Below are 115343 nucleotides of genomic sequence, written 5' to 3'. Positions count from 1 at the left end.
AATGAGTAACATAACCAAAATTGTTAAACTGCTCATCTTGAACAATAAGCATAAATACTTATAGTAAAAAAGTTCGTCAGTTAACTGAGGTTAAAAAAAGTTAAAGATATTTCCTATTATACTTAACAGAAATTAATAACTGTGATAGGATCTAAGGGAATAAATAAGAACTGTTAGTAAAACAAATACCAATACTTCAGATTATTCTCGATAAAGATAAAATAAAGTTCTAAACTAAGTTGATAATAAACAGTCAATGATCTTAATAGCTTCATCTGACAGACAAAATAAAATAAAACATCAGCGATTAAGAGTTAGTTATGCCTTGTAGGGTTCAACTAGCTCATTTGTTGTGAATAGAAAGAGTTAATCTGTGGTAATTTTATAAATTTTACGAATAATCAACCAAATATTTAACATTAATGGAGGAAATCTAAATGTCTGTACGTCTATATGTGAAGTTACCAAAGGCGGAAATAGAGAAAGAAGGTTTAGAAAAAATGTTTAGTGATTTTGAGCCTTCTTTTACCACTAAGTTAATAAAAGAAAGAAAGAAAAAAGAATGTCGTGGTTTTGGTTTTGTAACTGTCCCCAGTGATGAGGCGGCGGAAGATTTTATTAACAGATATAATGAAAAGCCATTAGTTTATAATGGTGAAACCTATAAGGATGAAGAGGGTAAGGATTTCCTTTTAGTTATAGAAAAAGCGTTACCTCGTAATAAGGGTAGCAAGGAAGAAGGGGAACAACAGGAAGAAGCTGAAACAACTAATAATAATCAGGTAGAAGCTAACACTGATAATAAGCCTTCTCGTCGTAATAATAACAATAAAAAACCGAAGAAAAATCGTAAAGGTGGTAAGGCTAAAACTCAAAAAGCCGTTTCGGTTTCTGAATCTATTCAACCAGATCCTCGTTGGGCAAATGAACTCAATAAGTTAAAAGAAATGTTTGCCGCTCAGACTTCTAATTAGGATTTGACATTGTTATAAAACAAATTCCTTCATCAGCTCTACTTTATTATTTATTGTAGGGCTTTTTTCTTTTTTGAAGGGAGTTACAAAGGAGAGATTGTTCTGATAAGGTTGATAATTCTTAGCAAAAATATTTTCTGGCGTATATCGGAACTTATTTGAGGTGGATATTTACTATTTGCTTGTTTTTCTGTGAGGGTCACATATTCCTCTGTTGTAAGGGGTTCATTATTAAGAGGCGATCGCGCTTCTGTAATAATTTCTGTTGCTAAAACTTCTTCCGGAATATCATCGGGAGGAGGTAAGGCAATAGCTGAAAAATGACCAAAAAAGAATAAAAACCACAATAAAGAGAATCTGCCCAAAAAAGAACTCATAAAAAAGATCCTAACGAAAAAAATTAAGCGAATTGAGAAAAAAACAGACAGAAAAAATTAATTGACCCAAATAATAGGCTATATTATACTATTAACCGATCATCGCTATTTTAACAACTACGAGAAGTAAGGAGGTTGCTATTTCCGAACAACTAAACCTGACTGTTAGTCTTAGAGGGACTCGTGAAGTCAGAAATAATTGTCAAATCTTTCATCTCATTGGTCAACTAGACGCATTTTCTGAGCCAACTTTTCAGAAAATCATTTCTGGGTATATTTCAGATAAAGCTAATAAAATTGTCCTTGATTTATCTCAAATCGATTTTATTGATAGTTCTGGACTAGGTGCGTTAGTACGCATTGCCAAACAAGTTGAGAATGTGAAAGGAAAAATGCAAATTGTTACTAATCCTAGAGTTACCCAGACTGTAAAAATGGTAAGATTAGAGAAGTTTCTTAAGTTACAGAACTCTCTCGATGAGGCTTTGAAAAATGTTTAACTCATGTCTTGACTATTACAATCAAAAATGGATTTGTGAGGATAGGAGTTTGACAAGGACGTAGAAAACTAACTACGTCCATGACCAATTGATAAGTTAGTAATAAATATTCGAGTTTGACTACGGTTAAATCAATTAATTTTAGTCAACCATTACGTTTGTTCTAACAATAAAGTCTCAGAATAAATTTAAACTACAATCTTGATTTACGGATTTGTCTAAGAAAAAAACACAACTTTCATTTTCTCCACCACCTCACTCTGAAACTCGGAATGAGGTAAAAGTCTTGTCTAAATTGGTGTTTGAAAGTGATGACATTTCTAAAGTATTGTCGCAAGTTTCTCCTGATGCTCTCGCTTATATTGGCGATGCAGTTTATGAGCTATATATTCGTACCTCCTACTTATTGCCCTCAAAAAAAATAGCGGACTACCATCATGTTGTTGTCAGCAAAGTCAGGGCGGAGTCTCAGGCAACATATTTACAAAATATTTATCCTCTTCTCAACGACATAGAGAAAGATTGGGTGCGTAGGGGTAGAAATGCGGTTAATAAATCTCCTCGTCGTTTACCGTTACAAACTTATCAAGCGGCTAGTGGATTTGAAACTCTTTTGGGATACTTGTATATTTCTGAGCCAGAAAGGTTAGAGTTTCTTTTATCTCATTTAACGGATGTTACACAAAAATATAATTAACCTCAGTTCGGTTTAAGAATATTGGATAAGGGTAGGTGTCAGGTTTCAGGCTGCAGGTTGCAGGTTGCAGGTGTCAAGGTTTTAAGGGATGGGGAGATGAGGGCAGAGAGAGAAACAGGGTGTTGGGGCGTTAGAGGGAAGTTAATTAAACACTCTTGCCTTTTACCCATTGTCCATTGCCCATTGACTTTGCCCCTTGCCCTTTTGAGATTTATTCATGATTAATAACTATTCACCCCATCACTAAAATCGCTATACTGATTATCAATAGAGCGACATAACAAATGCTGAATGATTCTGAGTTATTGCCTAAATCCCGATTGTTCTCTGCCACAAAACCCATCTAATTTAAAGATTTGTCAAAATTGTGGTGGCGATTTAATTTTACATGGGCGTTATCGTGCGGTTAAGAAAATTGGTAAGGGTGGATTTGGGGCAACTTTTTTGAGTATAGATTTATCTCTGCCGGGTAATCCCCTATGTGTAGTGAAGCAATTAAGACCTTCTGCGAATGACCCTGATGCTTTTGAGATGGCATTAGATTTGTTTGAGAGAGAAGCAAAAACTTTAGGAAAATTAGATCATCCTCAAATACCTAGATTGTTGGATTACTTTGAACAAGATAAGAGATTTTATTTAGTACAAAATTGGGTCAAGGGTAAGACGTTGCAACAAGAGGTGAAAAAAGATGGGATTTTTAGTGAAACCAAGGTGAAAAAATTTTTGTTGGAAGTTTTAGAGATACTTAAATATATTCATTCTTTAAAGATTATTCATCGAGATATTAAACCCGCAAATATTATTCGTCGTGAGCAGGATGGGAGACTTGTTTTAATCGATTTTGGAGCGGTAAAGGATCAAGTTAATAGTCATTTAGCTAAAACTTATGGACAAACGGCTTTAACGGAATTTGCTGTGGGTACAATGGGATTTGCCCCTCCTGAACAATTAGCAATGCGTCCTTTTTATGCTAGTGATATTTATGCTTTGGGGGCAACGTGTCTTTATCTGATGAGTGCGAAGTCTCCAAAAGATTTTCCCATTGATGAGTTAACGGGAGAATTAGCTTGGCAGAGAGAAATAAAGGTAAGTAAAAGTTTTGAAAAAGTCCTTTCTCGAATGTTAGAAATGAATTTGCGCGATCGCTATAAGTCGGCGGATGAGGTAATTAAGGATTTAGATATAATGCCCTATGCAAAGGAATTAGAGGAAGGAATGTTGAATGCTCAAGGGAAAGATAAAAAAGAAATAGAGGAAAAAGATAATACATCCCAAAATACTCATTTATCAGCAACTTCTCGTTTAGCCATGGCAATTAGAGCGAGAAAATCTCGTCAGGGAAAAAGTAAGTATATAACTCAGGTTAACCCTCGTACTGTTTTAAATGCGTATCTCAATGGGAGAAGGGATTTTAATGGACAAAATTTCAATCAATTGAATTTTGCTCAAGGGGAAATACCTGATATTAATTTTCGTAACTGTCAGTTAATTAGAGTAAATTTTGAAGAGGCTAATTTAGAAGGAGCTAATTTTTATTGTGCGAATTTAGCAGGAGCAAGATTTTTTAAAGCCAATCTAACTAGAGTTTATTTTTTTAAAGCTGATTTACAATCAGCCGATTTGCGCAATGCTAATTTAAAATCTGCTAATTTGGAAGGTGCTAATTTGGAAGGAACTAATCTTTGCGGTGCAAACTTAACGGACGCAAATATAACAGAGGAACAAATACAACAAAGTCAAACTAATTGGGCTACCATATTTCCAGATGGTAAGAGACATATCTGGTAAAACCTCAGTTTAGGTTAGAATTGATTAAAACCTATTGGAAATATAGTCACTGATTGAGCCTTGATTGAAAAAGAGACTTTAAAACTACTAGAATGGCAAAGGTTATGTCAACATCTTTCCACTTTTGCCTCAACAAAGTTAGGTGCGATCGCATCTCAAAATTTAACCATTCCTTCTACCCTTGCTCACACGAGGTTATTATTAGCACAGACTCAAGAAGTTGTCACATTAGAAACAGATATTAACTGTAATTGGTCTTTTCAGGGTATTCATGACGTGGGTGATGGTATTGAAAGGGCAAAAATGGGCGGTATGTTATCAGGGGAGGAGTTGCTCAATTTAGCGACAACTTTGGCAGGGGTGCGTAAATTAAGAAGAATTATTGATGATAAAAATGACTTAATTACTCTCCAAGAATTAGTTGCGAATATTCGAACTTTTCCTGAATTAGAACAAGAAATTCATTATTGTATAGATGATAGGGGCGAAATCACAGAAAGAGCAAGTCCTCAGTTAGCAGAAATTAGACAAAAAATAAAGTCCTTACGCAGTAAAATTCAACAAACTTTACAAGGTATTATTCAACGTTATGGCAATGCCTTACAAGAATTAGTCATCACCCAAAGGGGCGATCGCTTCGTGCTACCAGTGAAAGCGGATCATAGTGGTATAATTACCGGTATTGTCCATGATACTTCTAGCACAGGCTCAACTTTATACGTTGAACCGAAAGCGGTGGTTGAATTGGGAAATAAGCTACAAACTAGCCGTAATCAAGAAAAAAGAGAAGAAGAAAAGATATTAAGAGCTTTATCGGAGAAAGTAGCCGAAAATTGGCAAGACTTAGAAGAATTACTCGCTGTGGCAACCACTTTGGATTTAGCAACCGCAAGGGCAAGATATAGCCTATGGTTAGATGCTTATCCCCCTGAGTTTGTGGATTTTGCTGACGGAGAAAGCATCACTTTAAGACAGGTTAGACATCCTCTATTAGTGTGGCAAGAAAGACACGAAGAAGGAAGTCAAGTAATTCCCATTGATGTCCGTATTTCCCCAGAAACAAGGGTTGTCGCCATTACAGGACCGAATACAGGGGGTAAAACTGTCACATTGAAAACCATCGGTATGGTGGCGTTAATGGCAAAAGTAGGTTTATTTATTCCTGCAAAATCCCCCGCAAGAATTCCTTGGTTTAATAATGTTTTAGCCGATATTGGTGATGAGCAGTCCTTACAACAAAGTTTATCTACTTTTTCAGGGCATATTCGTCGTATTGTCCGTATTTTAGATGAAATTAAAGAAAATAACTCGTTAGTATTGTTAGATGAAGTTGGAGCTGGTACAGATCCCAATGAAGGAACTGCGATCGCAATTTCTATTTTGAAATATTTAGCTAGTAATAACCTCTTAACCATCGCCACTACCCACTATGGGGAGTTAAAAAGCCTGAAATATAGCGATTCCCGCTTTGAGAATGCGTCAGTGGAATTTGACGATGTGAGTTTACAGCCTACCTATCGTTTATTATGGGGCATTCCGGGGCGCTCTAATGCCATTACTATCGCTCAAAGATTGGGGTTAAATGATGACATTGTTGCCGAAGCAAAAGAATTAGTCGGAGGCTTTTCTGCGGATGTCAATGAATTGATTTCTGCCTTAGAAAAACAGAGGAAAGAGCAAGAAGATAAGCATCAACAGGCACAGGATTTGTTAACCAAAACGGAGTTATTCTATCAACAGGTAGAAGCAAAAGCTATCTCTTTACAGGCAAGAGAGAGAGATTTAAAGAAAGAACAAGAACAAGAAGTTCATAAGCTCTTATTAGACGCTAAAAGCCAAATTAACCAAGTTATTAAGGGGTTAAAACAAAAAGGAAGTCCCACCGCCCAAGATGCACACCAAGCAACGGAAAATTTAGGGAAAATTGGCGATCGCTTTTTGACTCCTATTCAAAAAAGTAAGTCCAAATCTAGTTATAAACCCAAAGTGGGAGAAAGGGTCAGAATTTTGAGTATTGGGCAGGTAGCGGAAGTGTTGGGGGTAGATGACAGCAACGAGCAAATCAGCGCCCGTTTTGGCTTAATGAAAATGGTTATCCCCTTCTCTGATTTAGAATCCCTTGACGGTAAACGATGGGAAAAACCTGAAACTCCCGTTAAAGAAAAACCCCCCGTTACCCCTGGGAAAAATCCTGTCAAAACGGAGACGAAAAGCCCCCCTACAGCTATACGCACTTCCCGCAACAGTGTTGATATTCGAGGTAAAAGAGTACATTTAGCCTATCCTATCTTAGAAAAAGCGATCGCATCTGCAACGGACATGGGTACAGTGTGGATTGTGCATGGTAAGGGGACAGGAAGCCTACGACAAGGGGTACACGAATTTTTAGATAGTCATCCCCAAGTGAGTCATTATGAACTAGCACCCCAAAAAGAAGGAGGGGCAGGGGTTACGGTTGCTTATTTGAATTAAAAGGGCAAAGGTGAATAGTGAATAGTTGATAATTAAAAATTAAAAATTAAAAACTCCGAACATTTGTACGAGGGAATAGCCATTGCCCCTACTTCCCCCTCTCACCCCTTCCCCTCATCACCTCATCACCTCATCACCTGATACCTTTTTCCTAACCCATTACTTCCCCTTAAAGTACCGATTAAAGTCTGGTTTTTTCCGCCCAAACACGGGAGGACAATCCCCAAATATAAATGAATCCCTCGGCGGCTTTATGGTCAAATTTGTCGTCACTACCATAGGTTGACAAATCAGGACTATAAAGAGAATAATGAGATTTTCTGCCCACAATGGTAGCATTACCTTTGAAAAATTTAATTCTCACAACGCCGCTTACTCTGTCTTGAGTTTGGTCAATAAAAGCATCTAAAGCAGATTTTAAAGGGCTATACCATAAACCCTCATAAACCAAACGGGTGTACATTAAGTCAATTTGAGCTCGTTTATAATGGGTAACATCGCTGGTTAAAGTGAGGCTTTCTAAATCTTCATGGGCTTTAATTAAGACCAACAATGCAGGGGCTTCATAAATTTCTCTCGACTTGATACCCACAACTCTATTTTCAATCATATCCAATCTGCCAACACCGTGATTACCAGCAATTTCATTCAATTTAGTAATCAGTGCCACAGGGGATAAGGCTTCTCCATCTACCGCTACGGGAATACCCTTTTCAAAAGTAATTTCTACATATTGAGGCTCATTAGGGGCATCAGTAATAGATTTAGTTAAAGCATAAATTTCTTCTGGGGGTTCTGTCATCGGATCTTCTAAAGGTCCTGCTTCTATACTACGTCCTAATAAGTTGCGATCGATGCTATAGGGAGAAGATTTTTTGACAGGAGACTCAATACCAAATTTTTCTCCATAGGCAATAGTTTCTTCTCTACTCATTCCCCACTCTCTAGCAGGGGCTAAAATTTTCAAATTAGGATTTAAAGCAGTAATTCCTAAGTCAAATCTGACTTGATCATTTCCTTTTCCTGTGCAACCATGAGCAACAGCATCCGCTCCATATTTTTCAGCCGCCTCGACTAATAATTTTGCAATTAAAGGACGAGCTAAAGCAGTAGATAGAGGATAACGATTTTCGTATAAAGCATTAGCTTTAATGGCAGGGAAAGCATAATTAGTGACAAACTCTTCCGTTGCGTTTTCAACTAAAGACTCAACAGCACCACATTTGAGGGCTTTTTCTTGAATAGGAGCTAATTCTTCTCCTTGCCCTAAATCTGCCGCTAGGGTGATAACTTCTTTTACACCCCATTCGTTTTTGAGGTAGGGAATACAGACGGAGGTGTCAACCCCTCCAGAATAAGCTAAAACTACTTTATTGGCACGACTCATATAATTTACATTACCCAACATTATGACTAACAGGTTATTGTAACAATAAGAGCATACCAAACCCAATTGCAAGTCAAGATTTGTCTATTTTTATCGAAAAAATTTTTTGTTATTTAGCCTTGACTTTTTTTTTTTCTTTCGTTAACATTGAATATGTCAGTCAAATGGGATTGTAGCTCAGTTGGTTAGAGTACCTGCCTGTCACGCAGGGTGTCGCGGGTTCGAGTCCCGTCAGTCCCGTAACTTGAAGGCTTCTGTCGGAGTCTTATTGAGCATTATTGAGGTATTGTTTTAAGTATGTTATCATGAAATAAAAATAGGTCTTGTATTTTTGAGAAAGCAGTGTTTTACTTTTAGGGATTGATAATTTTAATATGAAATATTATCTTGTTGACGTAAGACTCCCATTAAATAACAAGTTTGAGTAGAGTGAGATGTAGGGTTCAACGGCCGTTGAACCCTACAATGCCAACGTTATGCTATGATTAATGATGTGGAGTTAACGTCCACCTACGGGGAGTCCCTCCGAGAGTCACGGCTAACCATGAATTGGCATGGTGTCTAGGTTTCCTAGATGGATGTATGACCCAGTAAGGTAAGTACCAGTCAGCCTAGCAACCCTCGTGATAGAGGAGGGAATTGCAAGTAATTGCAGTTCAGAATCTCCCATTACAATCTATTGATTTAATGGTGAGAGTCTTCAAGGAATATTCGTCAAACGAACCGAGGTTGCCTACTTCGTTATATTGAAAGTCAGGATTCCTCCCTCGTTTCATATCATTAAATAATTGCGCTTCTTTCCAGAATAAGCAACTCTCTTAGTTGATCGGTATCAAGGTTAGTTAACCAATCTTCTCCGCTATTAATTGTTTGTTCTGCTAACTGTTGTTTACTTTCCAAAATATCATTGATTTTTTCTTCCAAAGTACCACTGCAAACAAATTTATGCACTTGAACATTTTGTTTTTGTCCAATACGATATGCTCTATCTGTCGCCTGATTTTCCACCGCAGGATTCCACCATCTATCATAATGAAAAACGTGATTTGCTCTGGTTAAATTTAAGCCTGTTCCTCCTGCTTTTAATGATAGTATAAATATCGGAGGCCCTTGAGGATCATTTTGGAAGCGATCGACCATTTCTTGGCGTTTTTCTGTTTTGGTACTACCAGATAAAAATAGTACTTCAACCCCTAGCTTTTTACGCAAATAGGGTTGTAATAGATTTCCCCACTCTGCAAATTGAGTAAAAATTAAGCTGCGATCGCCCTCTGCTACAACTTCTTCTAACATCTCTTCTAGGCGTAACAATTTACCAGAGCGAGAGGAAAAATTGAGCTTTTCTTCTTTTAATAAATGAGCAGGATGATTGCAAACTTGCTTTAATTTCATCAGCAAAGTTAATACTAAACCATGACGTTTAATTCCCGTAGTTTCGTTAATTTTTTCTAAGGATTCATCCACTAAATTTTGATATAATTGAGCTTGTTCACTAGATAATCCACAATAGACATTCATTTCCTGTTTTTCAGGTAAATCTTGAATAATATTTTTGTCTGTTTTTAAGCGTCTCAAAATAAAAGGTTGTACTAAAGAGCGTAAGGTTTGTAAGGAATGTTGATCCCCATATTTTTCAATAGGCAAGGTAAAACGCCGTTGGAAAAATTGTTGTGTCCCTAAATAACCGGGGTTTAAAAACTCTAAAATTGACCATAATTCTGAGAGTCTATTTTCTACAGGTGTACCCGTTAAAGCAATTCTAAATTCAGAATTTAATTCATGAACTGCTTGAGTTTGTTTTGCTTGAGGATTTTTGATATTTTGTGCCTCATCGAGAATAATTCCTTGCCATTCTACTAAGTTTAACGTATCAAAATCTCTATAAACTAAAGAATAACTGGTGATGATAATATCTAATTTTTTGCTAGTCTTAACAAACTCTTTTTCCTTACTACGATTATCCCCATGATGAATTAAGGCATTTAAAGAAGGAGCGAATTTTTTTATTTCCCTTGCCCAGTTATTTAAAACCGAAGTTGGGGCAACAATTAAACTAGGTTTATTTAGCTCTTTTTTCTCTTTTAAAGTTAAGATAAAAGCAATTAATTGTATCGTTTTTCCTAATCCCATATCATCGGCTAAACATCCGCCTAAATTCCATTTTTGTAAAAAATATAACCAGCTAAATCCTAATTCTTGATAAGGGCGCAAAGTACCTTGAAAATCTTTTGGTGAACTCAATACTTCTACTTTTTGATTGTCATTAATACTATTGATTAAATCTGCCAAAGCACCGCTACTTTCAAAGGCGACAACGGGTAATTTGGCGATGGTTTCACTGTTCCCGCTACTCAAGCGCAAAGCATCTTCTACGGTTAAATTAGTGCCAGAATCAGTATTATTTAAAATGTCTTCTGCGGCTTTGACATCGGCGGGTTGTAAGGCTAACCATTGTCCGTCAATTTCTACAATAGGAGATTTTTGTGCCAGTAAATTTTGAAACTCTTTTTTGGTTAAAGTTTTATCCCCTACGGCAACTTTCAAATTATAATTGAGTAGAGTATTTAAGTTTAATCTTTCACCTTTTTTAAGGTTAACTTTGGCTTCTATTTTTACTCCCAAACGTTTTTCATCAACACCACTATTTAAACCATTGGGTAAAATTATTCCTAATCCATTATCTTGTAATTGCCATACCGCACTGCGAATAAATTGATAAGCAGAAATTGCATTTAAAGAGCAATAATTCGGCATTGATTCTTGTAAACTTTCCGCTATCGGTTCATAGAATTTCGCCGCTAATCCTAACCCCTTCAAAATGATTTCTTGAGGATTATCAATGATGCGATCGCCTATTTCTAATTGGGGGTGAGGATGTAACCAAATTTGCTCGGTAGGAATTAAAAAATCAGGATTATCTATCGCTTGTAAATAATAATCTAGTTTCCAATTATCGTAATTATCTGTTTGATTTTGCCCACTAGGAGGCTGTAATTTGAAACAAAGTCTATATTGTTTTTTGACCAATTGATAATCAGAAGAAATTAAGTTTTCTTGAATCGGTAAAGTCCAATTATCAAAAGCCATTTGTAGTCTTTTATTATCTAAAGAAGATAAATGACATTTACTTTTTTCCTCACTATTCAATGATTCTAACCAAGTTTGCACCATTAATTCATTATTAACAGGGGTAGAAATATTTGTTAATAAACATCTTATTTGAGCATCTAAAATAGTAGCTAAAAATTCTAAAATTAACTTTTGTTGAGGAATATTAGGATCGTCTTCATTTTCTACATAACAACGACAAATAGAGGGCATTAATTGTATAAAATGAGCTAATCGACCCTGATCAATATTACTATCTAATAAAGGTTGCCAAAAACAGTTATTTTTCTCATCAATACTAGGAATAAATTTTTGACGACAAATTAAATCTAAAGACCAACGATAAACATGACTCCAAAATCTTAGATCAGGGGCTATATAATCTACTTTATTTAAGGGTAACTGTTGTAATAGCCTTAAGAGTTGATCCATGCTTAACTTAACTCCGCACACATCCCAAGGATAGAGAATAACAGAACTTAATTTATTGCTAATACCCAAATAATGCTCATAAAGGAGAGGTATAACCGTTTTTGATTTTGGTTTTTTCTGAACAGGAAATAAAGCCATTTCCCACTGCCAAAAAGATTCAGGATCTTCATTATTTATAGCTTCATCAGAAATTATACCGCCCAAAGAATTCTGTTTTAAAAGCTCACCTAATTCTTGCTTATCTTCAATTAAAAAAGGGTAAATATATAAAAACTCTGCCTCTAAATCAAACTTTTCTTTCTCTATATTTCTCCACTTTTCTCCCCAAATAATAAAGTATTTTTCTTCTTTTTTAATTAAAAAACTTCCATGTAAAATTGACATATTTAATTTTAGTAATTACAATGAATGAGGATAAATAAAATAATAAAATGTTTAATTTAATATATAGAAAATATTGTGTTTAATTGACAAAAAAATAAAGATAATTAGTAGAAAAGTGATAATTTAATCCTAATGAATTCACTATACATGATGGATATATTTATTTTAAATTTTAAGAAATTTATTAATATTTTTACGATAATTTACTAACTGATGATTATAAAAAATATAGTTAGTCTCGATAAAAAATAATTCTAATAATAATTAATGTTAATTGATTTAAAATAAGAAGTAAGATATAAAAAATTTATTTATAAATAACAATAATCATTGTAGTTATCAACATTTATTGTTCTAATTATTAGTTTTGTGAAAACCGATGACATATATTCATGAGAATAAGGTTTAATATAAAATGACAATGCCATCGAATAAAATATCATGGTAAAAAATAGACACAAAGTATAACTATATAGCAGAAAAACCAACAAAAAATTAGTGGAATTATACTTCTGCCGGTGAATTAAAGTTATTTAAGACTATTTTTCATCTGAGATAAGGAACTAATAGTAAGGTAACATAGCAATGTTGATGATTTGTTATATTATCATCTTTGGTGAATTTTCCATAGTAGGGAACTTAATTTTCTTAGATTGAAGGTAGATAACGTGAGTAATGACCAAAATACTCAACCTTTCTCTTTCTTCTCTTAAAAGGGTAGATACAGAAGGGTTTGTCTTTTCTCTAACCTAACCAACCTCAGTTCGGTTTAAGAATATCCGACAAGGTTAGGTGTCAGGTTGCAGGTATTAGGGGATGAGGGGATGAGGTGATGAGGGGAAAGGGGGAAGTAGGGGCTTAGGGTTTTGGGGTGGTAGGGGTGAATATATTTAACGTCAGTTCGGGTTAAGGTAATTTTATCGTTATTTCTAAGAAGAAGCTATAAGGTTTTCTGACTGCGAGAAAATAATGCTTTCAGCTTATTCAAAACTCAGGTTAACCAGTAAAATTAGATGAAATTCTAGCTTATCTGTTCTTAGCCTTTTTACTTCGCTTTTTTACCTTTCCTTAATTTTTACGAATAATGCGGCGAGAATCACATTTTTCTCTTACTTCTTCTTCACTGAGATTAAATTCGGCTTTCACAGAGTAATTTCTTCCTTCATGGAAACTGGAGCTATAAAGAAAAGTTAGAGGAGTAAAACCAACTAAACAAACTTCTTCATTTTCTTCTATATCTGCGATAATTTCTTGATCTACTCGACTACTCATGAATTTTTCTAATGACATAGCATTCGGATAAGTAAAGTCCCAACGAGTTAAGATAGCAAAAATCATTAACACCATTGCGGCAACATAACCATAATTTTCAGGTTTTAGCCATTTATTTTTAGTGAAAGAATAATGATTAATTAATAAGTATAAATTTAAGGAAATTAATATTATTATCCAGTACATATAGTAACGTAATTGGTAAGAAAAAGGCATAAATGGTGTTATCAAACTTAAAACAATTATAAATATTAAAGCTGTTCTAGTTTCAGGGTTCTTTTTCTTACATAAAAAAGCAAATAAAACCACATTAAATATTACATAAAAAGCAAAATATCCCCCCATACCAAAACTATCCGCTTCTAAAGGCACATAGTCCATTGCAATAGTCCAAGGCCAAGGGCGACGCTCATCAAAAGCACCTATTTCTAATAGAGAAAATATCCATCTTTGAATAGGAGACATAGATGCGATCGCATCTGCCATATAGGTAGAACTAGGTACAACTGTGTGATTTAATTCATAACCAAAAAGAGAAACTTTTAAAGGATAAAAAGGATTTTGATAAAACCATAAATTTTTAACCTCTGTTGCAAAAATTAATAATCCAGAAGTAAAGCTAATTATTAATAATTTAACAGTATTTTTTACTTTATTAACAGGATTGAAGCGATAAAAAATTAACCACAAAATTCTACCCAAAACTACTAAAATTAATAAAAATAAAGGTGGTACTAAAAGATACTTACTGTTAGCGGCAATAAATCCACCAATGATAAAAATAATAACGTTTTTCGCTTTAATAAAGTCTTCCTTAATAAATAATAAATAGGTAATGATAATAGTGATAGAAAAACCAATATTAGTAAATAAATCTACATAAGCACTGGTAACAGCAATATGAAATAAAGGAACAGCTAATAAAGCTAAAGATGATAAATAGTAAGGAATTTTCAGATAATGTTTAACAAAAATAAGATAACCAATGAAGCTAAAAAAACTAACTAAATTTGCCCCTTGAGGACGCTCTAAGCCAAACAGCCACCAAAAAAAACCCTGCAAAATATTGGGTAACATCGTCGAAGCATTATAAAAAGGTTCTCTTTCAACTTCAAAAACATATTCTTGAGGAGAAACCATTCCCCAAAAACGAGCGGCAAAAGGTAATTGATACATCCAACTATCACCATTAGGCCAATCCACCGCCACAATACTTTTTAAAGCTAAAAAACTGACAATTATTCCCGCAAAAACTTGTAAAGCCTGAGAGTTATTAATAGTAATAATTCTTTTAAAAAAAGGATTGATATTAGGGAATAAATTGATGTTTTTTGCTAAGGGTATTTTTACACAAATTAAGCCCACAATTATTATTAATAATCTGATGTAGCGAAAATTACCACCAAGTTTTAACCAATATCCTACCAAGCCTAAAAATAAAGCAAAAGCTATAAGATTTAAGCCGATGAAAATTAGTTTATTTTTTTTTACTACTTTGGATAAATTATCAGAAATAAAAGGAAATTCACCTTGTAATAAATAGAAACTAGCAACAGAAATTATGATAGCAAGAATCGCACTAACTAGAGGAACAAACATTATAGTTATAGAATTAGTTTCAGCTAATTGCTAAATTATTTTAACCGTTTTACCGAAAAAAAATAAAAATAAAATGAGATTATTGAATTGGGGTAGTGAGGGCAGTGTTGCAAAAATTAACGCAACTTATATTTATATTTAGTGATACTTATACACCGAAAAATCCGGCAGTAAAAATAATACCCATACCGCAGATAAGATAACCTACAAATTTGAGATTCAAGGCAGATGAAGAATTCTTTTGCCAATATTTTCCTAATTGATAAGCCGTGAAACTGATAAAACTTTGAGTAATAGCAAAACCTGCTAAATAAGATATTAAGGGAGTTGTTTGCGCCCCAATAATACTTTCTCCGTAGGCGTAACCATGAAAAATACCTGCAACCACAGCTAAACTTATCACCACAAATTGAGGTAAAATTCTGTCTCTGGTTAAAAGAATACCTGTCACAAAAACAGATAGAGAAATAATTAATTCTGGCAAGGGTAAATCAATGTTCATTAAATGTACAACTGTACCCAAAATGGAAGTTAAAACAAAACTTAAAGGTATTGTCATACCCCAAGAAAAGAAACTAGCCAAAAATCCTACCCCTATCACAAAGGCTAAATGATCTAAACCAATAATAGGATGAGCCAAACCTGAAATCAATCCAGCAAGAAAACTATTGGGTGTTTCTCCTCCCATCGCATGGTGAGCATATGCAGGAGTTGCAATTAATAGAAGTAAAATTGTCGATAGAATTAATCTACTGTTTATTGATAAACTTTTCTTCATTTAGACTGCTCCAAAAAATTGTGAATACCTAATCATCATATCTTTAAACAGTCTTTTCTCTTTACCCATAAGGGGGAATAATAAGTTATTCTTGCTAAAAAAATTTTGTGGTGTTGCTGATTTTAGTTATTTATCATTTAGGTAGGTAATAGAAAACGAACTGAGTTCAGAGATTTCGCCTTCGGTCATAAATGGAGTTAAAGTAAATAGATTTTGATAAAAAGAGTTAATAAGCTGATTTTATTGTTTTTAGAATGAGTGACGGCGGGATTAATTTTCGAAAAAATTAAACTGAAAACCTACCCCAATCGGATATTCTTATATCGAATTCAGGTGGAATAGAGAATAAGCAATAGTGATAATATTTTGATGTCTCAATTTTTGGCATAATTTCAGTACATTTCATACAATGATTAAGCAACAAAAGTTGTGTTAGGGACTACTGGGGGTGATGAGGGGATGGGAGGAAACAAGTAATGAGTAGAAGTTTCTTCGTATCAACTATTGACTATTCACTATCCACTATACAATATTCCAATTAGAATAGATAGAAACTTATCTGTGTCTCTAATCCCGAAAATGTTTCTTAATCAAAAACCTGTCTGGCGATTAATCCCCCTGTTTTGTGCTAGTGGGAAACTACAAATGGCGATCGACCTTTGGTTGCTTAAGCAACATAAAGAAAAAAATCATCCTCCATCTCTCCGGTTTTATACATGGAATCCTCCAGCTATTTCTATTGGGGTTAGCCAAAAAAGACATATTCCTCCCCATTGGCAAAATTTAACCTATGAAAATCAACCTTTAGAAATTGTTAAACGCCCCACAGGAGGCAGAGGGGTTTTACACCAAGGGGATTTAACCTATAGTGTTGTTACGTCTTATTCCCAAGGCACTGTCACAGAGACTTATGAGGAAATTTGTCAATTTCTGATTTTAGGTTGGAAAAAGTTGGGTTTATCTCTTCATTTAGGAAAGCCAAAACAAAAATACTTAAATTCAGCAAATTGTTTTTCCTTAGCTACTAATGCTGATTTAATGGATGATAAGGGTAATAAATTTATTGGAAGTGCTCAGTTAAGACAAGGAAAATATATATTGCAACATGGTTCAATGATGTTAAAATGCGATCGCACAACATCACTTGGCGATTGCACTCTATATGAGCAAGTATTTAATTCATCTCCGCCTCAAATCAATATACCCAGTGGCTTAATTTTGCCCAAAATAGTCAATGTTTTGGTAGAAGCCGCCGCCGAGTGTTTTCAATGTCGTTTTGAGATACAACCTCTTTCGGTAGAAGAAATTACAGAAATCACGGAGACAATTTTGATTTAGGTTATCGTGTCTTTGATAATTAAAGCTGTGATGGGGCTATTGACATCCTCCCGTGCCTGAAGGCGACGGGATTCCTACTGGAATAGACTTAAGTGCTTAAATCTAATCTCTCGGTGGGTTGACGCTTCATCGCCTACTGCTAACTTTATGCTAGTCTTACGCCCTGCTCCACGTCCGTTTAAAGTCTCTGAATGCCCTCCAGCGACTAAGATATTTTTACTTGCATTAATATCACGATCATGCACTACACCGCAATTAATGCAAGTCCATTCTCTTATATTTAATTCTTTTTTACCGCCATTAAATCCACAATTAGAACATACTTGAGATGTTGGTATCCACCGATCAATCACAATAAACTCTCTACCATACATTACAGATTTTGCTTCTAGCAGAGTCCTAAATGTACCCCATCCCAGATCGCTAATTGCTTTACTTAATTTACGGTTTTTTACCATGGCACTGACGTTCAAATCTTCTAATACTATCGTTTGGTTTTCACGAATAATATCCGTTGACAATTTATGTAGAAAATCAGTGCGAGTGTCTTTTATTTTACTGTGAACTTTAGCTACTCTTTTTCTTGCCTTTTCATCTCTTTTACTCCCTTTTTTCTTTCTACTTAAATTTCTCTGGCAACGTCTCAGTTTCCTTTGATATTTCTTTAATGGTTTAGAAGATTTTATCTTTTGCCCATTGCTTAGAGTTGCAAAAGTTTCAATTCCTAAATCAATCCCCACACTTTGACCATTGTCAGGCAATTTTTCAGGGATTGTCTCCACCACAAAAGAAATAAAATACCGACTGGCAGAATCTTTGATCACTGTTGCCGATGATGGTGGGTTAGGCAATTTTCTTGACCAGATAATTTTTACTTTACCTATTTTTGCCAACTTAATTTTATGTTGCCCAACTTTAAAACCACCACGAGTGAACCGTGCTGATTGATTTGATTTTCTCGACTTAAACTTAGGCGGTTTTACTTTTTTTCCCTTTCTTTTTCCCTGACAGGAATTAAAAAAGTTCTGATAGGCGATGTTAAAATCATTTAGTGATTGTTGCAAAGGGATTGCACTAACCTTTGACAACCATTCTCTTTTTTCAGTTTTCTTGGCTTGGGTGATTAACAGTTTTTGAAGTTCACTATTACTTGGTTTTTTACCTCCTTCTTTATAGATTTGCTGACACAACGCTACCCCATCATTATAAACCACACGACAACAACCAAACAGTTGAGCTAACAACTGTTCTTGCTGTGACGTAGGATGAATTCTATAGTTATATCGTTGTTTCATGTTAGACTAACACCGTATATATTGGTATGATAGCGAAAAAAAAGAGAAATGAACCCACAAAATAAAAAAGTTCATCTAACGATTTTGATAACAATAGAAGAAAAAAAAGCTCAAGTTATATTGTGAGCAAACAGGGAGGAATCAAACAGAGGTAGTGAGAGATTTTATCAGGAGGATAAGATTAAAGGAGTAGGCTCATCGCCTTTTATTGGTTAAAGTCGCCCTAAAAGGGCGAGGCTTTTGACCCATTATTTTGGTAAAGAATCATTACGATAATTTCTCATTGCTAGAATAATATTTTATCGGGTTCTAATTTTTTAATTATAAGAACAGATTTCCCTTCAGGACGTAGTATTTTCCCGTCAAGGATAAAACCATGGGAACTTGAGCTAAACTACAGAAAGTGCGATCGCGCAGCACCACTTTGTGATCGCTTTTTATAACACGGATATATTTAAAATAAGACGACTTCATCATTGTCCTCGGTATTCTAACTGAAAATCGCCGTCAAACAAATAAAAATCAGGTACGATAATAATATTAGAATTGTTACAAGAAATTAAAGAACAAAATTAATTATAAATTAATTTATTTTTAAGCCTTTTTAAATCTAACTTTTTTAAATCTCTAAATTAATGATGAATGAAAAAATAAAACAAGCCCTATCTTTACTTAAAAGTTATAGTTGCCTACAATTAAAAACCATCAAATCAGAACAAGAAAAACAGGAATTAGAGTCAAGTATAAAACTGATTGTCAGTCTTTCTGATAACCAAAATTTTGGCATTTGTGCATCTAATTCCCATGAAGCCTTTAATACTCTTAAAAATTATTTGAAAGCCCTAGGCTATGAAGAAAATATAGACACAGAAAAAGTAACAGAAAATAAACCCGTTTATTTAAAGTTTAATACCGAAAAAAAGTCCTATCATCTTAGTGATTATTCAGGAGATTATAGAGGAGTTTTGATTACCATTTTTGCTGATTTTAATGAAGAAATTATTGGTACTTATGGACATTTTCCCCTTAATTTATTCAATTGATTAGGGGTGAATGAAAAAGTGGTATCCCGGAAAGTAAGCAATTAACAATTAGTAATTAACCTGAGTTCGATGAAAAACCATTGAAAAATAAAGAGTTGAGACTTATAGTTAACAAAATTTTCCCTGAAAAAAATCATTAAATTTAGGCAAAATTTATTTAAAATCAACTAAAACTCAGTTTATGTCAATTAAAAACACTGTTGGCTATCTTCATCGACAATTTTATATCGAACTCAGGTTCTATCAAGTATCAAAAGTTTTGGCTCTATCACTTCTCGTCGTGTAAATTATTAGTTAGGGTAGGCAAGAGGCAAGAGGCAATAGGCAATAGGGGATTATTAAATAATAATTTATAAACTTTTAATTTTTATTTTACTATAAACACTATTCAATAAAGGTTATGGAAGTTATTTTTTATTAATTTATCATAACCACACTCTGAAGAACCAAAGTTTTTCACACAAGGTTAATTAATTGTCCGCTACAATGTAGAACTCTCCCCAATCGTTATCTTCAATAGTAATATTTCTATAGTTTAGTTGACCCTGTATAGTGACATCTTCTCCTCGTTCAAATTGTTGACTGGTTGTAACAACCCATATTGAACCACTTTCATCCTTAACCTTATAGGCATATGAATTAAGTAAAGGAATCGATTTTTCAATTTTTCCTTGTATAGTTACCGATTGGGTTAAATTGGTTTCGTTTTTAATTTGAGTAATTTCTTGTATTTGAGGAGAGGCTATACCCCAATTAATTAAATTAGTACATCCTGTTATTCCCCAAAAAAAAAAGTTAAAGGAATTAAATATAAACTACGCTTAATTAAATTCATGACAGAGAATTGAAATAATATTATTTGGTTATTTATTGTAATTCAATCACGAAATAAAAAAACTGACCAACTTCGCAATTAAAAGTCAATCAGTTTTGGTTAAATAGTTATATACAGTGAAAAAATTATGGGTTTAAGATTTTTTCTAAACAGTAAGTAATTAAACTAGCTCTAGCTCAAGGCTTTCTTTTTTCAACATTAACAACAGTGTCTCATTGTTTTCCTCTTGAGCGGCTTTGATTCTTCTTTCTAAATTACGACGCATATTTTCAAGATGGATGCTATGTATTTTCTCGCAAACTATTACCTTTCTTGATTTGTTATTGATTGGGGCGACATTGGTGTTGCTATCAACGGAGTTAGACATTGTTGGATTAGTACAATAACTTACACCACGATATTGAAGACCTAATTTGGGTCTTAATTGTGTTACGTGTCTAGGCAATTTATGATTCCACTGACAACCACGATATTTACCACCAACTATATCGGTTTCTTTTACTTCCAAAAAGTTGTTTTCTGATTTATAGACGTTTCCACGATATTTCATATTCACTCTCTTAACTCCTCTGCTGATATATAAATAAGATTCTTATGATGTCAAAATTAAATAGATGTTACTTAATGATGTCTATTGTTTATCTCCCTGTTTATCGTTGCTTTTCTTAACAAAATTATGACTTTATTTGATTTGGGTATAAATAGATTAGTCTATCGATCATCATTCTCTTAAATATCCACCTTATTTTTTATTGTGTTTAAGGTCATTACTTTTAAAGGCTAACGATTGTAATCTATACCACATAAAGTGTACTTTTTTAAGAAATTGATTTTCAAAGAGATTTATTTTTTTATTTCTGTATCTATTTTTACATTTTTCCTAGTTTCTGTAAAGTGTACTTTATAAAGATTTAATATTTGTTCGTTTATTCTTGTTTATACTTCAGTTTGATCTAAAATTATCGGTGGAGGTGAAAAATAGGGAAAAGAGAAGAGAGTTTATCTCAGTGCTTATATGTACTATCAAAAAACAGTATTCACTAGGAAATGATAAGCGCAAAATTTTTAGTTTTTGCTTACCTCCATCAAAATACTTTTTCAGCTAACCTTAATTATCTTTGAGAAATAGATAGAAGGTACTTGATCAACTAACCATATGTTATTCTCGGAAAGATAAAATTTATATCCGTCTTCTGTCATTTTCTTGGTGTCAATTACTAATATCATTACTTTTCCGTGTCTGCTACCTACTTTTTTGGCTGTTTCAATATCTGAAGAAAGATGCACATGATGACAATTCATTTTTAGTAGTCCTTGCTTTATGATTGAATCTGTGAATTTAATTGTTGTACCGTGATAGAGAATATCGGGAGGATTTGCACATTTGAGATTTAATGAAACTTTAATAGAATGTCCTTGATTGGCTTTGATTTTGTCGGTATATTTACAAATAGTAAATCTTTTTTTATCATTAGTTTTTACTATTTCTTCTATCTCCTCTCGACTTATTTTTATTCCTTTTTTTTCGCAACCTGATAAAAGTTCATTTATAGAAACCCATCCTTTTTCATCTAATTTTATATCTATATATTCTGGTTGATGTCTAAGTATTAAACTCAAAATTTTTGATTTTTTGATATGTTCTTTTTTCATTTTTTTTGATATTAAATTTTATTTTTATAAAATATTTTGATTATGATATTATAGGTTATAGTTTTATATTAAGATATTTTATTTGTTAAATAAGATAGTTTATGTTTAAATATAATTTCCCATTCTTTTTTCTTATTATTATAATTTTTGAAATAATCAAAATTCCTGTTCCTTTTATTTCTTTTGTTAAGTCTGCAAAAGCTGAAAAGTTTAAGTCTAATATATGTGACAGTTCCCAATTAGAGGCTAATTTTGAGTTAAAGGAATCTAGTATTTATATCTGTACAAATAATGAAGAAAAACAGTTGATTCAAATAAATACTAATACTCATGAAAAAATACTCAGCTTGAGGGCTTTTGGTTCTTTTCCTACTTATGGGGCAACAGAGGGTAATTATGATGATCCTGATAGCAAAATATACAATATTAGTCCTTTTGATTTTAAGGTTATTCAAGCCAGTATTATTACTAAAATTGAACCCGTAATTTCGACTCAGTATTTACCAAAAGAAGTAGAAATAAGTATTTTACAGGGATTATTGGAAGAAAATGCGATCGCATCTTGTCAACCCAGAAAACCAGTGGCAGTATTTGAAACGGAACAGGATAATATCTATATCTGTATTGAAGAAAAAGATAATGTTAATGCCATTGAGATGAATTACTTGCAAATTTCAAAAAAAAGCCAAGAGGAAATAAATAACATTCCTGCTCATTTGACTAATAATTTTAGCTATGAAACTGAAACTAAAAATAATAAAAAATATGTTGTTAGTTATCGTGGATTAAAGATATATGAAAATCAAAAAAGTATTGAAGAAATACCCATAAAAAATATTTATTTATCTCATCCAGACTATACCGAAGAAGATACTCATTAAAGTGATAATGAATAAAGAAAAAAAACAGCTAAGAAAAAAATATTTGCAGGAAAGATTAACACTATCACCGCTTCAATGGCAAGAAAAAAGTAAGCAAATTTGTCAGCATTTATCAGAAAGTTTATTGGTTAGTAATAGTAAAATTATTCTGAGTTATTTAAGTTTTAAGCAAGAACCAGACTTAAGCCTATTGCACCATGATAAAAGAAAAATTTGGGGTTTACCTCGTTGTCAGGGAAATGAATTAATTTGGCATCAATTTACTTCTGTTAATGACTTAGAGATTGGAAAATATGGAATTCTTGAACCTTCTACTCACTCGCCCTTGATTTACCCTCATCAGGTAGATTTAATTTTAGTTCCAGCAGTGGGGTGCGATCGCTTCGGTTATCGGTTAGGATATGGAGGAGGATACTACGATCGCCTCTTTGCTCAACCGCTATGGCAAAATATAGTTAGGATGGGCATTGTTTTTGACTTTGCTTATGTTGATAAACTAATAAAAGAATCCTGGGATAAACCCTTAGATTATATCTGTACAGAATCAGGAATAAAAACCCCTATCAAGGAACAAAAAGAGTAAGAAATACAGTCCATAGAAATAGTTTGTTACATTATCCATTAGCCCTTTAAACTAAAAGAACTAAACATATACTAAACCATGACTAATTTATTTAAACTCAATAGAAAAAGTATTTTTGCCACCATCGCCTTAAGTGCAACCCTAGTAACAGGTTTACCTTACCTTGTATTTGCTCAAAGTAATCCGGGGTTAACTATTTTTAGTGGAGTTGATCGTAAAGATATACTAAATTATCGCTTGGATTTTGGCGGCAATGCGGGACAATGGGATCGTTATCGTTTGAGAATTCCGGGGAAAAAACTAACTCAAGGAGTAGATAAATTTTTCATCAGTTATCCAGACTATTTTGATGGTAAATTTGATGTCAATAAAATAGAAGTCAGGGCGAAAAATACCACCTTACCAGTTAGGGAAATCATTTGGGATGAAGAAAGTCGTATCATTGAAATTGCTTTGGAAGAACCTTTACTCGAAAGTAATCAAGTGGAGTTAGTTTTCTCTAACGTTAAAAATCCTGATAACAGTGGCACGTTTTATTTTCAAGGACAAATACTCACTCCGGGGCAAGTACCTTTAAGATTAAGTGTTGGTACGTGGATTTTGAGTATCAACTAATATAACCTCAGTTTGGTTCAAGAATATCGAACAAAAGCAGGTATCAGGTATCAGGTAGGAGGCTTAGCAGAGTAATGAGTAAAAGTTACTGAGTCAGAAACAAAAGTTTTTGGTTCTTCAGAGTGTGGTTATGATAAATGGCTTTGTTGCATGAATTAATAAATAGGGAATTTTGTTTCAACAGGTGCGATGTCAGCGAAGCTGAAGCACTGCGCAATCACCTAAACCTTATATTTATCTGTTATTAACTATATAGCTATCTGGTTTAGCTATTTGTCTCATTCTATTCAACAACAGACATTGAACAAATAGTTCTACTGCCTGGTTATCAAAATTTCTACTACTTACTTTACCTCCAAATATTGTTTTTAACCTAAACATTGTTGTCTCTGAGATAGAACGTCGATGATAGCCACTTTCTTGTTTCCATTCTTTTCTTCCTATTTCTTCGATTCTGTCAATATTCTTATTTCTGTCCCCATCCATTGAATCTATTACCACATGACCAGATGAAGATGTTTTTTCCACTGGTAATACTATCTTTAGTTTTCTGGCTCTACGAGAAACAGTACTATGGTCTGGTATTGGTAAATCTATATTCATCAGGGAAAATAAAGATTCCATCAATCCCTGTGTTTGTCTCCCTGGTAAATTAAACAGTGATTTGACCATCAGAAAAGTTAATATTGCTTGGGAGGAGAAATAATTACTAGCACCTTTTTTACCAGATTTTTCCGTTACTAACCAATGAGACAGTGTATCCTCAGAAATCCAAAATGTCAGACTACCTCTTTGTTTTAAACCCTGATTATATTCTGATCAATTTCTGAGACGATATTTTTCTTTCATAGTTAAGTGACCGTATCTTGAGAGCAAAACAGATGTTATTATTTTATCCTATACACAAAAAGGCTTTAACTTATCATTTATGCAACAAAGCCAAAATAAGTTATAAAGAATTATAATTTGTTACCGATGACAAATAATTTGTTACTGTACAGCACTTAGAAATACAATACCTATTAAAAAATATGGGGGCGGAGAGACTTGAACTCTCACGACCGTTTAAGGTCAACGGATTTTCATTCTTCTGCAACTTTCGTTACTGCTAAGTCTAGCTTTAAGAATTGGACTCTCTCTTTACCCTCGGCTTGAACCGTTAGGGTAGTTCCCGTCGAGTCTCTGCACCTTCCGATTTCTCGGCTTGGCTCAGGATTGCCCTATCAAAAAAAGATGACTTAGGTTTCCCTGAATTTGAGAACTTACACTTATAAGGTTTCCCTCACAAGGCTCAATTTTCCTTAAGTCCGTAGCGTCTACCATTCCGCCACGCCCCCAGGTGAATTGCTCACATTTATATATTCTAGCGAAGGCATTTTTAAAATGCAAGGTAAAAAGAAAATTTTTTTTATTTTTTGGCAAAAACTCCGCAAATGCGGCATTGGATTATATATTTACCCGTTATTGTTGAGGAATTGTAACTTCAAGTTAAACCTATCTGTGCATTTTGATACAATAAGCTATGTTAAAAAATCTCAAATAATAAATTCAGATGAATAAAACTGTTGGCGAAGTGATGACTCCTAATCCCATCACTGTGAAACCTGAAACTCCGTTGAAAGAAGCGATCGCACTTTTAGTAGAGCATAAAATTAGTGGTATGCCCGTGATAAAAGAAGGTGGAGAGTTAGTCGGGATATTATCCGAAAGTGATTTAATGTGGCAAGAAACAGGGGTTGAACCACCGCCATATATTATGATTTTAGACAGTATTATCTATCTACAAAATCCTAATCGTTACGATAAAGAAATTCATAAAGCATTAGGGCAAACAGTGGCAGATGTCATGAGTGACAAACCTATTACTATTTCTAGCACTAAAACCATAAAAGAAGCGGCTCAATTACTTCATCAAAAGCAAATTCGTCGTTTACCCGTAGTAGATTCAGATAAAAAAATAATTGGTATTTTGACTCAGGGCGATATTATCCGTGCTATGGCTGATGAATAAGGTATTCTGCATTAATTATAAATTTTTATTGATATGACTATAACACCCGAATCTGTAAAACAATTACTTTACTCCGATAATTTTGGCGATCGCATTAAAGGTATAAATGAACTAAAAAAATTAGGAAGTGCGATCGCATTTTCACTGATACAACCAATCCTCAAAGATGAAAATGTGAGAGTGCGCTATGCCGCAGTATCCCAATTAGACAGTATCGGAGATGCTAATCGAGAAGAATCTTTAGAATTACTACTAGACACATTATATAATGATCCCGAAGCCGATGTGAGAGCCGCCGCCGCCGACGCTATTGCAGGATTAAAACTACAAGAAGCCTTCCCTGATCTTAAAAAAGTATATCAAGAAACCAACGATTGGTTAATACAATTCAGTATTATCGCCGCTTTAGGAGAATTGGGGCATCCCGAAGGATTTGATATTCTCAGCGAAGCCCTTGCTGGAGATAACTCCCTCTTACAAACTACCGCTATTAGTGCATTAGGTGAATTGGGAGATAAACGTGCCATTGATTTACTTTTACCCTTCGTCAACAACGAAGATTGGCAAATTAGACATCGTTTAGCCCAAGCATTAGGAAAACTAGGGGGAGATAAAGCCCAAGAAATTTTACAAAAATTGTCACAAGATGAATTAGATATAGTTGCCCAAGAAGCAAAAACATATCTCGTCTAAATTTTTAACAATAAAAGGGCGGGGAAAGGGGCAAAGGGCAAACCCCCCTTTATTCTCCCTTTCGAGGGAGGAGGGCAACGGTAAATATTGTTGGGGTGAATAATTAAGAATTAAAAACTCCGTTCACGACTGAAAGGAGTGTACGAGCGCAGCGACTCTCTTAACCCTGAACTCCTATACGGGCGAATGGCCATTCGCCCCAAACCAACTCCTAACTCATTTCTCCCCAATACCCCAATCCCCCAACATCGCAATTGCCTATTACTCCATCTCTTTCCACTCACTACCCATTAATTTTAATGGTTCTTCAGAGTGTGGTTATGATAAATTAAGAGAAACAGAACTTTCATAACCTTGATTGAATAGTGTTTATAGTAAAACAAAAACTAAAAGTTTATAAATTATTATTTAATAATCCCCTATTGCCTCTTGCCTACCCTAACTAATAATTTACACGACGAGAAGTGATAGAGCCATTTTAATTTTATGTTACTCCTCAATAATTACTTGCCAATCTTCGTTGGATAAATCACAGGTTTCAAGAATTTTTTGACAAAAAGAATAAATGTCTTGGGCGGATAATTGTACTTCTATAAAAATACCATTTTTAAGCTGACGAGTTACTCTTAAATCTCCTCTATTTTTAGATAGAAAGCGAGGAAAAGTTAAGATTAATTCTTCAAATTTATCCGCTTCTACCTCAGAGATAATGTTTAAAGTTGTTTCTAAAACGTCTCGCCAAGTTTTAACGGAATATTCTTCATCAAATATTTTTAAATTTCTGGGAGTAGTGCCAGTTACACCCTTTCTTCTCTTTTGACTTTTATAATTTTTATCACCAAAATAACTCCATATTGTTAAAGCCATATCAGCTAATTTTTCTGCTCGATTGTCAATTTCTTCTCTACGCCATTGGCTAATATTTTGAAAATATTTATTAATTTCTAAGTGACTATTTTTTAATTCTTTTTGTTTATTGATAAAACTATCATTAGATAATTCAGAATTATAAGCAGTTAAGGTTAAATTTCCTAGGGAATGTAACAATAATTCGTGGGTTATTTCGTAATCTTCTCCTAAATGATTTTTCCACCATTCATTTAATCTTTGAGGCATAATATGTTCAATGGTTAGATTCTCAAAAGATACTTTTTCTTTGTGTCCAAAAGATTCTTCCATAGATTCTAAAATTAATCGGGCTTTTTCTGTGCGATTACTACCATATAGTTTTACTTGTTTTATTTTCTCTCTAAATTCTTCGTCTTGGGGATAATCTTGGGTTTGTAAATGTCGTTTTAATTCGTCTAAAAAATTGATATTTTCTAAGTCAATATTTTTACTTACTTGAGTATATAAAAGAGCAAAAATGCGATTTAATCCCCTAGTTTGCACATTACATACAAATCGTCTGATAATAAAATTCTCTATAATTTTACATACATCAATAAATTCAGTTTCGCTTAACTTATTGGTTTGCCAATCATCATAACAATTCAATAAAAAAGGATAAACTGTTTTTATATCTAAACTTTTAATTCTTATTAAATATTTTCTAACTTTAATATTATTTTCTTGGTTAGGATCAAGAAATCTTGAATAGTAATTAGCAAATTTATAAATATCTTTTAAATAATCACTAACATTATTTTTTATAGTTTGTTCTTTTAATTCAAAATAAACTTGATTCTTTTTTACATCTTTGCCTTTTTTTGTGAGATAGTATCTAAGAAAATCCGTGAGATTATCTTGTAATAAGTTTTCCATCGGCAACCAATATTGTTGATACATTTTATCTTGTTTTTCTCCTTGAATACCCATAAATAAATAATTGCGAATTAAATCTGCTTGGGTTAAAGGTTGCCCTTTTGCGTTCAAACTTTCAAAGACTAAATAGGGGTTATCATCTTTACTTAAAACAATACTTATAACTATTAAATAGCCTCCGATAATATTAATTAGTTTTTTGTATTCAGTTTCGGGAAATCGTTTAATTTTACGAGTAAAAAATTGATAACATTCAGCTATGAGATTTTTTTGTTGTTTGATATGATTATACTCTTCATTAATAATTTGATAAAAAGATTGTCTATCTATTTGTGTTGGTAAAAGTTTATAAAAATTTTCTCCTTCATCATAGGCATTAATCAAATATTTATCATTAATTTCTTTAAATAATTTTAGATTATGAATTATTTTGGCTTGATCTCTAATGGTTGCTAAAAGTATTAAGATAGTTGTTAATCTTTGTTGTCCATCTATTAATAAAAATTTGCTAACTTCTTCGGGAAGAAATTCCATTTGCATTGTGACAATTGAACCGAAAAAATGAGGGGAATTAGATTCATTTTCTAATAATTCGACAATATCACTCCATAGTTGTTCCCATTGAGGTTTACCCCAACTATAAGAACGTTGAAACAAGGGTACAATGTATTGTTTCTCACCTTGTATGATTTCTTTTAATGTGGTTTCTCCTGCTTGCATTGTGTTTGATTCTTATTATTTTCCTCAAATAATTGTATCATGTTTTATTTGTATAGCAGTACTGAATCATTAATGTCAAAAAAATTCGCTCAAAAAGCTAATAAGTAATAAGCTATAAGTAATAGTAGTAATATCTACAATGTTTTTTCTAATAATTTATTTATTAGTAATCATTGAGGATTATTATAATTAATTACATTTTAATAAATATCGATAAAAAATATTATTTTATGAGGAATATACAAAATGAAAGATAGTTAATTTAAATAATAAAATATCTCTGTTTTAATATTAAGAAAATATCTCAATTAAACTAAAAATATAAAATTATTAAAGATGATAGTATAATCTTAAATTACCTAGAGTTTATATCAAATTAAATAAATTAGTAGTCAACCTCATAAATAAAATTAATGATTATAATTGGCTTAATGAGTGGCACTTCTGTAGATGGCATTGATGCCGCTATTGTTAATATTGAAGGACAAGGACTAGATTTAAAAGTAGATTTATTAGTCGGTCAAACTTTTCCTTATTCTCCCTCTTTAAGAGAAGAAATTTTGCAGGTTTGTGCTGGTAAACCTCTATCAATGGAAGAACTTAGTAAACTAGATAATGCGATCGCATCTGAATTTGCACAAGCAGTTACAAGCATAATTCCAGACGATTTAAAAGTTGACCTAATCGGTTCTCATGGTCAAACAGTATATCACCAACCACCACAAAAAAATCAATTAGGCTACACCTTACAATTAGGAAGGGGAGATTTAATCTCTTACTTAACGGGTATTAATACAGTTAGTAATTTTAGAGTAGCCGACATCGCTTTGGGAGGGCAAGGGGCGCCCTTAGTCTCAAAAATAGATGTATGTTTATATCGCCATCCCCATCATCATCGTTGTTTACAAAATATTGGCGGTATTGGTAACGCCACTTATCTTCCATCGAGTCATACACCCCAATGGCAAGAGAAAATTATGGGTTGGGATACAGGCCCCGGAAATGTTTTAATCGATTTAGCGGTACAAGAATTAACCAATAATCAACAAAAATTTGATTTTAATGGTGAATGGAGTCGTCAGGGAAAGCCCTGTCAAGTCTTAGTCAAAAAATGGTTAAATCAAGACTTTTTCAAGCAAAAACCACCAAAATCTACGGGCAGAGAGCTTTTTAGTCCCCATTACCTTCAACAATGTCTAAAAGATGCTCAGACTTATAATCTTTCTTCGGCGGATTGCCTTGCTACTCTCACAGAATTAACCGTTGCTTCCATTGCCGATAGTTATCATCGTTTTTTGCCATCTCCCCCCCATGAAGTGGTTTTAGCAGGAGGAGGAAGTCGTAATAGTTACTTAAAGGAGAGATTACAAGCACATTTACCCCATTCCCGTCTTCTCAATAGTGACGATTTGGGTATTAGTAGTGAATTTAAAGAAGCGATCGCATTTGCAATTTTAGCCTATTGGCATATTAACAACTTTCCGGGTAATCTACCACAGGTGACAGGGGCAAAAAAAGAGGTTATTTTAGGACAGCATTACCTGAGTTCGAGATAAAATTTTCAGTTAAGGTAGGAAAAAGAGAAAAACCCTCTGTGTCTCCCCTTAAAAGGATAGGACTGTTTCATTGTTAATCACAGTAGTATGATGAATCCCTTTTATCCTCAATTTACACGACGAGAAGTGATAGAGCCAAAAATATTACATAAAAGGTGGGAAATACCCACCTAAAAACTGTTATACAGTGGTTAAAGATGCTAAAGGTTCAGGAATGTCTGCTGAAGGTGCATCAAATTTACCAGTAATAACATACTCTAAACGCAATTTTAAAAAAGTAATCCATTGCTCATTTAGAGACAAAATCGCCGCCGCAGGTTGAGGGCATTTTGCTTTAATTTCTTTAAATTCTGGAGCATCTAAAAATGCGGGTTGTTTGATAAACCAAAAATCTTTTTCTTTATTTTTTTCCTTGTAGTCTCTTTCTTTTTCTTCTAAGACTTCATGGAGATTTTCATTGTCACTGGTTAAGAATTTTTCACTGGCAACAAGATAGTAATAAGTAGTCATAAATTTATCTATTTTCGAGTTAATTATAAAATTTGTTGGCTATTAGAAAGGTTATTTTGACACGGTTGTTAATTATATCTTACTTAATAGGAATAAGCTGAAGCATCTTAATTAAAGTTGATTTTTCATCGCTAGCTTCATTTCTTTAACCGCTCTTTCTAATCCTACTAACACAGCACGGCTAATGATACTATGACCAATATTCAATTCTTCCATGCCTTCAATACAAGCAACAGGATACACATTCCAATAGGTTAAGCCATGGCCTGCATTTACTCTCAAACCCAACTCTAAAGCCTGTTTAGTACCTTTTTTTAAAGCGCTTAATTCCTGTTGACGGGTTGACTCATTTTCCGCATCCGCATATTTCCCCGTGTGTAATTCGATAAAGATAGCCTTAGTTTTTGCCGCCGCTTCAATTTGTGCCTCATCCGCATCAATAAACCAACTCACAGGAATATCCGCCGACTGCATTTTATCGACAATGGCGGTAAATTTTTCGAGGTTATTAACAATATCAATTCCCCCTTCTGTTGTTACCTCTTCTCTTTTCTCGGGAACTAAAGTAACATAGTCAGGTTTCAAAGAAAGTGCGATCGCAACCATTTCTTCTGTGGGTGCCATCTCTAAATTCAAATGAGTACGCACAGTTTCTCTTAAAATACGCACATCTCGATCTTGAATATGACGACGATCTTCTCTTAAATGGGTAGTAATACCATCCGCGCCCCCCAACTCTGCTAAAACCGCAGCTGCAACGGGGTCTGGTTCAACAGTACGCCTTGCTTGACGAATAGTTGCTACGTGGTCTATATTAACTCCTAATGTTAACAATCTTTTCCTCCTAACAGACAAGTATTCAATATAGTTTACTCAAGGGGCAAAGAGCAAAGGTAAATAGTGAATAATGAATAGTTGATAGTTGATAATTACTCGTTACTCGTTACTCATTACTCCCCTAAACCTGACACCTGCAACCTGACACCTGAAACCTTATTTCTTGGCAGTTTTAATTTGTTGTAAGAGCAACTCTAATTCAGCTTCTAAGCTCATATATTTAACTTGTTGGTCTGCTTGATAGGCTTTTTGTAACTGTTCTAGGTTATAGTTAGTGGTTTTTAATTCGGTTTTCATAAGTATATATGCTTAATTATATTTTTATTAAATAATTGATTTTAACTCAAATCTAATCATAGACGATATTTTAAGAAATGTAAACGAGAAAAATTGAGCTAGTCTCCCGTCAAATCTTAATTTTTTTCAGTCTTAAAGCATTTGTAACTACGGAAACGGAACTAAAAGCCATTGCACCCCCTGCAATAATGGGGTTTAATAACAGTCCGAAAATAGGGTAAAAAATTCCTGCGGCCACTGGAATACCTATCACATTATATATATATGCAAAGAAAAGGTTTTGTTGAATATTTCTCATGGTAGCTTTACTCAATTTGATGGCAGAAACAAGGGTTTGCAAGTCTCCTGAAATCAAAGTTATATCACTAGATGCGATCGCAACATCTGTACCCGTACCAATAGCAAAGCCAACATCAGCTTGAGCAAGAGCAGGAGCATCATTAATACCATCCCCCACCATTGCCACTAATTTCCCTTGATTTTGTTGAATTTCCTTAATTTTTGCCGTTTTTTCATCAGGGCGAACTTGAGCATAAAATCGTCTAATCCCTGCTTGTTGAGCAATTTTCTCCGCTGTTTGTTCATTATCCCCCGTTAACATAATTACTTCTAAACCCATTTTTTGTAATTTTTCCACTGCGAATTTAGATGAAGACTTGAGACTGTCGGCAAGGGCTAATAAGCCTACTATATCGCTCTCTATGGCTATCCAAGCGTTAGTTTTAGCAAAAACTTCGTTATTACATAAACTCTCTAATTTACCCGTATTAATGCCTAATTCCTGAAACCATTTTTTTGTACCCATGCGTACTAACTTGCCTTCGATAAATCCTTGCACACCGCAACCAGAAACTGCCTCAAAGCTACTTACTTCTAATGGATTTACCCCCTGTCTTCGGGTATATTCGATAATAGCTTCAGCAATGGGATGTTCAGAATTTGCCTCTAAACTGGCAACGTAGGTTAATATCTCTTTCTCTGTTTTAGTACCATTAACCGTGATAAAGTCCGTTACGACTGGTTTACCTACTGTTAAAGTGCCTGTTTTATCCAAGACGATAGTTTTGATTTTGTGGGCCTTTTCCAAACTACTAGCATCCTTAATCAAAATACCGTGACTTGCCCCTAACCCTGTGCCAACCATAATAGATGTAGGGGTAGCTAATCCTAATGCACAAGGACAAGCGATAATTAAAACATTGATAGAAGCGATTAAGGCTAAAGTAAAATTACCCCCTATCAACCACCAGATAAGAAAAGTAACAAGGGCAATAATTATAACCACAGGTACAAACCAACCCGTAATTTGATCAGCTAATTTTTGAATCGGTGCTTTACTCGATTGGGCTTGTTTCACTAATTCGACGATTTGAGCTAATACCGTATCTTTGCCGATTCTTGTGGCTTTAAACTGAAAACTACCTGTTTTATTAATAGTCGCTCCAATTACTTCATCTCCCACTGTTTTTTTTACTGGTTCAGACTCTCCCGTCACCATACTCTCATCAATGGAAGACTCACCTTTAATTATTTCTCCGTCCACTGGTATTTTTTCCCCGGGGCGTACTATAATAATTTCATCAATTTTAACTTTCACAATGGGGATTTCCTGCTCATTTCCGTTTCGAATGACTCTAGCAGTTTTTGCTCCTAGCTGTAATAATTTCTTAATGGCTTCAGAAGTCTGATTTTTAGCCCGATGTTCAAAAAATTTCCCCAAGAGAATTAAAGTAATAATCACTGCCGCCGATTCATAGTAAACACTAACTTGTAAACCTTGATTTTCAAGCCATTGAGGGAAAATAGTTACGACTAAGGAGTAGAGATAAGCCGCCCCCGTACCCAAAGCCACAAGGGTATTCATGTTAAAACTACGATGTTGAAGAGCAGAAATTGCCCCAGTAAAAAATGATTGTCCACACCAAAACATAACGGGAGTAGTTACCAACAACTGTAACCAAGGATTATGTAGCCACATAGGAATGAAAGGAATATGTAAACCTGTCATCATGGGCAGTGAGGTAATAACTAAAAAAGCACTTATTACTCCTCCGAAGATTAATTTATTGATGAAATCTTGGCTTTCTTGCCGTTTACTTTCTTCTTCATCGGTGAAAAGATTATCTTCTTCATCAACAAAGGCTTGATAACCAATATTTTCTACTACTTGCTCAATGGCTTCAATATTTGTTGATTGAGGATTATAAGTTACACTAGCTTCTTCTAGGGCATAGTTAACGATACATTCTTCCACCCCTTCTATACGACTAATGGCTTTTTGAATACTGTTAGCACAAGCCGCACAACTCATGCCCCTTAATTGTAGAGTTTGTTTTTCTAATGGTTGGGTTATCATCTTTTTCTTTGGATATAGTTAGTTATACCGAAGGCAATATCAATAATTATTTTTAGCTTAAACCTTCTAGTTAGCTAGAATGTCCATCAAGAATTATTTAGATATGGTTGAAATAAAAATTAATTAACTCGATCGAAAAAAATTTCTACACTATTGCATAAATGGGTAAAAAGTAACTGATAAATAAGTAAGAAAGTTTTAGGAGTATGAAATATGATTGATAAACAACAATCTCAACCCAAATTAGAACAAGAAGAAGATATTAATTGGGATGATTACCTTGATGAGGAAGAGGAGGAAAGAGAAACTGAAGATTAAAGAGAGTTTGCTGGAAAAATATAGCTTTGTCGTAGTTTTCAGGTTTTAGGTTTTGGGTTTCAGGTTGATTTTCTTCTTTACCTATTTTTTATTCGTGTATTTTTATAGGATAGCAGATGTATAATTAACTAAATATTCCCCTTCCTGCTTGGATTCATGCTATTACAACCCCATCAAAGAACTAAATTAGATCAAAGTGATGATAATTTATTTTACTCTTTCCCTCGTTTTGTCACCCATGTGGATGAGAATTTTATTAGTCAGTTAACGGATTTATATAGGCAACTTTTGCAACCACAGACAAGAATTTTGGACTTGATGAGTAGTTGGGTATCTCATTTACCTCCTGAGATGGAATTTGCTCATGTGGAAGGTCACGGAATGAATGAGGAAGAATTAATAAGGAATCCTCGTTTAAATAGTTATTTTATCCAGAATTTGAATGAAAATCCTAAATTGCCGTTAAATGATGCTGATTTTGATGGGGTTTTGTGTGCGGTTTCTGTACAGTATTTACAGTATCCTGAAGCCATTTTTAGCGAAATTGCCCGTATTCTTAAGCCCAATGGGGTGGCAATTTTTAGCTTCTCTAATCGAATGTTTTATCAAAAAGCGATCGCAGTTTGGAGGGATGCAACAGATAGACAGAGAATTCATCTTGTTAAATCTTACTTCCAATCGGTTAAAGAATTCAATACTCCTCAGATAGTTGCTACTCAACCTGAATTACCTGCTATTTTACAAATGTTCGGAATTGGAGGAAAAGATCCTTTTTATGGAATTTTTGCTAGAAAAAATTAAGTTTTTATTTGTGGTTATAGATTTTTAAATAAGGCTTTACTAATTAATTTTAGAAATATTATACTATTTTAAATAGAAAAATTGATGATTTATAAATATTATTAATTTAGAAGATGAAGCCCTATCAAAAAATTATCATTCAAGAATGCGGTGAGCCATTGGTGCAGATTCCTGAGCAGGATTTTTATTTGGAAACACCTTCTGCTTACGCTAGATTGGGGGCAGATTATCAAGGAAAGTCTCCCTATTTTCTTCGTGCAGGAGTATTAGATAAGTTATTGATAGCAAAAGAAGAGTTAAAAAAAATAAATCCTCATTGGAAAATTAGAATTTTTGATGCTTATCGACCTGTTTCAATTCAAAAGTTTATGGTGGAATATACTTTTAATTCTATTTGTAAAGAGAGAGAAATTAATGTTGATATTTTAGGAGAAGAAGAGAAAGAAAAAATTTATCAAGAAGTATTTAAAATTTGGGCAATTCCTAGCGATAACCCTCTTACTCCTCCCCCTCATAGTACGGGAGGTGCGATCGACCTTACAATTATGGATGAGAATAAGCAATCGATTCCGATGGGGGGAGAAATTGACGAATTATCTCCTGTATCTTTGCCTGACTATTATCTTGATGCCCGAGACGAACCAGAAAAAACCTATCATCAACATCGACAAATACTCTTACAAATTATGACTAAAGCAGGATTTCACCGTCATCGTGAAGAATGGTGGCATTTTTCTTATGGTGATCAAATGTGGGCATGGTTAGAAAATGAAGCTAATCCCCAGAGTCATTATATCGCTAAATATGGAAAATACGAACAATGATCGCTATATAATGATTTTGAGATATAAATAAGAGCTTATAAAAAGCAAGGCGTTTCTTTTCAACTATGAATTATAAAATATCGGAGGGTAAAACCTATCCCCTCGGTTCAAGGGTAGAAGATGGGGGGGTGAATTTTTCTCTCTTTTCTAAACACGCTGAAAGAGTAGAATTATTATTATTTGATCATCCTGATAGTGAACCTAGTCACGTTATTCCTTTAGACCCTAAACTTAACAAAACTTATCATTATTGGCATATATTCGTCCATGGTATTAAGGACAAACAAATTTATGCTTATCGAGTTTACGGGGCTTTTCAACCGGAGAAAGGACATCGTTTTGATGGTTCAAAAGTATTATTAGATCCCTATTCTAAGGATGTGGTAAATACAGAAAAATTCGATCGCAATTTAGCGAAACAATATGGGGTTGATAATTGTTGTCAAGCCTTAAAAAGCGTGGTGGTAGATACTCGTCATTATGACTGGGAAGGAACAACTCATCCTCGTATTCCTTTTGCTTCCACAGTAATTTATGAGATGCACGTTGGTGGTTTTACAAGAAGGGAAAATTCGGGAGTAAATCCGAAAAAACGGGGAACTTTTGCTGGATTGGTGGAAAAAATACCTTATTTAAAAGATTTGGGCATTACTGCAGTGGAATTATTGCCGATACATCAATTTGACGTGAAAGATGTTGTGAAGCCTGAGTTGGAAAATTATTGGGGTTATAGCACTATTAGCTTTTTTGCACCCCACCGTCAATATAGCCATAACCAAAGTTTAACTGGTCCTGTGGATGAATTTCGAGACATGGTTAAAGCCTTCCACAAAGAAGGAATTGAGGTTATTTTAGATGTGGTTTTCAACCATACTGCGGAGGGGGATGACACTGGCCCTACTTTTTGCTTTAAGGGCTTAGATAATTCTATTTACTATCTTTTAGAGGATAATCAGGCAAAATATAAGAATTTTAGCGGTTGTGGTAACACTTTCAAGGCAAATCAACCCGTTGCTCGTAATTTAATTATAGATTCCCTTCGTTATTGGGTATCAGAAATGCACATTGATGGTTTTCGTTTTGACCTTGCTTCTATTCTAGGGCGAGATCATCTTGGTGAACCCATGTTAATTACTTCTGTTTTAGCGGAGATGGAATCTGACCCCATTTTAGCTGGTACTAAGTTGATTGCAGAGGCCTGGGATGCGGCGGGATTGTATCAGGTGGGAGAATTTATCAATCATGGGGATTGGTTTGCAGAATGGAATGGCCCTTTTCGAGATGATGTACGGCGTTTTGTGCGAGGGGATGAAAAAACAGTTAAACTTCTAGCGGCAAGGATTTTGAGTAGTTCTGATATTTATACTAAACCTGATCGAGAGCCTAACCGTAGTATCCATTTTGTCACCTGTCATGATGGTTTTACCCTTGCTGATTTAGTTTCCTATAGCAAAAAAAATAACTATGCCAATGGGGAAGATAATCGAGATGGTTGCAGTAATAACTTTAGTGCCAATTATGGGGTAGAAGGTTATACAAATGACGGGCATATCAATCGCCTAAGAGAAAGACAGATGAAAAACTTTTGGGTGATTCTACTTTTAGCTCAAGGAACACCTATGATTACAATGGGTGACGAAGTAGGGCGATCGCAACACGGAAATAATAATGCCTACTGTCAAAATAATGAACTCAGTTGGTTTAATTGGGATGATGTTGAGAGAAATAAAGGCTTGTTACGGTTTGTGAAAGGTTTAATCAAATTGATTCAATCCCTTGATGTGTTTCAGCAGGAGAGATTACTTAAAACAGAGGAAAATGGAGGTAATCCTTATTTAATTTGGCATGGTACACAACTTTATAAGCCTGATTGGAGTGATTATTCTCATAGTATTGCTTTCACTTTACATCATCCTCAAAAGGGGGAATTTCTCCATGTAATGTTTAATGCTTATTGGGAATGTCTTGATTTTCAGATTCCTCAACCACCGGATGGTAAAAAATGGTTTCGCATTATTGATACTTCCGTCCCTCCTAATGATGATTTTTATGAGCTTAAAGATGCGATCGAAATTAATGGACATACATATTTAGTACACGATCGCACTTCTGTGGTTTTGATTGCAAAATAGGTTAGGGATTGAGCGAGGTGTTAGGGTGTTGGAGTGTTGGGGTGTTAGGGAGAAACAAGTAACGAGTAATGAGGATGAGAGTTAGGAGTTTTTAATTCTTAATTTTTCACCTTTGCCCTTTTATATACATTCGGCGGCGGCACGATGAATCAGGGAATGACGATAAACTAACTCATCTAAGTCTTTGCAATATCCTCCTCCAATGACTCCGGCGACGGGATAACCTTCTGCTAAACAGGTACTTAAAACCATCATTTCTCGTCGATAAATTCCTGTGTCTGTTAAGGATAATTTACCGAGGCGATCGCATCCTGAAACATCTACTCCAGCATCATATATGACAATATCTGGTTTAACTTGTTTGAGTAAATCTGTTAAATGAAAGGCTAATATTTGCAAATAACCATCATCATCTAAGCCAATGGGTAGGGGTATATCTAAATCGCTCTTTTGTTTACGGTAAGGAAAATTCGCTTCGCAGTGCATGGAAAAAGTAAACACTCTTTCATCATCTCTAAAAATAAAAGCTGTGCCGTCTCCTTGATGAACATCTAAGTCAATTATCAAAATTTTATTGACTATCTTTTCTATTAATAAATAGCGAGATGCGATCGCAATATCATTGAAAATACAAAAGCCTGAACCATAATCAGGAAAAGCATGATGAGTACCTCCAGCGAGATTACAACAAATTCCATGCTCTAATGCTAATTGTACAGTTAAAATAGTTCCCCCCACCGCAGTGCAAGTTCTTTTTACTAATCCCTCACTCCAAGGCAAACCAATACGGCGCTTACTTTTATCGTCTAAAGTACCATCACAAAATTGACTTACATAGGTTTCATTATGTACTAGTTGTAATAACTTATCATTAGCGATAGTTGGTTTATAGGTAGATTCTTGAGTGATAATTTGATCCTTTAACAACAACTCATAGAGAAGTTTAAACTTCGGCATCGGAAAGCGGTGTTGTTCAGGCAATGGAGTAACATAGTCAGAATGATAAACAACAGGAAGATTCATTCAAATTGAGCTTGATATAATTTTATGTAAAGAAATTAAATAATAAAAAGATAACTATTTAATCTAAGTTATATAATTTTTTGCTAGGTAATTGCTTATATATATTGATATTAATATTATATTATATAACAGTATATAAAAAATTAAAACAAAATATTATTGATTCTATTAAATCTCAGAAAGACAATATTTCAATTCTTAATTTTCTTCCCAAAAATAGGGAATTATTAGAAATTTATAAAATAGCTTATAAATAAAAATGAAAGTGAAAAATATGCCATTCAAAGATTAGCAGGTAAATCATTTTGGTCTTTGATAGACTTAGAATATAATTTTATTTTAAGTAAGTTCGGTGAAACTATATATACAATAGATCAAGAACTTTTTTCTTAAACAAAAGCCTACTTTATTTGATAAAAATATATGTACTGTATTTAATTATGTCAACAATTAATCTTTCTGGTAGCTATCAAATTTTACATAGTAAGAATAAATCTAAATTCGAGGTGATAGAACTATTTGCAGGGTGTGGTGGTATGGCTTTAGGTTTTGAAAATGCTGGATTAAATACTAAATTATTAGTAGATATAAATAAAAATAGTTGTGAGACTTTACAAAAAAACCGTCCCAACTGGAATGTTATTAACCAAGATATAACTCAATTAGATAGCTATTATCAGGGGGGTGGTAGAACAGGATTTGCAAAAAGATTGGCTTATGATGAACCTTGTTTGACCCTTACTTGTAGTCCTTCTCAAACTCAAACAGAAAGATGTCACCCCATTGAAACAAGACCTTTAACAATAAGGGAATATGCCAGAGTTCAAACTTTCCCTGATGATTGGGAATTTGCTGGTTCGTTGACTTCTCAATATCAACAAATTGGGAATGCTGTGCCTGTTAATTTAGCTTATCATTTAGGTTGCAGTTTGATTGCAATGTTAGAGGGGAAGACTGGTTTATGTTCAGAAAAAGTCACTCAACTATCGCTATTTTAAACTTGACTATCTTCATCTACAGCCTTTTGTAGTTGTTCTCGCAAATCGGGCATAACAGCCAAAGCCCTTGTCCAATCGGGGATTAAAGCACCGGAAGGATCAGCAAAAAAGTATTCTCCAGATTCTCCTATCACTTGTTGGAAAATTTCGATTATGACTTCTTCTTGATGACGATCGTAGCTTAAGCCATTAAAACGAGCATCGAGGGAATATTGACGAGTGTAGTCTTGAGCTTCCCGACGATATTTGATTCTGAGGGCATGAATATGATCTCTGGTAATTATAACTTGTTCTGTTTCAGTTAGAGTACGAAAGAGCGATCGCAGTATATCTAAACACATCTTCTGTAAACCTTCGTTAGTGGATTTACCAATTTTTTGATGTTTATGGTCAAATATACCTAAATCAATTTGAGAGATTCTTTTTTCTGCTACATTGCGATAAACTTCTGCTAACAAACCGATTTCTAAACCCCAATTGGCAGGAATACGAATATTTAAGGCTAAGTCACTATTTAAGGCAAATTCTCCTGATAAAGGGTAACGAAAAGCATTAAGATAGCGTAGATAGTTTTGATAACCAAACATATCCGTTAAGGCACTTAACAAGGGAGTTACGAACAAACGTACGGCTCTACCGTTCAAATTACGAGAGTTTTCCCCAATACGGGCATAATAGGCTTTATTAAAAGCAATACCAAATTCTTTTTCTACCAGAGGATAAAGGAGTTTGAGAGGGTAAGATTTATCATAGGTAATTATATCAGCATCATGGAGTGCGATCGCTTCTCCTGCTAAGGTAGCCAATCCTAACCCTAACCATACAGCTTTACCTTTACCTTTATATCTCATTAAATCAAGGTCTTTTGCTCGTAAACATTCGAGAATATTAGTGATTCTTTGACCATTTTCCCAGAGAATATAGGTTTTTTGGGGTAAGGATTGAAAAAACTGTACTGTTTCTCTGTATTCTTCTATGGTTTTAGCATAGACACAGATAATGACTGTTTGTACAAATTGACACTTTCCTAATTCCTGACGAATAATGTGTAAAGCAGGGCGTTTTATTTCTTCATATAAAGCAGGGATTAAAACAACTGTTTTTGTTTCTTTTGTTAAGTCAATTAATTTTAATTCTAGCTCATTAATATCACAACCAAAATCGTGAATTGTGGTGATTAATTCTTGTTTGTAATCCATTTTTTTGAGAAATTAATTCCATTTTTATGATTATTTTTTAGTAATAATGCTAACTCTGAAATCCTAACTCCTAACTCAAATTAGTTTCTAGCAATTAAAACTCCGTAAGCATCAAGAGAAAGATATTTAATGGCAGTTTCTTGGATTTTTTCTACAGTAATATGTTTTACTTTTTCACTATATTCTAAAGCAGGGGTAATAGTTCTTAATTGAGAATAATAATAACCATATAAATTAGTGCGATCGCTTGGTTTTTCACTTTGAAAAATAAATTGACTAGCAACATTTTGTTTAACTCTATTTAACTCTGCTTCCGTAACTCCAAATTGCTGAATTTCTTGAATATGTTTAATAATTTCTGCTTGGACAATTTCTATATTTTCTTGAGATAATTGAGCAGAAACATAAAATTCCCCTTGAATTTTATAAGTGGTATTAGATGCAGATATGCGGGTAACTAATCGACGATTTTCCCTTAAATCACGAAATAAACGAGAAAGTTTACCTCTACCTAAAATTACCGCCAACACATCTAAAGCAATGGTTTCCTCCAGATGATTCAAACCCGGCACACGCCACAACATCATCAAACGTGCTTGTTGTAAATTACTGTCTGTATATTCTTCGGTAATTATGTCTGTAAATGGCAATTCAGGGGAATACTCAGGGGAAGGAGGTTGAAGTTGATTAGATTTTAAAGAAAGGGTATTGAGGATATTTTCGGTTAATTCTTCCACAGGCAAATTACCCACCGCCACAATAGTCATCCCTGAAGGTTGATACCATGAATGGTGAAATGACTGCATTTGTTCGAGTTTCAAATTTTCTATAATTTCCTCTGTACCTAAAATGGGGCGATGATAAGGTAAATTAGGGAAACAAAGATTCATCATTTTGTCAAAAACACGGCGACGGGGGTTATCATGGGAGCGGCGAATTTCCTCCAAAACAACTTTTTTCTCCCGTGTAAATTCTTCCGGGGGTAGGGAAGGGTTAGAAACTAAATCTAGTTGTAATGGTAATATATCGACAAAATCTTGGGGGGCGCAGGTAAAGTAAAAATGGGTATATTCTTGGCTAGTTGCCGCATTTGTCATCGCACCTCTAGCTTCTAATAAACGCTCAAATTCCCCTAAACCTAATTTTCGGCTACCTTTGAAGATCATGTGTTCTAAAAAATGTGCCATGCCATTGATATTATCTGCTTCTACTGCCGAGCCCATATTAAACCAAATATTTAATGTTACAGCCGCAACGGGTATTTGTTCAGCGATAATAGTTAGATTATTCTCTGGCAGAGTGGTAATGGTTGGCAGATGAAGGGATTGAGGTTTATTTAGAGTTATAGTCATGGAGTTGCGATCGTCAATAGTTGAGTAACAATTCTTATTGTAAATGCGATCGAGTCTCTTAATTTATTAAATTCATCACAAAACAGCTAAATTTTTCAATAGACTGATTTGAGCTACCAATTAAAGGAGCAAAAAAAGACATAAAGAAACCAGATAACATCCATAAATAAGGTATTTTAAATAAACCGATTAAACAACTACTAAACTCCGTTAAAATATTTCCCAATAATAAACCATTAACTCGATTTTTAAAACCGCATTAAATATTTACGATTCCAACTATCAACAATCACCCCTGCAAATAGAGAGGCGATAATTCTCGGTGTTTGAGTAAAAAATAAAATTAAGGCTAAAGGAGTGGCTTTTTCTGTGGCTTCCCATGCCCATAATGTTACGGCAAAATTGGTCATTTGTGAGCCAATAGTTGACAGGGTAATTCCTATCCATAAAATTAAAAATGTGTTGAGATTTTTTGCTTTATTCACTAATAAAATGAAGAATTAAAAATTAAGAATTAAAAATGATTTGAGTTCGGAGTTCGGAGTTCGGTATTAAGATAAAAAAGAACTTTCTCCCTAATACCCCAATACCCCTTTAGAATGTAGAATTAACTTCTCCTCATTCCCTTATCACCTCATCCCCCTATCCCCCCATCTACTTATAGGTATCAACGGCAGGGATTCTAACGAGGAGTTTTTCTTGTAAAATTTCAGGTACTTTTGCGGGTAAGATATAGCCGTTTTCACTGTCTGCATATAACTCTCCAAATTCGAGCAAGGCTTGATGATATTTTTCATCTAAGGGAGGAATATTGACAAAATGATAGGTATATTTATTACTAGCTAAAAAAGATACTGCACAGGGTTGATTACAAGTCCATAAACATCCACTTTTTACTATTTCTATGGATGAGTTTTCTGCATTTTTGATTAAATTTTGATGGAGATAATAGCCCCCTGATTTACCTTCTAAGATTTCTTGATTAACGGAAATTTGACAAGATTTACAAATAAATAATTTTTCTTTTTTCATATTTTTAAAGTTTATTTATTACTATTTTTTTTGTTCATCAATTAAATACTTAAATAAATCATCTAAGACTAGGTTTGCGGCAATTAAACCGCTTCCAATCCAATAACTAGGCACTTGATAAACCCTGCCATTTTGGACGGCTTTTAAATTTTGCCAGAGGGGATCTTTTTGCAGTGCTATTATTTTTTGTTGTAATTCTTCGTTGATTTTTGGGTCATTTTCCCCTGTCCAAATAAAGATTACATCGCCATCTGCTTTAGTTAATAACTCCTTACTAATCGTCATTTGAATCTCATTCCCCGCAATTTTTCGCGCTTCTTCAGCAGAGAGATTTTGACTTTCTGGGCGTGGTAAACCTGCATCGGTTAAAATTGTGCCAACAAAGGAGTCTCGCAAATACAGATTAATGCTATCGGGATAAATCCTCACCACAGAAACTACTGGGGGATTATCACCTATTTTTGCCCTAAATTCTGCGATTCTTCCGTCATATTTCGCCATTACTTCTTCTCCTAGCTCTTTTTTGCCTATGAGGGTGCTAAACTCTTGAAATACAGCCTTCCAATGACCGCTATGGGAGAATTTAATCAGGGCTGTAGGGGCAATTTGAGACAGATGAGGGTAGATATTTTCTTGGCCATCGATACCGACAATTAAATCGGGCTTCAGTGCTAATATTTTCTCGATATTTGGTTCGCCCGTTATGCCAATATTGTTGACATTGGTTAATCTATCCTCTAAATGTTTAGATATGCCCGAAAAAGTTGTACCTAATGGCGTTATACCAAGCGCGATCGCACCTTCGGTTGTAACAGAATCGAGGGCGACTAAGGTTTGCCAATCATTGGGAATACAAGTAACTCCTTGAGAGTGGTTAACTTGATGACAATTTTGATTAGTGATAACAGGGGGAGAATTAGCACTTTGACAACTCCAAGAGAATAAGCTAATTAGAGAGAGACAGAGAAATAATTTGGAAAAATGAATATTCATGGGATTTGATTAAGAGGCATTGAGATTGTGTGGAGTGGGTATATTGTCCCTTGTTTTTAAAATAAGGGCTAAAGCCCTTACTACAAACCTAAAAACGGAAAGAAACCTTACCCGAAACAGCAAAAGGCTTACCCACAGATGCCCCTAAAAATTCATCCGCCGCAATAAAATAAGTGTTATCAAACAGGTTTTCGATATTTAGCTGTACATCCCAATTATCTCGTTTATAAAATAACGCCATATCCGTACGAAAATAACTAGGAATGCTGTAACTATTACTAATATCCCCTTGTCTATCACCTACATAAAATAAGCCTAAACCAAAGCCTAAACCTTTCAAATCTCCCTCTGGCACTTCATAAGTTGTCCATAAGCTAAACTGGTTTTCTGGTACATTAGGTAAACGATTATCCGTTAAGCCAGTGGTATCCTTACTCACAAACGCATCTAAATAAGTGTAACCTGCGGTTAAATTCCACCCCGGCAAGATTTCCCCTCCTAAATATAGTTCCAAACCTTTGCTGGTTTGTTCCCCTGTTTGAATAGAGAAAAATCGATTATTGGGATCTTCTACGGCGATATTCTGCTTTCTGATGTCAAAAAGTGACGCAGTAATGCTAAAACTCTCAGATATGTCTGTTTTTACCCCAATTTCCCACTGTTGCCCTGTTTCAGGGTTAAAAGTTGAACCGTCAAAGTTACGACTGGCGGCAAAAGATGGATTAAAGGAAGTCGTATAAGAGGCATAAAGGGAAACATTAGAAACGGGTTGATAAATTAAACCGATACGGGGAGAGACTTTACTATCATTTTGCTCAAATTCGTCACGAGGATCACCGACAAATCCTGCGGTGCGATTTTGTTGTGCATAATCATAACGAAATCCTGCTAATAGTTTAAAATTAGGGCTAAATTCTACTTGATCTTGAAAATAAAAGGCAATTCTTGAGATGCGATCGTCTCTAAAAAATTCTGTTTTTCTGGCAAATGGGCGCCCAATATAAACAGGATCAAAAACGTTAATAGATGGATATAAGTCACTAAACTGAAATCCGGGGCGTTCGGAATTATAACGGTATTCTACACCTGCATAGAGTTTATGTTTAACCGAGCCTGTGTAAAAATTTCCTGTAAATTTAGCATCGGTAAAAAAGCGATTATAACTGCCGTCAGCCGAGTAAGCAAGGCGTGAAAGTTCCCCTGTTTCTTCGTCAAAGGAGTCAAATAAAGGGGCGTAACGCAAAGGTTTATAGTTGAGATACTGTAGGTTATGTTGAAATGACCAATTATCGCTAAATTCGTGCTTAAAGTTATAACCAATCATATATTGATCCTGTTCAAACCTAGCAAAATCTTCTCCTAAAAACCGCTCACGGGGTAAATTCAGTATTTTGCCGTTACTCGCAGGTAAACCTTCATCTATCGTTTCTCGACTACCTACATACTGCCCATAAAAGTTTAAATTCGTTCTCTCTCCCATCTGCCAAGTAATTATTGGAGATACAAGGAGGCGATCGCCATCCACAAAATCACGGAAACTACCATAATTTTCATAGGAAAAATTCAAACGATATTTGATACTTTTATCCTCGTTTAAAGGGGCGGATAAATCTGTGGTTACTAAATAGGTGTTAAAACTGCCAATGGTGGCGGAAACTTCATAATAAGGCTCATCTAGGGGTTTTTTAGAAGTTAAGTTAATAATTCCCCCCGGCTCACCCGCACCAAACATCACCGAAGCAGGACCTTTTAAAATTTCGATCGACTCTATATCTGTAGTGCTAATAGGGGCAAGAGTAAAATAAGGAATACCATCCCGAAAGACACTCTCATTACTAGGAAAACCCCGAATAATAAAACCCGGTCCAAATACACTTGTCCCCCTACCGCTACCCTCTACAACCCCCGTCACGGTGCGTAAAGCGTCCCCTAATTCCCTCACATTGCGATCTTCTAATACTCTTTGAGGTACAACTTGAATGGATTGAGGCACATCTAATAAACGAGTATTTGTACCTGTGGCAGTGGATGATGAAGGCACAAAATAAGTGTTATTATTTTGATTTTCTTGGGTTGCTAAGATCTCGATTTCATTATTTTCAGAGACTACGGTTTGCCCTTTTGTAACACTTAAGACTAGATTATCCGATGATGGTATCACTTGGCCGGTGGGAATGCCCTCTTTTCCCGTGATGGTGATACGTACAAAAGTTGCTTCAGGAGAGGTTACTTGAATTTCCTTAATGTCATCGGTGGGGTTAAATTCAACAAATATTGATTATTTGTTAAAAAGTTTATCTTAAAAAATGGAAGAAAAAGATAATTTACAGGAATTAAAAATAGCAACTTTAAATTCAGAATAATTACAACAAAAAATAGATCAGGAATCAGTTAGTTGGTGTGAAGAATTAATTAAAGATTTAAAAAAATTTAGAGATGAGAATAAAACTTGGTCTCAAATATGGTTTTCTACTTATATTATTTTTGGATTGATTGCGGTGATTTTTTCCTCCATAAGTGCAATTCTTACTTTTTCTGATTTTACCAATAAATTTATTCCATTTTCTATTACTTTTTTATCAACAGTATCAGCTTATATATTGACATTTTTAAATCTCTCTGGATGTGAAGAAATAGAGAAGGCAGTGTGTTAAAAGAAGTTCTGCATTATTGGAGAAAGTAAAAACAACTAAAAGATTAATTGGTTTGAAAACCGAGGCAGATATTTTGGATAAACTCTCAAGTTTTTCTGATCAATTTGCATCCTTGATAGAAGATTCCCTCAATTAGTATTAATTATTTATTCATAATCAATTAATTTATTAAGAACTCAAAATTTGCGAATTATATCATTGAAAAAGATCATCGCCATACATAGAAACCGATCGCATGATAAGAAAAAATAATTCCTTACCAAACAAATTTTAATTTTCATTGACAAAACGCAATAAAACTTTACGAAATTCTAGGGAAAACTGCACGTAGTTTGCACAAAGATTCTGTTTAAATAATCACCAAAGTTGAACAAAGTAGAAACAACATTTAAAAATTCAGTAATTGCAACCACTGAAAAACTTTTTTAACAAATAAAACAAAATTCATTAAATCACATAGTCAATCATGAAAACACCTTTAACCGAAGCAGTATCCAGTGCTGATTCTCAAGGACGCTTTTTAAGCAGTACCGAAATTCAAGTAGCTTTTGGACGTTTTCGTCAAGCTACCGCAAGTTTACAAGCCGCTAAGTCTTTAACTGAAAATAGCGACAAATTAATTAAAGGAGCGGCTCAAGCCGTATATCAAAAATTCCCTTATACCACCCAAATGCAAGGAGCAAACTTTGCCGCAGATCAAAGAGGGAAAGATAAATGTGCAAGAGATATTGGCTACTATCTTCGTATGGTGACATACTGCCTTGTTGCTGGTGGTACTGGTCCTATGGATGAATACTTAATTTCTGGTATTGAGGAAATTAATCGTACTTTTGATTTATCTCCTAGTTGGTACATTGAAGCTCTCAAATATATCAAGGCAAATCATGGCTTAAGTGGTGATCCTGCGGTAGAGGCTAATTCTTACATTGATTATGCTATTAACGCTTTAAGCTAAAGCTAATTCATGTCTTTTTAATTAATTTATTTAATCCCAAATAAAACAATTAATCCCAAATAAAACAAATAACGGAGGAAAAAACATCATGGCTATTACTGCCGCCGCATCTCGTTTAGGTGTATCTGCATTTAACGACTTCAAACCCGTAGAATTGCGCCCTAATTGGACAAAAGAAGAAGCACAAGTTGCTATTAATGCTGTTTATAAGCAAGTTCTCGGTAATGACTATATTATGAAATCCGAGCGCCTTTCTAATGCAGAGTCTTTATTATGTAATGGTTCAATTACTGTTCGTGATTTTGTGCGCATGGTTGCGAAATCTGAACTTTACAAAAATAAATTCCTTTATAACAACTTCCAAACCAGAGTCATCGAACTCAATATTAAGCACTTATTGGGAAGAGCTCCCTATGATGAGTCTGAAGTGATTGAGCATTTAGACTTATATCAAAATGAAGGTTATGAGGCTGATATTGACTCTTACATCGACTCTGAAGAATATAGTCGCAGTTTCGGGGAAAATGTTGTTCCTTACTACAGAGGATTCAATACTCAAACTGACCAAAAAACTGTTGGTTTTACCCGTATGTTCCAATTATATCGTGGCTATGCCAACAGCGATCGCGCCCAAGTTGGTGGTAATAAATCCCGTTTAGCTTCCGAATTAGGACGTAATGGAGTTTCTGCGGTAGTCAATCCCTCTGGTAGCGGTGAAGGTTGGGCATATCGTCCATCTAGTAAGGGTGTTACCCCCAATCAAACCTTCAGAAATTCCACCCGTGAAGGACGTGTTTATCGTATTGAAGTAGCGGCGATGAATTTACCCCGTTATCCCAAAGTACGTCGTATTAGCCGTGAGTGGTTAGTACCTTACGAAGACTTATCCACCACTTTACAAAAAATCCAAAAAATGGGTGGAAAAGTAGCTAGTATTACTTTAGCGTAATTATTCAACTATCATGGAGGTTTAGAAAATGTTAAGTACATTAGTTAGTGGTAGTTCCTATTCTCCTGCTAAAAATCGTGTTTTCGTCTATGAAGTCACAGGCTTAAAGCAAAGTGGAGAAAACGACAAAAATAACTATGCTTTCCGCAAAAGTGGCAGTGTGTTTATTCAAGTGCCTTATGCTCGTATGAATGAAGAAATGCAACGCATTAACCGCATGGGAGGCAAAATTATCAATATTAGTCCCCTTGTTATCTCTGAAGGGGGAAGTGGTGATTCCGAAGAATAAATATCAATAATTTATCTCGAATAAATTTAAGATTAGCATGGGCTTTTTGTCCGTGCTATTTATGTTTAAATGATGAATTTTTCGCTGAAAACTTCTGAAATTTCCCATTTTTTGGGCAATAATGAAAAAGAAAAAATCAATAATCAAATATTAAGAGTAATGAAAGTAAAAGCCGCAGTCGCCCTAGAAGCGGGAAAACCCCTCACCATTGAAACTGTTGATTTACAACCTCCTCAAGCAGGAGAAGTGTTAGTAGAAATTAAAGCAACAGGAGTTTGTCATACTGATGCTTATACTTTATCAGGAAAAGACCCTGAAGGATTATTCCCCAGTATTTTAGGTCATGAAGGGGCTGGGGTTGTTGTGGAAGTAGGCAAGAATGTCAAAAGTTTAAAGGTGGGAGATTGTGTTATTCCTTTATATATCCCTGAATGTCGTGAATGTGAATATTGTCTCAGTTTTAAAACAAATCTTTGTCAGGCAATTCGAGTAACTCAGGGTAAAGGAGTAATGCCCGATGGTACTTCTCGTTTTTCCCTTGATGGTAAGCCTTTGTATCATTATATGGGAACTTCTACTTTTGCTAATTATACTGTTGTCCCTGAAATTGCTTTAGCCAAAATTCCTTCTGATGTACCTTTTGAAAAAGTTTGTTATATCGGTTGTGGTGTCACTACAGGTATCGGGGCGGTGATTAATACTGCGAAAGTGGAAGCTGGTGCGAATGTGATTGTATTTGGTTTGGGGGGTATTGGTTTAAATGTAATCCAAGCCTGTCGCATGGTGGGGGCGGATATGATTATCGGGGTGGATATTAATAATAGTAAAAAAGCAATCGCATCTAAGTTTGGTATGACTCACTTTGTCAATCCGAAAGAAATAGAAGGGGATTTAGTCTCTTATTTAGTGGAATTAACCAAAGGCGGTGCAGACTATACTTTTGAGTGTATCGGTAATGTTAATGTTATGCGTCAAGCCCTAGAATCTTGCCATAAGGGTTGGGGAGTTTCTACTATTGTTGGTGTGGCAGGGGCTGGAGAAGAAATTAGTACAAGACCTTTCCAATTAGTTACAGGTAGAGTCTGGAAAGGAACAGCTTTTGGAGGTGCAAAAGGACGAACAGATGTACCGAAGATAGTGGAATGGTATCAGTCAGGAAAAATTAATATTGATGATTTAATTACCCATGTAATGCCTTTAGAGGAAATTAACACAGCATTTGATTTAATGCACAAAGGGGAGTCTATCCGCAGTGTTATTACTTTCTAAACCTTTCTAGGGTGTGTTGTAACCCGCCTTTTTTGTTTTCCTATTTTTATGCCGAGTTGAGATTATTTAATATTGAATTGAAAATGTTTTCTTAATATGATAGAAAATAAATCTTCAAATTAAGTAAAAATGCGAGCGCAGCCTTTTCCTCCAGAAATGGAAATCCAAGAAGAAGACTACTTCGATTATTACTATGATGAACCGGGTAGTGAACCCGGTAGCATTATAATCGATCCAGAGGCTTTACCCACTCATATTAATCTGATTGAATATAATCCCATTAAGGCTTATAAAAAATCTGATATTCAACCGAAAGATTGTCAATCTTGTTTGAATAATGACTTAGTTTCTTGGGCAGATATTCAGGGTTTGGGCAGTGAAAAGATTTTACGTGAAATTGCTGAGGTTTTTAGATTACATCCTTTAATTCTTGAAGATGTGGTCAATGTGCCTCAAAGACCAAAATTAGAGGATTGTCAAAATCAATTATTGATAATTTTACATTGCATTAAACCTAATTCCAATGAAATGGGTTTTACTTCTGAACAAATTAGCCTTGTTTTAGGAAAAAACTATTTATTAACTTTTCAAGAAGATGCCATAGATGATTTTTCTAAATTGCGCGATCGCATCAAAAATAATCAAGGAAAAGTTAGAAATTTAGGAGCTGATTATTTAGCATATTTAATATTAGATACATTGATTGATAATTACTTTCCCGTATTAGAAGATTATGGAGAAAGGATAGAATTATTAGAGGATTTAATCGTCGCAGATCCCACTCAAAAAACTCTCAAAGAAATCTATAATATTAGGAGAGAATTATTAGCTTTAAGACGTTCTATTTGGCCTCTAAGAAATTTATTTAATCAACTGACAAGAGAAGAAAATGAACTTATCAGTAAAGAGGTTTACATCTATTTTCGAGATTGTTATTACCATACCATTCAAATACTAGATATATTAGAAACTTACAGGGAATTAGCCTCTAGTTTAATGGATGTTTTAATGTCCTCTATGAGTAATAAAATGAACGAAGTTGTAACGTTATTAACTATTATTTCTAGTATTTTTATCCCCCTAACTTTTATCGCTGGAATTTATGGTATGAATTTTGAATTTATGCCTGAATTAGAGTGGCATTGGGGGTATTTTTTATGTTTACTATTAATGTTAAGTATTGCCTTATTAATGCTTTTCTTTTTCTGGCAAAGAGGATGGTTTAAGTTCTATTTTTCCAAAAAAACTAAGTGGTAATTTCCAGTCACTTCTATAAAATGTTTCTTATTGGTTAAATAAGCTAATATTTGTGTAACTGGTCACAAGTTTAATTACTAATCTATAAGGACATGAATCCCGAAATCACTTTAACTTGGAACATCCTAGAGGAAGCCTTTGAAATCGTCAACATTAGTTCCATCACTGTTAATCCTCAAGATGCGATCGCAACTTATAAGAGTGCAGATGATCCGAATCAAGAGGGAGATAATGAAATCCCTGACGAAGTTTGGGTAGATTATACTCCTCCTCTTCCTTATGTTAAAAATACTACTCGCAACTTACAATTCAATGAATCTCAATTTCTCGCTTCTCCGGGGGAAGAAATCGGCGTAACAACTTATGTAACTACTTCAGACGGTTATACATGGGCGGCGATGTCCACTGCAATTAATGCTATGTGGCCTTATGATGCTACTGATTATTCTGGTATTGCCAGTCAAAGTCCCTATTATGCAGGAAATATTGTGATTACTCCCCCTGAAGGTGTGGTAAAAGTCACCGCAAACTATAAAGGGCAAAATATGAAGTTTTGGGCGAATGAAGATGGCTTAACTTCCGATAATCCTGAAGCTATCAAACTCGATCGATATTTTGTTATCGATGAATGGGGTAATGAATATATTATGCACGCATCAGGACAATTAGAACAAAGTCAGGTAGCTACTGCTTTTGAAGAAGCCATATTGCCCGAAGGTTGGACAAAAGAAACTCGTCAATTATCAGAAGATTTAATTTTAACTCCCGCCGAAGGTGCCGATGGTAGTTTTCATTATCTAGTATTTCGTGATAGTGCTGATAACACTTATCATCAAACAAAATGGTCTGATACAGGCTCACTTTCTGCTCAAATAGAGGATTTTCCCATTTGGGGAGGGCAAGATGATAACATCCTTTCAGGAGATGTTAACGGTGAAATTAGAGACGATTTAATTCACGGTGCGGGAGGTAATGATACTATCATTCCGGGATTAGGTAATGATGAAATTTGGGGAGATGCTGACATTGATACCGTAATTTTAACAGGAGACAGTTCTGATTACTCGATCGAAGAAATCTCCTCTGAGGAAATAAATACCTTTACAGTGTCAGGATTTGGTTATACCAAAACTCTTTATGATGTGGAAAATTTACAGTTTGATAATGAAACAATTTCCCTAAATAATAACGATAGCCTACTTAATACACAAATATATCGCTTCCGTACGGGAGAGGGAACTTATCTCTATGTAGCTGACGAAGAACGTCAAGCTATCCTAGCAAATAACTATAATTTTGTGGAAGAAGGAGAAGTTTTTCAAGTATCTATGGAAATGGAAGACGACTTAATTCCCATTTATCGTTTTCGTAATACTAATGTTACGGGAGCTTATTTATATGTAGAGGAAGAAGAACGTCAAGCCATACTGCAAGGTGACTACGGTTTTGCCGAAGAAGGTTTAGCTTTTTATACTTATGGTGCTATGAGTGAGCAAGGGCAAGAAATTTATCGATTCCAAACAAACCCGGGTAGTTATATTTTTGTAGAAAAAGAAGAAAGGCAAAATATCTTACAAAATTATTCTAGTTTTACAGAAGAAGGAATTGCTTTTAACGTAGCATAACCTTATTTAACTTTATTTCGACACTTCGACTCAGATAGGCAACAGGCAAGATGCCTGTTTCACGATTGATAAATCTAGTAGGGTGGGCAATGCCCACCATTAGGATTAATTGAATTAAATAGCTTCTAGGTTTTTTTCGCCAGTTCTAATACGGATGGTTTCATCCACGGGAGAGATAAAGATTTTACCGTCACCGATTTCCCCTGTACGAGAGGCTTGAACGACTTTATCTACAACCATGTCCACTTGATCATCTTCCACGACAATTTCCAATTTGAGCTTTTGTAAAAACTCAACGGTGTATTCTGAACCACGATAGCGCTCAGTTTGTCCTTTTTGACGACCAAAACCTCTGACTTCAGAAACTGTCATTCCAACTATTCCAGCGTTAACCAGAGCAATTTTGACTTCATCTAGTTTAAAGGGACGAATAATGGCTTCTATTTTTTTCAAATTAGTATCTCCTTTCTATTTTAATTTCCTTTATATACCTTATACAATTTTCCTGTTATTTTTTAACACTCTTATTCAACGAGTTTTTGTAAAAATAAGTACATAAATGATATTACCTTATGGGAGTTCGAAATTCAGAGAGTTTGCTGTGCTCGTACACTCCTTTCAGTCGTGAACGGAGTTCGGGGTTTTAAGTAATCTGAGTTCAAGACAAATTTTCATCTATGAGTGATGGCGGAAAGAGCAAACCCCCCTTTCTCCCCCCTCGAGAGGGGGGAGGGCAAAGGGCAAGGGGCAAAGGAAAAATTAAAATTAAGAATTAAAAACTCCGAACACTCATTAATCATTACTTATTTCCCCTCATCTCCTCATCCCCTAGACACCCCGACACCTGACACCTTCTTTTTTAATTTTTCGTTCTTAATTGTAAATTCTTTTATTGAGTCGAGATAGCAAATTTTTGTTAACATTATTGGGTACATTTTTACAATTAAATTAATTATTTTTGTTTTGCTATGGCGCTAATTGTCCAAAAATACGGTGGTAGTTCTGTTGGTTCAACCGATCGCATCAAGTCTGTGAGTAAGAGAATTTACAAAACAGTACAGGAAGGAAATCAAGTAGTGGTGGTGGTTTCGGCAATGGGCAAGACTACTGACGGCTTGGTCAAATTAGCCCACGAAATTACATCAAACCCCTGTCGTCGGGAAATGGATATGTTACTCTCTACAGGAGAACAAGTATCTATATCTTTGTTAAGCATGGCATTACAAGAAATTGGGCAATCTGCGATTTCCCTCACAGGCGCACAAGTAGGAATTTCGACGGAGGCAAACTATAGCAAAGCCCGTATCTTAGAAATTAAGACCGATCGCATCAATCGTCATTTAGAGCAAGGGCAAGTGGTGGTAGTGGCTGGTTTTCAAGGCATTATTCACGGAGAAGAATTAGAAATCACGACATTGGGTAGAGGGGGGTCTGATACTTCAGCTGTGGCTTTAGCGGTGGCATTACAGGCGGACTGTTGCGAGATTTATACCGATGTCCCCGGCATCCTCACCACTGATCCACGCATTGTGCCTTCGGCTAAATTAATGGATGAGATTACGGCGGATGAAATGCTGGAGTTAGCTAGTTTAGGGGCAAAAGTATTACATCCTAGGGCGGTGGAAATTGCCCGTAATTTTGGAATGCCGTTGGTGGTAAAATCCAGTTGGACTGATGATCCGGGTACGAGGGTAATTTCTCCCCCTAATCAGGGTAAATCTTTAGTCGGTTTAGAAATTACTAAAGCAGTGGATGCGGTACAATACGACGCAGACCAAGCTAAGGTTGCCCTCTTGCGTGTTCCTGATCGCCCCGGGGTTGCCGCTCGTTTATTTGGGGAAATTGCCCGTCACGATGTGGATGTGGATTTAATTATTCAGTCTATCCATGAGGGTAACAGTAACGATATTGCTTTTTCTGTGGTGAAAGGAGTTTTACCAAAAGCTGAAGCCGTAGCAATGGCGATCGCTCCTATCCTAGGAGATTCAGGCAACACCGATATTTTAGTAGAGAAGAAAATTGCAAAAATTGCGATCGCAGGGGCAGGAATGATAGGCAGACCGGGTATTGCGGCTCAAATGTTCCAAGCCTTGGCAAAAGCAAAAGTTAATATTCAGATGATTTCTACTTCTGAGGTGAAAGTTAGTTGTATCGTAGCAGAAGATGAATGCGATCGTGCGATCGCTGCTTTATGTGAAACTTTTAATATAGCTAGTTCTAGCGTCACTTTGAACGATAATAGTAAAGATATAGCCAATCTTGTGCCAGTGAGAGGAGTTGCTTTAGATCAAAATCAAGCCCAGTTAGCAATCTTATTTGTACCAGATGTACCGGGGATGGCGGCGAAAATCTTTACCGTCTTAGCAGATGCAAATATCAGCGTTGACATGATTATTCAATCCCAGAGATGTCGTTTAGTAGATGGAATTCCCATGCGTGATATTGCCTTTACTGTTGCTCAATCTGATGCAGAAGAAGCGAAAAAAGCCCTCTATCAACTGCAATCAGAAATTAAATTCAAAGAAATAGTAGTTGAGCCTCATATCGCTAAAGTAAGTATAGTTGGATCAGGGATGATTGGTTCGCCCGGAGTAGCGGCTAAATTTTTTAGTGCTTTGGCACAAGAAAAGATAAACATTTCCATGATTACCACCTCTGAAATAAAAATTAGTTGTGTTGTGGATGAATCCCAAGCTATTCAAGCCTTAAAAGCTGTCCATGAAGCCTTTGGTTTAGGAGGGGAAACTTTATTGGAAGTTCCTTCAAAGGAGGGATAATTTTAAGTAAAGGACAATTAAAAATTAGTAATTAAGACAAGGCAATGGGCAATAGGCAAGAGGCAAGAGGCAAACCCCCCTTTATCCCCCCTCGAGAGGGGGGAGGGCAAAAGTGTTTAATTAATTTCCCCCTCATCCCCTCATCACCCTGACACCTGACACCTGCAACCTGAAGCCTGAAACCTGAAACCTGAAACCTGACATCACTTTTTCATCAACCCCTATTTATTATTATGATTGCTAGTAACCAAAAGCGTTCGATCGAAATTCAGTATTTAGAAAACATTTTACCCATAGCAAATGATGGTCAAGATGTAATTGAGGGATTGAGTTCAACACCAAAAACAATACCTGCCAAATATTTTTATGACGCTTATGGTTCAGAATTATTTGAACAAATTTGCCTCTTACCTGAATATTATCCCACTCGCACCGAAACAGAAATTTTACAACAAGCTAGTGCCGAAATTGCTGAACTCACAGGAGTTTGTGAATTAGTGGAATTGGGCAGTGGTAGCTCCACAAAAACCCGTCTATTACTATCTGCTTATGAAAATTTAGGACAACCGTGGCAATATGTACCCATTGATGTTAGTAGCGAAATCCTCAAAGAAAGTGCTTTACAACTCCATAGCGAATATCCCCATTTATCAATTCTTGGTTTGGTAGGTACTTATGAACAAGCCTTATTGCAACTCCCCGCCTCTTCTTTGCCTAAACGTATGATCGTTTTTCTCGGTAGTACACTAGGTAATTTTACTCAAGAAGAGTGCGATCGCCTCTTTAATGAAGTAAGAGATATATTACAAGTAGGGGATTATTTTTTATTAGGTATAGACTTGCAGAAACCGAAGGAGATATTAGAAAAAGCCTATAACGATAGTCAAGGGGTGACAGCAAAATTTAACTTAAATATGTTATCTCATCTCAATCAACGTTATGAGGGTAATTTTGATCTCGATTCATTCCAACACCATGCTATTTATAACCAAAATGAGCAACAAATAGAAATGTACTTAAGGGCAAAACAAGTGCAGAGAATACAATTGAAAAAACTAGATTTAAAGATAGAAATAGAAGTAGGAGAAAGCATCTTAACAGAAATTTCCCGTAAATTTAATTTAGAGCAAATGGAAGAATTTTTAGCCCAACATCGTTTAAAACCCATCAAATATTGGACGGATGAAAAACAGTGGTTTGGTTTAATTCTCTCACAATTAAAGGAGTCATGAATTATGTTACGTTTTACAGACTCAGTTCCTTAAGATTCCAATTAAATTTCTAATGTTGATTAAATCTAATCACTCAACCCTATCAATGAATTACAAAGAGCTATTAATATCGATATATCAAGAAGTTATTGAAGGAAAATCATATTCATCAAAGATAAATAATGGTACACTTAAAAACATTGAAATTATTGCCAAAAAATGTTTTTCTCAAAAGGGTGTTTACACAGTTCTTGTCACTTTAATTATTTACAAAATTTTGCACCCAGAACAAGACATTAGAAATCATCAAGCTCAAATTGAAGGAGGTTTTTCTGGTAGAGTAATTGATACTCAATATATATCACCAACATTAAGAGAATTAGGTTTACCAGCAATGGCTGAAAGCGGTTGGACAACTCGTTCATTAGAACAACCTTATCCTTATACGTTAGATTATCAAGGAAGAATAGGAAATAAACAAGTTAAAAAGGCATTTTTAGAATTACTTGATACTATCCAAAATCAAAAAATTAATCCTAAATATATACTTCATGAACTGCTAACACAAATAATAGTTATTCAACAATTAAATAAAGTAGTTATTCAACCACTAAATAATGCTGAAAAATTAACAATTAATAAAATAATAAAAGTTTTAGATTCCCAATTTTCCTTTAATTATAAAATTTTTGGAGGTTCTAAATTACCAGTATTAGCATTTTATTCTCTATATGATGACTTAGAGTTAAAGTCTGTTCATAAACAAAAGTGGATTGAACTGTTAAAAGAGTTAGAAAATGACTTATAAATTTATAGATTTATTTGCTGGAATCGGCGGTTTTAGGTTGGGCTTTGAAAAGGCAGGTTTTAACTGTGTTTTTAGTTCAGAAATTGATATTCATGCACGAGAAATGTATTTAGCAAATTTTCAAGAAAAGCCAGATGGAGATATAAGAAAAATTAACCATAAAAATATACCTAATTTTGATGTTTTATTAGCAGGGTTTCCCTGTCAGCCTTTTAGTATTGCGGGGGAGAAAAAAGGATTTAATGATATTAGAGGAACTTTATTTTTTGAAATTGCTAAAATAATTGAATATCATCAACCTAAAGTAATTGTTTTAGAGAATGTTAAACACTTTAAAAATCATGATAATGGTAAGACTTTAATCACTGTATTAAACACTTTAAATAATTTAGGTTATACCACCAGTTGGACATTATTAAATGCCAAAGATTTTGGTGTACCTCAAAATAGGGAAAGAACTATTATTATAGGCTGTTTGGAGCAAATCCAATTTGATTTTGATAAATTAGAAACAAAACCACAAAAAAAATTGAAAGATATTTTAGAAAATGAACATGAAAAATTAGAATATTTACAAGAAGATGAATATACTTTGATTGAGAATCCTAAACAGCAATTATCAGGTCTTATTTTTGCAGGTTATCGCAATAAAAATATCAGAAAAAAAGGCACTCGCCCTAATACGGAACATTTATCAAGAGTACATAAACAACCTAACAGAATTTACTCATCTGAAGGCACTCATCCTACATTATCTTCTCAAGAATCTAGCGGTAGATATTATATTTATCACAATGGAAAAGTTAGAAAATTAACTCTCAGAGAATGTTATCGCTTAATGGGTTTTCCTGATAGCTTTAAACTAATTGGCTCATCTTCTAAATTATACAATCGTGTCGGTAATTCCATCGTTATTCCAATGGTGGAGGAAATTGCTCAACAGGTCAAAAAACAATTATTAGAAAAAAATTTTGATTCTCCTACTCCATTATTTAAACCTCGTCAAATGTCTTTGTTTGATTTTAATTTATTTGTAAGCTAGAAACAAAAATTGATCGTATTTAGAATATGATCAATTTACTCCATTTGTGAGTTTCCGTATCTTAAAAAGCTAAAATGATATTACCTTTCCTCTCCATAAGGCCAAATATTATCCCGACTCTTCATTTAAAATAATACTCCCTTGATGTAGAATAAATCATTGCTGATCAATATGTTGGGGCATACTCAATCTATTTATTTGTTAAGAGAGATTTAATATACCTATGAAAACCAGTTGGATTAATCGTGCTAATCGTTTAAGTGCCTTACCCCCCTATGTTTTTGCCCGTTTAGATGAATTAAAAGCCAAAGCCAGAGAACAAGGTTTAGATTTGATAGACTTAGGGATGGGTAATCCAGACGGTTTCGCCCCAACTCCTGTAATTGAAGCGGCAAAAGAGGCGTTAAATGTCGCAAAATATCACGGTTATCCACCCTTTGAAGGAACTGCAAATTTTAGAAATGCGATCGCATCTTGGTATCAAAGACGCTATCAAGTAGAATTAAATCCAGATAGTGAAGCCTTACCATTACTAGGATCAAAAGAAGGATTATCCCACTTAGCCTTAGCCTATGTTAACCCCGGTGACACTGTTATTGTACCAAGTCCATCTTATCCTGCTCATTACCGAGGGCCTGCCATTGCTGGAGCGGACATATATGCGTTGAAACTGAGTGCTGAAAATGATTGGTTAATTGATTTAACCCAAATTCCCGAAGATATAGCCCGTAAAACAAAAATTCTTTATTTCAACTATCCTAATAACCCTACCACTGCCACCGCACCGAGGGCATTTTTTGAAGAAGTGGTGTCATGGGCAAAACATTATGAAGTAATGTTAGTTCACGATTTAGCCTATGCGGAATTAGCATTTGAAGGCTATGAACCTACTAGCTTACTGCAAATTAAAGGTGCAAAGGAAATAGGAGTTGAATTTCACACCCTTTCTAAAACCTATAATATGGCTGGTTGGCGTGTTGGTTTTGTGGTAGGTAATAGCGATATTATTCAAGGTTTGCGCACCCTGAAAACTAATCTCGACTATGGCATTTTTAGCGTGATTCAGGCGGCAGCACAGACAGCTTTACAATTGCCTGATAGTTACATCCATGAGGTGCAACAACGGTATCAAAAACGCCGTGACTTTCTCATCGAAGGTTTAAATAAAATGGGATGGAATGTAAAACCCTCTTCCGCTACGATGTATTTGTGGATACCAGTACCCCGCAATTCTAATTCTACTGACTTTGCCCTTGACTTACTACAAAAAACAGGAGTTGTTGTCACCCCGGGTAATGCTTTTGGTGATGGTGGAGAAGGTTATGTGAGGGTTAGTTTAATTGCAGATTGCGATCGCCTAATGGAAGCCCTACAACGTTGGGAAAAAGCGAATATTCGATATTAAATTAATAATTTAATAACTGACGTTACGCACTTATTGATGTGTTAAGTTAAGGGAGGTTTCAGGTTTCAGGTTTCAGGTTTCAGGAAATAATAAAAATGATTGAACTAAAAAGTTATCGAGATTTAACGGTTTGGCAAAAATCAATGGATTTGGTAGTAATATGTTATCAATTAACTTCTCAATTTCCCAAAACAGAAATTGATGGTTTAAGTAGTCAAATACAAAGAGCCGCAGTTTCAATTCCTGCCAACATCGCAGAAGGAAAAGGGAGAAATCATTTGGGTGATTATATTCGTCATCTTTCTATGGCAAATGGCTCACTCAAAGAATTAGAAACTCATTTGATGATTGTAGGACGATTAGGCTATCTTAACCTGAGTTCGGGATAAATTTTCATCTATGAATGATGGAGAAAAAAAGGCAAAAGGCAAGAGGCAAGAGGCGAACCCCCCTTTATCCCCCCTCTCGAGGGGGGAGGGCAAAGGAAAAATTAAGAATTAGGAATTAAAAACCCCGAACACTCATTATTTGTTACTCATTACTTTCTCTCAACACCTGCAACCTGCAACCTGAAACCTGACACCTACCCTTATCCAATATTCTTAAACCGAACTGAGGTTATCTTAAAGAGCAAGAATTAAAAGTTACTTTAAACAAATGTGAGGAAATTGGCAGAATGTTACATAGTTTAATCGAAAAACTAAGTCAAAATAAAAAAGGGTGAATTTTTCTGACTTTAAACCTGACACCTGATACCTCAAAACAACAACTAATTATCTTTTTGCGTAACATCAGTTAATAATTAATAAGTTTTTCATTTCTATCGCCTGACTCCTATTTTTTTCGTACCTAATTTTTTATTCAAGAATAATGGAAACCCCAAAAAAAATATTTCTTCCTGATGAGGAATCCACAAAAAAACTGGGTAAAGAATTTGCTCAAAAATTAACCCCTAATTCCGTCTTGTTATTACAAGGTAATTTAGGGGCGGGAAAAACCACTTTTATTCAAGGTTTAGGGGAAGGCTTAGGTATAAGTGAACCTATTGTTAGTCCTACTTTTACCCTCATTAACGAGTATTTAGAAGGAAAAATCCCCCTTTACCATATTGATTTATATCGCTTAAATCCAGAGCAAGTAAAACACTTACATTTACAAAATTACTGGGAAGGTATAGAAGTAGAAGCAGGTATTACCGCCATCGAATGGTCTGATTTACTACCCCAACTGCCACCACACTATTGGCAAATTATTTTGGAATTAACCCCAGATTCTAGCAGAAACGCCTTTATTACTTATATTTAACAGAAAAAGGTAAGGTATTGGGGTATTAGGGTATTAAGGTTAGGGTATTGTATTGGGGGATTAGGGTATTAAGGAGAAACTAATTAACCTCAGTTCGGTTTAAGAATATCCGATAAGTTTAGGTGTCAGGTGTCAGGTTGCAGGTTGCAGGTATTAGGGGATGAGGGGATGAGGGGATGAGGTGATGAGGGGAAAGGGGGAAGTAGGGGCTTAGGGTTTTGGGGTGGTAGGGGTTTTTAGCAAGGGGCTTTCTTCTGACCTAGGCAAGGGGCTTAAGCCCCTTGTTTAAGTCAGTTCGGATTAAGGCAATTTTATCGTTATTTCTAAGAAGCTATAAGATTTTCTGACTACGAGTTGGGATGCTTTCAGCTTATCCAAAACTCAGGTTAATTACCTTTGCCCCTTGCCCCTCGCCCCTTGCTTTTTGCCCAATATTACGTCTGATTTCAGGAAATTGTGATCAGTTTCACTAACTATCAATCTATTTTCGCTATTATTAAATAATTCTAAAATCCTGTATATCAGCCCTGGAGGGATATTTTATGAAATTACGTCAATTATTAGCTGATTTAAACTATTTAACCCCTCTTACGAATCATCCTAACTGGGATCAGGAAGTTAAAGGTATTACGACAAATTCTCATAGTTGTGGTATTGGTGATGTTTTTATTGGTATGCCCGGTACTAGAGTTGATGGAGGTGAGTTTTGGCAAAGTGCATTGGCAGAAGGTGCGATCGCATCTATTATTAGTCAAGAAGCAAGTCAGAAAATCCCCCCTACGGATAATGATTGTGTAATAGTTGCCGATGATATACCTTCAATCTGTGCAGACATAGCCTCTAAATTTTATGGTTATCCTAGTGAAAAATTAAAGATGGTGGGGGTTACAGGTACTAATGGAAAAACTACCACCACTCATTTAATCGAATTTTTTTTGAATCAGGCTGTTCAGAAAACCGCCCTTTTCGGTACTTTATACGCTCGTTGGCAGGATTATCAGAAAACCGCAACCCATACCACTCCTTTTGCAGTAGATTTACAAGCACAGTTAGCAGAAGCCCTAGAAGCAAAGAATGAATATGTAGTGATGGAAGTAAGTTCTCATGCTCTAGCCCAAAAAAGAATCAGAGGTTGTCATTTTGATGTAGCTGTGTTCACTAATTTAACTCAAGATCATCTTGACTATCATAAAGATATGGAAGATTATTTTGAAGCTAAAGCCTTACTATTTTCTGAAGACTATTTAAGGGGGAGAGCAATTATTAATTATGATGATGATTATGGACAAAGATTAATTCAGCGTCTTGCTCAAAAACAAGTTTGGAGTTACAGCGTCAACAACACCTCGGCAGATTTATACACCAGTGATTTAACTTATCAGGCAGATGGGGTTAAAGGGATTTTGCATACTCCAGAGGGTAGTATCAATTTTAGTTCTCCTTTAGTAGGGCAATTTAACCTCTCGAATTTACTTGCCAGTGTCGGTGCAGTATTATCTTTAGGGGTGAGCTTGGAGGTGATTACAGAAAACCTCTCAGCTTTTGCCGGTGTGCCAGGAAGAATGGAAAGGGTGCATTTTTTGCCTCATCAAGATATAAGTGTGATAGTGGATTATGCTCATACCCCTGATAGTTTAGAAAATCTTTTACAAGCCGCTCGTCCTTTTATTTCTGGTAAGATGATTTGTGTATTTGGTTGTGGAGGCGATCGCGATCGTACCAAACGCCCTATAATGGGTAAAATAGCCGCTCAGGGTGCTGATATAGTGGTAGTGACTTCAGATAATCCTCGCACAGAAAACCCAGAACAAATCCTTGCAGATATTCTCACAGGTATTCCCGAAGATATTAAACCTATTGTACAGTGCGATCGAGCTTTAGCAATTCAAGAAGCAATTTCTATGGCACAATCAGGAGACGGAGTTTTAATTGCAGGAAAAGGCCATGAAGACTATCAAATCCTTGGTACAGAAAAAATCCATTTTGATGATAGAGAAGAAGCAAGAAAAGCTCTAAGTCAAAAGGGCAATTAAAAATTAGTAATTAAGGCAAGAGGCAAGAGGCAAAAGGCAAACCCCTCTGTGTCTCCCCTTTCAAGGGGAGAAGGGCAAAAAAAGTGTTTAATTAATTTCCCCCTCATCATCTCATCCCCTAATCCCCTCATCACCCTAACACCTGAAACCCGAAACCTAATACCTACCCTTATCTAATATTCTTAAACCAAACTGAGGTTAAGAATTAAAAACTCCCAACTAAAGCCATAGTTAAACTATATAAACAGGTCAACAATAAAGCCATTATACTTAAACTACTAATGCCAAAGCCAACCATTCTTTTTTTCGCTTCTTGATAGTAACCCCAAGCATATAAAACCCTTCCTAAAATCCAAACTCCGCCAATAATTGCTCCCCATAATTCACTAACATAATAAGAAAAAATCCACATTATAGGCAGAAACAAAACAAGTTGCTCTAACATATTTTGTTGTACTCTCAATGCCCTTTCAAAGTTTTCATCTCCCGTCATTGCAGGAGGCATAACTTTATATTTTGCCCTTGCCCTACCAACATTGATGATTGTGACAAAATAAACTAATAAAGCCGAAACTGTAATTAAACTTGCACCCAACAACATTTGTTTGACTCCTTGAAAAAATAAAAGCTCTATAAATAAATAATAAGCTAGTTTACATTTAAGTTGTCTGGTTAAGACAGGCAATAGGCAATAGGTAAAGGTAAGCGTTGGAGTTATTTTCAAGAATTAAGAAAAAATGTAAGTTAAATGCGTCTTAGCTTAGTGGTAAGTTTTTTTCCTAACAAGTCAAGAAACTGTTAACCTTTCCAATTATTCTCAGCTTGTTGTAAAACATACTCGGCAACTTCCTTAATTTCCCTTTCACTCAGACGATTAGAAAAAGCAGACATATTATTTTTACCATTACTTACTATTTGAGTAATAGCTTCTACTGAATCATAACCGTTACGATGAAGGGCTTTTAATTTTAAATTTTTTCCCCGTCTAATAATATTATTGCCATTGGGATGACATCCTGCACAATTTAACTCGAATATTTTTTGAGGCTGGTTATTGATAACTGTTTCTGCATTAACAGGGAAAATAAATAAAAGATTAATTGTCAAAATTAAAGAAATAATAATAGTTAAATATTTTGTCATGGTTGATTAAGGTTGAAGAAAAAAATAACTTAATTATCATAACATCAGGAATTTGGCATTCTTTCTGGTTTCAATATCAAGGTAAAATTAAATTTTCTATCTCAAAAGTAGAATCACTTATATTCCAAAAGGATAGAGAAAAAATTGTGTATTTTTAATTTGGAAAAATAATTGCAATGACCAAAAAATATGACGTTTATGGTATGGGTAACGCCCTAATGGATATGGAATTCTCCGTTACTCCTGAATTATTAGCTCAACTCAACATTGATAAAGGGGTAATGACATTAATGGATGAAACCCAACAAAAAGAAGTCTTAACTCATCTTCCTAACCCTTGTAAACAATCCTCTGGTGGTTCTGCGGCCAACACATTAGTGGCAATTAGTCAACTAGGTGGTAAGGGGTTTTATTCCTGCAAAGTGGCGGCGGATGAAGTGGGTAAAGCCTATCTTGAAGATTTGGTGAATTGTGGTTTAGATACTAATTTAGCTTTAGACAATCGCCCAGAAGGTATTACGGGTAAATGCTTAGTTTTAGTTACCCCAGATGCCGATCGCACCATGAATACTTTTTTAGGTATTACAAGTGATTTAGGTTTAACAGAAATAGATGATGAAGCCTTAAAAGACTCTCAATATCTTTACATAGAAGGTTATTTAGTTTCCTCTCCTGTGGCAAAAGCAACGGCAATTCATGGCAAAAAAGTAGCAGAGTCGGCAGGGGTAAAAACTTCTTTTTCTCTTTCCGATGCTAATATGGTGGATTTTTTCCGTGATGGTATCCTTGAGATTATCGGTGATGGAGTTGATTTATTATTTTCCAATGAAATTGAAGCTCTAAAAATGGCTAATACAGATAAATTAGAAGATGCGATTGCATTTTTACAAACCCTAGCCAAAACCTTTACTATCACCCGTGGCAAAGAAGGCTCATTAATTTTTGACGGTGAAAAAATCATTGAAATTGAACCTTATCCAGTCAATGCTGTCGATACTGTTGGTGCAGGAGATATGTATGCAGGTTGTCTATTATATGGTATTACCAATGGTTTAGGTTGGGAAAAAGCAGGAAAACTAGCTTCCCTCGCTTCCTCCAAATTAGTTACCAGTTTTGGAGCTAGATTAGACACCAGTGTTTTACAATCTTTGCTTGAGCAAATTAAGAATTAGACTTCAAAAGGGGGCAAAGGGCAAAGGTAAATAGTGAATAGTGAATAGTTGATAATTACTCGTTACTCGCTACTCATTACTCCCCTAAACCTGAAATCTGAAACCTCTTTCCTAACTCCTAACCCCGAACTAATCTCCCTCTCTCCTCATCTCCTCTTCTCCTCAATCCCTCAAAAACCAACCCCAGATCATATACAATTACCTATTCAAATGTAATTAATTATTTATTGGACTGAATGACAAAAAAATGTAACAATGAATGAAAGATTGCAGTAAATAAGAACATAAAGCGAACTTAATATGACAACTAGCCCATTTTATCAAGGTATCCAATATTTTAAAGAAGAATTACCTTATTTAAACGAATACGGTCAAGAAAGTGCGATCGCACCTAATGAAAAAGCCATTTCTAGCACAGGTGACAAAAAAGCCATCTATCAAACCCTACTAGGTGCAGACGCTTTAAGGTATTTAACCCTTCACATTACCGCTAGTAAAGAATCAGGACACCCCGGCGGTTTCGCTAGTAGTGCAGATGTTATCTCCGCCCTAGTCATGTTAGGACATAAAAACCTGATTACTGAAGTAGGACATCACGCTCCGGGTTACTACAGTACTGTATTTCTGGACAAATCCCTTGAAAAAATGGGTATTCACACCGTAGAAGACATGAGTGAGCGTTTTCGGGAAATGCACGGGCTTTTAGGTCATTTATCAGGACAAATTCCTGGATTACTCAATCCTGCGGGACCTCTTGGGCAAGGACAACATTTTGCGATGGCAGGGGCAAAATTACATCCCAACGTTTTATTTCCTGTTACCATCGGTGACGGTGGTTTAGGTGAACCCTATGTTATGAGTAGCTTTGGACACTTCAACACTGCCTATCCTCAAGTGACCAACTTCTTACCCATCCTAGTATGGAATGGTTACTCCCAAGAGCATCATAGTATGGTATCCACCAAAACCAACGAAGAAATGATCGCCTATTGGCAAGGTAACGGTTTTAAAGAAGTCATCCTCGTTAACGCTAAAGACTTTGACGACGCAAACCAAGAGGGTGATTATGTTGATAGCACCAGATTCTCCTTTGAAAAACGCTTAGAATTTACCCAAGCCGTCTTAGAAGCCACCGACAAAGCCGCTAAATCAGCATTAGGAGGCACATTAACCGTCTTAATAATTAAACAACTCAAAGGGGCAGGAGTCCACAAAACAGGAGCAAAATCCCATAACCTCTACCCAGGAGATACCCTTGATAAAGATTATATTGCCTCCGCTTTGCAAGAAAGAGCCTTAACTAAAGAAGCATGGGAATTAGTACGCACCAACTTTGTTCGCTCTAACGGCGGTTCAAACGTAGATGTAGCCGTTACTGAAAAAGAATTACCCTTACCAGACTTAGGCCAATTACCTCTAACTGAGTATGAAGTAGGGGGAGAGAAAAAAGTTGCCACTACCGCTATGGGTGAAATTGTTGTTCATGTCGGTAAAAATGACCCCAATTTTGTCGTAACAAATGCTGATGGTAATGCCGCATCTGGTATCAATAACATCAATATCGGCTTAAACATTGTCCATCCTACCACCGATGAAACCTACTTCCAACAACCCCAAGGGCAAGTATATGAGCCTTTAAGTGAGGATGCCTGTGCAGGTTTAGCCGTTGCTTTATCTTTATTTGGAGCTCGTACGCTATGGTGTTCTTATGAATCCTTTGCAATTAATGGCTTACCCATTTGGCAAACCGTCACCCAAGCAATGGCAGAATTGAGACGGGAAACCCCTTCTACTATCACTTTATTCACCGCCGGGGCATTAGAGCAAGGGCGTAATGGTTGGACTCATCAACGCCCCGAAATTGAGAACTATTTTGCCGCCATGATGCGTAATGGTAATGTTTTCCCTCTCTTTCCTAGCGATGCCAATAGTATTCAAGTTTGTTATGAGTGGGCATTAGGCACAAAAAATAAAGGTATCACGATTACCGCTAGTAAGTCTCCTTTACCGATTTTAACTACTTTTGAGCAAACCAGAGAAGCCTTAGAAAAAGGTGGAGTTATCTTACATGATTCTGAGGGTAGCAAAAAAATCGTCTTTGCGGTTATCGGTGATATGACTTTAATCCCTGTGTTTGAAACGGCGAAAACATTGGAAAGCCAAGGTTATGGAGTGCGTATCGTTTCCGTTATCAATCCTCGTCGTTTATATCGCCCCACTGATGTGGCTTGGGATACTTGCACTGCGTCTGATGGTAATTTTTTGGATGATGCAGGTTTTGAGGCTTTATTCGGTGGTGATGCAGTCATTGGGGTAACTGGTGGCACAAGTGCGATGTTAGAGCCTATTATGTTGCGTAGTAATGCGAAACGAGATACCTTTGCATGGAAACGAGGTGAAACTACCGCTAGTGCAGGGCAATTAATGGAATTTAACGGTTTAACCGCTTCTGCTTTAGTTTCCAGAGCGAAACAATTAGCATAGCACGTAAGTTCGGAGTTAGTTAGGGGCGAATGGCCATTCGCCCATACAGGAGTTAGAAGTTATTAATTAACCTGAGTTTTGGATAAGCTGAAAGCAGACCAACTCGTAGTCAGAAAACCTTATAGCTTCTTCTTAGAAATAATGATAAAATTGCCTTAACCCGAACTGACTTAAACAAGGGGCTTAAGCCCCTTGCTAAAAACCCCTAACACCTGCAACCTGCAACCTGACACCTAACACCTAACCTTATCAGATATTCTTAAACCGAACTGAGGTTATTTATTACTTGTTTCCCCCTTTCCCCTCATCACCTCATCCCCCCATCTCCTCATCACCCTAACACCTGCAACCTGACACCTAACATCTAACCTTGTTGGATATTCTTAAACCGAGCTGAGGTTAAATTGAGTTAAAGATGAGTTTGGTATTTGTTATAAATTTCTAAACCCGGAATATCGGCTTTAAATATATCAGGTTGTTTATATTCACTGGGGGGATATTCTTTTGCGATCGCTATTATGGGATTATAGAAGTTTTCCCACTGTCTTAGTAAACCTAATAGTTGTTGAAACTGGGCAAAAGAGTTTTGGTGACGATTCCGTAAAGCAATATATTGTAGAGTTATAGCATAGGTTTCAGGGACATTTTTCTTTTGAGGTACTTGGATAATTTGACCTAATTTTAAGAAAATATCCGCATTAACTTGCACGACAACCATAAATTCTTTAAGAGAATCTAAATCTTTATCATAAAAACTATCTGCAATCTCACCCACCGTGCGCAGTAAGGAGAAATTGCTCATGTCATACTGTTTAAACAAGTAGAGTAATTTTAAACCTAATTTATCTTTACAAACCGTTTCTAGGTGATTAACATAGGATTGAATTGCCGCTTTCCCTTCATCACTTTTAATTTTGGGAATAACTCTCACTAACTGTTTTTGTACTGCTTCTTGAAACTCGGTAACCTCCATATCCTTAACAAGCAAATTATAAACATAATCGTAAAATTCCTGTTGAGAAAAACTACGATAACGGGTTTCGGTTGCCTCAATTTTCAAAAAACTTTCTTTTGTTTCTAAAGCTACCCTTAATAGTTCGATACTATTTCTTAATCCTTCATAAGCTCCTGCATTTGACTCAAATTGACGATTGAGCATTAGAAAGTTGATAAATTCTTTACTGGTAAATTTTTCTTTATCAATAGTACGTGCGATCACAGCTATATTTTTTAATTGACCAAAAGAGTTTGTATATAGTTGTATCGTACTTTCTGGGATTTCCTGCTTAGATTGAAAAGAAAGCACTGTTTTTAACTATTATAACAAAGACTGATTGCCCAATAAAGGACGATTCCACCAAGGTTGAGTCGGAGTTTGAACTCCCGGAATACCGCTTTTCATGACAATATCTATAAGGTGATGAGCCTAAATGTTTGTTAAAATTAACTCAAGTATTACATAAAAAACTTAAAATAGATCCATCGATTTTGATAAATTAAAGAAAATTATTATTTTCACCAAAAGCACACATATATGAAAATATCCTTAGCTGATTTAAGAAAAAACTATACCCAAGGAGGTTTAACAGAAGAAGAAATTTACCAGAATCCCTTTGAGCAATTTCGCCATTGGTTTGAACAAGCATTAGAGTCACAAATTTTAGAACCAAATGCCATGACTCTTGCCACTGTTAATGAAGCGGGAAAACCCACAGCTAGAATAGTTCTCTTAAAAAATCTTGATGAGAAAGGATTTGTTTTCTTTACCAATTATGAAAGTAAAAAAGGTCAAAATATTGCTGTTAACCCCTTTGGTTGTTTAGTGTTTTTGTGGGGGGAATTAGAAAGACAAGTGAGAGTTGAAGGAAAAATAGAAAAAATTACCCCAGAAGAATCAGATCAATATTTTCATTCTCGCCCCATCGGTTCACAGTTAGGGGCGCATATTTCCCCCCAAAGTCAGATTATCCCTAACCGAGAATATTTGGATAACCGTTTACAAGAAGTAACTCAACAATATCAAAATCAAACCATTCCTCGTCCTTCCCATTGGGGAGGTTATAGATTAGTACCAGATGCGATCGAATTTTGGCAGGGTAGGGAAAACCGTCTGCACGATCGCCTTGAATACCGTTTAAATGATAATAAACAATGGCAAATAGTGCGTTTAGCACCATAAAATATTTGCAAGTATATATTGAATGAACCACAAGCCCAGGCAATAGTAAGTTGATGAGGATGATTTTTATCAAAAATCTGTGGTTCTAAAGCCCTAAGCCCCTACTTCCCCCTCTCACCCTTTCCCCTCATCTCCTCATCACCCTAAGGGTTGAATATATTCAACCCCTACCACCTGCAACCTGCAACCTGACACCTAAACTTATCGGATATTATTAAACCGAACTGAGGTTAATTATCTTCGCCCTTTCTTTATTTCTTTAATTGCCAATCAAATATAATAAAGCCATTCTCACTGCTACCCCATTTGTCACCTGTTCCCCGATTAAACTATACTTACCATCATCCATTAATTCTGAGCTTAGTTCTACCCCTCTGTTAACAGGTCCTGGGTGCAACACTTTCACCTCTGGATTACACCATTGTAAACGCTCATGGGTAATGCCAAATAATTGATGATATTCTCTTAAACTCGGCAATAAATAGTCTGTCATCCGCTCTTTTTGTAATCTTAAAGTCATAACAAAATCAGCATTCTCTAAAGCCGGTTTTAAATGCCAATGAACAAATAGGCGCTTTTTTTGGCTACTATTTATCGTCTCCAAAAACAAAGAAGGTAATAAAGTTGGAGGTGCAGCCAAATGAACTTCACATCCTCCTGCTAATAAACTATTAATATTAGAACGAGCTACCCGAGAATGAAGTATATCTCCCACTATCGCCACTTTTTTTCCTTTTAATAAGGATAACTGAGGATTTTTTTCATCTAATAACGAACAAATAGTAAATAAATCTAATAACGCTTGAGAAGGATGTTGGTGTAAGCCATCTCCCCCATTAAAAATGCTTACTCCAGAATTTAAACGATCCATTTCCATTGCAACATTCAAGGGGACACCAGAGTTACTATGACGAATGACCATGATATTAGCACCCATCGCCCAATAGGTTTTTGCAGTATCTAAAATTGTTTCCCCTTTAGTTAGAGAAGAAGTGCCGGGGGCAAAATTGAGAATATCTGCCGAAAGTCTTTTTGCGGCTAACTCGAAACTGCTACGAGTACGAGTAGAAGGCTCAAAAAACATATTTGCTACTACTTGCCCTTGTAATGCGGGTACTTTTTTGGTGCGACTTTTGAGAACAGATTTGAAACTAGATGCCGTCGTTAAAACTGCATCATATTCATCTATCGTAAAATCTTCCAGAGAAATAATGTGTTTTCTAGTCCAAGGTGTAGCAGTCATTTTTATAATAATTAACCAAAAAAATTAGAGTTTTTTACGTTCAGAATAAAACTTAATAACTCTTGCCTTAAATATCATAACCTGAAATGATATATTAATTAACAAGGGTGACAATATCTAAATAAACTTTATATGATAGATTGGCATAACTTTTTTTTGGGGATTTTACTTTGGTTAGGAGGTAGCGGTTTTTTACTAACTTTAATGAGAGATAAATCTTCCTCAGAAATGTCATCAACGGAATCTTTATTAATCTCTCGCAATGAAAGAATTTTAGAGCTAGAAAAACAGCTTTTAGAAGCAAAAGAGGAGTTAAATTCCGCTAACCAGAGAATCGATACTCTTTGTGCTGAGTTAGAAAGAAATAGTCAAGAGCAAAATCAATTAATACAGGAATTAGAGTTAGAAAAACAAGAATTGCGATCACAAAATGCCTCTGCGCGATCGCAACTTAGGAGTTTGGAAAATCAACTAAAAGAAAAAATCAATGAGTTAGATAATGCCTATACAGAAATAGAATTATGGCACCAACAAGTAGAAAAAATAAACACAGACCTTCCCGATAGAGAAGATGATAGTCAAACACAAATAGAAATATTAGAAAAACAACTAAAAGAGCAATTAAACAACTTAGAAGAAAGTAGAAATAATATTAAAGAAATTGAACAAGAATTAGCACAAACAAATGATGAATTGGAACAAACCCAAGATGAATTAAGTTTTTCTCAAAAAGAATCAAAAGAATTAAAAAACAAAATTCAAGAATTAAATTCTCAATGTGAGCAATTAAATCAAAAACTAGAAAAACTCCCCTTAGAGTTAGAAGCAAATTGGCAAGAACAATTATTTAACTCCTTACAATATCTTTTTGTAAATTATCCCATCGCCAAAATGGTAGCAAAATTAAAACCAAATACCAACATAAAAAATTTTATCACCCTGCTAAAACCTATTGATGATTTGTTAAAGCAATGGCAAATTGAACCCATTGGTAAACCATGGGAAAAAGTATCTTTTAATCCTGAAATTCACTACAATGAAGAAGAAAAATTAGTGACAGCAGAAGAAGTTTATATTCGTTTAGTGGGCTATAAACAAGGGAAAAAAGTTCTCACTAAAGCTAAAGTCAGTCGTCAATTGCCGGGGCAAAATTAGAATAAAAGTTTAAACTTAACTAAGATTCTCTTTACCCCTAATAAATTTATTTGTTTGAAGAAACTTTAACCTTCAATTTGTTTAAGGTGGATATTTTTTCTACCAAGGATAACTTCAAACTCATCCCCCGGTTTTAACCCCATTTTTTCAGTGTAGGCTTTTCCAATGGAAAGATTACCATTTGATTGGACATTTATACGATAATTGGCACTTCTTCCTCTTTTTTTGCTTTCTGTGGGCAATTCATTATCAAGACTGATTCCTTCTGCTTCAATTAGAGCATTGAGAAACTTAACCATACTAACTCTTTTTTGTCCATTATCTGTGAGGGTATAGTAACCACATTCAATGGCTTTTTCTTCACGAGAAACGTTACCTAATTTTTTAACTTTTTTTAGTAAGTCTTTTCCTGTTAATGGCTGTACTTTTTTATTTCGCATTTACTTTTATTCTACTAAATTTTTAAACAGTCTATTTTGAGCAGATATACAAAACAGTTTATCAGTTTTTGTTCATCAACTATAATATACTAAAATAGCGAAATTTTATTTTTTTATAAAGATAATCTAAAAAAACTAGACAAAAAACAAATCATTAAAAGTCTCAGGAAATAGATTGTATTTTATATTTATGTTAAGAGAAATATTTTTGACCTAATAAAAATCATTATGTACCTCTCTTTTATCTCTTCGCTTGTAAGTTTTAATGGTGAATAGTGCATCGATTTTAATTAGGAATTAGCCATTAGGATAAAAGCAAAGTTAAAAGGGTAAAACCAAGCCCCTTTCCGTAGATAGAGGGGAAGGCAAAGGTGAATAATGAATAAGTAAATATTGACAACTCCCACCGTTAAGCTAAGACGCAATTAATTTCGATTTTTATTAATTTGTGCAAATGACTCAAAGTCTTAACTCTTCCCCTCCCCCTCGAGAGGGGGAATAAAGGGCAGGGCTGTTTCAAAGTAAAAAATTAGGTTAACTAAGATTAAGTAAGAGTAAGAGATACAAGGATTTTTTTCTATTAGTTAAAACTTTATAAACAAAAATCCCCCCATCTCCCTCTCCCCCTATCTCCCGCTCTTTTTTCTTTCTCGAAAATGAAACAGCCCTGGGGAATAAAGGGGGGTTTACCTTTTCCCTACCATCACCAGTAAACTTAAATGCAAACTAGCTTAATCAATCTTTAAATAACTTATGGGCAAACTTTATGATAATGTATAGAAATATAAAGCCATCTGCTTAAATTATCTCCGTGTTAAAGATTATCACTTATAATAGTGCTGTTGCTATAGAACAAAATTCTCTACAAAACATTCATCGGGCTATTGCCCTTGGTAACTTTGATGGTGTGCATCTGGGACATCAGGAAGTAATTAAGCCTATACTGAAAGATAATATGGCAAAAAATCTTGTTCCTGCTTTGGTCACATTTATCCCCCATCCCCAAGAGTTTTTTAGCGGACAAACCAAAAAATTACTGACTCCTATCAAGGAAAAAGCCCAAATTTTAGATAAATTGGGTATTCAAGAATTAATTTTACTGCCTTTCGATCGCGAATTAGCTAATTTAACTCCTTTGGAATTTGTCAAAGAAGTTTTACTCGAAAAAATCAAGGCTAATTTTGTCAGCGTGGGAGAAGATTTCTGTTTTGGATATAAAAGACAGGGAAAAGCTAAAGATTTACAATCTCTTGCTAATCAATATCAAATTGAAGTTAATATTACTCCAGAGCAACATTTTCTTGTCAATCAACAAAATATACGTATTAGTAGCTCTTATATTCGTCAATCTCTCAGTGAAGGAAAAGTCGAATTAGCTAAAGATATGTTAGGCAGAAATTATCAAATACAAGGAAAAGTCGTCGAAGGGCAAAAACTTGGTAGAGAGTTAGGTTTTCCTACAGCTAATTTAAAAATACCACCAGAAAAATATTTACCTAAACAGGGAGTTTATGGTGTAAAAGTAGATATACCTCAACAAAAGACATATGATTTATCCGCCGTTATGAATGTGGGCAAACGCCCCACTGTAGGAGGAGAAAATATTATTGTAGAGGTGCATTTATTAAATTGGCAAGGAGACTTATATGGGCAAGATTTAGTGATTAAATTAGTTAATTTTATTCGTCCAGAAAAAAAATTTACTTCTTTAGATGAGTTGAAGAATCAAATAACTCTCGATTGTCAATTATGTCTTTAAGTCTTTAATTTTATTTTCTTAGTAATCTAAATAACTATCAACTATACACTATTTCTGTAATGTCTATATTTTTCAAAAAGAAAAAATTTTGGTCTTTAAGAAGTGCGGAAGTGACGACTAATGCTTTAATTTCAACTTTCTCAGTAATTATCATATTAGTATTAGTTAATTTTTTAGGCATTAAATATTCTTGGAAATTTGATTTTACAGAGAATAAATTATATACTCTTTCTCCTCAAACTCAAGAAGTAATAAAAAATCTTCAAGAGCCTTTACAAATCTATGTTTTTGATTCTCAACCAAATAATTTTGATCGCCAATTATTAAATAATTATGCTCGTTATAATGACCTATTTTCCTTTCAATTTGTCGATCCTCAAGTCAATCTTAATCTAACACAAAAATTCCAAGTTGATCGCATCGGTGATGTTTATTTGGAATGGCGCGATCGCGTTCAATTAGTACAAACTGTCTCTCCTGAAAGTAGATTAACAGAAGAAAAATTAACCAAAGCCATGGTTAAAATACAAAAACAAACTCAAGCAGTAGTGTATATAATACAAGGACACGGAGAAGCAAATATCGAAAATCAAGGACAAAGTAGCTTTTCTCAAGCAGTGAGGAATCTTCAGGATATGGGCTATATTGTCAATCCCCTTAACTTGGGAGAATCTCCTCTAATTCCCCCTGATGCAGATGTATTAATTGTTAGTAGTAGTGATAGAGAATTATTATCAGGAGAAATAAAAACAATTAAACAATATTTAGAGCGGGGAGGCAACTTGATGGTTATGTATAATGCTCTAAGCCCCATCAGTTTAGCAAGTATCTTGGAAGAATGGGGTATAACTTTTAATGATACTCTAGTGGTTGACTCATCAGGTACAGGAGAAATTCTAGGCTTAGGCCCCTCCATCACTATCATCACCGATTATGGGCAACATCCCATAACCCAAGATTTTAACAATGGTTTGACTATTTTTCCTTGGGCAAGACCCATTATTACAGAAAACAAAGATAATATTGAGACAATACCTCTATTAATTACTAATACTCAATCTTGGGGAGAAAGTAATTTAGAAGGGGAAACAGTGGAGTTTGATCCCACAAAAGACATACAAGGGCCTTTAAATATTGGTGTTGCCTTAAGCAAAAAAAATGATGTTATCGCCGATAACCCTAACAACATCACGGAAAATTCTACTCCCCCTCAAGAATCCGGCTTAAATCCAGAGGAAGAATTGCCCAAGATAGAAGGAGAAACGGATTTACCTATTCCACCTACCATGAAAACTCCTTCCCCTATTACCAATAATAATGACGCAAATCGCACAAATAAAATGTCTAGGGAGATGAGACTATTAGTTATTGGCAATTCCAATTTTGCAACAGATGGTTGGATTTCTCAGCAACTTAACAGTGATTTCTTTGTTAACAGTGTTGCTTGGTTAGCTAATGAAGATGAAAATAATTTATCTATTCGCCCGAAAGAATCTGTTAATCGTCGTCTTAATCTCACCCCTTTACAAGCCAATTTGATTTCATGGTTAGCCATATTTATTATACCTGCCCTCGGTTTCATCGCTGCGATCGCACAAAGGCAACTTCGTCAGTGATTGCAACTTGGCGGCTAAGAAATAATTGACACTCACCCGTTAAATCAAAGATTGTAACGAGCGATTCTTACCTCACAGACACTTAACTAGACTAATCAAATCTTGACTAATCCCCGTCAGTACGTCTCCGTAAGCATTTTGATTTACGGTATGCCCTACCGCTATTAATCCTCTATTTTTAATTACCTCTGCACTCACAACATCTCTTGGTGCTGTATAACCACAATATTGACAATGGTGTATTCTTTCTTTTAAATGCTTTTTGCCAGTATGATTCCCACAGTTAGAGCATTCTTGAGATGTTCCATCTTTATTTACTTTCAGATAAAACTTACTTCGTTTCCAACATACAAACGGTAATATTTCGTTGATAAATTGCCCTATTCCTGAGTCTAAAGATTGCTTTCTGACAATCCCACGACTCCAAGAAGTGAAGTTTATATCTTCAACAAAGATATTATCGGTTAATTCACAGAGGTAATTTGCCAACTTGAAATGCCAGTCACGGCGAGTGTTCGCTACTTTTTCATGAAGTTTGGCTATTTTATTTTGGAGTTTTAACCAATTATTAGAGCCTTTAATCTTATGTTTTAAGCGTCTTTGTAGCAATTTCAGCTTACTCTGTGCCTTTAACAAAAACTTAGGGGCTTCGATTAATTCTCCTCTGTCGGTAGCTACGAACGATTCAATCCCTGCGTCAATACCTAAACTTGTTTTTCCTACAGGTGCTGATGGGCAAGATTCTTGAGATTGAAAAGCAATCATCAAATAATATCCTGTTGCCTTTTTAACAATACGAGCTTGTTTTGCTTCAAAACCAGTGGGATAATCTCTCGACTGCTTTATCTTTAGCCAACCTAATTGTGGTAACTTTACTTTCCCTTCCGCTAAACAATTTTTCAGCATGGCTGGGAAGACAAAACTTTTCATTTGCTTCTTAAATCTAGGGAAGCCAAAACCTTTAGACTTCATATCAGAGAATGCTTTATCTAAAGTTTTTAGAGTTTGCTGTAACACTTGAGCATTAACAGATTTTAAGTCTTGGTTCGTCTTCTTGGCAACGGTTAAGTTTTTTGCTTGATTATTGTAGCTAGGGTAAAGTGCGTTAGCAGGAATAATGTATTCAGAAATTAAGGAACAACTATTAACAGGCGATTTACGACTATTATACCAGTGCTTACGTTCAGCTAAAGCGTAATTGTAAACAGATCTACAGACGCTCAAGATATGTTCTATCTCTTGAGTTTGTTGTCTATTTACTTTGAGCTTGAACGGATACGTCAGAGTAATCACTTGTTGAACAATTAATTATTTGCTAAACTTTAATTATATATTTAGCGATTTTAAATGTCAAGCAATTATAATAAAGGCTTTAGGTCTGTATATAAACTTACCGCTCATGTTGTGTTAGTCACCAAATATCGTAAAAAAGCAATCTCAGAAAAAATATTGTTGAGGTTGAAGGAAATCTTCACAGAAACTTTAATTAAATGGGAATGTGATTTAGTTGAATTTAATGGGGAGTCAGACCATGTACATTTACTGATTGATTACAAACCTGATATATCTTTATCTAAATTGATTGCTAATCTAAAAACTGTTAGCAGTCGATTGATTAGACGAGATTTTCCAGAGTTGGCTAGTAAATATTTCGACAATAAACCGTATTTTTGGACGGGTGCTTATTTTGTGGCAAGTTGTGGTGGTGTCACTGTCAGTCAGCTAAAAAAATATGTGGAAACCCAAAAAACTCCTCAAGAATAAGGATGTCCTACAGACATTTTTTTTGGTTGGTCAAAAATTCATCTCCCAGTTCCTTCCTTTCGTCAGGACTAAAGGATTTGTAGTGTATTTCTTTTTTGTCAAATGCAACGGGAGTCCTCTTTTGATATTTAAGATAGAATTTTTGGAACTACATTCCCCTCAAAGCTAAAGTAATAATACCTTGTTGACCTAGTAAAATTTCTCGTAACAGAGTGATAATTCCCAACCAAATAACAGGGCTGATGTCAATACCCCCCAAAGGAGGCACTATTTTTCTGGTAAAAGCTAAAAAAGGCTCAGTAGGTATATAAGCTAAACTGTAAGGAAATTGAGTTAGATCAATATTAGGATACCAAGTGAGAATTATGCGGAAAATAAACAACACCGTCATAATTAGTAAAAGAATACCGAGAATCACACTGGCAATGATAGCAATATTCATCAGCTTTTCTTGTCGATAAGTTCACTGTTTTAGCCTTTCCATCCTAGCATACTTGTGAACTCCAAACTTAACTTACAGAAGCTAATTTCAAGGGTGACACCAAACTACTAGCTATTTCAACCCCCTTCCAAAGTAAATCAGGGTAATTTTCGATTTGATTAGTCGTCGAAATATTTTCTAGCTCTTGCAACACATCAGCAATAATTTTTCTTCCTTTACTGCCAAAAGCAATTCCTGCCACCTTAGAAGTTAAATTTAATTCAGACAATTTTTTGATAGTATATTCGTTTGTCCCTCCTGCTAACTGTATAAATCCTTTCAGATTGCTATTCATTAATTTCTGAGCATATTTAATGGTTAAATGGGTTGTGCCTTCTCCTATATCGCCACTCATAGGGCGCCCATCCGTCTGCCAAATTAAAGGAATTTCTAAGGGAGAAATAAAATCAGAAATCTTTTGTAAATAATCCATTATATTGGATGTATAAGGACAACTAATTGCAATTATTTTTAATTTAGATAAATGAGGCTGTAATTTTTTCCAAACAGATATAAATTGAGAAAAATGACCTTCCTGAGTATGAATTTCGATCGCATCTATAGGTAAAATATCCAACCATTCCACAATGGTATCAATAGTAATAAAAATAGATTCAGTTTGGATTAAGTTAAGAGGACAAATCGGTAAACAACGCCCACAACCATAACATAAATCTGACTTTACCCCCCGATACATAGAAGAAAATGTAATAGCATCCGCCGGGCAAATTGACTCACAGGGGCGAGGACAATCTATAGGACAAAGATTAGGATTGAAGTAGGCTTTGCGAAAATGGGGGTCTTCACCATCATTAATACTAACCATTACAAAGGGAGAAAAATGAGAATCATAGCCTTGATTTTTAGCCTCTACAAATAAATCCTGCGCTTTCTTAATTCCCTCCAATGCACTATGAATCACAGCCCTATCCGCCGCCATATCAATACAATCCGCCCCTGCAAGAGTATAAATCAGTGCTAAATTACGAATAGAAGGTAAATGTTGATAACTTGCACCACAAATCAACTTAAACCAATTACCTTCTTGTAAAGAATAAAACGGAGAATAAGACATTAATTATACTTGGTAGAAAAATATAAAGATATATAGTCAGGCTATGGAAACAAGAAAAATTTTTTAAAACACTCAAATTATGATCTCAAATTCTCTTTCAATTATCATATTTGCCCATAATTCGCAAAGATAAATTAAAATAAAATATAGGTATAGTTAATAAACAAGATGATCAATTTATTTTTTATTTATATTTAGTTTGAATCATCAAGAATTAATAGTATAAAAAATCTTCAAATATAACCTAATTATTCACCTCTGCCATTTCAATGACTCGATTATCCCAATCTTTTACTAAAAAATTAAGAGGTTTTTCACTGCGAATTTTATATTTCAAACGACGGGCTTGTACTCTTAGTAACAACGCTTCTAAACATTCACCATCGAAACATACATGACGTTGACAATTTTTATAACCTAAACTAGCACCGCCAATAATATGTAATTGAGTATTTTTTTTCAATTGATACCATAAACCATCCTTCGGCTTAACCATAGTATCATTAAAACCAGAACCCATATAAATAGGATCAAAAGCACTTGCTCCTAAACTTTGCTCATAGTTATAGTAATAGTGTAGAGGAACATCTGCAACGGGTAAACCTAATAAATTTTCATAAAATTCCTGAGCAATCACCAAATCAGACACCATTACAGTATAAACTTTTGGCGCGCTAGTCAAAAACAGCCACATCGCACCGCCATAAGCAACTAACAGCATTACCATAATGCCCTGAGTGGAGAAAAGAGTATCTGTTAATTCTGGGAAAAATGCCGCTAAAGAAATATTGGTTAAGGTCAAACTCCCCTCTATAATCATATCAGTCTAATTTTTTAGGTTTTTCTACCATTATAAAAGGCCTAAGTATTAACTACAAGCATGACAGATAAAGAGTAATTATTATAATTCTTAGAAAAATAATGTTATCAAAATTAAAAATTTTATATTTTAAATCATCAATTCACTATATCTTTTACTTTTTATTTTAAAATTATTTCATATAATAAACGTAATTTAAGACTAAAATGTATAGCTATTTAAAAATATTTTTTAGATCACAATAAATCAATAAACTTGTATTTTTACACTATTATGAACGGTAATAATATATTTTTTTCAGACCTCAATCATGAATTGTTAATTCCCTTACATAAAGAATCAGATATTTTTTTGTGGAAGAAATGGCAAAGTAATCCGAGTCAGGCTAGATATTTAGTGGAAATTTTTATCCGCTATCATAAGCTAATTAATGACTCCCAAGAAAATGATATTGATAAAGTTACCTTAGATAAATATTATAAACAAATATGGTTTTATATTATTGATAATTTACTTGAATATCCTATCAGTAAAGATACCATTCTTAGAGATGTTATTTTTACTTTAAGCAAAAATTTTTTTCAAGAACATAATGTTATTTATAAATCTTTTTATCTTAGTCCTATTGATTATGATTTATTAAAAAAATATATTCCCCTGATTTATTTCTTAAATAAGAGCTTAAATAAATTAAATTCCCTAGAAAGACTAACCATAGTTGCCATAGACAAATTTGGGTGGCAAGAGGAAAAACTGATAGAGTATTTGAGACAACATCAACAAAATTTAACCATTCCTGAATTAAAAAGTTATTACACAAAGGGTTACAGTAATTTAATTAATAATCTGCCTACAGACATAATTGCTATTTATCTTCAAAATGATGACTAAAGCTCACCCAATCTAAAAGAGTAGATGGTTTGAAAATATAGTAATCTAATAAGATAGAACAAAACCTTAACGATAAAACTATATAGATAATGGAAAACTTATTAAACTTAGAAAATATTGACTTAGAAACCATCATTACCGCATCACTATATCTAACTTTAAGCGGCTTATATCTATTAATCATTCCTGCAGGAGTTTACTTTTATCTTAATCAAAGATGGTATGTTGCTAGTTCTTTTGAAAGAGCTTTTATGTATTTTATGGTGTTCTTTTCTTTCCCCGGAATGCTTTTATTAAGTCCTTTTCTGAATTTCCGTCCTCGTCGTCGTGAGTTAAGCTAACACAAAAATAATTAATTTATGAGAAGAATAGATGCTATTTTAATTGCCTTTGCCGTGTTTGTTGCGGGGGGCATTATTTATATAATATTTCAATATCTTGGTTTTGATGCCTATGATGCGGGTATTTGGAGTCAAGTTTTATTAGTTTTAGGTTTAATTGGCTGGGTAGTCACTTATTTATTTCGGGTTTTCACAAATAACATGACTTATCATAAGCAGGTTAAAGATTATGATGACGCTTTTTTTGCTAAACAGTTAGAAAAAATGTCTCCCGAAGAAATTGAAAAATTAATGGCGGAAAAAGATAGTTAAACACTGAAAATTAACGTTTTTTTTCTGTAAGGGGCGATAGGTAAAAGCAATAAAAAATTGGTTTCTCTCTGACACCATAAGGGTTGAATATATTCAACCCCTACCACCCTAAATGTCCTAAAAACCTATTTCACTTTCTCACTCCCTCCCCTCATCACCCTTTTTTTATACTCATTACTTTTTAGCTACAAAAAAAATAAATATTTTTAACTATGTCTTCTATTTCTCAACGTTTTGCTGAACTAAAAAAACAAAATAAATGTGCTTTAATTCCTTTTATTACTGCAGGTGATCCAAATTTGGCAACCACTGAAAAAGCTATTCAGATTTTGGTAGAAAAAGGAGCTGATTTTATTGAATTGGGTGTTCCTTATTCTGATCCTTTGGCTGATGGTCCTGTGATTCAAGCGGCGGCTACTAGGGCTTTGAAAAAGGGTGTTTGTTTGGAAGATGTTTTAAGAATCGTCAGAAACTTAAAGGGAAAAATTGAAATCCCTATTATTCTTTTTACTTACTATAACCCCATTTTTTACCGAGGAGCAGAAAATTTTTTGGGAATGATTGCAGAGGCTGGTGTTAAAGGTTTAGTTGTGCCTGATTTGCCTTTGGAGGAAGCAGAAGGCTTTTTAAATACTGCACAAAAAAAAGGCATTGAAGTTATCCTTTTAGTTGCTCCCACAAGTCCGATGGAACGCATTAAGCATATTGCTGAGAAATCTCAAGGGTTTATCTATTTAGTGAGTGTCACTGGGGTAACTGGGGTACGTTCTGAAGTACAGAGTAGAGTTAAGGATTTAATTGCTCAATTAAAAACAGTAACAGATAAGCCCATTGGGGTTGGTTTTGGTATTTCTGAGCCTTCTCAGGCAACTCAAATTAAGGATTGGGGGGCAGATGGAGTTATTGTTGGTAGTGCTTTCGTGAAAAAGTTGAATAATGGTAATCAAGAAGAAGGCTTAAGTGCGATCGCATCTTTATGTTCTGATTTGAAACAAGCCATTATTTAAGAATTGGTATTAGGTGTTAGGCTCTGGATTTTAGTTTACAACTATTAATTTATAATTAATTAACCTGCTTTTTGTGAAATAATTGAAGATGAAGAATTCATAACAAAATAAAACCAATAACCATGAAACTTAATTGGTGGAAACGTTTATTAAAAAATGCGATCACGAAGTGGCGCTGCGCGATCGCTACACTTTTAATTGCGATAATTACTATTATTAATCCAGTGGGATTACATCCTGCTCAAGCAATTTTAGCTCAAGGAGATGCTATCACCGATCCAGAGGCAATACTTCGTTATGCTTTACCCATAGATAATGATATTATCAGACAAATTCAAGGAGATATTGAAAAAATATCCCGAAATTTGAGAGCAAAACGTTGGGCGCCAGTAGAAAAAGACGTTCGTAATGCGGCTTTCTTGCTCAAACTTCATCAAGATGATTTAGTACAAAGTGTACCCGAAGAACTACAGCCCAAAGCCAAGGAATTAGTTACTGCTATTACTGAAGATGTGGCAAAACTTCAAGAATTGGTAGAAAAACAAGATAAAGAGCAAGTATATCTGACCAGAGCCAGAATTCTGGATAATATAACTGAATTAGAAGAAGATATGGTAACAGGCTACCCTTTTACTGTACCTGAAGAATACGCCAATTTACCTCAACTTTTAGGAAGAGCTACAGTAGAAGTTGAAACGACTCAAGGCAATTTAACCATTGTTGTCGATGGTTATAGCGCTCCTGTGACGGGAGGAAATTTTGTTGATTTGGTAGAGCGTAAATTCTATGATGGTTTACCCTTCATCCGTGCAGAAGATTATTATGTGTTGCAAACAGGAGATCCAGAAGGCGAAGAAGTTGGTTTTATAGACCCAGATACTAACAAATATAGAGCTATTCCCCTCGAAGTTTTAGTGAAAGGAGAATCAGAACCTCTTTATGGTTTTACCACTGAAGATGTAGGAATGTACTTAGCTCAACCTGTATTACCATTTAACGCTTATGGTGCGGTAGCTTTAGCTCGTCCTAGTACAGATCCTAATGGGGGTTCATCTCAATTTTTCTTCTTTAAGTTTGATACAGAGGTAACACCACCGGGATACAATCTAATGGATGGACGTTTTGCTGTATTTGGTTATGTTACTGAAGGAGCAGATGTATTAGAAAAATTAACCGCCGAAGACAAAATTATTTCTGCCCATGTCATAGAAGGCAAAGAAAATCTAGTTGAACCTCAGCAGAGTTAAATTTACCCTCTTCCCCTCCCCCCTCGAGAGGCAGGGCTGTTTCATTCTAAAATTTTTGGTTAAGAGAGAGTAATGAGTAACGAGTAATAAGTAATGAGTTTTGATAATTTAAAATGATTAATTGATTGTTTTAAGATTTTTTACTATTACTTAAAATCTGCAAGTCAAAAATCCCCCCATCTCCCCCTCCCCTTATCTCCCGCTCTTTTTTCTTTCTCGAAAATGAAATAGCTCTGGGATAAAGAGGGGTTTGTCTCTTTTTACAACCTCTAATTATCAATACTGATTTGCCCTTGACGAAGAATTTGCCAATCTGAACCTGTCCATTTAACTACTGTGGAAGCAATACCAGAAATTTTCAGGTTTTTCACCTCTAAGGCATAAACAGAAGGAAATTTATCTGCAATATCATACATATCTGTTAACGCTGATTCTCCTGAGAGATTGGCACTGGTGGTAGCTAATGCCCCTGTTTTTCCTAATATTTCCTGTGCGATCGCATCTTTGGGAACTCTAACACCAATACTATGAGGATTAAGAGGATTCATGGTGGGAGGAATCTTGTCTGATGCAGGTAAAACCATGGTTAATGCACCGGGTAAGTGTTGTTGAGCCAAATTTTGCCAAATGTTTAATTCTTCAGGTGTGCCTTTTACATATTGCCAAATTTCTTCAATACTGCTTGTCATTAAGATTAAAGGTTTTTCTAAACTCCTTTGCTTTAATTCAAAAATTAATTCACTATGACTAGGTTTGACCGCTAAAGCTGGTAATGTATCGGTAGGAAAGCTAACTACTTGAGAGGCGATCGCCTTTTCTATTAAAGTGTCAAGATTAACTAAAGGCATAATCAAGATTTGAAATTTGAAGTTTTAGGTAGTGAATAATAGTTGAGAATTTTATTTTTAATTCTTCATTAATTTACCATCTTAGGTTAATCTTTTCTAGGGAAAGATAATTTATATATAAATTCAGGAGAATCTCGTGGAACGTACTTTTATTATGATCAAACCCGACGGCGTACAACGTAACTTAGTTGGGGAAATTATCAAACGTTTTGAACAAAAAGGCTTTACCCTCGCGGGATTAAAACTCATGCAGGTATCCCGTGAGTTAGCCGAAAAACATTACGATGTTCACAAAGAAAGACCCTTTTTCAATAGCTTAGTGGAGTTTATTGTTTCCTCTCCCGTAGTAGCAATGGTTTGGCAAGGAGAAGGGGTTGTGGCTTCTGCTCGTAAATTAATTGGTGCAACTGATCCTTTAGCCGCCGAACCCGGTACTATTAGAGGTGATTTCGGGATTGAGATCGGACGTAATATTATTCACGGTTCAGATGCCATTGAAACCGCCCAAAGAGAGATTAGCTTATGGTTTAGTGAAGAAGAAATTTGCTCTTGGGAAAACTCTATGAAACCTTGGTTAAAAGAGTAGTTAATTGAGTAGTAAGTAATAAGTAATGAGAAAGGAAATGGGAGAAATGAGGAGATAATTAACCGTTTTAAATTCATCATTATTTGGGCTAATTTTAAGATAAGCTAAGGGGAAGATTAAAAGGAGATAAATATTTTATGAGCAAAATTGAAGAAGTCAAAGCCCAAATCAGACAAGGAAATTTAGAAGAAGCAATGGCGATCGCTATTTCAGAAGCCATGAAAATAGAGATTATGACGGCTAATATCAACGGTGATGACTCCACAGCTTGTCATAGTTTAATCGATTTATTAGAAAATGAGATCGAGCATCAATTAGGAGACAAAAGTTTAGAAAATATCCACTTTGAAGAACTAGAAAATGCTCATAATCATATTTTGCAAAACGTGCAAAGTTTACAACAAATGTTTGTAATATTAAAGCAAAATTATCAAGAATTATCTTAATTATTATTATTTATAGTTACTATTGGGTTTGCGAATAAATCTTAGAAAAAAGGCGTATTTACTATGAAAAATTATGAAAAGATGAAGGAACTAATCAAAGAGAATAAGTTGCAAGAAGCTCTACTTTTAGCTTTTAGTAATAGTTTAAAATTGAAAATAACTACCAAATCTAAGGGAAAGAAAGAAGATGTTATCGAAACTTTGATTAATCTTGTTAGGGGAATAAGTAACAAAGTTAGCGATCCAGACTTAATTAATAATTCTACTTCAAATAATCCAGATACAATTAATATTGTTGATTTTCATGAAAGACAAAGACAGTTAGCCTACGAAACTTGGCACAAAAATAGGGAAACCCTGATCGGAATTTTACAAATAATTTCTGGCAATTCTACTAGCATTAATAAGTTTAAAAAATCAGAAAATAATGTTATTTCCATTAAAGGAAAGACAGAACAAAAAGAAACTGATTTCCAAGATTTTGATTTTGCACAAGAAGAATTAGACAACCACCAACCCCAAGAAGAAGAAGGAAATTGGTTAGATAACATTGTTGATAGCATTGTTGGTGGAGAAGAAGACGAAATGTCTCATACGGAAAACTCAGAACAAAACTGGGGTGACTTTATCACAGAAGATGAGGAAGAAGAGTCCGCAGAAGTTATTATTAATTCCGAAGAAGAAAACTGGGATGAATTTATCGATAACGATTATTCAGAAGACTCTATTGCTAATAGTAATGGAGCTAACATAGATAAATCTTCTGATGGAGGAGAGTGGCAAGAATGGTTAGAGGAAGATTCTGTATCCTCGGAGAATGAAGAAGTAATTAATAATGCCGTGACAGATAATCCATCAAACCTAGAAGTTGGAGAAGAATGGCAAGAATGGTTAGAAAATGAAGATAATTCAGATGATGAGATTATAACTCATGACGAAATGGAAGAAATTGATTGGAATGATGAAGACTGGCAAGAGGAAAAAATTAATTGAAGAAGGCAAAAAGCAAAGGGCAAAGGGCAAAACCCCCTTTATTCCTCTTAAATAGGGGGAGAAGGGCAAAGGTAAATAGTGAATAGTGAATAGTTGATAATTAAAAATTAAGAATTAAGAATGAAAAACCACGAATACTAATTACTTGTTTCCCCCTCTCCCCTCATCCCCTCATCCCCCTATCCCCAACACCTCCAACCTGAAACCAGATACCTACGTTTATCCGATATTCTTAAACCGAACTGAGGTTTAGTTAAGATTTAGTAAATTTTAAACTACCCCATGTTAATTTTTGTTGCAAAGTCTTGACATCTCCTGACTTTGCTGCTTCTTTTACTTCTTGAATATACTTAGCATTTGCGATCGCATCTTCTTGAGAACGAGAACTGGTTTCAAAGCATTTTTCAAGGGCTTGATAGATACCGACACGACGAACCTTAGTAAAAAATTGTCTTTCAATATCAAGTAACTTGGTCATTAATTCCAAGTGCATAGCATCTCCCTCGCACAATTCCTCTAGCAATTGCCATTCTTCACTGCCCAAAAGATTATTTCCCGCCCCAACACGAGGATCAAAAAATTCTTTCCCTGTTACTTCTTGATAAATGCGGGGTAAGCTATCCTCAAATTCGTGCTTTTCCTCCAACCAAATACGACGAATTTCGCTTAACTCCTCTGTGGTAATTAACTCTAAATTCTGGAATTGAGGGGGGGCATTTTTCTGAACACTTACCTGTGCTTCTAATAGTTTTCTTAACCAATATTCCCGCCACTGTTTGAGATAAGGACCATGAATCGGTTGTATAGATTCTTCTTCTCCATTATTACGGGTAAATAATTCTACTTTGCCATAAATACGCCGAAAATCTCGTTTATCTTTATCATCTCGAATATCTAATTCATTACGCAAATCTAGCAAAGGTTGTAACCAATCCTTATCTTCATCGTTTTGAATCATTGCTTCCATGGATTTATCTTTACTTACCATCGTGCATACCCAACAACCAAAGCGAGAATCACCACAACTAGGAGTAGAAGTATCCACCACTAAGGGGCATTCATTATCGGCAGTAGCACCTCGATAGAGAGTAAATAAATCTTGATTATCTCCTCCCCAAGGATTTTGATATTGCAATAAATATAGCCAAACTTCATCGGTACGCCAATCTTCAATGGGTGTATAAATATAGGAATTGGGCAAACGAGAGTTAATATTCAAACGTTCTCTAAATCTTCCCTTGGCGTGTTTTTCCATACTTCTCGCCCTAGTAATACTTTCCGCTTTACGAGTGCCTAAAACTAAAATTACCTCTCCATAGCAACGCACATTTTCTTTGATAAAATTTTCCGCAGGTTGGATTTTCATTCTTTCTGTACACCAACGAAAACCATTACGAGGAGCAGGGTAGCCTTTGCCAATTAAACAAACCCAAAAAGTGTTTTTTACCGCAGGATATATTAAATGAGGCTCGAAGGGCATATTTTTTTCTTGTGCAGTTTTTTTGATCCTTTCGAGACAATTCTTCACCCAATGGGCAACCACTGGATTCTCTACCTGTGTATCTGTTGTAATTATATAGATTTTTTTGTGGCGTTTATTTTCTGGTAAAGATGCGATCGCATTCCAGATTAGTTGTAAAATACAGGAACTATCTTTGCCCCCGCTATAACCAATAATCCAAGGAAGAGAATCTTGACAGTATAGCTCTTGAATTTCCGCCGTCAACATTTCAATATCATTTACCAATTCCTCTAAACTGCGAGGGGGAAAAAGTGGAATTTGTTGAGTATTCATGGCAAAAATTGAGAAAAAGGAACAAAGGATAATTACAATAGTCTTAACCAAGAGTTTAACAAGATATTAGCTATCATGGGAGTAAACTAATTCATATTTTTTGGCAAATTACTATTACTTCTAATTGTTATACTAATAATATTCCTTGTTTTTTTATATTAGGAATTCTTAATTATTTTACAATTAATTTTACCATAAATACAGATTTTTATTAAATCAAAACATGAATTTTGTTCATAAAAATAAAACTTCTAATGTAAAACAAAAATTGACAAAAAATTGCTACTATTCTAAAACAAAAAAATTGAATAAAAAGCAATTTAGAAAAAAAGATTATCCATGGAAAAGATATGGAAAATATTATAAATGGAAGTTACTAAGATTAAGGGAACATCCCCATAAAATTGCGAGAGGCTTTGCGGTAGGAGTCTTTTCCGGATGCTTACCCCTAATGGGTTTGCAATTTTTAATAAGTCTTTTATTAGCTTTTATAGTCAGAGGAAATAAATTCACAGCTTTAATGGGTACTTGGATTAGTAATCCCTTTACCTATGTCCCTTTATTTATATTTAATTTTCATGTGGGTAAAATTATCTTAGGTTTTTTTATCAGTAATCAAGACTTACAATTTAATTGGCAATCATGGCGTGAATTTGCACAAATGGGAACGGAAATAACTGTCACTCTATTATTTGGATCTGTCATTGTAGGAATAGTTTTTGCTACCATTGCTTATCATTTTATATTACGTTTACTATATCATTGGAAAAAAAACAAATTATAATTTGACGACCTCTACATTTTCTAGATAGAGTATTTCTGTTTCCACTTCCCTGAAAATGCGTTTATAACAACTTTTTTCCCGCTCATTATATGCTGATTTTAGACACAAAATTGGTTCAATAAAAGATTTTTTTAAAGCACAATTACCGATATATTTCTCAATTTCATTAACTATATCTTCTTGATTATTTTTTTCTTGCTTAAACCAATTAAACAATAAATTATTTTCAGTTATTTTCCCTATCAATATAGAGTGATGACTTTTATCAAAAGAAGTAATGATGTTTTTTAACCAGCTATCTTTTGGATAATATTCAATCTTTAATAAAATAAAGACATCTCCCTTCAAATTACCCAACAAGTTATTTATTTCAGAAAAGCTAGTAATTGTAGAATCTAAAAAATTAATATTAATTTCTATCTGATTTTTAAAAAATTCTAAACATTGACTCTTTTGCAATTCCAACTCTCTATTTAGCTTCTTCAAATTGACTCGCTTATTATTGCCAAATACCACTAAAGAGTAATATTTATTCATCATTAAATTATTAATCAAGTAATTTTATTTAATTGCTTTTATTTTTCCTCGGTAATTTGCTCTTTTCTTTGATTCTGTAATAAAGGAATTTTTCTTTGTGCAGGAGGAAATTCAGAGGTATCTATTTCTTCCTCCTTTTGAGCATCTGCGGTATTTTGAGAATTTGGTATTGCGTTTTCAGTATTTGCAGAGTTTTCTGGGGGTGTTGTGTTAGTTTGATTTGGATTTACGTTAGATTGACCATTCTGAGGCAAAGCAGGAGGAGTAGGAGGTTGTCTTTCTTGAATAATAGCAGTTTTTTTAGATTGACCACAAATACCCGATAAATTGATTTGATTTCCATTCGCATCAATAAGATAACATAATGGTCTAGCAGAAATACTCTTAGTTGTTACCGTTAAAAGAAAAAGACTTGATAAAAATAGTAAGGAAAAAAGAGATTGATGAAGAGATAAAATACTTTGTAATAGTTTTTGACAGTTATTCATCTTGAGAAAAATTAAAAATAAAATTATTTTTCAATCATAATTATAATCTCATCTAATAGCAATTTATTTGATTTAATACAAGTCTCCCCAAACCCCGTTTTTAAGCAGAGTTTTTCACAGTCGACATCAAAACGTTTGACCGTCATCACCAACTTTTCAAACTAAATTAACCCCAATTTCGCTTAACAATATCAGATAAGATCAGGTTTCAGGTTCTCTGATTTTTACATTTAGTAAGAAAGATTAAAAAAAAGAGGCTTGAGTGCCAGTGAATTTTGGGAATTTGAAGATATAAAAAAAACACCACTAGAGCATGACGAAAACTATACTGGTCTAAAGTACAGCTATAAACCAGAAAATCACCACTTAACTTATAGAAAGTGATGATTCAATGGAAGATAGAATTGTAAAGGAAGAATGTTAAAGCTGGCATGGAACTATTGTCCCACTCGGTCTCCCAAGCAGTATCGTCGCCGCTACTATGTTTCACCCACGAGTTCGGGATGGTTCGTAGTGGTTCCATAGTGCTAGTCACACCAGCTATACTCTCGAAGGAATAACCTTCAAGACTGCATAGAATTTCATAGTTCTTTAGGTCAAGATGACGGTCTATTAGTACACTTCGGCTTCATACATTACTGCACTTCCACCTTGTGCCTATTAACGGGTCTTCTTCCCGTGACCTTACACCAGAACACTCATCTTGAGGTGGGCTTCCCACTTAGATGCTTTCAGCGGTTATCCTCTCCGCACTTGGCTACCCTGCGTTTACCGTTGGCACGATAACAGGTACACCAGCGGTGCGTCCTTCCCGGTCCTCTCGTACTAAGGAAGGCTCCTCTCAATGTTCTCACGCTTACACCGGATATGGACCGAACTGTCTCACGACGTTCTGAACCCAGCTCACGTACCGCTTTAATGGGCGAACAGCCCAACCCTTGGGACGTACTTCCGCCCCAGGTTGCGATGAGCCGACATCGAGGTGCCAAACCTCCCCGTCGATGTGAACTCTTGGGGGAGATCAGCCTGTTATCCCTAGAGTAACTTTTATCCGTTGAGCGACGGCCCTTCCACACAGCACCGTCGGATCACTAAGACCGTGTTTCCACCCTGCTCGACTTGTTGGTCTCGCAGTCAAGCTACCTTCTGCCTTTGCACTCTTCGACTGATTTCCAACCAGTCTGAGGTAACCTTTGTACGCCTCCGTTACCATTTTGGAGGCGACCGCCCCAGTCAAACTACCCACCTGAAACTGTCCTCATTCGAGTTAGAATTCTAGCTAGCAGAGAGTGGTATCTCACCGTTGGCTCTGTATCCCCCACAAGGAATACTTCTACGCCTCCCACCTATCCTGCGCACTGCCAGCCCGAACACAATTCCAAGCTATAGTAAAGCTTCATAGGGTCTTTCTGTCCAAGTGTAAGTAGTCCGTATCTTCACAGACAATCCTATTTCGCCGAGCCTCTCTCCGAGACAGCTCCCAGATCGTTACGCCTTTCGTGCGGGTCGGAACTTACCCGACAAGGAATTTCGCTACCTTAGGACCGTTATAGTTACGGCCGCCGTTCACCGGGGCTTCAGTCGCTAGCTTCACTTTCGCTGACCAACTTCTTTAACCTTCCGGCACTGGGCAGGCGTCAGCCCCTATACCTCCTCTTTCGAGTTTGCAGAGACCTATGTTTTTGCTAAACAGTCGCCTGGGACTCTTCACTGCGACCACCTCTCGGTGGCACCCCTTCTCCCTAAGTTACGGGGTCATTTTGCCGAGTTCCTTGGAGAGAGTTACCTCGCTCCCCTTCGTATTCTCTACGTGCCCACCTGTGTCGGTTTCGGGTACCGGGACTTAATTTCTCACATTACTACAGCTTTTCTTGCCACTATCTTTCCACACTCACGATTACTCGCTCCCAATCCACTCAGGGTGTGCTTAGTTTTCATGGGTCCCTGTAGCAACTCCAATTAAGCACGCAGGAATATTTACCTGCTTGCCATCGACTACGCTATTCGCTTCGCCTTAGGTCCGGGCTAACTCTCCACGGACGAACCTTCTGGAGAAACCCTTGGGGCTTTCGGGGTTAGGGATTCTCACCCTAATTTTCGCTACTTAAGCCGACATTCTCACTTCTATCTCGTCCACATCTGCTTGCCGCTAATGCTTCACCCTTAATAGAACGCTCCCCTACCACTACAATGTAGTCCATAGCTTCGGTGACTAACTTAGCCCCGTTCATTTTCGGCGCAGGAGCGCTTGACCAGTGAGCTATTACGCACTCTTTCAAGGATTGCTGCTTCTAGGCAAACCTCCTGGTTGTCTAAGCACTCCCACCTCCTTTCTCACTTAGTTAGTACTTGGGGACCTTAGCTGATGGTCTGGGCTGTTTCCCTCTTGACGATGAAGCTTATCCCCCACCGTCTCACTAGTGCTACCATTCATCGGTATTCTGAGTTTGTCTCATCTTGGTACCGGTCTCCCAGCCCGCAACGAAACAGTGCTTTACCCCCGATGACCTTTCACACCGCTGCGCCTCAACACATTTCGGGGAGAACCAGCTAGCTCTTGGTTCGATTGGCATTTCACCCCTAACCACACCTCCTCCGCCAATTTTTCAACATTGGTCGGTTCGGACCTCCACTACCTGTTACGGTAGCTTCATCCTGGACATGGTTAGATCACCAAGGTTCGGGTCTACAAACCGTGACTTCTCGCCCTTTTCGGACTCGGTTTCCCTTTGGCTTCGACTTTTCGTCTTAACCTGCCACGACCTGTAAGTCGCCGGCTCATTCTTCAACAGGCACACGGTCATCCCTTCTAATGGGACTCCCATTGCTTGTAAGCCGATGGTTTCATGTTCTTTTTCACTCCCCTCCCGGGGTTCTTTTCACCTTTCCCTCGCGGTACTTTTCTCTATCGGTCACACAGTAGTATTTAGCCTTACCACGTGGTCGTGGCTGATTCACCAGGGATTCCACTTATCCCTGACTACTCGGGATTCACCTATGCTTCGTCGGTTTTCAATTACAGGACTTTCACCTTCTTTGGTCTAGTTTTCAGCTAGTTCATTTAACCTTCTCTGTCATGTTTTGGTGTCCCACTACCCCATTCTCCTTAGACAATGGTTTAGGCTTTTCCCGCTTCGCTCGCCGCTACTAAGGGAATCACTTTTGTTTTCTCTTCCTCTGGCTACTAAGATGTTTCAGTTCACCAGGTTCGCTCATCACCTTTTAGGTGTGTTTTTAGGGTTGCCCCATTCGGACATCCTCGGCTCTACGTCTGCTTCCGACTCCCCGAGGCTTTTCGCAGGTTGCTACGTCCTTCTTCGCCTCTGTGTGCCTAGGTATCCACCATCGGCCCTTCTTTTCTTGACCTTAATCTTCCCTATTTTTCTATGCAGTTTTCAAGGCTCTCACTGAACTTTTTGTTCAGCAGTAGTGACTTTTCACCGTGCTAAACTCGTTCTTCTGGAGGTAAGCGGACTCGAACCGCTGACATCCTGCTTGCAAAGCAGGCGCTCTACCAACTGAGCTATACCCCCAATGGGCCATCCTGGACTTGAACCAGGGACCTCACCCTTATCAGGGGTGCGCTCTAACCACCTGAGCTAATAGCCCCAACACCTCTTTCTTTATTTTTCTAGCCCTCCCCATTTCCTTGCTGACTTCTTCTCGAAGTCTCCCTTAAAGGAGGTGATCCAGCCACACCTTCCGGTACGGCTACCTTGTTACGACTTCACCCCAGTCACTAGTCCCACCTTCGGCGTCTCCTTCCACTTGGGTTAGAATAACGACTTCGGGCGTGACCAACTTCCATGGTGTGACGGGCGGTGTGTACAAGACCCGGGAACGGATTCACCGCAGTATGCTGACCTGCGATTACTAGCGATTCCTCCTTCATGCAGGCGAGTTTCAGCCTGCAATCTGAACTGTGGCTGGGTTTGATGAGATTCGCTCCACCTCGCGGTTTCGCTCCCCTTTCGTCCCAACCATTGTAGTACGTGTGTAGCCCAAGACGTAAGGGGCATGCTGACTTGACGTCACTCCCCACCTTCCCCCGAGTTCTCCCCCGGCGGGTCTCCCCTAGAGTCCCCAACTTAATGCTGGCAACTAAGGACGAGGGTTGCGCTCGTTGCGGGGACTTAACCCAACATCTCACGACACGAGCTGACGACAGCCATGCACCACCTGTCTCTGCGTTCCCTTAGGCACTCTCAGATTTCTCCAAGATTCGCAGGATGTCAAGCCTTGGTAAGGTTCTTCGCGTTGCATCGAATTTAAACCACATACTCCACCGCTTGTGCGGGTCCCCGTCAATTCCTTTGAGTTTCACACTTGCGTGCGTACTCCCCAGGCGGGATACTTAACGCGTTAGCTTCGGCACAGTCCTTCTAACAGCACTACGCCTAGTATCCATCGTTTACCGCTAGGACTACAGGGGTATCTAATCCCTTTCGCTCCCCTAGCTTTCGTCCCTCAGTGTCAGTATATGCCCAGTAGAGCGCCTTCGCCACTGGTGTTCTTCCTAATCTCTACGCATTTCACCGCTACACTAGGAATTCCCTCTACCCCTACTATACTCTAGCTCTTCAGTTTCCACTCCCTTTCCGAAGTTGAGCTTCGGTCTTTGAAAGCAGACTTGAAGTGCCACCTACGGACTCTTTACGCCCAATGATTCCGGATAACGCTTGCATCCTCCGTATTACCGCGGCTGCTGGCACGGAGTTAGCCGATGCTTACATTAGGTACCGTCATTTTTTTCTTCCCTAAGTTTTGAGGTTTACAACCCAAGAGCCTTCCTCCCTCACGCGGTATTGCTCCGTCAGGCTTTCGCCCATTGCGGAAAATTCCCCACTGCTGCCTCCCGTAGGAGTCTGGGCCGTGTCTCAGTCCCAGTGTGGCTGCTCATCCTCTCAGACCAGCTACTGATCGTCGCCATGGTAAGCCTTTACCTCACCATCTAGCTAATCAGACGCGAGCCCCTCTCTAGGCGATAAATCTTTTACCTATTCGGCTCATCCGGTATTAGCAGTCGTTTCCAACTGTTGTCCCCGACCTTGAGGCAGGTTCTCACGCGTTCCTCACCCGTCCGCCACTAGCTCCGAAGAGCCCGTTCGACTTGCATGTGTTAGGCATACCGCCAGCGTTCATCCTGAGCCAGGATCAAACTCTCCATAGTGGTTGTTACTTACAATTACTTGCTTTCACTACCTGATTCCTGTTTTTTGTTTTTCAATTAAATGAATTGAACAAGGATTTGTATTTGGTTATGATGGCTAGAAAAATATTGAATTATCGAGGTTCGTGGTGTGTCAGAGTTGAGCGTGTGGCTCAATCGCACAAATACTAATATAACTAACCTTTTTTAAAATGGCAACTTTTTTTCTACATTTTTTTCTTCTTTCTTGTTCATTATTCGCTAAAACCTATATATTGCAACTGTTTAAGGTTTTTAAGATTTTTCTTGTTTTTTTGAGCTAGGAACGTCGATGGGTGTTTTTGGGGGGTGTAAGGATTAAATCGGAGAGGTACAGTATTGGTAAAGTTGTTGTGTTTTATTCAGAATGACAATTCAAAGACTGAAATAATGTTCTAGCCTCATTTCAATGTCGGCTTTTATGGAAAATCATAAATAGGAGTTGATAAAAAATGGTGTCATCGAGGATGGGTATGGGCTTTAAGGTTTATTAATTTAGGAATTTGGCATAATGATTTTCTTGATTTTGGACGGACGAATGCTTGATTTTTAGGGGAAAAAGAGTATTTCAATAATATGTTTTAATGTTTAACAGCTTAAAATTTTAACTTTTATAGGCTTTGGACAAGTGTAAACGCTAAATAGAAAAGTGTGCATTATCTACCTTAGGTTATTCGCTTTTTGGTTGCTGGCTAGGCGGAAGGTCAATGAATACTTTTTGTCCAGGCATTACACCGCTTAACACTTGAGTTTTGTCGTCAACGGATGCTCCGATAGTTATAGGTTGAAATTCGGGTTCGTTTTCTTGGTTAGGTATCATGACTCCTGTTTGCCCTTTTTCTGTAACAATTGCCACTGTCGGTACAACTAATACATTATCTAGTTGCCTACCAATAAAGTTAACTTCCACATTCATTTTGGACAGTAATTTTTCTTTTCCCGTAAGAATATCTATTTTGACTTCAAAAGAAGTGACGTTTTGTTCGATGATGGCTTCAGGGGCGATCGCTCTTACTACTCCTTGAAATGTTTGATTGGGATAAGCATCGGCAACAATTTCGACGGGTTGACCTATTTGAATTTGATTGAGGTCTATTTCTGGGACTTTAGCGACAATTTCTAATCCTCTAGCTAGGGCAACGATAGATGTAGAAGTGGCAGAAGCAGTACTCGATGCTGATGTGGTAGGAGTAACGAAAGCACCTTCAGTGGCAAATCTTTGGGTGATAATACCGTCAAAAGGGGCAGTAATAAAGCTATCTTGATATTGAATTTTTGCGATTTCTAAATCAGCTTTTGCTGATTCCACATTAGCTTTTAGCTTTTCAATTTCTGCTTGTCTTCTTACTTGTCTTTCTTCAAGGGCGATTTTGACTTCACCAACAGATGCTTCTAAACGTTTTATTTCTGGATCTTCTGTGGCTTGTAATTCTTGCAACCTTTGTAAAACCTCTTGAATGTCGGCTTGGGCTACTAAATATTGATTCGCTAGTTGGTCAAATTGATCTTGACTGATTGCACCTTCTTTTAAAAGATTTTCGTTTCTTTTGAGTTGGGTTTCTGCTAGTCTTAATCGTGATTCAGCTTCTTTAAGTTGCGATCGCACTTGATCCATTTGTTTGGGTATTCTTTGTTTTGATTCTTCTAATCGTGCGACTGCTTGGGCTAATTGAGCGGATAATGCTTGTATTTCACCTTGTATTCTTATGTCCGTTTCTTGCAAGGCGGATTGAGCTTCCTTAAGTCTGGCTTCCGCTTGAATTCCTTGAACGTATAATTCTTCATTTTCCATGACCGCTATTGGTTGACCTTTTTTGACAATCACCCCTTGATCAACTAATAATTTAACAATGCGTCCGGGATTTTTGGGACTGATATTGACGCTCTGAATGGGTTCTACTGTACCACTGGCTTGAATTTCCAGAGCAATATTTTCTCTTTGAACAGTAACAGTATATTGATCAATGATATTGGAAGTTTTAGGACGATTTATCGAGGAATAGGCAATCCCTACTATTAATAAAATACCACCAGTCATTATTCCAAAAATCCAAGGAAGAGGATTTTTTTGTTTTTCTGAGTTACTCACGGTCATAAATTGGTTTACACCGAAATCAATAGGTCATAATCTTTTTCTACAAAGTTAACAAATTTAAGCTCAGTTGTGATGTGGAGAATCAACTAAAAGAATTAAGACTTTGTAGTGTTGGGTTATTAAACCCAACAAAATACATTTTGAAGGAAGGATTAAATTATAGACGTTTATCTCGATCACGACGGCGGCGATCGCGCCATTCAAGGGTGGTAAGATATAGGATGCCACCACTAACGAAAACTAGCAAGGCGAGGGCAACGATAAATAAAACATTAAATAAGGGACTAAATTCCACGATTTAAAAGCCTTTACGCCCCCATACTACCATTGCGATCGACCATGTGAAAAGAGATAAAATGCCTACCCATCCTAATGTAAGAATATCCATATTGTTAATTTTTTTATACTTAATTTAGAGCTTTAACGGTCATATATCATATCATTTCCTTGTCCGATACATCAACTATCCTGATTTGAGTTATGGGTTCAAAGTTTAAATTAGTAGAGATTGAATGAAAAACTGCCACAAATCTATTTATATCAATAATTTAATAAACTTATTTACTCAAAATTTTGAAAACATTTTATTAACTCTTAATCGTAGATTGGGATTACTAATCCAAAGGTTATAAAAATAGACGAATAAAATGACTAAAAAACAAATAAAACCTAAAGTATTATAAGTGTTAATAATTCGTTCAATACCCCAATCATGTTGATTTCTTAAAATATTCAAATCTCCACCAGAATCACCTCTACCACTCCAAAAAGTCCCCCAAGGAATTTGACTTTTACCAACTTTTATTTTTTGCCATCTTGTCCAACTCCCCCAGAAAGTGATCATTCCCCAAATAAGGAAAATATATCGCCAAAATTCCCAATAAAAACGTTGAGGTAAATTCCAATAAAAACTGATAATGAAAAGAGTACTTAAATAAAATTCCCCTCCAATACCAGCAAAAGCTAATAACATTCCATAAGTAGAGCGGGATATAGTCCAAGTCAAAATAAACTGTAAAAAGATTAAAAATACAAGAAAAATTATGATATATTTTTTGTTTTCTTTCCAAGTACTATAGATAGTTAACAGTAACAAAAATAAAATACCAAAATAAACAAATAAAGAATGCTCGAAAGAAACGATAGTTGCCGCAAATGTTACCATCGCTCTATAACCTGAAAACCATGCTAAAGTTGCGTGTCCTAACTCATGAATCCAGACACTGATAAACCATACTAATGGATCGATAAAATTGATAGCAAAGGCAATAAAAAATGCGATGGGTAAAGCATAAGTATTAGTTTTTATTTCTGCTTCTGCAAGGAAAATATCTTGATTATAATTAGCAAGTTTATCGGGACTAATATTTGGTAGTATTTTAAATTCTGTTTGCCAAATAATCTGATTTTTATGACCAAAATTTATTAAAACTATTTTGGTTTCTTCCTTAATTAATTTTGTTAAATAATCATAAACTAATTTAACTATTTGTGATTTTTTTATTTTAGTCAAATTCCTAAATTTTAAGAGAATATGATCAGGATATGATTCAACTTTTATTCTTACCCCTAAATACAGTAACTCTTTATTTAAAGTTTTAGTTAAGTAAATGTCAAATTGTTTAGTTTGCGTTTTTTCTTTATTTTTCTGCTCTTTCTGTTTATATTCTGTTAATTGTAGGTATGCCTGACGAATACTAACTAATTCTTCTTTTTCTCCAGACTTTAACTTTTCCGCTACTAATGAATAGTAGTGCTTATCGATCTCAGCAAGAGTAAGATCATTATCTATGTTTAATATTTTATAGCATTGCTCAATGCTTAAGTTATCCATATCAAGTTAAAGTAGAAGATAAATAGTGAGTTGATTGACCCATAAATTTATCTCCCTTATATTTTTAGTTTTAATTTGTGTTGACTAGGTACATAGTTTTTCTTTCTTGACAGCCTCATTTGCTCGAAAACCAACTAATACAGCCTGATTATTTTTCACAAATAAAGGTCTTTTCAATAGCATAGCATCTTTGGCAAATGCCTTAATCCAATCTGCTTCTGTCCAAGAGTTTTTTTCTTCGCCTAATGCCCGATAAGACATCCCCGATGTGTTACGCATGGACTTTACACCTAAAGTATTTACCCACTCTTTTATCATTTTTTCTTGGGGAGGATTTTCTTTAGTATTAATGAACTGGTAAGTAACATTATTTTCCTCTAGCCACTGTATGGCTTTTTTACACGTTCCACAATTGGGAATACCATATACATAAAGGGTCATATTTATTGCTGAAATCTGTTGTTAACTGACAAACAATAAATATTCTACCTTTAATTTTCATTAATAGTTGAGGATTTAATTTTTGCATTTTAAATATTCTTTCACTGCTTATAAATCAATTAAACTAATGCTATATTGATAGAATATTAATTCTTTAATTAAGTTGTATTTAGTTTATCAAATCATTACTATTAATCAGTGAATAAAGTCGATTATCTTCGTATTAGTCTTATCGATAGGTGTAATTTTCGTTGTCAGTATTGTATGCCTGAAGGAGAAGAATTAAAATACCTTTTATCTTCAGAGATTCTTTCGTGTTCAGAATTATTAATATTGTTAAAAGAGGTATTTATTCCCTTGGGTTTCACTAAATTTCGTTTGACTGGGGGAGAACCTTTATTGCGCCCAGATTTACGAGAAATAATCGAAGAAATTAATCTTTTACCTGAGACACAGGATATTGCTTTAACTACTAATGGTTATTTATTAACAGAACAAGCACAGATTTTGTATGATGCTGGTTTAAGGAGAATTAATATTAGTTTAGACTCTCTTAATCCGAAAAATTTTGATCTTATTATTGGGAGGAAAAATCGTAATTTTTGGCAAAAAACGTGGTTAGGAATACAGAAGGCTTATGAAGTAGGATTTAATCCTTTAAAGTTAAATGTGGTGATTATTCCTAATATTAATGATCATGAAATTTTAGATTTAGCTCAATTAACCATTGATAAAAATTGGCACGTTAGATTTATTGAATTTATGCCCATTGGCAATGAAAAATTATTCACTGAAAAAGCATGGATTCCCTCAGAGGATATTAGAGAAATGATCAGGAAAAAATGGGGTTTAGAAGAGGCAAATATTTTGGGGCATGGTCCAGCAGATGTATTTAAAATACCTAATAGTAAGGGGACATTAGGTTTTATTTCACAAATGTCAGAGTGCTTTTGCGATCGCTGTAATAGAATTAGGCTTTCTGCGGATGGTTGGTTAAGACCTTGTTTATTGAATGAAACTGGACAAATTAATTTAAAAAATGATTTGAGAAAAGGAATTACAACGGAAGAAATAAGAAAAAAAGTAGCTGATTTATTATTAATAAAGCCTGAAATAAATTTTAAAGAAAGAAATTCTGGTACTGATAGTGGTATTTATAAACGTACGATGTCTCAAATAGGAGGTTAGTTTTATTTTATCGAATAAGTGCGATCGAAGAAAAATAATAGAATGAGTAATTGATGAATAATGCTTTGTTTTTAAGATTAATAAATTTTTAAGAACCTTAATTAATAGCTAGTTAAAACTATTATCTGTAATTTTTTTATTGAGATAAAAAGCCAGTGAGCAGTAAGGGTATTAAAATTAACAGAAATATAATTAAAAAAGCATTTTCTGGAGCTAGGGGAATTTCATTTTTTTCTCTTTTCACCATAATAAAACCTCTTGATATTTTTGTTTAATATAAATTTCTAGCAGTAAAATAAAATTGTAGTGATAAGAAAAAAATTAGTTATTCGCATTTTTTATTAACTTTTAACTTTCAATCAATTAAATGATACTGCTAGTGATGTTTTGATTATATCAATTACAAACTTTTATTTAGTTATTTGTAAAAAAACTCATCAGAGCTCGATGATTGCTGATAGCTGACAATGAGAAAATATTGCTTAGATAATTAAATTCCTAATCTTTCATAAATAACATCAAGATTTGCTAAATGTTGATTAGGGTCAAAGCAGGTATTAATATCTTCTTGTGATAATAATTCTGTGACTTCATTATTATTCTCAATCAGTTTACGGAAATTACCGTTTTCAGTATTCCATGCTTGATGAGCGCATCCTTGAACTACTCGATAAGCATCTTCTCTACTCATGCCTTTGCTTACCAATGCCAAAAGGACTTTTTGCGAAAAAATAACCCCACCATAAACATTCATATTTCTTGCCATATTCTCAGGATAAACTAGGAGATTTTGCACAAGATTAGTGGTTTCTTTGAGCATAAAATGAGTCAAAATACAAGTGTCAGGAAGAATGACTCTTTCTACTGAACTATGAGAAATATCTCTTTCGTGCCATAAAGCAACGTTTTCTAAAGCCGCAACTGCATTTCCTCTGATAATTCTTGCCATACCCGTAATTCTTTCACTACGAATGGGATTACGTTTATGGGGCATTGCCGATGAACCTTTTTGCCCTTTGGAAAAGTATTCTTCTACTTCTAAAACATCGGTACGTTGTAGGTTACGAATTTCTACGGCAAAACGTTCTAAGGAAGCCGCTAATAATGCTAATTGCTGTACAAATTCCCCATGGCGATCGCGCGATATAACTTGAGTGGAAGCGGTGTCAGGTTGTAATCCTAGTTTAGAACAGGCGATCGCTTCTATTTGGGGATCGATGTTTGCATAAGTTCCCACTGCTCCCGAAATTTGTCCTACAGCAACATCCTGACGTAATTTGACGAGGCGATCGCGGTGACGACGCATTTCTGCTAACCAACCAGCCAATTTAAAGCCAAATGTAATGGGTTCAGCATGAATACCATGGGAACGCCCCACCATGATAGTATAACGATGTTTTTGGGCTTGATAACGAATAGCTTGGATCGTTTCTTCCACACACTCCAAAATCAAGTTTAAACTTGCTACCATCTGTAATGCTAAAGCAGTATCTAGCATATCAGAACTGGTCATGCCCAAATGAATATATCTTCCCGCATCTCCTACATATTCATTTACATTAGTCAAAAAAGCAATTACATCGTGGCGAACTTCCGCTTCAATTTCCAATACTCGCTTTACATCAAAGTTAGCTTTTGCTTTAATTTCCTCTACCGCCTCCGCAGGAATTTTACCTAATTCTGCTTGAGCTTCGCACACGGCAATCTCTACTTGTAACCAAGTTTTCAATCGATACTCGTCTGTCCAGATAGCCCCCATTTCGGGCAAAGTATAGCGTTCAATCACTGCAATAATTTCGCTTTTCTTGCAAATACAACTGTTATATTCTACCGAAAAAAAGACAAGGGGCAAAGATTTCAACTATTCAGTTTTTAAGTTTTATTGCATTATCTAACCTTAGTTCGGTTTAAGAATATCGGATAAGGTTAGGTGTTGAGGTATTAGGGGAATGGGCAATAGTGATAATATTTTGATGTCTCAATTCCTTATTTCTCAATGGTTTTTTCCTTGAACTCAGATAGGGTATAAATAAGAGACAAAACTTTGTTTAAAAATTAGTTTGTTAATGAAAAAAAAATTAATTATCTTCACTCGTTATCCAGAAATAGGTAAAACAAAAACTAGATTAATTCCAGCAATTGGAGCAGAAAAAGCCTGTTTTTTCCATAAGTCAATGACAGAAATGACGGTGAAAAAAACTGACAAATTAAAAGAAATAGTTGATGTGGATGTTAGTGTTTATTTTGCTGGTGGTAATCAAACTTTAATGAAAGCATGGTTGGGAAATAATTATAATTATTATCCTCAAAACGGCGATAATTTAGGAGAAAAAATGTATTCTGCTTTTGCTGATAGTTTCAAAAATAATTTCTCTCATGTGGTTTTAATCGGAACAGATTGTATTGATTTGGATGAAAATATCTTAAATGATACTTTTAATCAACTGAATTTTTATGATTTAGTCATAGGAAAAGCTGAAGATGGTGGCTATTATTTAATTGCTTTAAAACAGCTAAAAAAAGAATTATTTACTAATATAAAATGGGGGACTGATTCTGTTTTTGAAACCACAGTTGAGACTGCATCTCAATTAAAATATAGTATTTATCAATTACCTACTTTAAGAGACATCGATCGCCCCGAAGACTTACAATATTTAGAGAGTAAGATTATCAGTGAGGAAAAATGACTAACTCCAGAAACGTCTATGGAAAACCCTTAAAAACTTGTTGCACATCACCAATGACAGGATTTTATCGTAGCGGTTGTTGTGACACAGGATTAGAAGATAGAGGTTTACATACCGTATGCGCACAGGTAACAGAAGAATTTTTGCTTTACAGCAAGAAACAAGGTAATGACTTAATTACCCCCGTGTCGATGTTTAATTTTCCCGGTTTAAAAGCAGGGGATAAATGGTGTTTATGTGTTAGTCGTTGGGTAGAAGCCCTAAAAGCAGGATTTGCACCCCCAATTATCCTTGAGGCTACCCATGAAAAAACCCTTGAGTTTGTCCCATTAGAAATATTACAGGAATACTCTATAGATTAACAGGAATTATTTTTAAAACATCTTCTACCTGACGGTAAAATTCCACAAGGCGATCGCCGTTCAGGTGTACTTCATTCGTAGGATAATTGTTTAATACTTCTATAATACTAATATCATCATTTTCTAGGGCAGAAGTAACTAAAGCCCCCCTCAAAGATTCTCGACTGGCTTTTTTACTAGGGGTAGTAATCACCTCACCAAATAAATCCAAAATAAAACCACCCACAGGATTATTCAGCATTTTAGAAAGAGTTACCCCATTAACCGCAATCGGTTTACATAAAACATTATTGATGCGATCGGAACTTTGATTCGATAAGCGGATATAATAACTTAAAGTAGTAGAAATTTCGCCAGTATCACAGAACACCGTCATATCGGAAACAGGGAGAGATTCTTGCCACATTCCATATTTAAGAATAACTTTTTCTGAGGCATTTACAGGGAAAACAAACCCTAACATAGTGGAAGAAAAAGCAACAATCCCCAAACAACGAAAAAAAAGCAGTTGCATTGAAGATAATCGATATTTGCTATTAGTGCGAGATGTTTTGATATATTTTATATCCATTCTTATAGTATTTTCCTCTCAACCTCAAAGTATTATCTTAAACCGAGGTTAAATAACTTTCATTAATTAACTATATCCATCAGACGCACAAGTTAAGCAAAAGTTCAATCTTAATCACCTGAATTCTACATAACATTGTCGGCTAAGGTAGGCAAGAGGAAAAACCCCTCCGTGTCTCCCCTTAAAAGAGGAGAAGGGCAAGAGTCAAAAGTGTTTAATTAACTTCTCACCGTTTAGAAAACAATAGTGAAAATTGCAGAATTTCTTTCATAGTCTAATTTCGCACTTAGACTATAAGCCTAACGGCAAGGCTACTACCTAATTGTGTTACTTAGTTTCCCTTTCCCACTTTTAGGATACTTAAGATACGGGGCTTACAAGACGGGGCTTACAAGCTCTGCCCACAGGTGGCAGAGACAGCCCCTTCCCCTGAACCAAGTTCAGGTGACAGCCCCTCAAGGATTTACGTTTTTACCACCTTATTGATTTATATTCTACAAATTTCTACAGATTTAGGTCAACTGTTTTAACCCCAACACCCTAATGTCCTAATTCCCCAATCCCTTGACACCTGACACTTTTACACCACCAAAAATTTTCTATTGAATTCAGTTAATTAAATTATTTCCCCATACCTAATTGTTGGGCTTTTTGATAAACTTTACCTTCTGTTAATAAAGAAGGTGCGATTACCACTTCAACTTCCTGCATTTCTTTTATATTTTTAGCCCCTAAAGTACCCATACTGGTTTGTAATGCACCTAAAAGATTATGAGTACCATCATCTAATTTTGCAGGACCTCTAAGGATTTCTTTAATTGTACCAGTAGTACCAACATTAATTCTAGTACCACGAGGAAGAACAGGGCTAGGAGTTGCCATACCCCAGTGGAAACCACGGCCAGGGGCTTCTTCTGAACGAGCAATGGGTGAACCAATCATCACAGCATCGGCACCACAAGCGATACATTTACAAATATCCCCTCCAGTAATAATGCCACCATCAGCAATAATCGGCACATATTTACCTGTTTCTTTCTCAAAATCATCCCTAGCGGCGGCACAGTCAGCCACAGCAGTTGCTTGAGGTACACCAACACCAAGTACTCCTCTTGACGTACAAGCGGCACCAGGACCAATTCCCACTAAAACACCTGCCGCACCTGCTTTCATCAGATTTAAAGCAACATCATAAGTAACACAGTTACCAAGAATGACGGGCATAGGCATTTCGGCACAAAAACCAGCTAAATCAAGGGGAGTGATAGATTCAGGGGATAAATGGGCTGTAGAAACTACTGTTGCTTGAATGAAGACTAAATCGGCTCCAGCTTCTGCAACTACTTTTCCGTATTGACTAGCACCGGCAGGGGTGAAACTAACGGCGGCAATCCCTTTTTGTTCTTTGATTTCAATAACTCTTTGTTTGATTAATTCCGGTTTAATTGGCTCACTATATAATTCCTGCATTAAGCCCACAAATTCTGATTTGCCAACAGAGGCAATGCGATCGAGAATGGGGTTAGGATCTTCATAACGGGTTTGAATACCCTCTAAATTAAGGACTCCTAAAGCTCCTAATTCAGAGAGTAATACTGCCATTCTTACATCAACAACACCATCCATCGCACTGGCAATAATGGGAACTTCTCTTTCAATACCCCCTAAATTAACACGGGTGTCTGCTAAACTAGGGTCGAGGGTTCTATTTCCCGGTGCTAATGCAATTTCGTCTATACCATACGCTCTACGAGCGGATTTGCCACGTCCTATAATAATACTCACTTTATTCTTTCTACTATAAGTTATTAGTTTAGATTATCAAATTTTGAACTATCGTGGCAATTTGAGCAATACTTTTTCTATGTAATTCTTAATAGCAGAGTTGATCAAGTTATGGCTGATATTATTGATTTATTTATAGTTAATTCTGCCCCAGACAATATTATACAAGGGTAAACTGCTTGACCCCAAAGAGGATGAAATAAACCACATTCTTTTGTTTTCACCTTAAATGATGGCAAATATCTTTTGACTAATTGCTGAGTGATAAATATTTCTTTTCCTTTGTTTGAATAGATGGGAAAACCTGTTTTTGGACAAATTACTTCGGATAATATTTTTTGATTTTGACTATGATAATAAAACTTTTTTCCTAATGTGTAGAACTCTAAAAGTAGTCTTTCTTTTTCTATTTCTTCAGATTTTAAATTATTACCATTTAGGCTATGTTGACAACGAAAAAATAAGAAAATAATTGTTTTAGGTACTTGTTGCCAGTCTGGTAAAAGTTTTTCTTTATTAAGAATAATATAATCATTTATATTAATAGTTTTTACAAAAATTTCTAGGTTTTTACTATTCATTAATACGACAAATAATGAAAAATATTAACTATTAATTAACTAAACAATCCGAGTTATTTTTGCAGTTCAAATTATAGGGAGAATAATAAGTTTTTTCCCTACCACCAAACCATTGATAACGATTATCTCTAATTTTTAGATAGCTTTTATCTCCTATGAATTTAAGATTAGGGATAGAACGATAAGCGTTAATAAATAATTGACCATTAGGTAATAATTCTATAATTTTTTCTGCGGCTTCGCTTCCTTGCCATATTAAACTATTATCTTCGATTTTTTTCAATATCATCCCCTGTTCACAGTCTTGGGGAGTAATATTTAAGGTTTCTAAAATTGCGGTATTTTGCATGGGAATATATCGAAATAATTTACCGCGATCGAATCTTTCTAATAATTTAGTAAAATTGACACACAAATTGCAGTTTCCGTCGTAAATAATTATATAATTGGCTGAACTCATTTTCTGATTAATACTTATCTTAATAAAACATTTTATCAAAGATAATTAGTAATTACTAATTGCTAATTTTTTATTCTTAAAAACTACTAAGTAAAATTAGGGTACAATCATTGAACCAATACCATCATCCGTAAAAATTTCCAACAGTAACGCATGGGGAATACGTCCATCAATAATATGAGCCGCCTTTACTCCCTGAGCGAGCGATCGCACACAACAGTTTACTTTTGGTATCATGCCACCACTAACAATATCATTATCGATTAAATCACGGGCTTCTTGAATCGTTAATTTATAAAGGAGAGTGGAGTGATCATGATAATCTTTAAGAATGCCGGGGGTATCGGTCAACAAAATTAATTTTTCTGCTCCCAACGCCGCCGCTATTTCTCCAGCAAAAGTATCCGCATTAATATTATGGGCTTGTCCTTCATTATCTGCCGCCACACTAGAAATAATCGGCACATATCCACTTTTAACAAGGGCATCTACCAAACTAATATCGACATTAGTAACTTCTCCCACAAAACCAACATTTTCTTGATCTACTGATCTTGCTTTAACTAAATTACCATCTTTTCCACAGATGCCAACAGCACTTCCTCCAGCCCGATTAATCATAGACACTAACTCTTTATTCACCCTACCCACCAAAACCATTTCCACAACATCCATCGTAGTAGCATCCGTAACTCTTAAACCATCTTTAAATTGAGGTTCTATATTTAATTTTGTTAACCATGTATTGATCTCTGGTCCACCACCATGTACAACTACTGGATTAACCCCCACAGAAGCGAGAAAAACAATATCTCGAATCACATATTCCTTGAGAGTACCATCTTTCATCGCCGCACCGCCATATTTCACAACAATAGTACGTCCTGAAAATTTTTGAATATAGGGTAAGGCTTCGCTTAAAATTCTGACTCTGGTTGCTTCTTGTTCTCGATAATATTCACTCTCAACGATTTTTTTGGACATAGCAATGATTATTTTTACTTTTATGTATTTGTAATTACTTATTGAATAGATTTTAAGGGAATCTTGTCAAAAGAAAGTTTGTCACGAACTGTTATACTTAACAATTATTTAAGTTATTAGAAAAAAATAAGCTAAGAAATTAAAGCGTTAGCGGTTAGGAGTTTAGAAAGAGGTGTTAGGGAAGCGTGTTAATTAAACTCTTTTGCCCTCCCCCCTCTTAAGGGGGGATAAAGGGGGGTTTGCCTTTTGCCTCTTGCCCTTCGACCTTTTTTAATTTATTCACCAGTTAAATTCTATTCTTTACATTTATATTTATTTTGAACAAGGAAAAAATGGTACACAATAGTAATATTTCTTTGGCAATGATCGTCAAAAATGAGGCTCATAACCTTCCTAAATGCTTAGATAGCGTTAAAGATATTGTCGGGGAAATGATTATTGTTGATACTGGTTCAACCGATAATACCAAAGAGATAGGGATTAACTATGGAGCAAAAGTTTATGATTATCAGTGGAATGATGATTTTGCCCAAGCAAGAAATTTTGGTTTACAGTATGTTTCAGGAGATTGGGTTTTAGTTTTAGATGCGGATGAGGTTTTTAACCCAAAAATTATCTCTCAAATAACCCCTTTGATGGAAAAAGATGACTGTTTAGTTATTAATCTTATTCGCCATGAAATTGGCACGGTTTCTTCTCCTTATTCTTCTCTTTCTCGACTTTTCCGTCGTCATCCCCAGATTAGTTTTTCTCGTCCTTATCACGCCCTGATTGATGATTCTGTCATTGCTTTACAAGAAAAAGAGAAACAATGGAAAATATTTGATTCTAATGAAGTTGCGATCGCACATTATGGTTATCAACCAGAAGTTATTGCCCAACAAGAGAAAGCCCAAAAAGCTCGTAAAGCCATGGAAAGTTATTTGGCACAAAATCCCCATGATGCCTATGTTTGCAGTAAATTGGGGGCTTTGTACGTTTCTTTGGGAGAGATCAAAAAAGGTCTAAAATTGTTAAAAACGGGTTTAAAATCGAGTCTAGCGACCTCTACAACACTATTTGAACTGCACTACCACCTTGCTAATGCTTATGTGAAAGAAGGGCAAATTTCCTTGGCAGTTAAACATTATCAAAAAGCGATCGCATCTCCCATCTTAGGTAAATTAAAACTAGGAGCTTATCATAACTTTGGTAGCCTTTGTTATCAAAGAGGACAATATCAACAAGCCTTAAACCTTTATCGACAATGTATCATCATTGAACCTCACTACGCCTTTGCTTACTATAACTTAGGCTTAACTCACCGAGCGATGGGTAATATTTCTTTAGCCATGGAAACTTACCGTCAATCAATAAAGTTAAATCCCGAATATCCTTGGGCGTATCAAAATTTAGGAGTCTTACTACTTCAACAAGGATATATGGAAGAAAGTGCAGAGGTCTTTCAAAAAGCGTACAATTTGCATAAACAACAAAACCGCCCTGTTGCTGAAAACTTGAAAGAAGAATTGAAATTAGTAGGATTAAATTTAAACGATTAAGCAGAAATGGAGCAAAAACAAGCTATTTACCGCATATTAGATGCTAATTTAGATCGAGCCAGAGAAGGATTAAGAATCATTGAGGAATGGTGTCGTTTTGGTTTGAATAATCAAACAATGGCAGAATCTTGTAAACAAATGCGTCAAGAGTTGTCTCAATGGCATAGTCCAGAAATTCGTGCCGCTAGGGATACCGTTAATGATGTCGGTACAACTTTAACTCATCCCAAGGAAGAAAAGAGAGAAAATTTAGACAGTGTATTATTAGCTAATCTATGTCGTATTCAAGAAGCCTTAAGAGTTTTAGAAGAATATAGTAAATTGATTAACGGCAAATTTGCCCTTACGATGAAACAAATGCGCTATCAGGTTTACACTTTAGAAAGTCAACTCATGAATAAAAACAACCATCAGTTATTATCGCAATCTTCTCTATATTTAGTTACTTCCCCCGTGGAAAATTTATATGAAGTGGTAGAATCTGCCCTACAGGGAGGCTTAAAATTAGTTCAATATCGCCATAAAGATGAAACTGACGTTGTGAGATATGAACAAGCTAGTAAATTAAAACAACTGTGTCATAAGTATAATGCTTTATTTTTAGTAAATGATCGCATCGACTTAGCCTTAGCTGTAAACGCCGATGGTGTACATTTAGGACAAACAGATTTACCTATTTCCGTAGCCCGTCAATTATTAGGCAAAGATAAAATTATTGGCAAATCAACAACTAATCCCGAAGAAATGAAAAATGCGATCGCAGACCAAGTGGACTATATTGGGGTGGGGCCTGTTTATGAAACCCCAACCAAAGCAGGAAAAAAAGCCGCAGGTTTAGAATACGTGCGTTATGCCCAAGAAAATGCCTCTATTCCTTGGTTTGCCATTGGTGGCATCGATGAAACGAATATTGAAGACGTTGTGAGGGCAGGCGCGACAAATGTTGCCGTAGTTAGGGCGATTATGGTTGCTGATAACCCCAAAGAAGTAACACAAAATCTCTTGAAGAAACTTTCTTAAACCTGACACCTGAAACCTAAAACCTACCCAAATCAAATATTCTTAATATTAACCGAAGTTAGAGTAAAGAGCGAATTTGATAGCGGTAGGCTTGTTCGTCTAAACCATCTCCTTGATAACCCCTCGAAGCAGGAATTTTTTGTTCAAGCGCGATCGCACGATCTCCAGAAGCAGGGTGTGTACTAAGTAAAGTAGGAGTTCGCCCCCCTGTTTTGGCTAACTTACGCATAAAATCAACCATAGCTTGAGGAGCATAACCTGCCCCTTTCAACATTTCTAACCCCAAAGTATCCGCCTCATATTCGTCTTGACGAGAATAGGGCAAATCGACAGCTAATGCTACCCCTAACTGTACTACCTGAGTGCGATCTAAACCTGCTACACTTAATAAACCCTGAGTTACTGCTTGTTGTTGCATTTGTTTTTGAGAGTGACGAGCGACAACATGACCAATTTCATGGGCAATGACACTGGCTAATTCTGCTTCATTATCTGCGGCGGTAATTAAGCCTGTATGTAAATAAATATAGCCTCCCATAGTGGCAAAAGCATTAACTTGAGGATTATCAACTATTTCAAAACGATAAGGTATATTTGGTCTGCCACTGACAGCCACTAATCTGCGTCCAATTTGATTAACGTAAGCGGATAAATTTTCATCTCTGTACAACTTAACTTTGCCTTGAGATATTAGTTGTTGGCGAATTTGACCACCAATTTCTCTCTCTTGTTGATCACTGATATTATTGATCTGAATAAGCTGAATACCTCTAAAAATTAATTCCTGCCAAGGAATAGCATTACTAGGTTGCACATCAGTGATAATTAAACTAGAAGCAACAAAGATGGATGTGAGTAGATAAACTAACTTTCGATAATATTTAAACACGGCAATAATTAATATAATTAAACAACAATAAATTTTTGATTTTGAGAGTTAATTAAATCAATCATAAATATTTCGATAAATGATAAACTTTCAAGTAGAATCTGTCATAACTCTTATATTTTATTAGACGGAATTTTCTTTAATAAGTTTCCCCATAATTTTTCAGATCAAAATTAACCATTAAAATAAAAGGCTCGATCATTTCTCGTCGTGTAAATTATTGGTTAGGGTAGGCAATAGGCGATAGGCAATTATTAAATAATAATCTATAAATTTTTAGCTTGTATTTTGCGATGAATACTATTTAGTAGGCATTACGGAAATTCTTTTCTATTAATTTAATATCACCATTGTAGAAAAGCCAGAAAATCAATTAACACAAATTTCCTGTAAATTATTATGTATGATTTTCCCCTTCTCCCCTTAAAAGGAGAAATAAAAAACTATATCCCCCAACCACCGATAAGCATTGTGAGAGAAAAATCATTTAGGTAGGATCAATGCTGTAACCGATAAAGATAAATAAATAATTATGGCATATCAATTACCAAATCTCCCCTATGAATACAATGCTTTAGAACCCTATATTTCTAAAAGTACCTTAGAATTCCATCATGATAAACACCATGCCGCCTATGTGAATAAATTTAATGATGCCGTTGCTGGTACAGAATTAGACAACCAACCCATAGAAACTATTATCAAAAAATTTGCTGAAGACACTTCCAAACAAGGAATTTTTAATAATGCCGCCCAAGCATGGAATCACAGTTTTTATTGGCAATGTATGAAACCTAATGGTGGAGGTAATCCCACTGGTGTTTTGGCAGATAAAATCAACACAGATTTTGGTTCTTTTGAAAAATTTATAGAAGCCTTTAAAAATGCCGGTGCTACTCAATTCGGTAGTGGTTGGGCATGGTTAGTGTTAGATGGAGACACTTTAAAAGTTACAAAAACACCAAATGCTGATAATCCTTTTACTAAAAATCAAATTCCTCTTTTAACAATGGATGTTTGGGAACACGCTTACTATTTAGATTATCAAAATCGCCGTCCTGACTACATCAATGATTTTATAGAAAAATTAGTTAATTGGGAT

99 protein-coding genes, 3 tRNA genes, 3 rRNA genes and 1 pseudogene (1 of these 106 cut by a window edge) are annotated in these 115343 nt (G+C 35.4%); 54 read left to right on the top strand and 52 right to left on the bottom strand.

Annotated features, from left to right (window positions below):
* Positions 1 to 437 precede the first annotated feature (437 nt).
* The gene (locus CYAN10605_RS10775) at positions 438 to 974 is read left to right on the top strand and encodes an RNA recognition motif domain-containing protein (protein ID WP_015219969.1); all 537 of its coding nucleotides are present in this window, start codon (positions 438 to 440) and stop codon (positions 972 to 974) included.
* Between the two features lie 83 nt (positions 975 to 1057).
* On the opposite strand, the gene CYAN10605_RS10770 is transcribed toward CYAN10605_RS10775, so the two are convergent.
* Positions 1058 to 1351 (bottom strand): hypothetical protein, encoded by a 294-nt coding sequence (locus CYAN10605_RS10770; RefSeq protein ID WP_015219968.1) that lies wholly within the window; start codon positions 1349 to 1351, stop codon positions 1058 to 1060.
* Between the two features lie 158 nt (positions 1352 to 1509).
* Between CYAN10605_RS10770 and CYAN10605_RS18170 the strand changes: the two genes are divergently transcribed.
* The 4 genes from CYAN10605_RS18170 (at position 1510) to CYAN10605_RS10755 (ending at position 6808) form a co-directional block, all read left to right on the top strand.
* The gene (locus CYAN10605_RS18170; protein ID WP_155084139.1) at positions 1510 to 1851 is read left to right on the top strand and encodes an STAS domain-containing protein; all 342 of its coding nucleotides are present in this window, start codon (positions 1510 to 1512) and stop codon (positions 1849 to 1851) included.
* A 298-nt stretch (positions 1852 to 2149) separates the two neighbouring features.
* Positions 2150 to 2548 (top strand): Mini-ribonuclease 3, encoded by a 399-nt coding sequence (locus CYAN10605_RS10765; RefSeq protein ID WP_015219966.1) that lies wholly within the window; start codon positions 2150 to 2152, stop codon positions 2546 to 2548.
* Positions 2549 to 2839: 291 nt separating this feature from the next.
* Positions 2840 to 4336, top strand: coding sequence for a serine/threonine-protein kinase (locus CYAN10605_RS10760; protein WP_015219965.1), 1497 nt, complete (start codon positions 2840 to 2842; stop codon positions 4334 to 4336).
* A 60-nt stretch (positions 4337 to 4396) separates the two neighbouring features.
* A complete protein-coding gene (locus CYAN10605_RS10755) occupies positions 4397 to 6808 on the top strand; it encodes an endonuclease MutS2 (RefSeq protein ID WP_015219964.1) in 2412 nt (803 codons plus the stop codon).
* Between the two features lie 181 nt (positions 6809 to 6989).
* Here the strand turns inward: CYAN10605_RS10755 and CYAN10605_RS10750 are convergent, their stop codons facing one another.
* Positions 6990 to 8195, bottom strand: coding sequence for an argininosuccinate synthase (locus tag CYAN10605_RS10750; protein ID WP_041922489.1), 1206 nt, complete (start codon positions 8193 to 8195; stop codon positions 6990 to 6992).
* A 166-nt stretch (positions 8196 to 8361) separates the two neighbouring features.
* Here CYAN10605_RS10750 and CYAN10605_RS10745 point away from each other — a divergent pair.
* Positions 8362 to 8435: transfer RNA gene (locus tag CYAN10605_RS10745), tRNA-Asp, on the top strand.
* 540 nt (positions 8436 to 8975) lie between these two features.
* On the opposite strand, the gene CYAN10605_RS10740 is transcribed toward CYAN10605_RS10745, so the two are convergent.
* The 3 genes from CYAN10605_RS10740 to CYAN10605_RS10730 form a co-directional block, all read right to left on the bottom strand.
* Complete coding sequence (locus CYAN10605_RS10740) at positions 8976 to 12119, bottom strand: sll1366 family intein-prone helicase (RefSeq protein ID WP_015219962.1); 3144 nt, start codon at positions 12117 to 12119, stop codon at positions 8976 to 8978.
* 1068 nt (positions 12120 to 13187) lie between these two features.
* A complete protein-coding gene (locus tag CYAN10605_RS10735) occupies positions 13188 to 14990 on the bottom strand; it encodes a hypothetical protein (protein ID WP_015219961.1) in 1803 nt (600 codons plus the stop codon).
* A 148-nt stretch (positions 14991 to 15138) separates the two neighbouring features.
* Entirely contained in the window at positions 15139 to 15768 is a 630-nt protein-coding gene (locus CYAN10605_RS10730) for a HupE/UreJ family protein (RefSeq protein ID WP_015219960.1), read from the bottom strand.
* Positions 15769 to 16347: 579 nt separating this feature from the next.
* Here CYAN10605_RS10730 and CYAN10605_RS10725 point away from each other — a divergent pair.
* Positions 16348 to 17106, top strand: coding sequence for a lipoyl protein ligase domain-containing protein (locus CYAN10605_RS10725; RefSeq protein ID WP_015219959.1), 759 nt, complete (start codon positions 16348 to 16350; stop codon positions 17104 to 17106).
* A 74-nt stretch (positions 17107 to 17180) separates the two neighbouring features.
* Here the strand turns inward: CYAN10605_RS10725 and CYAN10605_RS10720 are convergent, their stop codons facing one another.
* Positions 17181 to 18401, bottom strand: a complete 1221-nt coding sequence (locus tag CYAN10605_RS10720) for an RNA-guided endonuclease InsQ/TnpB family protein (protein WP_015219958.1) — start codon at positions 18399 to 18401, stop codon at positions 17181 to 17183.
* A gap of 635 nt (positions 18402 to 19036) precedes the next feature.
* On the opposite strand from CYAN10605_RS10720, the gene CYAN10605_RS10715 reads away from it, so the two are divergent.
* Positions 19037 to 19444 carry a DUF1824 family protein gene (locus tag CYAN10605_RS10715; protein ID WP_015219957.1) on the top strand — a complete coding sequence of 136 codons (408 nt, stop codon included), beginning with the start codon at positions 19037 to 19039 and terminating at the stop codon, positions 19442 to 19444.
* 995 nt (positions 19445 to 20439) lie between these two features.
* Here the strand turns inward: CYAN10605_RS10715 and CYAN10605_RS10710 are convergent.
* Positions 20440 to 20829 (bottom strand): DUF4278 domain-containing protein, encoded by a 390-nt coding sequence (locus CYAN10605_RS10710; protein ID WP_015219956.1) that lies wholly within the window; start codon positions 20827 to 20829, stop codon positions 20440 to 20442.
* A gap of 548 nt (positions 20830 to 21377) precedes the next feature.
* The gene (locus CYAN10605_RS10705; RefSeq protein ID WP_015219955.1) at positions 21378 to 21932 is read right to left on the bottom strand and encodes an RNA 2'-phosphotransferase; all 555 of its coding nucleotides are present in this window, start codon (positions 21930 to 21932) and stop codon (positions 21378 to 21380) included.
* Positions 21933 to 22033: 101 nt separating this feature from the next.
* Between CYAN10605_RS10705 and CYAN10605_RS10700 the strand changes: the two genes are divergently transcribed.
* From CYAN10605_RS10700 to CYAN10605_RS10690, 3 genes are all read left to right on the top strand, one after another.
* Positions 22034 to 22813 carry a hypothetical protein gene (locus CYAN10605_RS10700; protein WP_015219954.1) on the top strand — a complete coding sequence of 260 codons (780 nt, stop codon included), beginning with the start codon at positions 22034 to 22036 and terminating at the stop codon, positions 22811 to 22813.
* A gap of 7 nt (positions 22814 to 22820) precedes the next feature.
* Complete coding sequence (locus CYAN10605_RS10695; protein WP_015219953.1) at positions 22821 to 23396, top strand: 5-formyltetrahydrofolate cyclo-ligase; 576 nt, start codon at positions 22821 to 22823, stop codon at positions 23394 to 23396.
* A gap of 78 nt (positions 23397 to 23474) precedes the next feature.
* The gene (locus tag CYAN10605_RS10690; protein ID WP_015219952.1) at positions 23475 to 24011 is read left to right on the top strand and encodes a DUF2808 domain-containing protein; all 537 of its coding nucleotides are present in this window, start codon (positions 23475 to 23477) and stop codon (positions 24009 to 24011) included.
* A gap of 234 nt (positions 24012 to 24245) precedes the next feature.
* Here the strand turns inward: CYAN10605_RS10690 and CYAN10605_RS18165 are convergent.
* Positions 24246 to 24830 (bottom strand): annotated as a pseudogene (locus CYAN10605_RS18165) (transposase); the annotation flags it as partial.
* Between the two features lie 733 nt (positions 24831 to 25563).
* On the opposite strand from CYAN10605_RS18165, the gene CYAN10605_RS10675 reads away from it, so the two are divergent.
* Positions 25564 to 26022 carry a CBS domain-containing protein gene (locus CYAN10605_RS10675; RefSeq protein WP_015219951.1) on the top strand — a complete coding sequence of 153 codons (459 nt, stop codon included), beginning with the start codon at positions 25564 to 25566 and terminating at the stop codon, positions 26020 to 26022.
* Positions 26023 to 26055: 33 nt separating this feature from the next.
* The gene (gene nblB / locus CYAN10605_RS10670; RefSeq protein WP_015219950.1) at positions 26056 to 26715 is read left to right on the top strand and encodes a phycobilisome degradation protein NblB; all 660 of its coding nucleotides are present in this window, start codon (positions 26056 to 26058) and stop codon (positions 26713 to 26715) included.
* Between the two features lie 489 nt (positions 26716 to 27204).
* Here nblB and CYAN10605_RS10665 read toward each other — a convergent pair whose 3' ends face one another.
* Complete coding sequence (locus tag CYAN10605_RS10665) at positions 27205 to 29199, bottom strand: DUF262 domain-containing protein (protein ID WP_015219949.1); 1995 nt, start codon at positions 29197 to 29199, stop codon at positions 27205 to 27207.
* Between the two features lie 413 nt (positions 29200 to 29612).
* On the opposite strand from CYAN10605_RS10665, the gene CYAN10605_RS10660 reads away from it, so the two are divergent.
* Positions 29613 to 30755 (top strand): anhydro-N-acetylmuramic acid kinase, encoded by a 1143-nt coding sequence (locus CYAN10605_RS10660; protein WP_015219948.1) that lies wholly within the window; start codon positions 29613 to 29615, stop codon positions 30753 to 30755.
* Positions 30756 to 30935: 180 nt separating this feature from the next.
* On the opposite strand, the gene CYAN10605_RS10655 is transcribed toward CYAN10605_RS10660, so the two are convergent.
* From CYAN10605_RS10655 to CYAN10605_RS10645, 4 genes are all read right to left on the bottom strand, one after another.
* On the bottom strand, positions 30936 to 31265 hold the full coding sequence (locus tag CYAN10605_RS10655; RefSeq protein ID WP_015219947.1) for an MgPME-cyclase complex family protein: 330 nt from the start codon (positions 31263 to 31265) through the stop codon (positions 30936 to 30938).
* A gap of 111 nt (positions 31266 to 31376) precedes the next feature.
* Positions 31377 to 32099, bottom strand: coding sequence for a pyridoxine 5'-phosphate synthase (locus CYAN10605_RS10650; RefSeq protein WP_015219946.1), 723 nt, complete (start codon positions 32097 to 32099; stop codon positions 31377 to 31379).
* A gap of 159 nt (positions 32100 to 32258) precedes the next feature.
* Positions 32259 to 32399: a hypothetical protein gene (locus CYAN10605_RS18865; protein ID WP_015219945.1), complete on the bottom strand. Its 141-nt coding sequence runs from the start codon at positions 32397 to 32399 to the stop codon at positions 32259 to 32261.
* 109 nt (positions 32400 to 32508) lie between these two features.
* Positions 32509 to 34755 carry a heavy metal translocating P-type ATPase gene (locus CYAN10605_RS10645; RefSeq protein ID WP_015219944.1) on the bottom strand — a complete coding sequence of 749 codons (2247 nt, stop codon included), beginning with the start codon at positions 34753 to 34755 and terminating at the stop codon, positions 32509 to 32511.
* Positions 34756 to 35229: 474 nt separating this feature from the next.
* Here CYAN10605_RS10645 and CYAN10605_RS10640 point away from each other — a divergent pair, with 474 nt between their 5' ends.
* From CYAN10605_RS10640 to glgX, 3 genes are all read left to right on the top strand, one after another.
* Positions 35230 to 35874: a class I SAM-dependent methyltransferase gene (locus tag CYAN10605_RS10640; RefSeq protein WP_015219942.1), complete on the top strand. Its 645-nt coding sequence runs from the start codon at positions 35230 to 35232 to the stop codon at positions 35872 to 35874.
* Between the two features lie 113 nt (positions 35875 to 35987).
* A complete protein-coding gene (locus tag CYAN10605_RS10635; RefSeq protein ID WP_015219941.1) occupies positions 35988 to 36698 on the top strand; it encodes a M15 family metallopeptidase in 711 nt (236 codons plus the stop codon).
* A 65-nt stretch (positions 36699 to 36763) separates the two neighbouring features.
* A complete protein-coding gene (glgX, locus tag CYAN10605_RS10630; RefSeq protein ID WP_015219940.1) occupies positions 36764 to 38830 on the top strand; it encodes a glycogen debranching protein GlgX in 2067 nt (688 codons plus the stop codon).
* Positions 38831 to 38950: 120 nt separating this feature from the next.
* On the opposite strand, the gene CYAN10605_RS10625 is transcribed toward glgX, so the two are convergent.
* Positions 38951 to 39853 carry a histone deacetylase family protein gene (locus CYAN10605_RS10625; RefSeq protein ID WP_015219939.1) on the bottom strand — a complete coding sequence of 301 codons (903 nt, stop codon included), beginning with the start codon at positions 39851 to 39853 and terminating at the stop codon, positions 38951 to 38953.
* Positions 39854 to 40293: 440 nt separating this feature from the next.
* On the opposite strand from CYAN10605_RS10625, the gene CYAN10605_RS10620 reads away from it, so the two are divergent.
* Positions 40294 to 40851 carry a DNA cytosine methyltransferase gene (locus tag CYAN10605_RS10620; RefSeq protein ID WP_015219938.1) on the top strand — a complete coding sequence of 186 codons (558 nt, stop codon included), beginning with the start codon at positions 40294 to 40296 and terminating at the stop codon, positions 40849 to 40851.
* Here the strand turns inward: CYAN10605_RS10620 and CYAN10605_RS10615 are convergent.
* The 6 genes from CYAN10605_RS10615 to CYAN10605_RS10590 form a co-directional block, all read right to left on the bottom strand.
* Complete coding sequence (locus CYAN10605_RS10615) at positions 40848 to 42050, bottom strand: glycosyltransferase family protein (protein ID WP_015219937.1); 1203 nt, start codon at positions 42048 to 42050, stop codon at positions 40848 to 40850. The two genes, CYAN10605_RS10620 and CYAN10605_RS10615, sit on opposite strands and share 4 nt — an antisense overlap.
* Before the next feature lie 80 nt (positions 42051 to 42130).
* Complete coding sequence (locus CYAN10605_RS10610) at positions 42131 to 43402, bottom strand: M16 family metallopeptidase (RefSeq protein WP_015219936.1); 1272 nt, start codon at positions 43400 to 43402, stop codon at positions 42131 to 42133.
* A 248-nt stretch (positions 43403 to 43650) separates the two neighbouring features.
* Positions 43651 to 43887 (bottom strand): MFS transporter, encoded by a 237-nt coding sequence (locus tag CYAN10605_RS10605; RefSeq protein WP_041922485.1) that lies wholly within the window; start codon positions 43885 to 43887, stop codon positions 43651 to 43653.
* 169 nt (positions 43888 to 44056) lie between these two features.
* Positions 44057 to 44434 (bottom strand): DUF1636 domain-containing protein, encoded by a 378-nt coding sequence (locus tag CYAN10605_RS10600; protein WP_015219935.1) that lies wholly within the window; start codon positions 44432 to 44434, stop codon positions 44057 to 44059.
* 21 nt (positions 44435 to 44455) lie between these two features.
* On the bottom strand, positions 44456 to 45427 hold the full coding sequence (locus CYAN10605_RS10595; RefSeq protein WP_015219934.1) for an ABC transporter substrate-binding protein: 972 nt from the start codon (positions 45425 to 45427) through the stop codon (positions 44456 to 44458).
* An 88-nt stretch (positions 45428 to 45515) separates the two neighbouring features.
* A complete protein-coding gene (locus tag CYAN10605_RS10590) occupies positions 45516 to 47588 on the bottom strand; it encodes a TonB-dependent siderophore receptor (RefSeq protein ID WP_015219933.1) in 2073 nt (690 codons plus the stop codon).
* A 959-nt stretch (positions 47589 to 48547) separates the two neighbouring features.
* Between CYAN10605_RS10590 and cpcA the strand changes: the two genes are divergently transcribed.
* From cpcA to CYAN10605_RS10560, 6 genes are all read left to right on the top strand, one after another.
* A complete protein-coding gene (cpcA, locus tag CYAN10605_RS10585) occupies positions 48548 to 49036 on the top strand; it encodes a C-phycocyanin subunit alpha (protein ID WP_015219932.1) in 489 nt (162 codons plus the stop codon).
* An 88-nt stretch (positions 49037 to 49124) separates the two neighbouring features.
* Positions 49125 to 49985 (top strand): phycobilisome linker polypeptide, encoded by an 861-nt coding sequence (locus CYAN10605_RS10580; RefSeq protein ID WP_015219931.1) that lies wholly within the window; start codon positions 49125 to 49127, stop codon positions 49983 to 49985.
* A 28-nt stretch (positions 49986 to 50013) separates the two neighbouring features.
* Positions 50014 to 50274 (top strand): rod-capping linker protein CpcD, encoded by a 261-nt coding sequence (cpcD, locus tag CYAN10605_RS10575; RefSeq protein ID WP_015219930.1) that lies wholly within the window; start codon positions 50014 to 50016, stop codon positions 50272 to 50274.
* A gap of 159 nt (positions 50275 to 50433) precedes the next feature.
* Positions 50434 to 51543: an S-(hydroxymethyl)glutathione dehydrogenase/class III alcohol dehydrogenase gene (locus tag CYAN10605_RS10570; protein WP_041922819.1), complete on the top strand. Its 1110-nt coding sequence runs from the start codon at positions 50434 to 50436 to the stop codon at positions 51541 to 51543.
* 129 nt (positions 51544 to 51672) lie between these two features.
* Positions 51673 to 52800 (top strand): magnesium/cobalt transporter CorA, encoded by a 1128-nt coding sequence (gene corA / locus CYAN10605_RS10565; protein WP_015219928.1) that lies wholly within the window; start codon positions 51673 to 51675, stop codon positions 52798 to 52800.
* 92 nt (positions 52801 to 52892) lie between these two features.
* Entirely contained in the window at positions 52893 to 54425 is a 1533-nt protein-coding gene (locus CYAN10605_RS10560) for a hypothetical protein (RefSeq protein ID WP_015219927.1), read from the top strand.
* A gap of 114 nt (positions 54426 to 54539) precedes the next feature.
* Here CYAN10605_RS10560 and CYAN10605_RS10555 read toward each other — a convergent pair whose 3' ends face one another.
* On the bottom strand, positions 54540 to 54878 hold the full coding sequence (locus CYAN10605_RS10555) for a P-II family nitrogen regulator (RefSeq protein ID WP_015219925.1): 339 nt from the start codon (positions 54876 to 54878) through the stop codon (positions 54540 to 54542).
* A gap of 515 nt (positions 54879 to 55393) precedes the next feature.
* Here CYAN10605_RS10555 and CYAN10605_RS10545 point away from each other — a divergent pair.
* From CYAN10605_RS10545 to CYAN10605_RS10510, 8 genes are all read left to right on the top strand, one after another.
* Positions 55394 to 57202, top strand: a complete 1809-nt coding sequence (locus tag CYAN10605_RS10545) for an aspartate kinase (RefSeq protein ID WP_015219924.1) — start codon at positions 55394 to 55396, stop codon at positions 57200 to 57202.
* A 233-nt stretch (positions 57203 to 57435) separates the two neighbouring features.
* Positions 57436 to 58434, top strand: a complete 999-nt coding sequence (gene egtD / locus CYAN10605_RS10540; protein ID WP_015219923.1) for an L-histidine N(alpha)-methyltransferase — start codon at positions 57436 to 57438, stop codon at positions 58432 to 58434.
* 52 nt (positions 58435 to 58486) lie between these two features.
* A complete protein-coding gene (locus CYAN10605_RS10535; RefSeq protein ID WP_015219922.1) occupies positions 58487 to 59221 on the top strand; it encodes a hypothetical protein in 735 nt (244 codons plus the stop codon).
* A complete protein-coding gene (locus CYAN10605_RS10530; RefSeq protein WP_015219921.1) occupies positions 59211 to 60263 on the top strand; it encodes a DNA cytosine methyltransferase in 1053 nt (350 codons plus the stop codon). The genes CYAN10605_RS10535 and CYAN10605_RS10530 overlap by 11 nt, the downstream gene beginning before the upstream one ends.
* A 223-nt stretch (positions 60264 to 60486) precedes the next feature.
* Positions 60487 to 61668 (top strand): aspartate aminotransferase, encoded by a 1182-nt coding sequence (locus CYAN10605_RS10525; RefSeq protein WP_015219920.1) that lies wholly within the window; start codon positions 60487 to 60489, stop codon positions 61666 to 61668.
* Positions 61669 to 61763: 95 nt separating this feature from the next.
* Entirely contained in the window at positions 61764 to 62057 is a 294-nt protein-coding gene (locus tag CYAN10605_RS10520) for a four helix bundle protein (RefSeq protein ID WP_015219919.1), read from the top strand.
* A gap of 481 nt (positions 62058 to 62538) precedes the next feature.
* A complete protein-coding gene (gene tsaE / locus CYAN10605_RS10515) occupies positions 62539 to 62973 on the top strand; it encodes a tRNA (adenosine(37)-N6)-threonylcarbamoyltransferase complex ATPase subunit type 1 TsaE (RefSeq protein ID WP_015219918.1) in 435 nt (144 codons plus the stop codon).
* A 542-nt stretch (positions 62974 to 63515) separates the two neighbouring features.
* Positions 63516 to 65006: a UDP-N-acetylmuramoyl-L-alanyl-D-glutamate--2,6-diaminopimelate ligase gene (locus tag CYAN10605_RS10510; RefSeq protein WP_015219917.1), complete on the top strand. Its 1491-nt coding sequence runs from the start codon at positions 63516 to 63518 to the stop codon at positions 65004 to 65006.
* 205 nt (positions 65007 to 65211) lie between these two features.
* On the opposite strand, the gene CYAN10605_RS10505 is transcribed toward CYAN10605_RS10510, so the two are convergent.
* The gene (locus tag CYAN10605_RS10505) at positions 65212 to 65607 is read right to left on the bottom strand and encodes an MAPEG family protein (RefSeq protein ID WP_015219916.1); all 396 of its coding nucleotides are present in this window, start codon (positions 65605 to 65607) and stop codon (positions 65212 to 65214) included.
* A gap of 197 nt (positions 65608 to 65804) precedes the next feature.
* On the bottom strand, positions 65805 to 66149 hold the full coding sequence (locus CYAN10605_RS10500) for a c-type cytochrome (RefSeq protein WP_015219915.1): 345 nt from the start codon (positions 66147 to 66149) through the stop codon (positions 65805 to 65807).
* A 176-nt stretch (positions 66150 to 66325) separates the two neighbouring features.
* Between CYAN10605_RS10500 and CYAN10605_RS10495 the strand changes: the two genes are divergently transcribed.
* Complete coding sequence (locus tag CYAN10605_RS10495) at positions 66326 to 67321, top strand: adenosine kinase (protein WP_015219914.1); 996 nt, start codon at positions 66326 to 66328, stop codon at positions 67319 to 67321.
* Positions 67322 to 67621: 300 nt separating this feature from the next.
* Positions 67622 to 69805 carry a phosphoketolase family protein gene (locus tag CYAN10605_RS10490; RefSeq protein ID WP_015219913.1) on the top strand — a complete coding sequence of 728 codons (2184 nt, stop codon included), beginning with the start codon at positions 67622 to 67624 and terminating at the stop codon, positions 69803 to 69805.
* Positions 69806 to 70214: 409 nt separating this feature from the next.
* Here CYAN10605_RS10490 and CYAN10605_RS10485 read toward each other — a convergent pair whose 3' ends face one another.
* A complete protein-coding gene (locus tag CYAN10605_RS10485) occupies positions 70215 to 71111 on the bottom strand; it encodes a hypothetical protein (protein WP_015219912.1) in 897 nt (298 codons plus the stop codon).
* A gap of 228 nt (positions 71112 to 71339) precedes the next feature.
* Here CYAN10605_RS10485 and pdxH point away from each other — a divergent pair, with 228 nt between their 5' ends.
* A complete protein-coding gene (gene pdxH / locus CYAN10605_RS10480; RefSeq protein WP_015219911.1) occupies positions 71340 to 71984 on the top strand; it encodes a pyridoxamine 5'-phosphate oxidase in 645 nt (214 codons plus the stop codon).
* 259 nt (positions 71985 to 72243) lie between these two features.
* Here the strand turns inward: pdxH and CYAN10605_RS10475 are convergent, their stop codons facing one another.
* The gene (locus CYAN10605_RS10475; RefSeq protein WP_015219910.1) at positions 72244 to 73227 is read right to left on the bottom strand and encodes an aspartate carbamoyltransferase catalytic subunit; all 984 of its coding nucleotides are present in this window, start codon (positions 73225 to 73227) and stop codon (positions 72244 to 72246) included.
* 132 nt (positions 73228 to 73359) lie between these two features.
* Here CYAN10605_RS10475 and CYAN10605_RS17870 point away from each other — a divergent pair, with 132 nt between their 5' ends.
* Complete coding sequence (locus tag CYAN10605_RS17870) at positions 73360 to 74382, top strand: hypothetical protein (RefSeq protein ID WP_015219909.1); 1023 nt, start codon at positions 73360 to 73362, stop codon at positions 74380 to 74382.
* A 65-nt stretch (positions 74383 to 74447) separates the two neighbouring features.
* On the opposite strand, the gene CYAN10605_RS10465 is transcribed toward CYAN10605_RS17870, so the two are convergent.
* The gene (locus CYAN10605_RS10465) at positions 74448 to 74822 is read right to left on the bottom strand and encodes an AbrB family transcriptional regulator (RefSeq protein ID WP_015219908.1); all 375 of its coding nucleotides are present in this window, start codon (positions 74820 to 74822) and stop codon (positions 74448 to 74450) included.
* An 820-nt stretch (positions 74823 to 75642) separates the two neighbouring features.
* On the opposite strand from CYAN10605_RS10465, the gene CYAN10605_RS10460 reads away from it, so the two are divergent.
* Together CYAN10605_RS10460 and CYAN10605_RS10455 are read left to right on the top strand one after the other, a co-directional pair.
* The gene (locus CYAN10605_RS10460; RefSeq protein ID WP_241212830.1) at positions 75643 to 76581 is read left to right on the top strand and encodes a bifunctional riboflavin kinase/FAD synthetase; all 939 of its coding nucleotides are present in this window, start codon (positions 75643 to 75645) and stop codon (positions 76579 to 76581) included.
* Between the two features lie 59 nt (positions 76582 to 76640).
* A complete protein-coding gene (locus CYAN10605_RS10455; protein WP_015219906.1) occupies positions 76641 to 78197 on the top strand; it encodes a GldG family protein in 1557 nt (518 codons plus the stop codon).
* Between the two features lie 72 nt (positions 78198 to 78269).
* Here CYAN10605_RS10455 and CYAN10605_RS10450 read toward each other — a convergent pair whose 3' ends face one another.
* Entirely contained in the window at positions 78270 to 79490 is a 1221-nt protein-coding gene (locus tag CYAN10605_RS10450) for an RNA-guided endonuclease InsQ/TnpB family protein (RefSeq protein ID WP_015219905.1), read from the bottom strand.
* A gap of 54 nt (positions 79491 to 79544) precedes the next feature.
* Between CYAN10605_RS10450 and tnpA the strand changes: the two genes are divergently transcribed.
* Entirely contained in the window at positions 79545 to 79961 is a 417-nt protein-coding gene (tnpA, locus tag CYAN10605_RS10445) for an IS200/IS605 family transposase (RefSeq protein WP_015219904.1), read from the top strand.
* Positions 79962 to 80109: 148 nt separating this feature from the next.
* Here tnpA and CYAN10605_RS10440 read toward each other — a convergent pair whose 3' ends face one another.
* From CYAN10605_RS10440 to CYAN10605_RS10430, 3 genes are all read right to left on the bottom strand, one after another.
* Positions 80110 to 80403, bottom strand: a complete 294-nt coding sequence (locus CYAN10605_RS10440; protein ID WP_015219903.1) for a YggT family protein — start codon at positions 80401 to 80403, stop codon at positions 80110 to 80112.
* A gap of 67 nt (positions 80404 to 80470) precedes the next feature.
* A complete protein-coding gene (gene ldpA, locus CYAN10605_RS10435) occupies positions 80471 to 81517 on the bottom strand; it encodes a circadian clock protein LdpA (protein WP_015219902.1) in 1047 nt (348 codons plus the stop codon).
* A 244-nt stretch (positions 81518 to 81761) separates the two neighbouring features.
* Entirely contained in the window at positions 81762 to 82337 is a 576-nt protein-coding gene (locus tag CYAN10605_RS10430; RefSeq protein ID WP_015219901.1) for a hypothetical protein, read from the bottom strand.
* Positions 82338 to 82610: 273 nt separating this feature from the next.
* On the opposite strand from CYAN10605_RS10430, the gene CYAN10605_RS10425 reads away from it, so the two are divergent.
* The 5 genes from CYAN10605_RS10425 (at position 82611) to CYAN10605_RS10405 (ending at position 86135) form a co-directional block, all read left to right on the top strand.
* A complete protein-coding gene (locus CYAN10605_RS10425) occupies positions 82611 to 83228 on the top strand; it encodes a hypothetical protein (RefSeq protein WP_015219900.1) in 618 nt (205 codons plus the stop codon).
* 89 nt (positions 83229 to 83317) lie between these two features.
* Positions 83318 to 83569: an NAD(P)H-quinone oxidoreductase subunit L gene (ndhL, locus tag CYAN10605_RS10420; protein ID WP_015219899.1), complete on the top strand. Its 252-nt coding sequence runs from the start codon at positions 83318 to 83320 to the stop codon at positions 83567 to 83569.
* Positions 83570 to 83587: 18 nt separating this feature from the next.
* The gene (locus tag CYAN10605_RS10415; protein ID WP_015219898.1) at positions 83588 to 83881 is read left to right on the top strand and encodes a DUF3007 family protein; all 294 of its coding nucleotides are present in this window, start codon (positions 83588 to 83590) and stop codon (positions 83879 to 83881) included.
* A gap of 212 nt (positions 83882 to 84093) precedes the next feature.
* Positions 84094 to 84888: a tryptophan synthase subunit alpha gene (gene trpA, locus CYAN10605_RS10410; RefSeq protein ID WP_015219897.1), complete on the top strand. Its 795-nt coding sequence runs from the start codon at positions 84094 to 84096 to the stop codon at positions 84886 to 84888.
* 122 nt (positions 84889 to 85010) lie between these two features.
* The gene (locus CYAN10605_RS10405; protein ID WP_015219896.1) at positions 85011 to 86135 is read left to right on the top strand and encodes a peptidylprolyl isomerase; all 1125 of its coding nucleotides are present in this window, start codon (positions 85011 to 85013) and stop codon (positions 86133 to 86135) included.
* A gap of 269 nt (positions 86136 to 86404) precedes the next feature.
* On the opposite strand, the gene CYAN10605_RS10400 is transcribed toward CYAN10605_RS10405, so the two are convergent.
* Positions 86405 to 86983, bottom strand: coding sequence for an L-threonylcarbamoyladenylate synthase (locus tag CYAN10605_RS10400; RefSeq protein WP_015219895.1), 579 nt, complete (start codon positions 86981 to 86983; stop codon positions 86405 to 86407).
* 136 nt (positions 86984 to 87119) lie between these two features.
* Between CYAN10605_RS10400 and ndk the strand changes: the two genes are divergently transcribed.
* From ndk to CYAN10605_RS10385, 3 genes are all read left to right on the top strand, one after another.
* On the top strand, positions 87120 to 87569 hold the full coding sequence (gene ndk, locus CYAN10605_RS10395) for a nucleoside-diphosphate kinase (protein ID WP_015219894.1): 450 nt from the start codon (positions 87120 to 87122) through the stop codon (positions 87567 to 87569).
* Positions 87570 to 87706: 137 nt separating this feature from the next.
* On the top strand, positions 87707 to 88015 hold the full coding sequence (locus CYAN10605_RS10390) for a hypothetical protein (protein WP_015219893.1): 309 nt from the start codon (positions 87707 to 87709) through the stop codon (positions 88013 to 88015).
* Positions 88016 to 88078: 63 nt separating this feature from the next.
* On the top strand, positions 88079 to 89008 hold the full coding sequence (locus CYAN10605_RS10385; protein ID WP_015219892.1) for a hypothetical protein: 930 nt from the start codon (positions 88079 to 88081) through the stop codon (positions 89006 to 89008).
* A 253-nt stretch (positions 89009 to 89261) separates the two neighbouring features.
* Here the strand turns inward: CYAN10605_RS10385 and dndC are convergent, their stop codons facing one another.
* Positions 89262 to 90803, bottom strand: a complete 1542-nt coding sequence (gene dndC / locus CYAN10605_RS10380; protein ID WP_015219891.1) for a DNA phosphorothioation system sulfurtransferase DndC — start codon at positions 90801 to 90803, stop codon at positions 89262 to 89264.
* 304 nt (positions 90804 to 91107) lie between these two features.
* Between dndC and CYAN10605_RS10375 the strand changes: the two genes are divergently transcribed.
* Positions 91108 to 91587, top strand: coding sequence for a DUF2062 domain-containing protein (locus tag CYAN10605_RS10375; RefSeq protein WP_241212761.1), 480 nt, complete (start codon positions 91108 to 91110; stop codon positions 91585 to 91587).
* Here the strand turns inward: CYAN10605_RS10375 and CYAN10605_RS10370 are convergent.
* The 12 genes from CYAN10605_RS10370 to CYAN10605_RS10325 form a co-directional block, all read right to left on the bottom strand.
* Complete coding sequence (locus CYAN10605_RS10370) at positions 91582 to 92127, bottom strand: hypothetical protein (RefSeq protein ID WP_150108950.1); 546 nt, start codon at positions 92125 to 92127, stop codon at positions 91582 to 91584. The genes CYAN10605_RS10375 and CYAN10605_RS10370 overlap by 6 nt on opposite strands.
* 35 nt (positions 92128 to 92162) lie before the next feature.
* The gene (locus tag CYAN10605_RS10365; RefSeq protein ID WP_015219888.1) at positions 92163 to 92612 is read right to left on the bottom strand and encodes a hypothetical protein; all 450 of its coding nucleotides are present in this window, start codon (positions 92610 to 92612) and stop codon (positions 92163 to 92165) included.
* A gap of 424 nt (positions 92613 to 93036) precedes the next feature.
* A 5S ribosomal RNA gene (gene rrf / locus CYAN10605_RS10360) occupies positions 93037 to 93153 on the bottom strand.
* A gap of 51 nt (positions 93154 to 93204) precedes the next feature.
* A 23S ribosomal RNA gene (locus CYAN10605_RS10355) occupies positions 93205 to 95978 on the bottom strand.
* A gap of 94 nt (positions 95979 to 96072) precedes the next feature.
* Positions 96073 to 96145: transfer RNA gene (locus CYAN10605_RS10350), tRNA-Ala, on the bottom strand.
* A 2-nt stretch (positions 96146 to 96147) separates the two neighbouring features.
* Positions 96148 to 96221 (bottom strand) — tRNA-Ile (locus CYAN10605_RS10345).
* Between the two features lie 68 nt (positions 96222 to 96289).
* Positions 96290 to 97782: ribosomal RNA gene (locus CYAN10605_RS10340) — 16S ribosomal RNA — on the bottom strand.
* Together the 16S, 23S and 5S rRNA genes with 2 tRNA genes alongside form the textbook arrangement of a ribosomal RNA operon.
* Positions 97783 to 98470: 688 nt before the next feature.
* Entirely contained in the window at positions 98471 to 99895 is a 1425-nt protein-coding gene (locus CYAN10605_RS10335) for an efflux RND transporter periplasmic adaptor subunit (RefSeq protein ID WP_015219887.1), read from the bottom strand.
* A 157-nt stretch (positions 99896 to 100052) separates the two neighbouring features.
* Positions 100053 to 100190, bottom strand: coding sequence for a hypothetical protein (locus CYAN10605_RS18860; protein ID WP_155084708.1), 138 nt, complete (start codon positions 100188 to 100190; stop codon positions 100053 to 100055).
* A 3-nt stretch (positions 100191 to 100193) separates the two neighbouring features.
* Positions 100194 to 100283, bottom strand: a complete 90-nt coding sequence (gene petN / locus CYAN10605_RS18160) for a cytochrome b6-f complex subunit PetN (RefSeq protein WP_015219886.1) — start codon at positions 100281 to 100283, stop codon at positions 100194 to 100196.
* A gap of 177 nt (positions 100284 to 100460) precedes the next feature.
* On the bottom strand, positions 100461 to 101729 hold the full coding sequence (locus CYAN10605_RS10330) for a molecular chaperone DnaJ (RefSeq protein WP_015219885.1): 1269 nt from the start codon (positions 101727 to 101729) through the stop codon (positions 100461 to 100463).
* An 84-nt stretch (positions 101730 to 101813) separates the two neighbouring features.
* Positions 101814 to 102170, bottom strand: a complete 357-nt coding sequence (locus tag CYAN10605_RS10325) for a Spx/MgsR family RNA polymerase-binding regulatory protein (protein ID WP_015219884.1) — start codon at positions 102168 to 102170, stop codon at positions 101814 to 101816.
* A gap of 198 nt (positions 102171 to 102368) precedes the next feature.
* Between CYAN10605_RS10325 and moaA the strand changes: the two genes are divergently transcribed.
* The gene (gene moaA / locus CYAN10605_RS10320) at positions 102369 to 103358 is read left to right on the top strand and encodes a GTP 3',8-cyclase MoaA (protein ID WP_015219883.1); all 990 of its coding nucleotides are present in this window, start codon (positions 102369 to 102371) and stop codon (positions 103356 to 103358) included.
* 490 nt (positions 103359 to 103848) lie between these two features.
* Here moaA and purB read toward each other — a convergent pair whose 3' ends face one another.
* A complete protein-coding gene (gene purB, locus CYAN10605_RS10315) occupies positions 103849 to 105144 on the bottom strand; it encodes an adenylosuccinate lyase (protein WP_041922812.1) in 1296 nt (431 codons plus the stop codon).
* A gap of 280 nt (positions 105145 to 105424) precedes the next feature.
* Between purB and CYAN10605_RS10310 the strand changes: the two genes are divergently transcribed.
* Positions 105425 to 106048, top strand: a complete 624-nt coding sequence (locus CYAN10605_RS10310; protein WP_015219881.1) for a TIGR04282 family arsenosugar biosynthesis glycosyltransferase — start codon at positions 105425 to 105427, stop codon at positions 106046 to 106048.
* Positions 106045 to 106410: a DUF2237 family protein gene (locus tag CYAN10605_RS10305; protein ID WP_015219880.1), complete on the top strand. Its 366-nt coding sequence runs from the start codon at positions 106045 to 106047 to the stop codon at positions 106408 to 106410. Before CYAN10605_RS10310 ends, CYAN10605_RS10305 begins: the two co-directional genes overlap by 4 nt.
* Here CYAN10605_RS10305 and CYAN10605_RS10300 read toward each other — a convergent pair.
* The 5 genes from CYAN10605_RS10300 to argB form a co-directional block, all read right to left on the bottom strand.
* Complete coding sequence (locus CYAN10605_RS10300) at positions 106400 to 106981, bottom strand: alpha/beta hydrolase (protein ID WP_015219879.1); 582 nt, start codon at positions 106979 to 106981, stop codon at positions 106400 to 106402. The genes CYAN10605_RS10305 and CYAN10605_RS10300 overlap by 11 nt on opposite strands.
* Before the next feature lie 621 nt (positions 106982 to 107602).
* A complete protein-coding gene (locus CYAN10605_RS10295) occupies positions 107603 to 108766 on the bottom strand; it encodes a GuaB3 family IMP dehydrogenase-related protein (protein ID WP_015219878.1) in 1164 nt (387 codons plus the stop codon).
* 104 nt (positions 108767 to 108870) lie between these two features.
* Positions 108871 to 109347 (bottom strand): hypothetical protein, encoded by a 477-nt coding sequence (locus tag CYAN10605_RS10290; protein WP_015219877.1) that lies wholly within the window; start codon positions 109345 to 109347, stop codon positions 108871 to 108873.
* 31 nt (positions 109348 to 109378) lie between these two features.
* Complete coding sequence (locus CYAN10605_RS10285) at positions 109379 to 109807, bottom strand: thiol-disulfide oxidoreductase DCC family protein (RefSeq protein ID WP_015219876.1); 429 nt, start codon at positions 109805 to 109807, stop codon at positions 109379 to 109381.
* Between the two features lie 96 nt (positions 109808 to 109903).
* Positions 109904 to 110791, bottom strand: coding sequence for an acetylglutamate kinase (gene argB / locus CYAN10605_RS10280; protein ID WP_015219875.1), 888 nt, complete (start codon positions 110789 to 110791; stop codon positions 109904 to 109906).
* A 332-nt stretch (positions 110792 to 111123) separates the two neighbouring features.
* Here argB and CYAN10605_RS18595 point away from each other — a divergent pair, with 332 nt between their 5' ends.
* Positions 111124 to 112332 carry a glycosyltransferase gene (locus CYAN10605_RS18595; protein ID WP_015219874.1) on the top strand — a complete coding sequence of 403 codons (1209 nt, stop codon included), beginning with the start codon at positions 111124 to 111126 and terminating at the stop codon, positions 112330 to 112332.
* Positions 112333 to 112338: 6 nt separating this feature from the next.
* A complete protein-coding gene (locus CYAN10605_RS18590) occupies positions 112339 to 113352 on the top strand; it encodes a thiamine phosphate synthase (protein ID WP_015219873.1) in 1014 nt (337 codons plus the stop codon).
* Positions 113353 to 113410: 58 nt separating this feature from the next.
* Here CYAN10605_RS18590 and CYAN10605_RS10265 read toward each other — a convergent pair whose 3' ends face one another.
* Complete coding sequence (locus tag CYAN10605_RS10265) at positions 113411 to 114241, bottom strand: M48 family metallopeptidase (RefSeq protein ID WP_015219872.1); 831 nt, start codon at positions 114239 to 114241, stop codon at positions 113411 to 113413.
* A gap of 532 nt (positions 114242 to 114773) precedes the next feature.
* Between CYAN10605_RS10265 and CYAN10605_RS10260 the strand changes: the two genes are divergently transcribed.
* A protein-coding gene (locus CYAN10605_RS10260) for a superoxide dismutase (RefSeq protein WP_015219871.1) crosses the window boundary here: on the top strand, positions 114774 to 115343 show its 5' portion. 33 nt of this gene lie beyond the right edge of the window; the window shows 570 of its 603 coding nt (coding positions 1-570); it begins with the start codon at positions 114774 to 114776; its stop codon lies off the right edge, out of view.

The sequence above is a fragment of the Cyanobacterium aponinum PCC 10605 genome (assembly GCF_000317675.1).
In the GTDB taxonomy this organism is placed as follows: domain Bacteria; phylum Cyanobacteriota; class Cyanobacteriia; order Cyanobacteriales; family Cyanobacteriaceae; genus PCC-10605.
Note: the sequence above shows the minus strand (reverse complement) of the source record. Positions and strands in the feature narration are given on the sequence as shown.

Excerpts from the sequence above, each read along its gene's own strand:
- CYAN10605_RS10490 (WP_015219913.1), top strand. The coding sequence starts at position 67,622 with ATGACAACTAGCCCATTTTATCAAGGTATCCAATATTTTAAAGAAGAA.
- CYAN10605_RS10305 (WP_015219880.1), top strand. The coding sequence starts at position 106,045 with ATGACTAACTCCAGAAACGTCTATGGAAAACCCTTAAAAACTTGTTGC.
- pdxH (WP_015219911.1), top strand. The coding sequence starts at position 71,340 with ATGAAAATATCCTTAGCTGATTTAAGAAAAAACTATACCCAAGGAGGT.
- CYAN10605_RS10690 (WP_015219952.1), top strand. The coding sequence starts at position 23,475 with ATGACTAATTTATTTAAACTCAATAGAAAAAGTATTTTTGCCACCATC.
- trpA (WP_015219897.1), top strand. The coding sequence starts at position 84,094 with ATGTCTTCTATTTCTCAACGTTTTGCTGAACTAAAAAAACAAAATAAA.
- egtD (WP_015219923.1), top strand. The coding sequence starts at position 57,436 with ATGATTGCTAGTAACCAAAAGCGTTCGATCGAAATTCAGTATTTAGAA.
- CYAN10605_RS10495 (WP_015219914.1), top strand. The coding sequence starts at position 66,326 with ATGACCAAAAAATATGACGTTTATGGTATGGGTAACGCCCTAATGGAT.
- CYAN10605_RS10525 (WP_015219920.1), top strand. The coding sequence starts at position 60,487 with ATGAAAACCAGTTGGATTAATCGTGCTAATCGTTTAAGTGCCTTACCC.
- corA (WP_015219928.1), top strand. The coding sequence starts at position 51,673 with ATGCGAGCGCAGCCTTTTCCTCCAGAAATGGAAATCCAAGAAGAAGAC.
- CYAN10605_RS10405 (WP_015219896.1), top strand. The coding sequence starts at position 85,011 with ATGAAACTTAATTGGTGGAAACGTTTATTAAAAAATGCGATCACGAAG.
- nblB (WP_015219950.1), top strand. The coding sequence starts at position 26,056 with ATGACTATAACACCCGAATCTGTAAAACAATTACTTTACTCCGATAAT.
- CYAN10605_RS10695 (WP_015219953.1), top strand. The coding sequence starts at position 22,821 with ATGAATAAAGAAAAAAAACAGCTAAGAAAAAAATATTTGCAGGAAAGA.
- CYAN10605_RS10645 (WP_015219944.1), bottom strand. The coding sequence starts at position 34,755 with ATGATAACCCAACCATTAGAAAAACAAACTCTACAATTAAGGGGCATG.
- CYAN10605_RS10330 (WP_015219885.1), bottom strand. The coding sequence starts at position 101,729 with ATGGATAACTTAAGCATTGAGCAATGCTATAAAATATTAAACATAGAT.
- argB (WP_015219875.1), bottom strand. The coding sequence starts at position 110,791 with ATGTCCAAAAAAATCGTTGAGAGTGAATATTATCGAGAACAAGAAGCA.
- CYAN10605_RS10675 (WP_015219951.1), top strand. The coding sequence starts at position 25,564 with ATGAATAAAACTGTTGGCGAAGTGATGACTCCTAATCCCATCACTGTG.
- CYAN10605_RS10465 (WP_015219908.1), bottom strand. The coding sequence starts at position 74,822 with ATGCGAAATAAAAAAGTACAGCCATTAACAGGAAAAGACTTACTAAAA.
- tsaE (WP_015219918.1), top strand. The coding sequence starts at position 62,539 with ATGGAAACCCCAAAAAAAATATTTCTTCCTGATGAGGAATCCACAAAA.
- CYAN10605_RS10750 (WP_041922489.1), bottom strand. The coding sequence starts at position 8,195 with ATGAGTCGTGCCAATAAAGTAGTTTTAGCTTATTCTGGAGGGGTTGAC.
- CYAN10605_RS10760 (WP_015219965.1), top strand. The coding sequence starts at position 2,840 with ATGATTCTGAGTTATTGCCTAAATCCCGATTGTTCTCTGCCACAAAAC.
- CYAN10605_RS10530 (WP_015219921.1), top strand. The coding sequence starts at position 59,211 with ATGACTTATAAATTTATAGATTTATTTGCTGGAATCGGCGGTTTTAGG.
- CYAN10605_RS10365 (WP_015219888.1), bottom strand. The coding sequence starts at position 92,612 with ATGAATAACTGTCAAAAACTATTACAAAGTATTTTATCTCTTCATCAA.
- CYAN10605_RS10335 (WP_015219887.1), bottom strand. The coding sequence starts at position 99,895 with ATGACCGTGAGTAACTCAGAAAAACAAAAAAATCCTCTTCCTTGGATT.
- CYAN10605_RS10290 (WP_015219877.1), bottom strand. The coding sequence starts at position 109,347 with ATGAATAGTAAAAACCTAGAAATTTTTGTAAAAACTATTAATATAAAT.
- CYAN10605_RS10720 (WP_015219958.1), bottom strand. The coding sequence starts at position 18,401 with ATGAAACAACGATATAACTATAGAATTCATCCTACGTCACAGCAAGAA.
- CYAN10605_RS10400 (WP_015219895.1), bottom strand. The coding sequence starts at position 86,983 with ATGCCTTTAGTTAATCTTGACACTTTAATAGAAAAGGCGATCGCCTCT.
- CYAN10605_RS10455 (WP_015219906.1), top strand. The coding sequence starts at position 76,641 with ATGTCTATATTTTTCAAAAAGAAAAAATTTTGGTCTTTAAGAAGTGCG.
- cpcA (WP_015219932.1), top strand. The coding sequence starts at position 48,548 with ATGAAAACACCTTTAACCGAAGCAGTATCCAGTGCTGATTCTCAAGGA.
- CYAN10605_RS18590 (WP_015219873.1), top strand. The coding sequence starts at position 112,339 with ATGGAGCAAAAACAAGCTATTTACCGCATATTAGATGCTAATTTAGAT.
- CYAN10605_RS10775 (WP_015219969.1), top strand. The coding sequence starts at position 438 with ATGTCTGTACGTCTATATGTGAAGTTACCAAAGGCGGAAATAGAGAAA.
- CYAN10605_RS10655 (WP_015219947.1), bottom strand. The coding sequence starts at position 31,265 with ATGACTACTTATTACTATCTTGTTGCCAGTGAAAAATTCTTAACCAGT.
- CYAN10605_RS10310 (WP_015219881.1), top strand. The coding sequence starts at position 105,425 with ATGAAAAAAAAATTAATTATCTTCACTCGTTATCCAGAAATAGGTAAA.
- CYAN10605_RS10710 (WP_015219956.1), bottom strand. The coding sequence starts at position 20,829 with ATGAAATATCGTGGAAACGTCTATAAATCAGAAAACAACTTTTTGGAA.
- CYAN10605_RS10430 (WP_015219901.1), bottom strand. The coding sequence starts at position 82,337 with ATGATTATAGAGGGGAGTTTGACCTTAACCAATATTTCTTTAGCGGCA.
- ldpA (WP_015219902.1), bottom strand. The coding sequence starts at position 81,517 with ATGTCTTATTCTCCGTTTTATTCTTTACAAGAAGGTAATTGGTTTAAG.
- CYAN10605_RS10740 (WP_015219962.1), bottom strand. The coding sequence starts at position 12,119 with ATGTCAATTTTACATGGAAGTTTTTTAATTAAAAAAGAAGAAAAATAC.
- dndC (WP_015219891.1), bottom strand. The coding sequence starts at position 90,803 with ATGAATACTCAACAAATTCCACTTTTTCCCCCTCGCAGTTTAGAGGAA.
- CYAN10605_RS10390 (WP_015219893.1), top strand. The coding sequence starts at position 87,707 with ATGAGCAAAATTGAAGAAGTCAAAGCCCAAATCAGACAAGGAAATTTA.
- CYAN10605_RS10660 (WP_015219948.1), top strand. The coding sequence starts at position 29,613 with ATGATTATAATTGGCTTAATGAGTGGCACTTCTGTAGATGGCATTGAT.
- CYAN10605_RS17870 (WP_015219909.1), top strand. The coding sequence starts at position 73,360 with ATGATAGATTGGCATAACTTTTTTTTGGGGATTTTACTTTGGTTAGGA.
- CYAN10605_RS10625 (WP_015219939.1), bottom strand. The coding sequence starts at position 39,853 with ATGAATCTTCCTGTTGTTTATCATTCTGACTATGTTACTCCATTGCCT.
- cpcD (WP_015219930.1), top strand. The coding sequence starts at position 50,014 with ATGTTAAGTACATTAGTTAGTGGTAGTTCCTATTCTCCTGCTAAAAAT.
- CYAN10605_RS10735 (WP_015219961.1), bottom strand. The coding sequence starts at position 14,990 with ATGTTTGTTCCTCTAGTTAGTGCGATTCTTGCTATCATAATTTCTGTT.
- CYAN10605_RS10770 (WP_015219968.1), bottom strand. The coding sequence starts at position 1,351 with ATGAGTTCTTTTTTGGGCAGATTCTCTTTATTGTGGTTTTTATTCTTT.
- CYAN10605_RS10510 (WP_015219917.1), top strand. The coding sequence starts at position 63,516 with ATGAAATTACGTCAATTATTAGCTGATTTAAACTATTTAACCCCTCTT.
- CYAN10605_RS10385 (WP_015219892.1), top strand. The coding sequence starts at position 88,079 with ATGAAAAATTATGAAAAGATGAAGGAACTAATCAAAGAGAATAAGTTG.
- CYAN10605_RS10425 (WP_015219900.1), top strand. The coding sequence starts at position 82,611 with ATGAACGGTAATAATATATTTTTTTCAGACCTCAATCATGAATTGTTA.
- CYAN10605_RS10730 (WP_015219960.1), bottom strand. The coding sequence starts at position 15,768 with ATGAAGAAAAGTTTATCAATAAACAGTAGATTAATTCTATCGACAATT.
- CYAN10605_RS10285 (WP_015219876.1), bottom strand. The coding sequence starts at position 109,807 with ATGAGTTCAGCCAATTATATAATTATTTACGACGGAAACTGCAATTTG.
- CYAN10605_RS18865 (WP_015219945.1), bottom strand. The coding sequence starts at position 32,399 with ATGAAAACCGAATTAAAAACCACTAACTATAACCTAGAACAGTTACAA.
- CYAN10605_RS10325 (WP_015219884.1), bottom strand. The coding sequence starts at position 102,170 with ATGACCCTTTATGTATATGGTATTCCCAATTGTGGAACGTGTAAAAAA.
- CYAN10605_RS10520 (WP_015219919.1), top strand. The coding sequence starts at position 61,764 with ATGATTGAACTAAAAAGTTATCGAGATTTAACGGTTTGGCAAAAATCA.
- CYAN10605_RS10615 (WP_015219937.1), bottom strand. The coding sequence starts at position 42,050 with ATGGATTACAAACAAGAATTAATCACCACAATTCACGATTTTGGTTGT.
- CYAN10605_RS10580 (WP_015219931.1), top strand. The coding sequence starts at position 49,125 with ATGGCTATTACTGCCGCCGCATCTCGTTTAGGTGTATCTGCATTTAAC.
- CYAN10605_RS10620 (WP_015219938.1), top strand. The coding sequence starts at position 40,294 with ATGTCAACAATTAATCTTTCTGGTAGCTATCAAATTTTACATAGTAAG.
- CYAN10605_RS18595 (WP_015219874.1), top strand. The coding sequence starts at position 111,124 with ATGGTACACAATAGTAATATTTCTTTGGCAATGATCGTCAAAAATGAG.
- CYAN10605_RS10665 (WP_015219949.1), bottom strand. The coding sequence starts at position 29,199 with ATGCAAGCAGGAGAAACCACATTAAAAGAAATCATACAAGGTGAGAAA.
- CYAN10605_RS10505 (WP_015219916.1), bottom strand. The coding sequence starts at position 65,607 with ATGTTGTTGGGTGCAAGTTTAATTACAGTTTCGGCTTTATTAGTTTAT.
- CYAN10605_RS10300 (WP_015219879.1), bottom strand. The coding sequence starts at position 106,981 with ATGGATATAAAATATATCAAAACATCTCGCACTAATAGCAAATATCGA.
- CYAN10605_RS10570 (WP_041922819.1), top strand. The coding sequence starts at position 50,434 with ATGAAAGTAAAAGCCGCAGTCGCCCTAGAAGCGGGAAAACCCCTCACC.
- tnpA (WP_015219904.1), top strand. The coding sequence starts at position 79,545 with ATGTCAAGCAATTATAATAAAGGCTTTAGGTCTGTATATAAACTTACC.
- CYAN10605_RS10600 (WP_015219935.1), bottom strand. The coding sequence starts at position 44,434 with ATGAAAAAAGAAAAATTATTTATTTGTAAATCTTGTCAAATTTCCGTT.
- CYAN10605_RS10545 (WP_015219924.1), top strand. The coding sequence starts at position 55,394 with ATGGCGCTAATTGTCCAAAAATACGGTGGTAGTTCTGTTGGTTCAACC.
- CYAN10605_RS10595 (WP_015219934.1), bottom strand. The coding sequence starts at position 45,427 with ATGAATATTCATTTTTCCAAATTATTTCTCTGTCTCTCTCTAATTAGC.
- petN (WP_015219886.1), bottom strand. The coding sequence starts at position 100,283 with ATGGATATTCTTACATTAGGATGGGTAGGCATTTTATCTCTTTTCACA.
- CYAN10605_RS10715 (WP_015219957.1), top strand. The coding sequence starts at position 19,037 with ATGATGAATGAAAAAATAAAACAAGCCCTATCTTTACTTAAAAGTTAT.
- CYAN10605_RS10610 (WP_015219936.1), bottom strand. The coding sequence starts at position 43,402 with ATGACTATAACTCTAAATAAACCTCAATCCCTTCATCTGCCAACCATT.
- CYAN10605_RS10705 (WP_015219955.1), bottom strand. The coding sequence starts at position 21,932 with ATGAAAAAAGAACATATCAAAAAATCAAAAATTTTGAGTTTAATACTT.
- CYAN10605_RS10535 (WP_015219922.1), top strand. The coding sequence starts at position 58,487 with ATGTTGATTAAATCTAATCACTCAACCCTATCAATGAATTACAAAGAG.
- ndhL (WP_015219899.1), top strand. The coding sequence starts at position 83,318 with ATGGAAAACTTATTAAACTTAGAAAATATTGACTTAGAAACCATCATT.
- CYAN10605_RS10475 (WP_015219910.1), bottom strand. The coding sequence starts at position 73,227 with ATGACTGCTACACCTTGGACTAGAAAACACATTATTTCTCTGGAAGAT.
- CYAN10605_RS10440 (WP_015219903.1), bottom strand. The coding sequence starts at position 80,403 with ATGAATATTGCTATCATTGCCAGTGTGATTCTCGGTATTCTTTTACTA.
- glgX (WP_015219940.1), top strand. The coding sequence starts at position 36,764 with ATGAATTATAAAATATCGGAGGGTAAAACCTATCCCCTCGGTTCAAGG.
- CYAN10605_RS10415 (WP_015219898.1), top strand. The coding sequence starts at position 83,588 with ATGAGAAGAATAGATGCTATTTTAATTGCCTTTGCCGTGTTTGTTGCG.
- CYAN10605_RS10700 (WP_015219954.1), top strand. The coding sequence starts at position 22,034 with ATGTTTAAATATAATTTCCCATTCTTTTTTCTTATTATTATAATTTTT.
- CYAN10605_RS10640 (WP_015219942.1), top strand. The coding sequence starts at position 35,230 with ATGCTATTACAACCCCATCAAAGAACTAAATTAGATCAAAGTGATGAT.
- CYAN10605_RS10725 (WP_015219959.1), top strand. The coding sequence starts at position 16,348 with ATGTTTCTTAATCAAAAACCTGTCTGGCGATTAATCCCCCTGTTTTGT.
- CYAN10605_RS10500 (WP_015219915.1), bottom strand. The coding sequence starts at position 66,149 with ATGACAAAATATTTAACTATTATTATTTCTTTAATTTTGACAATTAAT.
- CYAN10605_RS10560 (WP_015219927.1), top strand. The coding sequence starts at position 52,893 with ATGAATCCCGAAATCACTTTAACTTGGAACATCCTAGAGGAAGCCTTT.
- CYAN10605_RS10635 (WP_015219941.1), top strand. The coding sequence starts at position 35,988 with ATGAAGCCCTATCAAAAAATTATCATTCAAGAATGCGGTGAGCCATTG.
- CYAN10605_RS10370 (WP_150108950.1), bottom strand. The coding sequence starts at position 92,127 with ATGATGAATAAATATTACTCTTTAGTGGTATTTGGCAATAATAAGCGA.